At 42.0% G+C, this 112801-nt stretch carries 126 protein-coding genes, 3 pseudogenes and 3 riboswitches (2 of these 132 running past the window's edge); of the genes and pseudogenes, 48 read left to right on the top strand and 81 right to left on the bottom strand.

The window, feature by feature from the left end:
• The 5 genes from NSQ49_RS16360 to NSQ49_RS16340 all read right to left on the bottom strand — a co-directional run.
• A protein-coding gene (locus NSQ49_RS16360; protein ID WP_341070887.1) for a nuclease-related domain-containing protein crosses the window boundary here: on the bottom strand, positions 1–884 show its 5' portion. The gene continues 37 nt to the left of window position 1, outside the view; only the first 884 of its 921 coding nucleotides appear in the window; the start codon lies at positions 882–884; its stop codon lies off the left edge, out of view.
• Between the two features lie 89 nt (positions 885–973).
• Complete coding sequence (locus NSQ49_RS16355; RefSeq protein ID WP_159867810.1) at positions 974–1348, bottom strand: PH domain-containing protein; 375 nt, start codon at positions 1346–1348, stop codon at positions 974–976.
• A gap of 99 nt (positions 1349–1447) precedes the next feature.
• Positions 1448–2011 carry a superoxide dismutase family protein gene (locus NSQ49_RS16350; protein ID WP_159867813.1) on the bottom strand — a complete coding sequence of 188 codons (564 nt, stop codon included), beginning with the start codon at positions 2009–2011 and terminating at the stop codon, positions 1448–1450.
• A 416-nt stretch (positions 2012–2427) separates the two neighbouring features.
• Positions 2428–2637 (bottom strand): hypothetical protein, encoded by a 210-nt coding sequence (locus NSQ49_RS16345; protein ID WP_159867816.1) that lies wholly within the window; start codon positions 2635–2637, stop codon positions 2428–2430.
• Positions 2638–2712: 75 nt separating this feature from the next.
• Entirely contained in the window at positions 2713–3444 is a 732-nt protein-coding gene (locus NSQ49_RS16340; RefSeq protein WP_285871220.1) for a peptidylprolyl isomerase, read from the bottom strand.
• A 120-nt stretch (positions 3445–3564) separates the two neighbouring features.
• Here NSQ49_RS16340 and NSQ49_RS16335 point away from each other — a divergent pair, with 120 nt between their 5' ends.
• Positions 3565–3945 carry a kinase-associated lipoprotein B gene (locus tag NSQ49_RS16335; RefSeq protein ID WP_251284852.1) on the top strand — a complete coding sequence of 127 codons (381 nt, stop codon included), beginning with the start codon at positions 3565–3567 and terminating at the stop codon, positions 3943–3945.
• A 40-nt stretch (positions 3946–3985) separates the two neighbouring features.
• Here NSQ49_RS16335 and kapD read toward each other — a convergent pair whose 3' ends face one another.
• Positions 3986–4606 (bottom strand): 3'-5' exonuclease KapD, encoded by a 621-nt coding sequence (kapD, locus tag NSQ49_RS16330; protein WP_159867825.1) that lies wholly within the window; start codon positions 4604–4606, stop codon positions 3986–3988.
• Between the two features lie 236 nt (positions 4607–4842).
• On the opposite strand from kapD, the gene NSQ49_RS16325 reads away from it, so the two are divergent.
• A complete protein-coding gene (locus tag NSQ49_RS16325; RefSeq protein WP_251284851.1) occupies positions 4843–5376 on the top strand; it encodes a hypothetical protein in 534 nt (177 codons plus the stop codon).
• A gap of 101 nt (positions 5377–5477) precedes the next feature.
• On the opposite strand, the gene NSQ49_RS16320 is transcribed toward NSQ49_RS16325, so the two are convergent.
• On the bottom strand, positions 5478–5696 hold the full coding sequence (locus NSQ49_RS16320) for a hypothetical protein (RefSeq protein ID WP_159867831.1): 219 nt from the start codon (positions 5694–5696) through the stop codon (positions 5478–5480).
• 449 nt (positions 5697–6145) lie between these two features.
• Here NSQ49_RS16320 and NSQ49_RS16315 point away from each other — a divergent pair, with 449 nt between their 5' ends.
• From NSQ49_RS16315 to NSQ49_RS16280, 8 genes are all read left to right on the top strand, one after another.
• The gene (locus NSQ49_RS16315) at positions 6146–8548 is read left to right on the top strand and encodes a Na+/H+ antiporter subunit A (protein ID WP_251284850.1); all 2403 of its coding nucleotides are present in this window, start codon (positions 6146–6148) and stop codon (positions 8546–8548) included.
• Positions 8535–8957 (top strand): Na(+)/H(+) antiporter subunit B, encoded by a 423-nt coding sequence (locus tag NSQ49_RS16310; RefSeq protein ID WP_159867837.1) that lies wholly within the window; start codon positions 8535–8537, stop codon positions 8955–8957. Before NSQ49_RS16315 ends, NSQ49_RS16310 begins: the two co-directional genes overlap by 14 nt.
• Positions 8957–9298, top strand: a complete 342-nt coding sequence (locus NSQ49_RS16305) for a Na(+)/H(+) antiporter subunit C (protein ID WP_251284849.1) — start codon at positions 8957–8959, stop codon at positions 9296–9298. The genes NSQ49_RS16310 and NSQ49_RS16305 overlap by 1 nt, the downstream gene beginning before the upstream one ends.
• Positions 9291–10784: a Na+/H+ antiporter subunit D gene (locus tag NSQ49_RS16300; protein ID WP_251284861.1), complete on the top strand. Its 1494-nt coding sequence runs from the start codon at positions 9291–9293 to the stop codon at positions 10782–10784. Before NSQ49_RS16305 ends, NSQ49_RS16300 begins: the two co-directional genes overlap by 8 nt.
• Before the next feature lie 2 nt (positions 10785–10786).
• Positions 10787–11263 (top strand): Na+/H+ antiporter subunit E, encoded by a 477-nt coding sequence (locus NSQ49_RS16295; protein ID WP_159867843.1) that lies wholly within the window; start codon positions 10787–10789, stop codon positions 11261–11263.
• Entirely contained in the window at positions 11263–11547 is a 285-nt protein-coding gene (locus NSQ49_RS16290; RefSeq protein WP_159867846.1) for a Na(+)/H(+) antiporter subunit F1, read from the top strand. Before NSQ49_RS16295 ends, NSQ49_RS16290 begins: the two co-directional genes overlap by 1 nt.
• Positions 11531–11899, top strand: coding sequence for a monovalent cation/H(+) antiporter subunit G (gene mnhG / locus NSQ49_RS16285; protein WP_159867849.1), 369 nt, complete (start codon positions 11531–11533; stop codon positions 11897–11899). Before NSQ49_RS16290 ends, mnhG begins: the two co-directional genes overlap by 17 nt.
• Before the next feature lie 109 nt (positions 11900–12008).
• Positions 12009–13174, top strand: a protein-coding gene (locus NSQ49_RS16280; protein ID WP_341070733.1) for an IS3 family transposase whose coding sequence is annotated in 2 segments (ribosomal slippage) — positions 12009–12285 and positions 12285–13174 — 1167 coding nt in all. Because the reading frame shifts where the segments join, the coding sequence is not laid out codon by codon here.
• Positions 13175–13238: 64 nt separating this feature from the next.
• Here NSQ49_RS16280 and NSQ49_RS16275 read toward each other — a convergent pair.
• Positions 13239–13622 carry a hotdog fold thioesterase gene (locus NSQ49_RS16275; protein ID WP_251284832.1) on the bottom strand — a complete coding sequence of 128 codons (384 nt, stop codon included), beginning with the start codon at positions 13620–13622 and terminating at the stop codon, positions 13239–13241.
• Positions 13623–13729: 107 nt separating this feature from the next.
• Between NSQ49_RS16275 and NSQ49_RS16270 the strand changes: the two genes are divergently transcribed.
• Positions 13730–13912, top strand: coding sequence for an asparagine synthase (locus NSQ49_RS16270; protein ID WP_251284833.1), 183 nt, complete (start codon positions 13730–13732; stop codon positions 13910–13912).
• Positions 13913–13970: 58 nt separating this feature from the next.
• On the opposite strand, the gene NSQ49_RS16265 is transcribed toward NSQ49_RS16270, so the two are convergent.
• Positions 13971–14594, bottom strand: coding sequence for a DedA family protein (locus tag NSQ49_RS16265; RefSeq protein WP_251284834.1), 624 nt, complete (start codon positions 14592–14594; stop codon positions 13971–13973).
• A gap of 401 nt (positions 14595–14995) precedes the next feature.
• Between NSQ49_RS16265 and NSQ49_RS16260 the strand changes: the two genes are divergently transcribed.
• A complete protein-coding gene (locus tag NSQ49_RS16260) occupies positions 14996–15235 on the top strand; it encodes a hypothetical protein (RefSeq protein WP_341070880.1) in 240 nt (79 codons plus the stop codon).
• Positions 15236–15272: 37 nt separating this feature from the next.
• Here the strand turns inward: NSQ49_RS16260 and NSQ49_RS16255 are convergent, their stop codons facing one another.
• From NSQ49_RS16255 to NSQ49_RS16245, 3 genes are all read right to left on the bottom strand, one after another.
• Entirely contained in the window at positions 15273–15527 is a 255-nt protein-coding gene (locus NSQ49_RS16255) for a hypothetical protein (protein ID WP_159867863.1), read from the bottom strand.
• A 155-nt stretch (positions 15528–15682) separates the two neighbouring features.
• The gene (gene ald, locus NSQ49_RS16250; protein ID WP_159867866.1) at positions 15683–16813 is read right to left on the bottom strand and encodes an alanine dehydrogenase; all 1131 of its coding nucleotides are present in this window, start codon (positions 16811–16813) and stop codon (positions 15683–15685) included.
• A gap of 117 nt (positions 16814–16930) precedes the next feature.
• Complete coding sequence (locus NSQ49_RS16245) at positions 16931–18211, bottom strand: PucR family transcriptional regulator (RefSeq protein ID WP_251284835.1); 1281 nt, start codon at positions 18209–18211, stop codon at positions 16931–16933.
• 247 nt (positions 18212–18458) lie between these two features.
• On the opposite strand from NSQ49_RS16245, the gene NSQ49_RS16240 reads away from it, so the two are divergent.
• Positions 18459–19868 (top strand): alanine/glycine:cation symporter family protein, encoded by a 1410-nt coding sequence (locus NSQ49_RS16240; RefSeq protein ID WP_159867869.1) that lies wholly within the window; start codon positions 18459–18461, stop codon positions 19866–19868.
• Positions 19869–19986: 118 nt separating this feature from the next.
• Here NSQ49_RS16240 and NSQ49_RS16235 read toward each other — a convergent pair whose 3' ends face one another.
• Complete coding sequence (locus tag NSQ49_RS16235; RefSeq protein ID WP_159867872.1) at positions 19987–20229, bottom strand: hypothetical protein; 243 nt, start codon at positions 20227–20229, stop codon at positions 19987–19989.
• Positions 20230–20405: 176 nt separating this feature from the next.
• Between NSQ49_RS16235 and NSQ49_RS16230 the strand changes: the two genes are divergently transcribed.
• The 5 genes from NSQ49_RS16230 (at position 20406) to NSQ49_RS16210 (ending at position 24058) form a co-directional block, all read left to right on the top strand.
• Positions 20406–21179, top strand: coding sequence for an SDR family oxidoreductase (locus NSQ49_RS16230; protein ID WP_251284836.1), 774 nt, complete (start codon positions 20406–20408; stop codon positions 21177–21179).
• A 37-nt stretch (positions 21180–21216) separates the two neighbouring features.
• A complete protein-coding gene (locus NSQ49_RS16225; protein ID WP_251284837.1) occupies positions 21217–21573 on the top strand; it encodes a hypothetical protein in 357 nt (118 codons plus the stop codon).
• Positions 21574–22602 (top strand): alpha/beta fold hydrolase, encoded by a 1029-nt coding sequence (locus NSQ49_RS16220; RefSeq protein WP_251284838.1) that lies wholly within the window; start codon positions 21574–21576, stop codon positions 22600–22602.
• A gap of 302 nt (positions 22603–22904) precedes the next feature.
• Positions 22905–23417: a phosphatase PAP2 family protein gene (locus NSQ49_RS16215; RefSeq protein WP_159867884.1), complete on the top strand. Its 513-nt coding sequence runs from the start codon at positions 22905–22907 to the stop codon at positions 23415–23417.
• 116 nt (positions 23418–23533) lie between these two features.
• Positions 23534–24058, top strand: coding sequence for a MerR family transcriptional regulator (locus NSQ49_RS16210; protein ID WP_159867887.1), 525 nt, complete (start codon positions 23534–23536; stop codon positions 24056–24058).
• A 34-nt stretch (positions 24059–24092) separates the two neighbouring features.
• Here NSQ49_RS16210 and NSQ49_RS16205 read toward each other — a convergent pair whose 3' ends face one another.
• From NSQ49_RS16205 to NSQ49_RS16190, 4 genes are all read right to left on the bottom strand, one after another.
• On the bottom strand, positions 24093–24689 hold the full coding sequence (locus NSQ49_RS16205; protein WP_159867890.1) for a sulfite oxidase-like oxidoreductase: 597 nt from the start codon (positions 24687–24689) through the stop codon (positions 24093–24095).
• Positions 24690–24782: 93 nt separating this feature from the next.
• Positions 24783–26093, bottom strand: coding sequence for a Na+/H+ antiporter family protein (locus tag NSQ49_RS16200; protein ID WP_159867893.1), 1311 nt, complete (start codon positions 26091–26093; stop codon positions 24783–24785).
• A gap of 273 nt (positions 26094–26366) precedes the next feature.
• On the bottom strand, positions 26367–27866 hold the full coding sequence (locus NSQ49_RS16195) for a leucyl aminopeptidase (RefSeq protein WP_159867896.1): 1500 nt from the start codon (positions 27864–27866) through the stop codon (positions 26367–26369).
• A 75-nt stretch (positions 27867–27941) separates the two neighbouring features.
• On the bottom strand, positions 27942–28322 hold the full coding sequence (locus tag NSQ49_RS16190; protein WP_159867899.1) for a DUF309 domain-containing protein: 381 nt from the start codon (positions 28320–28322) through the stop codon (positions 27942–27944).
• A gap of 113 nt (positions 28323–28435) precedes the next feature.
• On the opposite strand from NSQ49_RS16190, the gene NSQ49_RS16185 reads away from it, so the two are divergent.
• From NSQ49_RS16185 to NSQ49_RS16170, 4 genes are all read left to right on the top strand, one after another.
• Complete coding sequence (locus tag NSQ49_RS16185) at positions 28436–29005, top strand: hypothetical protein (RefSeq protein WP_236566272.1); 570 nt, start codon at positions 28436–28438, stop codon at positions 29003–29005.
• Entirely contained in the window at positions 28971–29102 is a 132-nt protein-coding gene (locus tag NSQ49_RS16180) for a hypothetical protein (RefSeq protein WP_268891673.1), read from the top strand. Before NSQ49_RS16185 ends, NSQ49_RS16180 begins: the two co-directional genes overlap by 35 nt.
• Positions 29103–29315: 213 nt before the next feature.
• Complete coding sequence (locus tag NSQ49_RS16175) at positions 29316–29792, top strand: divergent PAP2 family protein (RefSeq protein ID WP_251284839.1); 477 nt, start codon at positions 29316–29318, stop codon at positions 29790–29792.
• A 14-nt stretch (positions 29793–29806) separates the two neighbouring features.
• The gene (locus NSQ49_RS16170) at positions 29807–30589 is read left to right on the top strand and encodes a cobalamin-binding protein (RefSeq protein WP_159867905.1); all 783 of its coding nucleotides are present in this window, start codon (positions 29807–29809) and stop codon (positions 30587–30589) included.
• A 52-nt stretch (positions 30590–30641) separates the two neighbouring features.
• On the opposite strand, the gene NSQ49_RS16165 is transcribed toward NSQ49_RS16170, so the two are convergent.
• The 5 genes from NSQ49_RS16165 to NSQ49_RS16145 all read right to left on the bottom strand — a co-directional run bounded on the left by NSQ49_RS16165 (position 30642) and on the right by NSQ49_RS16145 (position 34153).
• Entirely contained in the window at positions 30642–31355 is a 714-nt protein-coding gene (locus tag NSQ49_RS16165) for a 3D domain-containing protein (RefSeq protein ID WP_251284840.1), read from the bottom strand.
• Between the two features lie 191 nt (positions 31356–31546).
• Positions 31547–31870 (bottom strand): YuiB family protein, encoded by a 324-nt coding sequence (locus NSQ49_RS16160; protein ID WP_159867911.1) that lies wholly within the window; start codon positions 31868–31870, stop codon positions 31547–31549.
• Between the two features lie 187 nt (positions 31871–32057).
• Positions 32058–32183: a YuiA family protein gene (locus tag NSQ49_RS16155; protein ID WP_159867914.1), complete on the bottom strand. Its 126-nt coding sequence runs from the start codon at positions 32181–32183 to the stop codon at positions 32058–32060.
• Positions 32184–32343: 160 nt separating this feature from the next.
• Complete coding sequence (locus NSQ49_RS16150) at positions 32344–32835, bottom strand: NUDIX domain-containing protein (RefSeq protein WP_159867917.1); 492 nt, start codon at positions 32833–32835, stop codon at positions 32344–32346.
• Between the two features lie 100 nt (positions 32836–32935).
• A complete protein-coding gene (locus NSQ49_RS16145; protein WP_159867920.1) occupies positions 32936–34153 on the bottom strand; it encodes an NAD(P)/FAD-dependent oxidoreductase in 1218 nt (405 codons plus the stop codon).
• Positions 34154–34537: 384 nt separating this feature from the next.
• On the opposite strand from NSQ49_RS16145, the gene NSQ49_RS16140 reads away from it, so the two are divergent.
• Positions 34538–35536 (top strand): NAD(P)/FAD-dependent oxidoreductase, encoded by a 999-nt coding sequence (locus tag NSQ49_RS16140; RefSeq protein ID WP_159867923.1) that lies wholly within the window; start codon positions 34538–34540, stop codon positions 35534–35536.
• Positions 35537–35581: 45 nt separating this feature from the next.
• On the opposite strand, the gene NSQ49_RS16135 is transcribed toward NSQ49_RS16140, so the two are convergent.
• On the bottom strand, positions 35582–35944 hold the full coding sequence (locus NSQ49_RS16135) for a HesB/IscA family protein (protein WP_251284841.1): 363 nt from the start codon (positions 35942–35944) through the stop codon (positions 35582–35584).
• Positions 35945–36137: 193 nt separating this feature from the next.
• Between NSQ49_RS16135 and NSQ49_RS16130 the strand changes: the two genes are divergently transcribed.
• Complete coding sequence (locus tag NSQ49_RS16130; protein WP_251284842.1) at positions 36138–36362, top strand: DUF2225 domain-containing protein; 225 nt, start codon at positions 36138–36140, stop codon at positions 36360–36362.
• A 117-nt stretch (positions 36363–36479) separates the two neighbouring features.
• A pseudogene (locus tag NSQ49_RS16125) lies at positions 36480–36749 on the top strand (DUF2225 domain-containing protein); the annotation flags it as partial.
• A 108-nt stretch (positions 36750–36857) separates the two neighbouring features.
• Here NSQ49_RS16125 and NSQ49_RS16120 read toward each other — a convergent pair.
• On the bottom strand, positions 36858–37097 hold the full coding sequence (locus tag NSQ49_RS16120; RefSeq protein WP_035331977.1) for a YuzB family protein: 240 nt from the start codon (positions 37095–37097) through the stop codon (positions 36858–36860).
• A 278-nt stretch (positions 37098–37375) separates the two neighbouring features.
• Between NSQ49_RS16120 and NSQ49_RS16115 the strand changes: the two genes are divergently transcribed.
• Positions 37376–38443 (top strand): NAD(P)/FAD-dependent oxidoreductase, encoded by a 1068-nt coding sequence (locus tag NSQ49_RS16115; protein WP_159867930.1) that lies wholly within the window; start codon positions 37376–37378, stop codon positions 38441–38443.
• Positions 38444–38727: 284 nt separating this feature from the next.
• Here NSQ49_RS16115 and NSQ49_RS16110 read toward each other — a convergent pair whose 3' ends face one another.
• Positions 38728–39051, bottom strand: coding sequence for a YuzD family protein (locus NSQ49_RS16110; protein ID WP_159867933.1), 324 nt, complete (start codon positions 39049–39051; stop codon positions 38728–38730).
• Positions 39052–39233: 182 nt separating this feature from the next.
• Between NSQ49_RS16110 and NSQ49_RS16105 the strand changes: the two are divergent.
• Positions 39234–39455, top strand: a pseudogene (locus NSQ49_RS16105) (NifU family protein); the annotation flags it as partial.
• Positions 39456–39509: 54 nt separating this feature from the next.
• Here the strand turns inward: NSQ49_RS16105 and thrB are convergent.
• The 5 genes from thrB to yutH all read right to left on the bottom strand — a co-directional run bounded on the left by thrB (position 39510) and on the right by yutH (position 45035).
• Positions 39510–40445 (bottom strand): homoserine kinase, encoded by a 936-nt coding sequence (gene thrB, locus NSQ49_RS16100; RefSeq protein ID WP_285871202.1) that lies wholly within the window; start codon positions 40443–40445, stop codon positions 39510–39512.
• Entirely contained in the window at positions 40442–41503 is a 1062-nt protein-coding gene (gene thrC / locus NSQ49_RS16095; RefSeq protein ID WP_251284844.1) for a threonine synthase, read from the bottom strand. The genes thrB and thrC overlap by 4 nt, the downstream gene beginning before the upstream one ends.
• Entirely contained in the window at positions 41500–42798 is a 1299-nt protein-coding gene (locus tag NSQ49_RS16090) for a homoserine dehydrogenase (RefSeq protein WP_159867942.1), read from the bottom strand. The genes thrC and NSQ49_RS16090 overlap by 4 nt, the downstream gene beginning before the upstream one ends.
• A 195-nt stretch (positions 42799–42993) precedes the next feature.
• Positions 42994–43956 (bottom strand): 2-hydroxyacid dehydrogenase, encoded by a 963-nt coding sequence (locus tag NSQ49_RS16085; RefSeq protein ID WP_251284845.1) that lies wholly within the window; start codon positions 43954–43956, stop codon positions 42994–42996.
• Positions 43957–44027: 71 nt separating this feature from the next.
• On the bottom strand, positions 44028–45035 hold the full coding sequence (gene yutH / locus NSQ49_RS16080) for a spore coat putative kinase YutH (protein WP_251284846.1): 1008 nt from the start codon (positions 45033–45035) through the stop codon (positions 44028–44030).
• Positions 45036–45292: 257 nt separating this feature from the next.
• On the opposite strand from yutH, the gene NSQ49_RS16075 reads away from it, so the two are divergent.
• Positions 45293–45796 (top strand): phosphatidylglycerophosphatase A family protein, encoded by a 504-nt coding sequence (locus NSQ49_RS16075; protein WP_159867951.1) that lies wholly within the window; start codon positions 45293–45295, stop codon positions 45794–45796.
• A 335-nt stretch (positions 45797–46131) separates the two neighbouring features.
• On the opposite strand, the gene NSQ49_RS16070 is transcribed toward NSQ49_RS16075, so the two are convergent.
• From NSQ49_RS16070 to hepT, 3 genes are all read right to left on the bottom strand, one after another.
• Complete coding sequence (locus NSQ49_RS16070) at positions 46132–46899, bottom strand: TIGR01457 family HAD-type hydrolase (protein ID WP_159867954.1); 768 nt, start codon at positions 46897–46899, stop codon at positions 46132–46134.
• A gap of 175 nt (positions 46900–47074) precedes the next feature.
• Positions 47075–47701 carry a helix-turn-helix transcriptional regulator gene (locus NSQ49_RS16065; protein WP_159868052.1) on the bottom strand — a complete coding sequence of 209 codons (627 nt, stop codon included), beginning with the start codon at positions 47699–47701 and terminating at the stop codon, positions 47075–47077.
• Between the two features lie 60 nt (positions 47702–47761).
• A complete protein-coding gene (gene hepT, locus NSQ49_RS16060; RefSeq protein ID WP_159867957.1) occupies positions 47762–48202 on the bottom strand; it encodes a type VII toxin-antitoxin system HepT family RNase toxin in 441 nt (146 codons plus the stop codon).
• A gap of 229 nt (positions 48203–48431) precedes the next feature.
• Between hepT and NSQ49_RS16055 the strand changes: the two genes are divergently transcribed.
• Positions 48432–48698, top strand: a complete 267-nt coding sequence (locus NSQ49_RS16055) for a DUF3055 domain-containing protein (RefSeq protein WP_159867960.1) — start codon at positions 48432–48434, stop codon at positions 48696–48698.
• Positions 48699–48799: 101 nt separating this feature from the next.
• Positions 48800–49087 carry a cytosolic protein gene (locus NSQ49_RS16050; protein ID WP_159867963.1) on the top strand — a complete coding sequence of 96 codons (288 nt, stop codon included), beginning with the start codon at positions 48800–48802 and terminating at the stop codon, positions 49085–49087.
• A 39-nt stretch (positions 49088–49126) separates the two neighbouring features.
• Here the strand turns inward: NSQ49_RS16050 and NSQ49_RS16045 are convergent, their stop codons facing one another.
• Positions 49127–49402: a YutD family protein gene (locus tag NSQ49_RS16045; RefSeq protein WP_159867966.1), complete on the bottom strand. Its 276-nt coding sequence runs from the start codon at positions 49400–49402 to the stop codon at positions 49127–49129.
• A 168-nt stretch (positions 49403–49570) separates the two neighbouring features.
• On the opposite strand from NSQ49_RS16045, the gene NSQ49_RS16040 reads away from it, so the two are divergent.
• Positions 49571–50257, top strand: a complete 687-nt coding sequence (locus NSQ49_RS16040; protein WP_159867969.1) for a YhcN/YlaJ family sporulation lipoprotein — start codon at positions 49571–49573, stop codon at positions 50255–50257.
• A gap of 57 nt (positions 50258–50314) precedes the next feature.
• On the opposite strand, the pseudogene lipA reads toward NSQ49_RS16040, so the two are convergent.
• Positions 50315–51235: pseudogene (lipA, locus tag NSQ49_RS16035) on the bottom strand (lipoyl synthase); the annotation flags it as partial.
• Between the two features lie 308 nt (positions 51236–51543).
• On the opposite strand from lipA, the gene NSQ49_RS16030 reads away from it, so the two are divergent.
• Complete coding sequence (locus NSQ49_RS16030) at positions 51544–52536, top strand: M23 family metallopeptidase (protein WP_159867975.1); 993 nt, start codon at positions 51544–51546, stop codon at positions 52534–52536.
• Between the two features lie 249 nt (positions 52537–52785).
• Here NSQ49_RS16030 and NSQ49_RS16025 read toward each other — a convergent pair whose 3' ends face one another.
• Positions 52786–52893: a methionine/alanine import family NSS transporter small subunit gene (locus NSQ49_RS16025; protein ID WP_159867978.1), complete on the bottom strand. Its 108-nt coding sequence runs from the start codon at positions 52891–52893 to the stop codon at positions 52786–52788.
• Positions 52893–54410: a sodium-dependent transporter gene (locus NSQ49_RS16020; RefSeq protein WP_159867981.1), complete on the bottom strand. Its 1518-nt coding sequence runs from the start codon at positions 54408–54410 to the stop codon at positions 52893–52895. The genes NSQ49_RS16025 and NSQ49_RS16020 overlap by 1 nt, the downstream gene beginning before the upstream one ends.
• A 460-nt stretch (positions 54411–54870) precedes the next feature.
• On the opposite strand from NSQ49_RS16020, the gene NSQ49_RS16015 reads away from it, so the two are divergent.
• Positions 54871–55734 (top strand): YsnF/AvaK domain-containing protein, encoded by an 864-nt coding sequence (locus NSQ49_RS16015; protein ID WP_159867984.1) that lies wholly within the window; start codon positions 54871–54873, stop codon positions 55732–55734.
• Positions 55735–55870: 136 nt separating this feature from the next.
• Here NSQ49_RS16015 and NSQ49_RS16010 read toward each other — a convergent pair whose 3' ends face one another.
• Complete coding sequence (locus NSQ49_RS16010) at positions 55871–57229, bottom strand: IS1182 family transposase (RefSeq protein ID WP_159871981.1); 1359 nt, start codon at positions 57227–57229, stop codon at positions 55871–55873.
• 287 nt (positions 57230–57516) lie between these two features.
• On the opposite strand from NSQ49_RS16010, the gene NSQ49_RS16005 reads away from it, so the two are divergent.
• Positions 57517–58734 (top strand): IS110 family transposase, encoded by a 1218-nt coding sequence (locus tag NSQ49_RS16005; protein WP_159871966.1) that lies wholly within the window; start codon positions 57517–57519, stop codon positions 58732–58734.
• Between the two features lie 299 nt (positions 58735–59033).
• Here NSQ49_RS16005 and NSQ49_RS16000 read toward each other — a convergent pair whose 3' ends face one another.
• The 26 genes from NSQ49_RS16000 to NSQ49_RS15875 all read right to left on the bottom strand — a co-directional run bounded on the left by NSQ49_RS16000 (position 59034) and on the right by NSQ49_RS15875 (position 86175).
• A complete protein-coding gene (locus tag NSQ49_RS16000) occupies positions 59034–60611 on the bottom strand; it encodes a Na+/H+ antiporter NhaC family protein (protein WP_251284812.1) in 1578 nt (525 codons plus the stop codon).
• A gap of 156 nt (positions 60612–60767) precedes the next feature.
• Positions 60768–60974: riboswitch (Lysine riboswitch) on the bottom strand.
• 65 nt (positions 60975–61039) lie between these two features.
• Positions 61040–61786: a sporulation protein YunB gene (gene yunB / locus NSQ49_RS15995; protein WP_159867990.1), complete on the bottom strand. Its 747-nt coding sequence runs from the start codon at positions 61784–61786 to the stop codon at positions 61040–61042.
• Positions 61787–62002: 216 nt separating this feature from the next.
• Entirely contained in the window at positions 62003–63097 is a 1095-nt protein-coding gene (locus NSQ49_RS15990) for an HD-GYP domain-containing protein (protein ID WP_251284813.1), read from the bottom strand.
• Between the two features lie 506 nt (positions 63098–63603).
• A complete protein-coding gene (locus NSQ49_RS15985; protein WP_159867996.1) occupies positions 63604–63906 on the bottom strand; it encodes a YunC family protein in 303 nt (100 codons plus the stop codon).
• 117 nt (positions 63907–64023) lie between these two features.
• Positions 64024–64869 (bottom strand): DUF72 domain-containing protein, encoded by an 846-nt coding sequence (locus NSQ49_RS15980; protein ID WP_251284814.1) that lies wholly within the window; start codon positions 64867–64869, stop codon positions 64024–64026.
• Positions 64870–65025: 156 nt separating this feature from the next.
• The gene (gene sufB, locus NSQ49_RS15975; protein WP_159868002.1) at positions 65026–66423 is read right to left on the bottom strand and encodes a Fe-S cluster assembly protein SufB; all 1398 of its coding nucleotides are present in this window, start codon (positions 66421–66423) and stop codon (positions 65026–65028) included.
• A 105-nt stretch (positions 66424–66528) separates the two neighbouring features.
• A complete protein-coding gene (gene sufU, locus NSQ49_RS15970) occupies positions 66529–66978 on the bottom strand; it encodes a Fe-S cluster assembly sulfur transfer protein SufU (protein WP_159868005.1) in 450 nt (149 codons plus the stop codon).
• Entirely contained in the window at positions 66968–68197 is a 1230-nt protein-coding gene (locus NSQ49_RS15965) for a cysteine desulfurase (RefSeq protein ID WP_251284815.1), read from the bottom strand. The genes sufU and NSQ49_RS15965 overlap by 11 nt, the downstream gene beginning before the upstream one ends.
• Complete coding sequence (gene sufD / locus NSQ49_RS15960) at positions 68197–69507, bottom strand: Fe-S cluster assembly protein SufD (protein WP_159868011.1); 1311 nt, start codon at positions 69505–69507, stop codon at positions 68197–68199. Before sufD ends, NSQ49_RS15965 begins: the two co-directional genes overlap by 1 nt.
• Positions 69508–69524: 17 nt before the next feature.
• Entirely contained in the window at positions 69525–70310 is a 786-nt protein-coding gene (gene sufC, locus NSQ49_RS15955; RefSeq protein ID WP_159868014.1) for a Fe-S cluster assembly ATPase SufC, read from the bottom strand.
• Between the two features lie 333 nt (positions 70311–70643).
• Positions 70644–70982, bottom strand: coding sequence for a hypothetical protein (locus NSQ49_RS15950; protein WP_159868017.1), 339 nt, complete (start codon positions 70980–70982; stop codon positions 70644–70646).
• A 225-nt stretch (positions 70983–71207) separates the two neighbouring features.
• Positions 71208–71579 (bottom strand): carboxymuconolactone decarboxylase family protein, encoded by a 372-nt coding sequence (locus NSQ49_RS15945; protein WP_159868020.1) that lies wholly within the window; start codon positions 71577–71579, stop codon positions 71208–71210.
• A gap of 121 nt (positions 71580–71700) precedes the next feature.
• Positions 71701–72543: a MetQ/NlpA family ABC transporter substrate-binding protein gene (locus NSQ49_RS15940; protein ID WP_251284816.1), complete on the bottom strand. Its 843-nt coding sequence runs from the start codon at positions 72541–72543 to the stop codon at positions 71701–71703.
• Positions 72544–72555: 12 nt separating this feature from the next.
• Positions 72556–73224 (bottom strand): methionine ABC transporter permease, encoded by a 669-nt coding sequence (locus tag NSQ49_RS15935; RefSeq protein ID WP_159868026.1) that lies wholly within the window; start codon positions 73222–73224, stop codon positions 72556–72558.
• Positions 73217–74242: a methionine ABC transporter ATP-binding protein gene (locus tag NSQ49_RS15930; protein ID WP_251284817.1), complete on the bottom strand. Its 1026-nt coding sequence runs from the start codon at positions 74240–74242 to the stop codon at positions 73217–73219. Before NSQ49_RS15930 ends, NSQ49_RS15935 begins: the two co-directional genes overlap by 8 nt.
• A gap of 152 nt (positions 74243–74394) precedes the next feature.
• Positions 74395–74499: riboswitch (SAM riboswitch) on the bottom strand.
• A 140-nt stretch (positions 74500–74639) separates the two neighbouring features.
• Positions 74640–75956 carry an O-acetylhomoserine aminocarboxypropyltransferase/cysteine synthase family protein gene (locus tag NSQ49_RS15925; protein WP_251284830.1) on the bottom strand — a complete coding sequence of 439 codons (1317 nt, stop codon included), beginning with the start codon at positions 75954–75956 and terminating at the stop codon, positions 74640–74642.
• A gap of 83 nt (positions 75957–76039) precedes the next feature.
• Positions 76040–76141: riboswitch (SAM riboswitch) on the bottom strand.
• A 51-nt stretch (positions 76142–76192) separates the two neighbouring features.
• Positions 76193–76531 (bottom strand): hypothetical protein, encoded by a 339-nt coding sequence (locus NSQ49_RS15920; RefSeq protein WP_251284818.1) that lies wholly within the window; start codon positions 76529–76531, stop codon positions 76193–76195.
• Between the two features lie 143 nt (positions 76532–76674).
• Positions 76675–77946 (bottom strand): MFS transporter, encoded by a 1272-nt coding sequence (locus tag NSQ49_RS15915; RefSeq protein ID WP_251284819.1) that lies wholly within the window; start codon positions 77944–77946, stop codon positions 76675–76677.
• 155 nt (positions 77947–78101) lie between these two features.
• Positions 78102–78410: a thioredoxin family protein gene (locus NSQ49_RS15910; RefSeq protein ID WP_159868038.1), complete on the bottom strand. Its 309-nt coding sequence runs from the start codon at positions 78408–78410 to the stop codon at positions 78102–78104.
• Between the two features lie 18 nt (positions 78411–78428).
• Complete coding sequence (locus tag NSQ49_RS15905) at positions 78429–78782, bottom strand: toprim domain-containing protein (RefSeq protein ID WP_251284820.1); 354 nt, start codon at positions 78780–78782, stop codon at positions 78429–78431.
• Positions 78783–79295: 513 nt separating this feature from the next.
• Complete coding sequence (locus NSQ49_RS15900) at positions 79296–79535, bottom strand: YusG family protein (RefSeq protein WP_159868041.1); 240 nt, start codon at positions 79533–79535, stop codon at positions 79296–79298.
• A 159-nt stretch (positions 79536–79694) separates the two neighbouring features.
• Positions 79695–80078: a glycine cleavage system protein GcvH gene (gcvH, locus tag NSQ49_RS15895; protein ID WP_159868043.1), complete on the bottom strand. Its 384-nt coding sequence runs from the start codon at positions 80076–80078 to the stop codon at positions 79695–79697.
• A 65-nt stretch (positions 80079–80143) separates the two neighbouring features.
• A complete protein-coding gene (locus tag NSQ49_RS15890; RefSeq protein ID WP_159868058.1) occupies positions 80144–80518 on the bottom strand; it encodes an arsenate reductase family protein in 375 nt (124 codons plus the stop codon).
• 209 nt (positions 80519–80727) lie between these two features.
• Positions 80728–82512, bottom strand: coding sequence for an acyl-CoA dehydrogenase family protein (locus tag NSQ49_RS15885; RefSeq protein WP_251284821.1), 1785 nt, complete (start codon positions 82510–82512; stop codon positions 80728–80730).
• 65 nt (positions 82513–82577) lie between these two features.
• Complete coding sequence (locus NSQ49_RS15880) at positions 82578–83753, bottom strand: acetyl-CoA C-acetyltransferase (protein ID WP_251284822.1); 1176 nt, start codon at positions 83751–83753, stop codon at positions 82578–82580.
• A 40-nt stretch (positions 83754–83793) separates the two neighbouring features.
• Entirely contained in the window at positions 83794–86175 is a 2382-nt protein-coding gene (locus NSQ49_RS15875; protein WP_159871492.1) for a 3-hydroxyacyl-CoA dehydrogenase NAD-binding domain-containing protein, read from the bottom strand.
• Positions 86176–86434: 259 nt separating this feature from the next.
• Between NSQ49_RS15875 and NSQ49_RS15870 the strand changes: the two genes are divergently transcribed.
• The 3 genes from NSQ49_RS15870 (at position 86435) to NSQ49_RS15860 (ending at position 87313) form a co-directional block, all read left to right on the top strand.
• The gene (locus NSQ49_RS15870; protein ID WP_076258846.1) at positions 86435–86566 is read left to right on the top strand and encodes a YuzL family protein; all 132 of its coding nucleotides are present in this window, start codon (positions 86435–86437) and stop codon (positions 86564–86566) included.
• A 112-nt stretch (positions 86567–86678) separates the two neighbouring features.
• A complete protein-coding gene (locus tag NSQ49_RS15865; RefSeq protein ID WP_159871480.1) occupies positions 86679–86951 on the top strand; it encodes a hypothetical protein in 273 nt (90 codons plus the stop codon).
• A 14-nt stretch (positions 86952–86965) separates the two neighbouring features.
• Positions 86966–87313, top strand: coding sequence for a spore coat protein (locus NSQ49_RS15860; protein ID WP_159871477.1), 348 nt, complete (start codon positions 86966–86968; stop codon positions 87311–87313).
• Between the two features lie 75 nt (positions 87314–87388).
• Here the strand turns inward: NSQ49_RS15860 and NSQ49_RS15855 are convergent, their stop codons facing one another.
• From NSQ49_RS15855 to NSQ49_RS15835, 5 genes are all read right to left on the bottom strand, one after another.
• A complete protein-coding gene (locus NSQ49_RS15855) occupies positions 87389–87637 on the bottom strand; it encodes a YusU family protein (protein WP_159871474.1) in 249 nt (82 codons plus the stop codon).
• Entirely contained in the window at positions 87630–88397 is a 768-nt protein-coding gene (locus NSQ49_RS15850; protein ID WP_251284823.1) for an IucA/IucC family C-terminal-domain containing protein, read from the bottom strand. The genes NSQ49_RS15855 and NSQ49_RS15850 overlap by 8 nt, the downstream gene beginning before the upstream one ends.
• Positions 88394–89218 carry an ABC transporter ATP-binding protein gene (locus NSQ49_RS15845; RefSeq protein WP_159871468.1) on the bottom strand — a complete coding sequence of 275 codons (825 nt, stop codon included), beginning with the start codon at positions 89216–89218 and terminating at the stop codon, positions 88394–88396. The genes NSQ49_RS15850 and NSQ49_RS15845 overlap by 4 nt, the downstream gene beginning before the upstream one ends.
• A gap of 81 nt (positions 89219–89299) precedes the next feature.
• A complete protein-coding gene (locus tag NSQ49_RS15840) occupies positions 89300–90355 on the bottom strand; it encodes a FecCD family ABC transporter permease (protein ID WP_159871465.1) in 1056 nt (351 codons plus the stop codon).
• Entirely contained in the window at positions 90355–91356 is a 1002-nt protein-coding gene (locus NSQ49_RS15835; RefSeq protein ID WP_251284824.1) for a FecCD family ABC transporter permease, read from the bottom strand. Before NSQ49_RS15835 ends, NSQ49_RS15840 begins: the two co-directional genes overlap by 1 nt.
• A 224-nt stretch (positions 91357–91580) precedes the next feature.
• On the opposite strand from NSQ49_RS15835, the gene NSQ49_RS15830 reads away from it, so the two are divergent.
• From NSQ49_RS15830 to NSQ49_RS15810, 5 genes are read left to right on the top strand one after another with little or no spacing between them, the layout of a single operon-like run.
• A complete protein-coding gene (locus NSQ49_RS15830; protein WP_251284825.1) occupies positions 91581–92549 on the top strand; it encodes an ABC transporter substrate-binding protein in 969 nt (322 codons plus the stop codon).
• A gap of 59 nt (positions 92550–92608) precedes the next feature.
• Complete coding sequence (locus NSQ49_RS15825) at positions 92609–92821, top strand: hypothetical protein (RefSeq protein ID WP_341070844.1); 213 nt, start codon at positions 92609–92611, stop codon at positions 92819–92821.
• On the top strand, positions 92799–94292 hold the full coding sequence (locus NSQ49_RS15820; protein ID WP_251284827.1) for a spore germination protein: 1494 nt from the start codon (positions 92799–92801) through the stop codon (positions 94290–94292). The genes NSQ49_RS15825 and NSQ49_RS15820 overlap by 23 nt, the downstream gene beginning before the upstream one ends.
• A gap of 53 nt (positions 94293–94345) precedes the next feature.
• Positions 94346–95449 (top strand): GerAB/ArcD/ProY family transporter, encoded by a 1104-nt coding sequence (locus NSQ49_RS15815; protein WP_159871450.1) that lies wholly within the window; start codon positions 94346–94348, stop codon positions 95447–95449.
• Positions 95446–96504 carry a Ger(x)C family spore germination protein gene (locus tag NSQ49_RS15810; protein ID WP_251284828.1) on the top strand — a complete coding sequence of 353 codons (1059 nt, stop codon included), beginning with the start codon at positions 95446–95448 and terminating at the stop codon, positions 96502–96504. Before NSQ49_RS15815 ends, NSQ49_RS15810 begins: the two co-directional genes overlap by 4 nt.
• 31 nt (positions 96505–96535) lie before the next feature.
• Here NSQ49_RS15810 and rodA read toward each other — a convergent pair whose 3' ends face one another.
• The 4 genes from rodA to NSQ49_RS15790 form a co-directional block, all read right to left on the bottom strand.
• Entirely contained in the window at positions 96536–97708 is a 1173-nt protein-coding gene (gene rodA / locus NSQ49_RS15805) for a rod shape-determining protein RodA (protein WP_251284829.1), read from the bottom strand.
• Between the two features lie 495 nt (positions 97709–98203).
• On the bottom strand, positions 98204–98974 hold the full coding sequence (locus NSQ49_RS15800; RefSeq protein ID WP_159871441.1) for a DUF4931 domain-containing protein: 771 nt from the start codon (positions 98972–98974) through the stop codon (positions 98204–98206).
• A gap of 228 nt (positions 98975–99202) precedes the next feature.
• Positions 99203–99964, bottom strand: a complete 762-nt coding sequence (locus NSQ49_RS15795; RefSeq protein ID WP_236566345.1) for a FixH family protein — start codon at positions 99962–99964, stop codon at positions 99203–99205.
• A gap of 153 nt (positions 99965–100117) precedes the next feature.
• Entirely contained in the window at positions 100118–100570 is a 453-nt protein-coding gene (locus NSQ49_RS15790) for a hypothetical protein (protein WP_236566344.1), read from the bottom strand.
• 122 nt (positions 100571–100692) lie between these two features.
• Here NSQ49_RS15790 and spoIIP point away from each other — a divergent pair, with 122 nt between their 5' ends.
• From spoIIP to NSQ49_RS15775, 3 genes are all read left to right on the top strand, one after another.
• Complete coding sequence (gene spoIIP / locus NSQ49_RS15785) at positions 100693–101826, top strand: stage II sporulation protein P (protein WP_159871435.1); 1134 nt, start codon at positions 100693–100695, stop codon at positions 101824–101826.
• Positions 101813–101992, top strand: coding sequence for a hypothetical protein (locus tag NSQ49_RS15780; protein WP_159871432.1), 180 nt, complete (start codon positions 101813–101815; stop codon positions 101990–101992). The genes spoIIP and NSQ49_RS15780 overlap by 14 nt, the downstream gene beginning before the upstream one ends.
• Positions 101993–102059: 67 nt before the next feature.
• On the top strand, positions 102060–102806 hold the full coding sequence (locus NSQ49_RS15775) for a (S)-benzoin forming benzil reductase (RefSeq protein ID WP_159871429.1): 747 nt from the start codon (positions 102060–102062) through the stop codon (positions 102804–102806).
• A 33-nt stretch (positions 102807–102839) separates the two neighbouring features.
• On the opposite strand, the gene NSQ49_RS15770 is transcribed toward NSQ49_RS15775, so the two are convergent.
• The 6 genes from NSQ49_RS15770 to NSQ49_RS15745 form a co-directional block, all read right to left on the bottom strand.
• Entirely contained in the window at positions 102840–103475 is a 636-nt protein-coding gene (locus NSQ49_RS15770; RefSeq protein ID WP_159871426.1) for a histidine kinase, read from the bottom strand.
• Positions 103476–103705: 230 nt separating this feature from the next.
• Positions 103706–104440: an amino acid ABC transporter ATP-binding protein gene (locus tag NSQ49_RS15765; RefSeq protein ID WP_159871423.1), complete on the bottom strand. Its 735-nt coding sequence runs from the start codon at positions 104438–104440 to the stop codon at positions 103706–103708.
• Between the two features lie 18 nt (positions 104441–104458).
• On the bottom strand, positions 104459–105160 hold the full coding sequence (locus NSQ49_RS15760) for an amino acid ABC transporter permease (RefSeq protein ID WP_285871180.1): 702 nt from the start codon (positions 105158–105160) through the stop codon (positions 104459–104461).
• Positions 105147–105968, bottom strand: coding sequence for an amino acid ABC transporter substrate-binding protein (locus NSQ49_RS15755; RefSeq protein ID WP_159871417.1), 822 nt, complete (start codon positions 105966–105968; stop codon positions 105147–105149). Before NSQ49_RS15755 ends, NSQ49_RS15760 begins: the two co-directional genes overlap by 14 nt.
• A gap of 203 nt (positions 105969–106171) precedes the next feature.
• A protein-coding gene (locus NSQ49_RS15750) for an IS1182 family transposase (protein ID WP_159871978.1) occupies positions 106172–107520 on the bottom strand; the annotation gives its coding sequence in 2 pieces (ribosomal slippage) (positions 106172–106956 and positions 106956–107520; 1350 coding nt in all).
• A 138-nt stretch (positions 107521–107658) separates the two neighbouring features.
• On the bottom strand, positions 107659–108486 hold the full coding sequence (locus tag NSQ49_RS15745; protein WP_251284499.1) for a DUF2935 domain-containing protein: 828 nt from the start codon (positions 108484–108486) through the stop codon (positions 107659–107661).
• Between the two features lie 125 nt (positions 108487–108611).
• Here NSQ49_RS15745 and NSQ49_RS15740 point away from each other — a divergent pair, with 125 nt between their 5' ends.
• On the top strand, positions 108612–108743 hold the full coding sequence (locus NSQ49_RS15740) for a hypothetical protein (RefSeq protein ID WP_268891651.1): 132 nt from the start codon (positions 108612–108614) through the stop codon (positions 108741–108743).
• Positions 108744–108781: 38 nt separating this feature from the next.
• On the opposite strand, the gene def is transcribed toward NSQ49_RS15740, so the two are convergent.
• Positions 108782–109360 (bottom strand): peptide deformylase, encoded by a 579-nt coding sequence (def, locus tag NSQ49_RS15735; protein ID WP_159863646.1) that lies wholly within the window; start codon positions 109358–109360, stop codon positions 108782–108784.
• 402 nt (positions 109361–109762) lie between these two features.
• Between def and liaG the strand changes: the two genes are divergently transcribed.
• Complete coding sequence (gene liaG / locus NSQ49_RS15730) at positions 109763–110617, top strand: LiaG family protein (protein ID WP_159863647.1); 855 nt, start codon at positions 109763–109765, stop codon at positions 110615–110617.
• Between the two features lie 384 nt (positions 110618–111001).
• Here liaG and NSQ49_RS15725 read toward each other — a convergent pair whose 3' ends face one another.
• Positions 111002–112000 carry an LLM class flavin-dependent oxidoreductase gene (locus NSQ49_RS15725; protein ID WP_159863648.1) on the bottom strand — a complete coding sequence of 333 codons (999 nt, stop codon included), beginning with the start codon at positions 111998–112000 and terminating at the stop codon, positions 111002–111004.
• A 141-nt stretch (positions 112001–112141) separates the two neighbouring features.
• Between NSQ49_RS15725 and NSQ49_RS15720 the strand changes: the two genes are divergently transcribed.
• On the top strand, positions 112142–112801 hold the 5' portion of the coding sequence (locus NSQ49_RS15720) for a 3-ketoacyl-ACP reductase (RefSeq protein WP_159863649.1). It continues 57 nt past the right edge of the window; the window shows 660 of its 717 coding nt (coding positions 1–660); the start codon lies at positions 112142–112144; its stop codon lies beyond the right edge, outside the window.

Raw genomic sequence — 112801 nt, 5'->3', positions numbered from 1 at the left:
TGTCCTTGAATGATATATTTCCTGCTTAGTACCCTCCGCACAGTTTTCTCCGAAAAAGCACCACCACACCAATCAACGATTGTTTTGGTAGTTATCTTCCGATCTGGAAACAAAACCTTATATTCATTCACGCAACGAATTATCGCTGTATCCGCCTTTTCCTTCAAACCACATTCCCCGCACGTTAAGTAACCTTGGGTTAACGAGGTTAAAAACGAAGAACACGAATCACACGGAACCCCTTTTCGCAATTGGGTATAATTATATTCCGGCTTTCGCATGTATGGGTTCTCTTTCAAACAGCGGGCATTTAACTGCTCGGCCAGCTTCATGTTTCTTGATGTTGTGACATTTGGGGTGTTTTTTAATTTCTCAAGGAATCGTTTTAGCTGTGGAGGAAATACGGCGGGTATATTTAGTGGAGCCTGATAAAGCTGAAAGCCTGGGTTGATAAATATGAGATGAGATTTAATGGGAAGGTGAAAGCCTAGTTCTTTTAGGAGTGCCCGTAAAAGCGTTTCGCATCTCTGCAGCTGAAGAAGAGGATTTTTTATTTCTATTTTGGAGGGAAGGGAATACCATCTTTCGTTTTCAATGCAGTAGTCTCCTTCGTAGTTTTTTACTTCAAAGACAAAAAGAGTGCTGCCGGCGATAAGGAGGGTATCAATTTGGAAGTGGGTATTGCTGCTTTCCAGCAGGAGATCATTTAGAATGATAAAAGAGTCCGGAAAGTTCTGAAGTTCCCTGTCAAAATGAAGCTCGCCTTCAAAGCCTTTTTGTAAAAACAGATACTGGTTTTCCTCTTTCAACGGCAGTTCAAGACGGCGGGACAGGATACGCAGCAATTCCAGCTCCCTTGATTCGAATCGGGGTCTATTATTCATATTTCACCTCTCGTATTGGACTAATTTTATTTTAAGAAAAATTTTCCATACTCACAAGCAAAATCCCCTCGCGGTTCAAGCAAGGGGATTTACAGTACATATTCAGCAAGTACGCTCTGCACTTCGTAAATGTTCAAGCTTTTATTAAAATGTTTTTCAATCGGTTCGTCTGATCCTGAAATCCATATTTTCAATTCGGCCTCAAGATCAAAGCTGCCTGCGGTCTCAATGCTAAAATGGGTTATGCTTTTATAAGGAATGCTATGATATTCGATTTTTTTCCCTGTGATTCCCTGCTTATCCACCAATATCAGGCGCCTGTTTGTAAAAATGAACAAATCTCGGACGAGCCTGTAGGCTTTTTCAACCTGTTCACTCGGAGCAAGGACTGCTGAAAATTCGTCCTCGACCTCCTTAACGTCTGCTTCTGATGCATTGCCGATAAAACCATCGAAAAGTCCCATCTAACTAACCTCCAATATAAGGTTTAACTCCATTATACTTGATCGTCCGGAAAAATTCCCAGTGATAAAGGCTTTCCCTCTCAGGAAAGCCTTCAGATATTATTCTTCTGTAGACGGATCGTCCTGTGCTTTTTTCTGCCCTTTTTCTTCTTTATCTTTAGAAATACGGCCACAGGCAATGCGTTCTCCGGAATCCCCTGCAGGCTGAGTCATGCCATCGTCCGGCCCTTCATGGATGACTATGGAGGTCCCTTCCTTTGTCAGCAGCGAAGTTTTGTCTTCCTTCAACGTGACCTGAGGAGCCATGAAATCAATCTTAACCTTGCCGTCATCCTCGACAATCAGGTTGGGAAGATCACCCGCATGGGAGCCCTTTGGATGCAGCAGCCCATGATCCTTATTATCAGGATTGAAATGATTCCCGGCAGATTTGAAATCTGGGGGTTCGCATTTTGCTTTTTCATGAATATGTATGGCCAGTTCCCCCGGCGGCAGCCCGCTCAGATCTCCGCTCAATTTTACTCCGCTCGCCTGCTCCTCGACCTTAATGGTACCTAATGAATCACCTGCAGCATTAAACATTTCAACTTCTGTATTGGTAATGTTCTCTTCCCCGCAGCCGGACAGAAGAAGAACAAACCCCAGCATTAAAGCTTTTTTCATGATTGAATCCTCCATCAAGACAATTTGCCTTTAGTGTTGCCCAATCACTTTACTAATAAACAGGAAAAGCTCAAGGACCCTAAGGAGCAGGCGCTGGACCGTTATCAAAACAAAAGGCTCTTTTCGTATAAATTGTTGTTTTTCACTTATTAATGTTGCCCGTTGATTGTAGCGAGAGGATGCTCGCTTTCCGCGGGGCAGGCGGTGAGCCTCCTCGGCGCTGCGCGTCTGCGGGGTCTCACCTGTCCTGCTACTCCCGCAAATCATTGAATAAACTTCCTAGCGTACGCACCGCACGAAGAAAATACGCATGCATTTTCGAGGATCTCGCACCTTCCGCTACAACCAAGTCAGTAAATATAATACAAATAGCAATAGCCTTTACGAAAACAGCCAAACAAAAAAAGAACAGCTGCTCAGCTGTTCCCCTCTTGTCTATTTTGCCTGTCAATGCGCTCTTCAAGTTCCTTCGCTTTGGCAGCTTCGCGCCTTGAAACACGGATAATTAATCTCATGGTCAGAATGGCGCCGACTAAGAAGATGGCGAACGTTACAGCTGCAGGGCCATATTCTGATTTATCTTCAGGAAAATATAGAAACAGTGACAGTACATACCATTGCAGCATTCTAATCAATCCTTTCTGCTAAAAGCAGTGTCCATTAAATTATTATATCAGCAATGATTGCACAGTCCAATGAACTTATTTCAATACCTCGATCTTTTCAATGACCACATCTTCCACAGGCTTGTCCTGTTCGCCTGTTTCAACCGCTGCGATGCTATCTACTACATCCATTCCCTCGATAACTTGCCCAAAGACTGTGTGCTTGTTGTCAAGCCAAGCTGTACCGCCTTTTTCATATGCCTTGATGATTTCTTCCGGATAACCAGCCTTTTCCATTTGTTCTTTCAGGCTTGGGTCAAGGGTTTTGTTCTGAACAATAAAGAATTGGCTTCCATTAGTATTTGGACCGGAATTGGCCATGGATAAAGCTCCGCGGATATTATAAAGCTCATTAGAGAATTCATCCTCAAACGCTTCGCCGTAAATACTTTCTCCACCCATTCCGGTTCCATCAGGATCGCCGCCCTGGATCATAAAGTCCTGAATGACACGGTGAAAAATCACCCCATCGTAGTAGCCATCTTCGCTGTGCTTAATGAAATTCTCAACAGCTTTCGGAGCCTGGTCCGGGAAAAGTTTAATTTTAATATTCCCTTTTGATGTCTTCATTTCCACCAGTCTTTCATTTCCCTGTACTTCTTCAGTCAGCTGCGGAAAATTGTCCGGAGCTTCGGCTGCCTCGTTATTTGTCTGTTTTTCTTCCGTTTCAGAGCCATTTGCATTGTCCGCTTCTTTCTCAGTGTTTGTCCCGCATGCTGACAGAATTATCATCAGAATGAGGATGGGAGTTAACATACGCAATTTCATGGTTCAGCCTCCTATAAAAAATTCATCATTTTTTAGCTTACCTGATTTATTGAAAATTTGCACTTTGTTTTTTCAGGCTTCATAATAGGGGCTAAAGAAAATGTAAAAGGAGAGGTTAGGTTGGCAGAAGTAAAGATTGGCGACAAAGTAACAGCCATCTATAAAACGGGCAAATATATAGGGGAAGTAACAGATATCCGGCCGCAGCATTATCTGGTCAGAGTACTGGGGGTCCTAAAACATCCAATGCAGGGCGATTTGCATAACCCTAAACAAGCGGATGTGATGCTTTTTCATGAACGCCGGGCGCTTGCTTACAGAGAGCAGACCAATGTGCCCAAACAAATGGTAAAGCCTTTCAAAGAAGAAATACCAGACTATATGGATTCGCTGCAGATAGCTCTGGATAAAATGAGAACCGAGCTTGAAGGAGATTCTTCCCCATGGGCGGAGCAAAGCATCAGAAACCTCGATTCCCTGGAGAAAGATTACTTTAGGTAATAATGAAAACAAGCCAAATCGCTTTGATAGATTTGGCTTGTCAGGCAAATTTATTAAATAGCTTCGAGAAGTCCACCCGGTCGCCAATTGTCGTTGGCTCCGGCTTTTGCAGATATTTTTTATCCTTTTCTACCAATCTGAAAATATTGTAAGTCGTCAAGGCATCATCAAGAGCACGGTGATGTTTTCCTGTTCCTTCCTTGCCGTATTCCTGGACGGCTTTCCATAATCCTGTCTGATTTTGGTCACCAAAGAATCGCTTATATTCCATCGAAAGGTCCACTTCCCTGCCTCTGAAAGGAAATTCAACTCCAGCCTGGATGCAATTATTTCTAAGCACCTTCATATCCATATTTCCCCAAGTAACGATTGTGCAAGGACGATTTCTGTTCATATTCTTCATTTTCTCCACTAATTCAAGAAAATCAATCCCCTGATCCACTTGTTCCTGTGATATATGCAGAAAGGATTTACACCGTTCAGACAATATAGGAAACCGGACCGGAGATACATATGAAGAGAACTCTTCACAAACCTGATTGCTGATAACTGATACAATGCCAGCTTCAATAATTTCCGGAAAAAATCCTCTGAAAGCACTGCCTTTATCAGGCATTGTAAACTCAAAGTCAATAAAAAGGTATTGATGTTCCTCCCCCATTTTTTCACCTGCTTTACCTTAAATTTAAACGGACTTAATTTCTTATATTATATCATGAAATATTTCAATTTTCTGATCAAATTGTTTTTTGCCGTAAATTCTCCATGATGTCCTTATCTATAAATCTATTAATGGAACAACCGGCCGGCAAGCTGTATATTTCCATTGTTCAGAGCATACACATTAACCATATTCTATTAATTTTTAGAGACAGATAGAGAAAAGGGGGGCATGGAATGAAAAAAGGAATATGGTGTTTTTTGTTTGCAGTCCTGCTGTCAGTGGGATCTCTAATGCCTGCTGGTGCGGAAAAAGAATTTGAAGACATATTAGAAGAACAGCTGCGCAGCACAGTCCATTATTACAATGAAAACTCCTTTTCAGTCATTGATGCTTACGGAATGCAGGGACAGGTAACGAAGGCCGTTACCTCTGATGACCCGAAAACATCTGAAAATGAAGAGGCTATTGAGGAATATACTTCCCATATTGGCATTGTTTTTCTGGAATTTGAACAAAAACGGGATGACCTATTTATCTTTAAGAAAAAAGATTTCTTTTACTATGATTTTGACAAAAAAGAATTCCTGACAGCTTCCAATGTGCTTGGCAATGATTCAATCAGGGAGTTTTTCGAAAGATATGTAGATGATATCGAGAAAAGAATTACCCTCTTCTCCAAGTTACTCTTCCTGTTTTTCCTTTCCTTTATCATTACGGTTCCGCTGGCAATCATGATTTTCCACAACCGCAGCCGCAGTAAATTTTAATACAGCAGATAAAGAGGATGAGCTTCGGCACATCCTCTTTTTGCTGCACAGCTTCAGCGCCTGCCCCAGCTGTTTCTCTTGAGAAGGCACTTTTGCCATCCTTATGATGCTGCCTGTATCCTCACATATTCTCGCGGTTCAAATACCTTCAGGTTTCGTTCATTTCCAGCTTCCACTTGATTTTCTGCCGGTAATAATTCGACCACTTCTTCGTCAACGGGAATATAGAATTCCCTTTTAGTTTGATGATCCAATATCCAGGCGCCTGCAAATAGCAGGGCAAAGATTGTAATGGCTGCTGAAATTTTATGTTTAATCATGCATAACACCACCTAAAAATAGTGTGCTTGAATGAATGATTTTTTATACAAAAGTGTTTCCTTTTTATATATTTTTTCAAAAAAATTTTTCCTGATTCATTCGTGTTTCTACCTATTTAATAAGAATGGATAAATCCTTTACTGATAAGGGTTGGAAGAATGCACAGACTTTCTTTTTAGGTTATAATTTGTTCTGAGGTGTATGAGCGGATAGTAATATGACTATGGCATGTCAAGCTTGCCTGCCTGGCTGGATAATATGGGGGAAGGTGGAAAAACTTTTATTAAGCGCTTTCTAATTGCAGAAACAGACTTATACATACTGCGGAAGAAAAATACAATTTTCCAAATTTCCCGAACTGTTAGAAGCCACATATAGCTGCTTCATCAAGCTGCCTAATAGGATACTTTGTTGAATAACTCGCAATTAATTTAAAGGGGGTAATGTTTTGTCTTTGCTTCACCTGGCAATAATTTCACCATTTTTGCTTGCCATCCTTGTGCCTATTGCGTACAAGCTGTTCAGGCAGATACATACAGGTTGGTTTGTACTTCCTCTGCCAATCCTTTTATTCAGTTATTTTATTTCTTATTTATCCATCACCTCCGATCAGCAGTCCGTCACTGAATCTTTTTCATGGATACCCGCTCTTGGGATAGATTTCACGGCAAAAGTGGACGGCCTTGGTTTGCTTTTTGCCTTGCTGATAACAGGAATAGGATCACTGGTTGTTCTGTATTCCATCTATTACCTGGATAAAAACAAAGAAAAACTGAACACCTTTTATGTGTACTTACTTCTATTTATGGGTGCTATGCTTGGGGTTGTCCTGTCTGATAACCTGATTGTGCTATATACCTTCTGGGAATTCACAAGTTTTTCTTCATTCCTGTTAATCGGGTATTGGTACCACAGAGAGAAATCAAGATACGGCGCACAGAAGTCGATGATCATCACGGTTTTCGGCGGTCTTTCTATGCTCGGAGGCATCATCCTGCTTTATTTAATGACAGGCACTTTCAGCATTTCGGAAATTATCGCTGGATCAGATGAAATATTTTCACATTCATTATTCGTTCCTGCTTTACTTTGCTTTTTGCTTGGGGCTTTTACCAAGTCCGCGCAATTTCCATTTCACATCTGGCTGCCGGATGCCATGGAAGCTCCAACACCTGTCAGTGCATATTTGCACTCGGCAACGATGGTTAAGGCAGGCATCTATTTAGTAGCACGTATGAGTCCGGTTTTTGCCGAGCACTCGCTCTGGCTCTGGCTCATTGCAGGATTTGGGATTACAACGTTATTTTGGGGTTCATTTTCAGCTGTCAAACAGACTGACCTTAAAGCCATCCTGGCTTTCTCAACAGTCAGCCAGTTGGGGATGATCATGTCCCTTCTCGGCATTGGTGCTGCAGCGCTTCACTTTGAAACAGTAGAAGACAGTTATTTTACGGTTGCCACTACAGCTGCAGTTTTTCATTTGATCAACCATGCCACCTTTAAAGGAAGTCTCTTCATGGTAGCTGGAATTGTAGATCATGAAACCGGAACACGAGATATCCGCAAACTTGGCGGTCTGATGAACTTTATGCCGATTACCTTTACTTTGGCGATCATCGGAACATTTTCCATGGCAGGGCTTCCGCCTTTCAATGGGTTCTTAAGTAAGGAAATGTTCTTTACAGGAATGGTCCGCGTTCTGGAAATGGATATTTTCAATTTGGATACATGGGGACTCTTGTTCCCGGTTTTTGCCTGGGTGGCAAGTGTATTTACGTTTATTTACAGCATGGTTCTTGTATTCAGGACATTCACAGGCAAGTTCCAGCCTGAACAATTAGAAAAGAAACCGCACGAAGCCCCATTCGGGATGCTCATATCTCCTATCATCCTGGCTTCACTAGTGATCATTATCGGTTTCTTCCCTAATATTATTTCTAACACGCTTATTTCCCCTGCGCAGGCCGCCATTATGCCTGTTGAAGGGTATAAGTATGATACTCATATATACTTCTGGCACGGATTTACGCCTGAGCTGTTCATGACTTTGGGTGTTATAACATTGGGCGTTCTACTCTTTATCTCTCTGCCGAAGTGGAGAAGAGTATATGATTTATTCCCTGAAAAATTGGCTCTAAATCGCTTCTATGACAGCGGCCTGTCAGGGATTCAGCGGGGCGCATACAGGTTTACCAAATGGTACATGAATGGCTCTATCAGAAACTATTTAGTTTATATATTTACTTTCTTTATCATTACATTGCTGTCCGTCTTATTCATGAAGGATGCATTTAAATTTGATGCGAGTAATGTTTCTGCCATCAGATTCTCAGAAATTGTGCTTGCTCTCGTGATCGGAGTTGGATCGATTACGATATTGTTTGTGAAATCAAGATTAACATCCATTATTTTATTGGGTGCAGTCGGCTATACAGTAGCGCTATTCTTTGTTATTTTCCGTGCGCCGGATCTGGCTTTGACACAGCTTGTCATAGAAACGATTTCAGTTGCGTTATTCCTGCTGTGTTTCTACCATCTGCCACAGATTAAAGATGAAGAAAGAATGCCGTTTAAAGCAACCAATGCAGTCATCTCCATTGGTGTTGGGCTGGTCGTAACTTTAATTGCTTTTTCAGCTTACAGTAATAAATCACCTAATTCGATTGCACAGTATTATATTGAAAACACCTATGAAAAAGCTGCCGGCAAAAACATGGTAAACGTTATTCTCGTGGACTTCCGTGGATTTGACACAATGTTTGAAATAACGGTACTTGCCATAGCGGCTCTGGGGATATTCGGAATGATCAAGCTTCGTCTGGGGGGAGGAAAGAAAAATGAAAACAAATGACATTATTCTGCAAACAGCCACTAAAGTTGTTTTGTTTATCATCGTTCTTTTCTCTGTATATATTTTCTTTGCTGGTCACTATACACCAGGCGGCGGTTTCGTAGGAGGCCTGCTAACATCAGGGGCACTCATTTTACTCTTGCTGGCCTTCGATATGAAGACAGTTGAAAAGACACTGCCTGTTAATTACATGTATATGATTGCAGTCGGCCTCCTCTTTGCAATCGGAACGGGAGCAGGTGCGCTGCTCTTCAATGTTCCATTTTTAACACATGCATTTACAGGTGTAGACCTTCCAATTCTGGGACACTTATCACTTCATACCGCAGCACTGTTTGATCTCGGTGTTTTTCTGGTTGTTGTAGGTGTGACAATGATCATAATCAAAACGATAGGGGAGGATGACTAATGGAAATATTAATGTCCGTTGTTGTTGGAATTCTTTTTATGTCAGCCACCTATTTAATGCTTTCAAAAAGCCTGCTTCGCATCATTGTTGGAACTGCGATATTAAGTCATGGCGCCCATTTGCTCATCTTAACAATGGGGGGTCTTAAAAAAGGTGCTGCACCGCTTCTCGGTGAGGCTGCAAGCTCCTATACAGACCCGCTTCCGCAGGCATTAATCTTAACTGCAATAGTAATCGCATTTGGTGTAACGGCCTTTTTCCTAGTATTGGCATACCGGGCTTATCAGGAACTTGGTACAGATAATATGGACAAATTGAGAGGAAATGAAGGAAATGATTAACTTTTTGATACTGCCGATTTTAATTCCCTTAGTAACGGGAGTCCTTCTAATCTTCGCTGCCAAGTATATCAAGCTGCAAAGGTGGATTGCAGGCCTTTCAGCGTTGATAACTGTAATTGTATCGGTGTTATTAGTTCAAAAGGTCAATAACGATGGGATTCAGACATTGAACTTATCTAATTGGGAAGCGCCTTTCGGAATTACACTTGTTTCTGATATGGTTTCCGTCTTACTTGTATTAACTACCAGTATCATTGCATTGGCATGTGTAATCTATTCATTTCGCGGAATAGATGAAGGCAGGGAAAAATTCTATTTCTACTCAGCTGTCAACTTTTTGATCGTTGGCGTAAATGGAGCATTTACAACCGGCGATATTTTTAACCTTTTTGTATTCTTTGAAGTAATGCTAATGTCTTCCTATGTGCTAATTGTAATTGGGGGCACGAAAATCCAGTTGAGGGAATCCATTAAATATCTGCTCGTGAATGTCATTTCTTCAGCATTATTTGTAATTGCTGTAGCATACTTATATTCCGTTGTGGGAACGCTCAACATGGCCCATATTTCCGTTCGGATCAGTGAGATCAGTGAAATGGGACAGCCTGGCATCATTACTGTTATTGCCGTTCTATTTCTGATCGTTTTTGGTCTGAAAGGGGCAATTTTCCCTCTATTCTTTTGGCTGCCAGGGTCATATTATGCACCGCCGGCACCTGTTCTTGCACTATTCGGTGCCCTGCTCACAAAAGTGGGGGTTTATTCAATAGCCAGGACATATACTTTATTCTTTTACCAGGATGGAGGCTTTACTCAGCAGCTTTTAACCATTCTGGCGGTAATTAGCATCATTTTTGGTGTCATTGGGGCAATCGCCTATTGGGATATTAAGAAAATTGTCATTTACAATATCATAGTAGCTGTTGGAGTCATTCTCTTTGGCATTTCAGCTATGACCCCGGATTCTCTTACAGGTGCAATGTTTTACCTGATACATGATATGAACATTAAAGCATCACTGTTTTTACTTGTTGGTATCGCAGCAGCTATAACAGGAACGAGTAATTTAAGAAAAATCAGCGGGTTAATAAAGCGTTATCCCGGATTGGGCTGGTCTTTTTTCATTGCCGCTCTTTCACTATCGGGTATTCCCCCGCTAAGCGGTTTTGTCGGCAAGCTCTTGATTATTAAAGGGGGATTCGAGTCTGAGCATTACTGGGGTGCAGGGATTGTGTTAATATCCAGTCTACTTGTCCTTTTCTCCATCATGAAAATTTTTATCAATGGTTTTTGGGGAACCCCTCGTGATTACGAAGGCGCAGATCAAATACCTGTCAAGAGCATGATGATTGCTCCGGTGATCCTTGTTGCTTTTGCCGTCTTTTACGGAGTCGGCTCTGAATTCGTATATCCGTATATCTCTCAGGCTGCTGAAACGCTTGCCAATCCAAGTATTTATATAGACGCAGTCTTAAAGGAGTACTGAGTATGGCATTTCAAATTTTATTAAATATGTTCCTTGGATTTATGTGGATGTTCTTAACAACAACCTACGATCCGGTAGCCTTCTTGAAGGGTTATCTTTTCGGCCTGCTCATTATTTTTGTATTCAGGCGGTTCTTTACCTCCCGCTTTTATCTGCATCGTGTGATCGCAGTAATCAATTTATTGCTGATCTTTATTAAAGAACTGATTCTAGCAAATATAGCGGTATTAAAGGTTGTTCTTAAACCAAAGCTTGATATGAAGCCGGGCATTTTCGCGTTCCCGACTGTTTTAGAAAAAGATTGGGAAATAACTGTTCTGGCAAACCTGATTACCCTGACTCCGGGAACCTTAACCATTTCTGTTTCCGACGACAATAAAATATTGTACGTGCATGCAATGGATATGGGTGAAGTACAGGACGAAATTGAATCCATTAAAAATTCTTTCGAGAAAGCAATTATGGAGGTGAGCCGATAATGATCCAGACCATTGTAATGATCGCCATTCTGTGTATATCAATCGCCACACTGGCTTTAATATACAGAGTGATCAAAGGCCCCACCACTCCTGACAGGGTTGTAGCATTGGATGCAATTGGAATTAACCTGGTTTCTATCGTGGCACTCACTTCGATTGCGCTAAATACTAACGCCTACTTGGAGGTCATCCTTCTGCTTGGAATTCTCGCTTTCATCGGAACTGTGGCCTTCTCTAAATATTTGGAGAAGGGGGTTATCATAGAACATGACAGAGATCGCTAATTTCTTTATTATCGTGTTTGTTCTGTTAGGTGCCTTCTTTAGCCTAGTTGCAGCTTTCGGTGTTATCAGGCTGCCTGATGTTTATACGAGAAACCATGCTGCTTCAAAATCTGCAACACTCGGTGTTTTATGCGTTCTTTTAGGAACATTGCTTTTCTTTTATTTTAAGGATGGCTACTTTAATTCAAGGGTCGTACTGGGGATTATTTTTATCTTCATGACTTCCCCCATTGCTGGCCATTTAATCGGACGTGCAGCATATAATTCCGGAGTCAAGCTATGGGATCAAAGCGTCAGGGATGACCTGAAAAATGACACTAATGGAAAAGAATCTGCCGGTAAAGGCCAATAAATAGAAACCCACGGGAAACTTTTTAGAGTGACCCAGTAAAATGAGACAAGGAAAAAACACCCCCTGAATCGTATTTAATATCTATACGATTTTTGGAGGTGTTTTTCTTATGGGGACAAGAGTTCATTATCCAGAAGAAATAAAGTGGGAAGCGATTAAGTTAAAGCAAAAGGGATTAAGCAATCAGGCAATTATGGAACAGCTCGGAATTAGAAATGTTTCACAAATCAAAACTTGGATGAAATGGCATAGAGAAGGTCAGGTTCACCGGTTTTCTCAGCCCGTAGGCAAACAATACACGTATGGTAAGGGGCCAGACGAATTAAGTGAAGTAGATGAATTAAGAAGGAAGAATAAACAATTGGAGATGCAGCTGGATATTTTAAAAAAGTACCAAGAGATAGAAAGGAGCTGGAGCCGCAAGTCGTGTTAAAAGTCGTAGAGGAGCTGTCTTCTGTGTATTCTATAATCAGTATTTTAGGTACCTTGGAAGTACCAAAAGCTACTTATTATCGGTGGAAGAAAAAGTATATTCACACCATAATGAGTCCATTAGAAGAGCTTATAGTACATCTTTGCGAGGAAAATCATTTTCGTTATGGTCACCGGAAAATTAAAGCTCTTCTCAAACGAAATCATCGGGTTGATGTTAATCGGAAGACAGTCCAAAGAATTATGCAAAAATACAAAGTGCAATGCCAGATAAAGGTGAAGCGACCTAAATACTTAAATGGAGAAACCAATATTATTGTTGAAAACTTATTAAATCGGCAATTTAGAGCAGATAAGCCGAATGAGAAGTGGGTCACAGATATTACATATCTGCCTTATGGTCCATCAATGGTCTATCTGTCGACAATTATGGATTTGTACAACAATGAAATTGTAGCGTTTAAGGTGAGCACAAGCCAGGAAACTAAATTGGTTTTAAGCACCCTTCGGGAAGCTCTAGAAAAAAGAAAACCAGCTGAAGGAATCATGATTCATACGGATCAGGGGGCTGTGTATACCTCCTATGCGTTTCAGAATATGGCAAAAGAAAACGGCATGATCACAAGCATGTCCCGAAAGGGAAACTGCCATGATAATGCCGTCATCGAATCCTTTCACTCCTCGCTAAAGTCGGAAGGATTCAAAGATCAAAAAAGATCTTCTCTTTCTCATTGTAAGTTAGTAAATATCGTAAATCAATATATGAGTTATTATAACGAAATACGCATTCAGGCAAAATTAAACTACCTGTCCCCTATTGAATATAGAGGACAGGCAGCATAGGTGTTTTTTCTAAGTCTCAAAACCGCGGGTCAGTCCATTTCTCTCCTGTGGGTTTTTTGTACGTTTATTTTCTTTTAATTACTGCCATTGTACATCTTGAGGTGCATATCAGCTTGTCATTCTCATCCATTATTTTAATATCCCAAACCATTGTGGTTCTTCCCTGATGCAGCACTGTTGCGACAGCCGTCACAATTCCATCCTTTTTAGCACGTACATGGTTAGCATTAATCTCAAGCCCTGCAACAGATTCCGTTTCTTTATCGCAAAGTTCAAATGCTCCTATGCTTGCAACAGTTTCCGCAAGGGCGACAGATGCCCCTCCATGCAGGAGGCCAAACGGCTGGCGGGTACGTTCATCAACAGGCATGGTGGCAACTACTCGTCCCTTTTCATGTGACACGATTTCCATTCCAAGTGTTTCAATTAAGGTATCTTTCAACTCCATTTCCTTATCCCCTCTCCATATGTAAAATGTTGTCATACTATACTCCATTATATAAGAACAAACTATGTATGTCCTGTAGGACAAGCATAAAAAAAGAGGTGACCGCCATGAATCGTGTACGCGAAGGATTAATTCCAACTGTTCTCGGCACCGCTGTTACTACGGCTGGATATGCAATGAAACAAAACCGCAGAGCTAACAATATGTTATCAGATACCATCGTTGGTTTCGGGCTCGCCCATATTGTACTTGGAGCTATTGACCTGGTAGAGCACCGCAATCAGTATTAGAAAACATTTGACGATTTACTAAAAGTATAAAAAGGCAGCACCCGGCTGCCTTTTTATATTAAAGTCCCATCCCCTGATCATGGAGCTTTTTCTGCTTCTTCGCCCGTTTTCTTCTGGCAAAACGAAATATGAGGAAAATCGCTGCAAAGCCTGCCAGGCCAAGCAGTATTTCTTTTTCATGTTTGATGATGGTGTCAATATGGTCTCCAAATACATAGCCGATCGTGAAGGCTATAGAGAGCCATATCAGTGCGCCACTGTATGCAAATAAAGTGAATTTTTTAAATGGCAATTTACTGAAGCCGTATAAAAAGGGGAGGAAATTTCGGATACCCGGAACAAAATAACTGAAGGAGAGGGAAAAGGCATGATACTTTTCCATTAGTTTTAAAGAAGAATCAATCGTTTTAGTCATCCTTTTGCTTTTATGAAAGTACTTTAGCGAAGGCCTTCCAATCAAACGCCCGATGGTATAACAGGTTGTCAGTGCCGCCAGAATTCCAAAATATATGACAATGAATGCAAGCAAAGGGTGCAGCGTTTTTAAGGAGGAAGAAAGACCAACAGTCATAACAATCAATTCATTTGGAACAGGAAAAATAAAAACCCCTACCCAAAGCCAAAGAAACAGCCCCAAATATCCGTTATTTTCAATGATTTCCAAAATCAATTCAAGTTCCATCCGGGGCCTCCTATCTATGTATGCAACGCACACTTATTTACCACACTAATATATTCTCCATTCCCTTCTTTTACCCCTTTTATAATAATATCAATCCTTATTAAATTCTCTTGTTGAAGCCTAACTGTTGCGGAAGGTAATTTTGTTCCTTCATAGGAATAGCTTTGTTTTCATATAATGGAAATACGTGCATTTATTACTAACCGAAAGGGGCAGAAAACCGGATGTACCCCTACTATTATTTTCGCTACCCGAAGCCCGGATATAACCCTCAGCTTCAAAGCTGCTGGAATTATCCGCAGGCCTATCAGTCTTATTATCACCCTGTGCATTTCTATAGGACCTTACCGGCAGTTGATCCGCAAATGTTCATGAGCTCTGCCAAAAAAATGGAGGTCCTCATGAAGGATGCCAGCATATTACTTGTAAAAATGGCAGAGTCAAGAAAGTATTCTTATGATTTGATGGCAGCAGCTCAGCAGTCCAACAAGCCTGCGGTCGAAAACCTTCTGAAATCAACAGGCATCTCGCGGGTTCCTTCTGTTTCCTATACACCCGACGGGCTAAGACTTCATTTCGAATCAGACAAAGATGATCCCCAGAAATGCTGTGATTTAACACTAAAGCTGAGATGGATGTAAATAAAAAAGCCCTCAATCAAGAGAGCTTCTCACCTATCTAACGGTAATAAGGGTTGCCATATGGGCCATAGCCTGGATATCCGCCACCGCCATAAGGAGCATATGGCGTTCCTGGTGGCGCTCCTGGCGGTCCATAGAAAGGCGGCGGGGGACCGTAGAAAGGACGCGGTGCAAATAAAGCTGCTCCCAGCCCGCCTCCCAGAAAACCGCCGATCAAGCCGCCGACAAAAGGAGCTCCTAAAAAGAAAAACCTTTCATTCCCGTTTCTATATGGGCCTCTATAATAATACATGCAGGGTAACCTCCTTCATTTTCAATCCCTTCTCTATTTAATATGCAGATGTCCTCATTTTGAGTGGGCGACTAGAAAAGCGGAAGCACCATGCTCACCTCCGAGCACGAAACAAAAAATCCCCTGTGCCTTTTGGGCAAGGGGATTTTTGTATATTAGTTAACAGCTTTTACTTTAGCAAATGCATCTTCAACAGATACATAATCATAGCCAAGGTCTTTAGCAACCGCTGGGTATGTGATGCTTCCGTTTACAACGTTCACACCAAGCTTAAGTGCTGCATTGTCTTCAATCGCTTTCACAACGCCTTTGTTTGCAATTTGCAGAGCATAGTTGATTGTAACGTTTGTAAGAGCAATTGTAGATGTTCTTGGAACAGCACCAGGCATGTTCGCAACAGCATAGTGAACAACGCCATGCTTATCATATGTTGGGTTGTCATGAGTTGTAATATGATCAACTGTTTCGAAAATACCGCCCTGGTCAATCGCTACGTCTACAACTACTGAACCAGGCTTCATTGTTTTGATCATTTCTTCTGTTACAAGCTTAGGCGCTTTCGCTCCCGGAATTAGAACTGCACCAATTACCAGGTCAGCATCTTTAACAGCCTGTGCAATGTTGAATGGATTAGACATTAAAGTCTGGATGCTGTTTCCAAAGATATCATCAAGCTGGCGCAGACGCTCTGGGCTTAAGTCGATGATTGTAACTTGTGCGCCAAGTCCGATTGCCATTTTTGCTGCGTTGATTCCAACTACACCGCCGCCAATGATGGTAACTTTTCCGCGTGATACACCAGGAACACCTGCAAGAAGAATACCCATTCCGCCATTTGTCTTCTGCAGGAATTGAGCTCCAATTTGAGCAGACATGCGTCCTGCAACTTCACTCATTGGAGTAAGAAGAGGCAGTGTACGGTTAACTTCAACTGTTTCATAAGCAATAGCTGTAACGCCTTTTTCAGTTAAAGCTTTTGCAAGCTCAGGCTCTGCTGCAAGGTGAAGGTATGTGAAAAGAACCAATCCTTCACGGAAATAACCATACTCAGATGGAAGCGGTTCTTTAACCTTCATAACCATTTCAGCAGCCCATGCTTCAGCCGCAGTATCTACGATAACAGCCCCTACTTCAGTATAATCTTCATTAGTGAAACCGCTTCCAATTCCTGCGTCGATTTCTACTAATACTTTATGTCCGGACTTTACTAATGCATCAACGCTTGCTGGTGTAGCAGCAACACGATTTTCATTATTTTTAATTTCTTTAGGTACTCCAATAATCATGGAAAACTCCCCTTTCAATCTATCAATTATGATATTTACTATTGTCAGTATAATAATTTTAGTAAAGCGCTGTCATTGTTGAATTCATAAAATAAAAGAGCCTCCATTTGTGGAAATCTACAAATGAGGGCTCTTCTTTTCCATTCTCCGGATTTTAAGTTCAAGATATAAAGAAAGTTTTGTATTCGTATTCTTCAGGTCAACCTTCCCAATATCAGTTATCCTCTTTAATCGGTAATTCAGTGTATTCATATGAATATGCAGGTTTTTAGCTGTTTCATTCACATTGCTGTCATGATCAATGAAGGCTTCCAGGGTAGCGAGCAAATTGGTCCGGTGCTCAAGATCATATTTAATAATCTTCTCAATAGCAGGGTGCTCATACGGCTCCTGCCGCTTCTTTTCAAGGATGGCATCAAGATAGCGGAAAATGCCAAGCTGCTGGTAGCTGTAGACATGATGGATCTCTTCCGGAAATTGCTCTTTAAGGCGCAGTACCTGCAATGCCTCCTGATAGCTTTTTTCCACTTTTTCAAAGTGCTGATAAGCAGTTCCTGTTGCCCCGCTAATATGATCAATGCTAAATCGCGTGTTCATTTCATCAATGAAAAACTGGATGAATTCGATGAAAGGATTTTCAGCTTGAGCAGATTCAGGCGGTGCAGCCAGAATGACAAATTCATTCGCCATCGCGGCATGAAAGGTTATCTGAACCTTTTGGCTTGTCGTAATCAGGTAGATGATCTTTTGTTCTATTTTAGAGGTCACTTCTTCTTTAAACCTAAAGACCAGCACAGCAAACGGTGATGGCGGTTTTATACTTAAATCCTCAAATCTGTCTGAGATTTCATCATGGCTATGGAAATGGCCGGTTAACAGCTCCCAGAAAAAATCCCGGTAGCCCTCAGCTCTTTTTTTCTTTTGCGCATTTAGTTTTAGCATTTCCGTCCTTGCTGACTGTGCGGCCAGTTTCAGCAGATTCAGCTTGCTTTCTGTTAAGGCGGCTTCTTCTTCGACGACCCAGATGTAGCCCAGTACCTCATTATGATTGCGTATAGAAATGGCTACCCGATTTCCCAGTCCTATCTCCTTTATTTCAGGAATTCTAAGCGGTTCCCCGCTTTGCATCAGCTGTGGTATCACACGATCCTTCCATAAACGATTAATAACCTTTTCGGGAACCTTTCTGCTGATAATTGTAGCTATTCGAGCGGTATCTGTCTGATCATCATGTGTACTGTATGCCAGCAGGCGATGATTTACATCTTCTATAGTAACAGGGCATTCCAGGACATCGCGGATCTTATCTACTAATTCCTCCAGATCACTAAATGCCCTCTTAAACGGATCCTTTTCCATTTTATTATCACCCAATCGTAAAACTTCTTTAAATTTCACTTTTTCTATCCTATTATATTATACCTCAATCCTGCCCTGTACTCTACCAGGGCCATCATGCCATTCGACAATATTCGGGGGGTGCCTGTCACAAAACTTTTATAAAATTGCTAATAGTTTTACTTTTTTATTTAACTTGAAGTTATATTCAGATAATTTTACAATAGGACATGTTCACAAAAAAATCATATTTTAATAGGTTTAATGGCAAAACTTGAAAGCGTTAACATCTGGGAGGCGATGATTTATGCTAGAAACGCTTAATAAAATTAACGGAGTGCTCTGGGGCACACCGAGCTTAATTTTGCTTTTTGGTACGGGTGTTCTTTTAACATTCATGCTGAAAGGCCTTCAATTCAGAAGGCTGATATATGCATTCAAATTAGGTTTTACAAAAGAAGGACAGGCTTCATCCAATGCTGAAGGAGATGTCAGTAACTTCAAGGCTCTTATGACAGCTCTTGCAGCTACCATTGGTAATGGTAATATCGCTGGTGTTGCCACTGCGATTACACTCGGCGGACCAGGGTCAATCTTCTGGATGTGGATTGTTGGTTTGCTTGGAATGGCAACCAAATATGCCGAAGCATTACTGGCAATGAAATACCGTGTAAAAAATGCAAATGGTGAGTATTCCAGCGGACCGATGTATTATGTGGAGCGTGGTCTTGGCAAGAAGTTTAAATGGCTTGCAGTGGCATTTGCCGTCTTTGGCGCTTTTGCAGCACTGGGCATTGGAAACAGTGTTCAATCAAATACAATAGCCTCTGTAATGGATACTTCTTTTGGAGTTAATAATTGGATAACAGGTGTTATCCTTGCTGTACTCGCTGCTTTAATTATCTTCGGCGGTATTCAGCGCATCAGTACTGTTGCAGGATTCTTTGTTCCAGTTATGGCCGTTCTTTATATCGGAGGGGCATTACTTATACTGGCTGTAAACTATGATCAAATCATACCCGGTTTCCAGACAATCTTCTATTATGCCTTCAACCCGGTAGCAGCAACCGGAGGTTTTGTCGGAGTTGTCGTATCTGAAGCAATCAAGAATGGTGTTTCACGGGGTATTTTCTCGAATGAAGCCGGACTTGGTACCGCAGCGCTTATCGCAGGAAACGCAAAGACTGACCATCCTGTAAAACAGGCACTTGTTGCAATGACTGGTACATTTATTGTTACAATCGTGGTTTGTACGATGACTGGTCTGGTTCTTATCATGACTGGTTTCTGGGACACAACTGGCGGATTGATCTCAGGTGTGGCCCATGATGGCAGCCTTGACGGCGGGGCACTAACTAGTGCAGCCTTTTCTCATGTTCTTGGAGTTGCAGGAGAGTACATTGTTGCTTTCTCTGTTATCTTCTTCGGGTTTTCAACCATTGTCGGCTGGTATGTATATGGTGAAAAATGCTTTGAATACCTTGTTGGCACAAAAGGAATAATGGGATACCGTGCCATTTACATCTTTGCGACTGGCATCGGTGCGGTTGCTAACTTAACAACTGTTTGGGCTTTCGCAGACATGGCAAATGCATTAATGATGATCCCTAACTTGGTTGCATTAATACTTTTAAGCAAAGTGGTTGTTAAAGATACTAATGAATTCTTTGAAAATCACTATAAAGCAGCAAATAGACAGCTTAAGAAAGCTGGCTGATAAAAACGAAAGGCGCCCGCTTATTGGCTTATAACCTCGAGCCGATGCGCCTGGAGCTGGACATATTGTTAAAAAACACAGGTCTATGGATCTGTGTTTTTTTGTTCAGACTGCATCCCTATAACGGAAATAACGGCAGTTCATTTCTCTCGTGAATATAGACAAATATCCGATAATGATATAGAAAATCGCCAGTTATTACTCCTTCTTCTTCAAAAGAATAAGCATCTAAAAATGCTTCTATCCGGTCTTTATCCTCTCCATCCCATACCCCGGTCATCCAGACTTTATAGGCAAGACTGCTGCTTAAACCTGCATATCCGCTTTCCTCAAAAAGCTCCTCGATTTGCTCCCTTTCCATCTGTCCACCTCCCCCGTTTGTTATCCATCCTTATCTGTTTTTATCTTACTTATACACTTTTGGGACAAGGCAAATATACAATTTTAGCACCATATGAGGTGAACTTGTCTATACTATATCGAAGTCTATTTTAAATATGCAGGAATGCTTATTAATCAAATAAGGGAGGGATAACTTTGGAATTGAACGAGTTATTTCATTTAGGCAATAAAACAGCCATTGTCACTGGAGGCGGACGCGGACTCGGAGAGCAAATGGCAAATGCACTTGGGGAAGCAGGAGCAAATGTGGTTGTCTGCTCACGCAGATTTGAAGCATGTGATCATGTCAGAAAAAACCTGGAAGCAAAGGGTGTTAAAGCTCTGGCTATCGAATGTGACATCACTAATGAAGAAGACATTCAAAAAGTCATTCAAAAGACTTTGGAGACATTTGGAACAATCGATATCCTCATTAATAATAGCGGCACATCCTGGGTTGCTCCTATTCTCGATCTGTCTGCTGATAAATGGGACAAAGTCATGAATGTGAATTTGAAAGGGCTGTTTTTATTTTCACAGGCTGCCGCAAAAGTGATGACGAAACAGGGAAGCGGCAAAATCATTAATATTTCTTCCGTAACTGGAATGAGGGGTACTCACTCAGCTTTTCTTGATGCAGTGGCCTACAGTACAAGTAAAGGTGCAGTTATCTCACTTACAAAGGATATGGCTGTAAAGCTGGCACCTGCCGGCATTCAAGTAAACGCTATCGCTCCAGGCTTCTTTCCTACCAAGATTACAAAGGTCCTTGAAAAATCGAGTTCAGTTATTCACAAAATGATTCCTGCTGGAAGATTTGGAAATGAACATGATTTAAAAGGAGCGGCTGTCTTTCTATCATCTAAAGCGTCTGATTACATGACGGGACAGGTATTAGTCGTAGATGGAGGAATGACGGTATCCCTCTAAGCATCACAAGGCTAACTTCATAGAAAGGAGAAAGTTTATGTCCATTAACCATACGGAAGCTATATTGCAGGCAATAAAAAAGTTAGGGACAAAAGTGGAAAGAGATCTGAATGAATCTATACAGAACTCTATTAACAAAGAAGATATTTTCAAGAACTTAGTCACCCGTTCTGAGGTGACCGCAGCAAGCATGAAAAAACTGCGGGACGCCATTGAGACACTATCCGTCCCTCTTAATTTCCCTACCAAGACTGACGTGGCAAACGCAGCTAAACTAACTGTGCAGGCTGAAGAAAAAATGGATCAGATTGACGAAAAGGTCATCGCTTTGGCCAGATCAATTGAGGAAATAAGAAAAGCACTTGACAGTCCTGCTGAAAGCGCGGAAAAATAAATGACACAGAATACACCCTCCAGAAAACTGCTCGGATTCTTTAATACTCTTTCTCAGCCCGATCCGGAGATAAATATAACTCCAAGAACGGCAGTCTGGAAAAAAAATAAGGCAACGCTCTGGAACTATGCCCCTTCCAGCAAAAAATACAGTATTCCCATTTTCCTTGTGTATTCACTTGTCAATCAGCCCTTTATTTTGGATCTGGGACCGCAGAATAGTTTAATCGAAGCTTTGGTTAACAGCGGGTATGATGTCTACTTGCTGGATTTCGGAATTCCGGGCTATGAGGATAAAGACATTACGATGGAAGATTATATTACTGAATACATTCAAAAGGGGATAAAAAGAGCTTTATATCACGCCGGAGCCGAGGAAATAACGGTCATGGGCTTTTGCCTTGGCGGCACCTTTGCAGCCATTTATGCAGCCATTGCGGATGAACCGGTTAAAAACTTAGTATTGTCTGTCGCACCGGTTGATTTCAGCATTATCCCCGTTTTTGATAAATGGGCACATGAGCTCCGAAATGGAGAAGGCAGTCTGGATACCACTTTTGATGCATGGGGACTTATTCCCGCATCTGCCATTAAATATGGTATGCGCATATTTACCTCTCCTCTCTATTACTCTCCGTATTTATCGCTGCTGGCAAGGGCCGACGATGAAGCATATACAACCCGCTGGAAGCGATTTAACCATTGGACAAATGGCCATATCCCATTTGCCGGGGCTGCAATGAAGCAAATCCATCAGGACCTTTTAAAAGACAATAAACTTGTGAACGGTACATTAACAATCGGAGAAAAGAAAGCCGTCCTCAGTAATATTAAAGCTAATTTGCTCGCTGTCGCTTCAGATAATGACCGGCTTGTTCCAAAAGAACAGGTTCTTCCGGTCTTGGACCTCGTGTCAAGCGCTGATAAAACTTTTCACCTGCTTCAGGGCGGGCATGCCACTCTTACTTCAGAGGGAAAAGTTCCTGGTTATTTGGATGAATGGCTGTCAGGACGATCAGGTCGATTATAACAGTTAATTCCCCTGCCACTGCAGGGGATTCAACATTTAAAGGAGGAGGTAACTTGATGACTTTATGCAGTTATCCAAAAATGTATATGAATGACTATACCATCAGTGCTTATTTGGGGTTTGCTTCATTTGTATTTAGAGACTTATTTCCTGCTTAGTACTAGGACCATGCATTTACTGCATGGTTTTTTTATTTGTGTTAACTCATGCAAAGCTGCAAATAATAAGCAAATGAACAAAATGCACTAACAGGTAGCTTCAAGCGGGCACCTGCACAAGGACAGAGCAGAAGGAGACTAACTATGGACTTGAAGATTTTCAAGGCAATCAGCCGTTTATCCGGACGTATGGCATTCATCGACTTTTTGATGATTCTTATATCAAATAAGGCAAGATATTTATTTTTATTTGTTCTGGCAGGTATGTGGCTGGCCAGGGGAGCTTCCCGAACATCCGCAAAAAAAGCGGCTGCCGCTTCCCTGATTGCTATCTTTGTAAATAAAGTAATAAAAATTTGTTATTTTAGGCCACGTCCATTTATTAAAACCAAGGTTGGCCTATTGATCCCGGCCAAAAGAGATTCAAGTTTTCCAAGCAAGCATACAGTAGTGTCGTTTGCTGCTTCTATCGTTATTTTTTACGGCAACCGATTTATAGGGCGCATTCTGCTGTGGGTTTCAGGGCTCACAGGCTTCTCCCGCATATGGGCTGGCCACCACTACCCTTCTGATGTTATCGGCGGTGCTCTTATTGGCGCAACAATAGGCTGGATGACAGAAAAATGTTCAATGGAAAAATCAAAAGCAGAACATTAGAATAAAAAAAATGTAAAAACCACACTTTCTTTGGCGAAAGAAAACTTGTTTTGTCAGTCTGGAAGGACTTCATGCTATTCCGGCAGAATTCTTTGTAAAAACGGGAGGGGATCAGTATGAATACGAGTGCTGCAGCCAAATTATTAGGTGTTTCACCTAGCACTATTCAGCGATGGGTTAAACAACTGGAACTCCGGACGGAACGAAATGAATTGGGCCATTACTTATTTACAGAAGAAGACATTAGCCTGCTAAAACAGGTGCAGGACCAGCTTAATCAGGGGATAATATTGCAGGACGTTACTGTAAATGGAAAAAAGACGAGAAAGGGTACGGTCAATGGAGAAACAGCTGCCGCACCAGCAATGGAGAAAATATATTTAAAAATAAGTGAGCTTGAGAAGCGGCTGAACGGAAAAGCAGATGATGTGGTGTCATACCAGCTGCTGCAGCATCGCAGTGAAATAGAGGAATTGCAGAAGGAAAATGCACGTCTGCTGAAAAGAATTGAGGTTCTTGAAGCGAGGACAGCTGTTAAAAATCGAGACATCCCTGCTGACACTCTTTTGGTTTTTGATCAGGAGAAGCCAAGGAAGAAATTAAAAAAGAGAAACATTTTCACTATGCTGTTCGGATTTTAGTAAGGATAAAAGCGTATCTACGCTTTTATCCTTACTAATCATCCCAGCTGAACCTCTGCTCACGAAAAGGGTCTCCATAGTTGTGATAGCCGTTATTTTCCCAAAATCCAGGCTTGTCGGTTTTAGAGAACTCAATGCCTCTAATCCACTTTGCACTTTTCCAAAAATACAGATGCGGAATCACGGCCCGCAGCGGAAATCCATGCTCGGGAGTAAGAGGCTCACCATTATGAGTATGTGCAAGAAGACTGGTGCTTTTTAAAAAATCCTTAATCGGGAGGTTTGTGGTCCATCCTTCTTCCGCGTGAAGAATTACAAAGCGGGCTGTTTCTTTTACACCTGCCCGCCTGCCAATCTCTGCGGCAGAGACTCCTTCCCAGACATTATCAAGCTTTGACCAGCCCGTCACACAGTGGATATCATTTTTGTACAGAGTCTGAGGCAGGTTCATTACCTCTTCATGCGATAAGGATAATTCCTTTTCCACTTCTCCAAATATGTTCAAATTCCAATCCTTCATATCCTTGTAGTATGGAACATTCCCATAATGCAATACAGGAAAGGCAGTGGTCACGTTTTGATTTGGCGGTACCCGGCCTGAGGTCTGTTTTCTGATCTTCCCAAAATACACTATAGCCACCTCCGTTTCTTTTTCTTTATCCTACCCTACTTTACAGGCTGATACCAATGAGAAAGCAGCCCCCATCCTGGAAGCTGCTCTCGATTATAAAATCATTGCCGCCAGCCATCCAAACAGGATGAGCGGAATATTATAATGCAGAAATGTCGGCACACACGTATCCCAGATATGATTATGCTGTCCATCTGCATTCAAGCCTGCTGTCGGTCCCAATGTACTGTCTGAAGCGGGGGAGCCTGCATCTCCAAGAGCTGCGGCTGTTCCAACTAAAGCAATCGTTGCCATTGGGCTAAAGCCGACCTCCAGTGAAAGGGGCACAAATATGGTTGCAATAATCGGGATTGTTGAGAATGAGGAACCAATGCCCATTGTAACCAGTAATCCGACTAGAAGCATTAGCAATGCTGCAAGTGATTTATTATTGCCAATTACTTCTGCAGCCTGTTCAACAAGACTTTCAACATCGCCCGTTTCTTTTAATACATCAGCAAATCCGAATGCAGCCAGCATAACAAATCCAATGAATGCCATCATCTTCATACCCTCAGTTAAAAGCTGATCTGCCTCGTTCCACTTAATTGCACCGCTGATATAAATAACTAAAATACCTGTCAGGGCTCCGAAGATCATCGAATCAAGCTGCAGCTGGACTATGAGAGCTGCTGCAATCCCAATGAGTGAAAAAATGATGCCCTTTTTTGAGTAATTGCCTTTTTCCGTTTCAATTAATTCTGAGGGGCGATAATTCCTCTTTTTACGGTAAACAAACAATGCAACTATTAAGCCAGCCGCCATGCCGGCTACAGGAATAAGCATAGCCTTTGGAATATCAGCCATTTCCACTGCCAGCCCGCTGTTCTCCATATTTTCTGCGAGTATTCCCTGAAATATTTGACCAAAGCCTGCAGGAAGCAAAATATACGGAGCGGTCAAACCAAATGTCAGTACAGACGCGATCAGACGCCGGTCTATTTGAAGCTCATTCATAACCTTTAATAATGGCGGAATCAAAATAGGGATAAACGCGATATGAATAGGTATTAAATTTTGAGAAAAAATGGACATTAATAAAATAGAAAAAACGATGAGTGCCTTTGATAATGATTTCCCTCTGGGCTCCCCATCTTTCCCGACCTTGTCCAGGACCCATTCCACTAATAGATTCGGAAGTCCAGTTGCGGAAATGGCTAAGGCAAAGCCGCCCAATAGCGCATAACTCAACGCAACTTCTGCACTGCCTCCAAGTCCATTTGAAAAAACTTCAATTGTCTTATCTATACTTAATCCGCCTGCGAGCCCGCCTGCCAATGCACCTGCCACAAGAGCAAGAACCACATTGACGCGCAGAAGGCTTAGAACAAGCATGATCAACACTGCAAGTATAACTGCATTCATGATGTAACCCTCTTTCTATGCGTATGTTTCCATTTACTTTAATCTGCTAAATTGGTAGAGAACTAAAACACATGTATTAAACTATCATATCTCCCCTTTTTATGTCAATGATTTTAGGCAGATTCAGAAATGGGGGTTTAGGCCAGGATAGCTGTTAGGTTAGAATTTCATGTAATTTACCGGTAGATTGTATTTCCGCACCTTATGTTAATTATGGATAAAAATCCGCATAAAAAAACTCCGGATTTCTCCAGAGTTTTGAATTCATCTTTATTACACTTCAAACCTTTCAACCAATAGCGCCAATGTACGAACCATAACGCCTGTCGCACCATCTGGTCCAAGATCATGGCTTTTTGATGTCGTGGCTGTACCTGCAATATCGAGATGCACCCATGGTGTGTCTTCGGCAAATTCACCGACAAAACCTCCGCCCATGATCGCATGACCCGCACGTCCTGGTGAATTGTTCAGATCTGCCATTTTGCTGCTTCTGATTCTTTCTTTATCTTTTTCAAAAAGAGGCAGACGCCAGATAGGTTCGCCAGCTTCATAGGACGCTTCCAGCACCTGTTCAAACCATTCTTCATTATTCGTTAATGCACCTGTTGTTTCTTCACCCAGCGCCACAATCACACCGCCAGTCAGGGTTGCAACATCCACCAGGTAATCCGCTCCATGATGCTTCGCATATGTTATTGCATCAGCAAGTGCCAGACGTCCTTCTGCATCTGTGTTAAGGACTTCAATGGTTTTTCCGCTCATAGAGGTAATGACATCATCGGGCTTAAACGCAGTTCCGCTCACCATATTATCTGTAGAAGGAATGACGGCGACAACATTCTGTTCAGGCTTCAATTCTCCGATGACTTCCATTGCCCCAAGTACGGCCGCTGCACCGCCCATATCGGTTTTCATGCCCACAATGCCGTCCTTCGGCTTTATGGAATAGCCCCCTGTATCGAACGTGATTCCTTTGCCGACAAGGCCGATAACATCCTTCCATTCTTCCTTGCCCTGATATTTTAAAACAATCATCTTAGGAGGCTCTGCCGATCCCTGATTTACCGCCAAAAGAGCACCCATGCCAAGCTTAAGCATGTCTTCTTTTTCGAGGATTTCCACTTCAAATCCATATCTCCACGCCAATTCAGATGAGTAATTTGCCAAATCGGTGGCAGTCAGCATATTGCCTGGCAGATTGACCAATGTTCGGGCTGAATTCGTTCCTTTCCCGTGTGCATATCCAACCGTAAGAGAAGCCTTCACATCTTCCTCATCTGCCGCTTCGCAATAAACGGCAATATTCTCAATTTCTTTTTCCGGTTCATTTGATTTCTGTTTGTAATCTTCAAACTTATAGGTGGAAAGGGCAAAAGCCTCGCTTAGGGCATGGGCTGCATCCAGTGCTTCTACATTTCCCCCAATAAAAGTATCAAGACAAACACCGGCATTTTGAAGCTTGGACGATTTCACTTCCTTGAATGCCTTTCCAAACGCTTCACGTAACCCTTCAAAGCAAAATTCTTTTTCTTTCCCAAGACCTATTGTAATCAATCGTTTGGCCCCAATTTTTCCAAATGTATGTATTTTTGCAATGGCCTTTTTCTTGGCGGATATATCGCCGCTCTTCACAAGCTCTGTCAGATGGCCTTGAAACTGTTCATCTGCACGGGCAAGTATTCCTTCAAATCTGGCTGACTTATCAAAAACACCAACAATCAGGCATTCCTGTTCTGCTGTAACGTCAATTTCTCTTTTAACCGAAAACATACTGGCACCCCCACATAATCTACTGTTCACTTTATTATATCGAAAATACTGAATTATTTCGACTATCTAAGTGCTTCATGAATCTTCCAGATACAATACCAGCTGAGGCAATTTAGGAAGACTGCCGACCTTTTCAAATGGAAGCCTTTCGATATCTTCAGGAAATATGGAGAGGCATTCTTCAATAAACCCATACACATGCTCAAGATCCAGTCCCCAATGTCTGGGCCGGTATGCCTGCAAATATTCATGTGCAGCCTGCATCATCAGCCTCGCACCTTTGACATTGCCATATTCATAATGATAAATGCTGACGCTCATCTGGAGCAGGCCTTTAAAAAACAAATTGCCTTTATCAGTCATCCACATTTCTTCAAGAAGATCATGACAGGTATAGTAATCACCTTCATTGAAACTGACAAAGAATTCGTAGTATTCAAGAGGGTAATCTTCCATGAAATCACTCCATCTTCGGACTTGGTTGTACTGATCATTTTAACAAAAAGAAAAGGTATTAAATATATTCTTTCATAATTGGGTAAGAAAATAGAAACAGAAAGGAGAAGGTTATGGATCCTCTATTGTTTGCCGCTTTTACTTCTGGATATATCCTGCTATTTATTTGGGCCATTTTCACTGTAAAGAACAGCGGACCTGTTAGTGCTGCCTTCCTGCTGCCTGTAATTCTCGGTTTGATTTACGATAATGGGATTCTTGCTGCTGGGCATTTAATCGGGGCGGGAAGCACTCTTAAGCTACTGAATTATGCCCGATTCTGGATTCACGCTCTATTTACGCCTCTTCTTGTTCTATATTCCTGGCATACTTTAAAACAAGCTGATATTGATTGGGCAAAAACAGGCAAACTAAAATGGGCTGCATCCCTGCTTACTGCCGGATTAATTGTTCTGGAGCTTATTACCGAAGTTTTCAGTCTTGTACTGAAAGAGAAATGGGAATATGGGGCTCTAAGCTATTCAAACGCCGAAGCGCAGAGCGGCCCTCCGATAATGGTACTGATCGTTTCCGCTGTATTGCTGGCTGCATCTATAGTGTTTTGGCGCAAGCAGGGGTGGGTCTGGTTTTTTGCAGGGGGCCGTCTTGATGATTATCGGAAGCGCCATAGATTTTCCCATTGAAAGTGCCGCGGCCGTGAATGCCTTTGAATGGATTCTGTTGCTTTCACTGACAGCAACAGCGTATTATCAAAAAAAGCGTTATTTAACAGAAACTTAAAACAGCTCCTCTTGCAGGAAGGACCAATCTATTGGAGAATATTAGTTAGTATAACTTTACGCAGCTCTTATTGTGCTAAGTACAAGGCCAGATAGATTTTGTACACAGGCTGCTGAATTGGGATGGGTTGTGTCCGAAAACCAGCTCTACTTCGCACTATGAAAGCAAAAAAAAGCAAATGCAGAGTATCATACAACTCAAAGGTGGTCTCACATGGAATTAATGACAAATTTCCCTCTATGGTCTGCTTTGGCAGCCATCTTCTTTGCCCAATTTGTAAAAGTGCCCATTCAATTTATTGCCACCCGAAGAGTGGATTGGTCCCTTTTAACAAGTACAGGCGGAATGCCCAGTTCACATTCCGCTGCAGTAACTGCCCTTTCAACCGGGGTGGCACTTGAAACCGGTATGGATTCCGCTGTTTTTGCTGTTTCTGCCGTTTTTGCCATTATAACGATGTTTGATGCTACCGGGGTGCGGCGTCAAGCAGGGGAACAGGCGATAGTATTAAACCAGCTTGTTGCCGACTTCAATAAATTTGTTGAAGAAGCAAAGACATGGCAGAAAAAAGCTGGCCAGGAAAAACAGAAAGAATTGAAGGAGCTGCTGGGCCATAAACCGATAGAAGTCCTTTTTGGCGGTCTGACGGGAATCCTATTAACTTTGGGGCTTCATTATTTATTTTCCTAAAGGTTGTGATATGAATGAAAATCCTTTCCTTATGCCCAAGCAATACGGAATTGGTGGAATACTTGGGATTGACTGATATGTTAGCGGGTGTGGACGATTATTCTGATTGGCCGGAGCAAATTTTCAAATTGCCTAGGCTGGGTCCTGACTTGTCTATTAATATGGATAAAGTGGAGGAATTGAAACCGGACCTTGTGCTTGCTTCCCTAAGCGTACCCGGCATGGAAAAGAATGTAACAGAGCTTAAAAAAAGGCAAATTCCCCATATTGTCTTAAATCCCCAAAGTCTCACAGATATTGCAAATGACCTGGTTTTTACAGCTGAAAAAATCGGGAGGCCTGAGAGAGGAATTTTGGCCGCTAAACAGTTTACCGAGAAAATAGAGGAGCTGAAGGCCATCTCTAGCAGGATTGAGAAAAAACCAAGCCTATATTGGGAATGGTGGCCAAAACCTGTATTTACACCAGGCAAGGTCAATTGGCTGACGGAAATCAGTGAGATAGCCGGGGGACGGAATTTATTTGCTGATGTAGAACTTGCCAGTGTACAGACTGATTGGGAGGATGTCCTGAATCGGCAGCCGGATTATATTTGTCTCGCCTGGGTAGGTGTCAGAAGAGAAAAGGTAAATCCGGAAATTGTCTTGAAACGCCCAGGCTGGAGTGAAATGGAAGCAGTAAAACAGAACAAAATCCTGGTTCTGGAAGAAGAACTGTATTGCAGGCCTTCGCCGCGGCTGATTGAAGGGGCTGTAAAATTAGCAGAAAAGATTCATCGCCAGACATTTTCTATTTGATAATACAAAAAGGCAAATCCGCTCATACATCGGATTTGCCTGTATCTACTGGTTATTTTTTCTCGGATTTAATATATTGCTGTCTGAAGACCTGCATGGCTTCATTTTCATTCAGTAACCTTAAATCTTCTTCCGTCAGGGTACCGTCGCCCATTTCAACGATATAAACATCGAGCGTTCTCTTTCCCCAATTATTATATACATCATCAACAGTTTCATAATAGAGATCTAATTTATTCCCCTTAATGGCACCGCCTTTATCTGCCACAACACCGTACCCATAATCAGGAATAAACAGGATTGTTCCAATTGGAAAAACATTTAAATCTGCTGCGACTGTAGAATATAAATCTCTCTTTACTTTAACACCTGAGTATGTAATGCCAAAGGACGGATGATCCGGATTTTTGCCTGTCGACTCATAAAAAGCGGTATATCCGGTAGCAATTACTTGTCTTTTTTGATATTGCGACCAGTCAATTGAATCCTCCAATGTCGGAGTCTGTTCAATTGCCACAGCTTCACTCGCAGAAATCTTCGTTTCCAGGCTCACGGCCTGCTTCAAAACCTTAAATGCTACGCCAACCGATTTTAATGTATGTTCAAATTTTGAATTTCCATCTTCAGCAGATTGTTCAGCATTTTGCTGCAGCTGAACAATTGATCTTGCTTCCACTCCGGAAATCGAATGGAAAGTTGTCAATAATGCACCTATAAATAAGGCAGACATTACTGTACGTTTCATCCATTTTGTAAATTTGTTCATCTTTTACACTCCTCCCAAAGTTAGTCATTTCCCTTATTCAGGGGAAATATTCATAACTTATGGAAGAGACGTCCTTCCAGCAGCCGTTTTCAGAAGGAATAAAGCCAGTAATGCCATAGGCTTGGCCAATTTGACCACACTAATCAAAAAAATAAAAAATCCCTGCATCCAGCAGAGATTTCATCACCCATTTAAAACATCCGATATCCTTTTTTACGGAGCAGTTTAATCGTAATTCCGGCAACAATGGCGCCTGCCATTCCGCTGCTGAGTATAAGTATGTCAGCCAGAGCGAGGCTCGACAATTCAATACCAAGACTGGAAAATGATTCCCCCGGTTTTTGAAAATACTCAATGAAACGAACTTTATCGATGATAAAGATGGCAATAACCGGATAAATAATAGCCATAATCCAAGACATTCTTAAGAGCATATTTAAAATAAAACCTATCCCAAAAAAAAGCACAAAAAACAGAAGCATGGAAATAGGCAAAACGAAAATCGTCATCTGCATGAACTTGTTTCCTCCCTTAGCACATCAATAATTAGTGTACTTTAATGTGGATTGGGGAGTCAACAAGAAAAGCAGTTAGCGCCTTGTCCTCGAGGAGGCAGGCGCTGGAGCTAAACAATTATCTAACTTCACAATTTATAGACTTGCTTTAAAAAGAAAAACTTCGCATCTCGCGAAGTTTTAAAGTTTATTCCTTTTTCTTGCCTGTTCCGCCGCAGCAGCTGCAGGTTTCAGATCCGCCTAATAGTAGTTGAAAATACCCTTTGCCTGAACAATACATACACTCTTTGTTTTCATATTTCTTAGCTGTCATTTCATTCATCTCCTTTTGATTTTTGTAACTGAATTTTCTGATAATATATCAAGGATCTGAATAAATGAAAAGCTCCGTATTTCATGAAAAACTATCATTGGAAACGCATACAAGCAATATATACTTCTGTTTTCTCGCTCTATCTTTAAATTTCAGAAAATTATAAAAATAATTTATATGCAGTGTAACCGAAAGTATCCCCGGGATTAATTCCGTCAATTAATGTTTTTATAGACGAATCCGAAGAATCCAATATGTATTTTAGAATAACTGATGCATTCGGGTCATCTGCAAGCTCTTTGGGTCTTCGAAACTGTACATCGAAAAGCTCACTTTCCTGAACCTTTAATGATTGTTCAGGCTCAGCTTCAAGCAAAAACAAGATCATATTATCACTGACTTCCCCTTTTATAACACCTGTGCGCAGCCCAAGCATGCCTTTCACTGTACATTTTATTCCCGTTTCCTCTTCTACCTCCCGGACTGCAGCTTCATCAGCAGTTTCGCCCGGTTCTACAAACCCAGCCGGCAGAGACCATTTACCTTTAAGGCCACCATATTTCTTTTTAACTACAAGCCAGTTGCCTTCAGGAGAAATTACGAGCCCGGAAACCGCAAGCCACACTTTTCCCCTTTTATGTTCGACTCCCATTCAAATCCCCCCTTTTACATAATTCTATCACGAAAAATCCCCATTAAAAAAAGGGACAGACTTTAGAGTCCGTCCCCTTATATAAATAATTGCTGACTGATTAAAGAACGTTGAATTTACCTTTTTTCAATACAAGAGAAGGTCCGCCAACCATGTAAAGAGCACGGTTATCGATCATCTTCTTCATGAATGAAGCTTTAGTTCCAACCATTTTCTTTCCAAATGCCACACCGATTGCATCGTGTTCACCAAGAGAACAAACAGTACCTTTAATATCCGGTGTAAACGTTTCAAGGTCAGTTTTATTGCGGATTAAAGCAGTAATGTTTCTTGCACATACTTCACCCTGCTGCATAGCAATTTGGGCAGTAGGAGGGTATGGACGGTTGATTTCTTCATTGATAATTAATGAGCAGTCTCCGATGATAAACATATTATCATGGCCAGGAGCGCGCAAGTCAGGCTGAACTTTTACACGGCCGCGCATTGCTTCGATGCCGGATTTTTCAATAATAGAATTTCCGCGTACACCTGCAGCCCAGACAACTGTTGCAGCTTTGATTTCTTCTACTTCATCTTCACCCTTGCCAACGATGATTCCTTCAGGAGTAGCTTCTTTAATAGCCGTTCCGATCATAAATTGAACGCCTTTTTTCTCCAAGTGGGATACAGCGTAATTAACAAGCTCAGGATCAAAGCCTGGAAGAACCATTGGAGCTGCTTCCACGCAAATGATTTTCACTTTATGATAATCCACATCATATTCTTTGCAAAGCTCAGGTACACGGTTAGCCAATTCACCAAGGAATTCAATGCCAGTGAAGCCTGCACCGCCGACAACAATTGTCAGGCGCTCGTCTTTCTTCTCGGCTTCTGTATTATAAGTGGCAAATTGATATTCGATATGCTCGCGGATCTGACGGGCAGCATTTACATTGACAATTGAAAATGCATGTTCCTTAAGTCCTTTAATACCGAATGTTTCCGGTTCGGCACCAAGAGCAACAACCAGATAATCATACTCAATTTCGCCGTTTTCCAAAATGACTTTCTTTTCTTCAGCTTTAATTTCAAGAGCAGTGCCCTGAACGAATTCAACTTTGTTGCGGTCAATAACATCTTTTATATCATAGCGTACACGATCATGATGAAGTGTTCCGGCAGATGCCTCGTGCAGCCATGTTGTTTCATAATGGTAGTCATTCTTGTTCACTAAAACGATTTCCGCTTCGTTTGTTCCTACAGATTTCTGCAGACGGGTTGCAACCATCAAACCGCCGTAGCCCCCACCGAGGATTACAATCTTTGGCTTTCTCAAGTGTATCACTTCCACCTTTTTTAAGTATTTTCTAATGTTTTCTTATCTTCCTCTGCTTTATATTTTTTATAGCAAAAAACATAAAAAAACTTTGTGATTTTATTCACGAACTAATTCAAAAAAACACAAAAAAAATTGTCATAAAATATTAACATTATTCCTCCATTAATCTTATGCTACTTCATATACTTTTTCAACCCTAAAAAAATAGACGAAAAACTTAAAAATTTTAGGAAAAATTTAAAAAATATTCGTGTTTCTATTTCATGTGTCCTCTTGAAGTCTTCCGATTATTCATAATATTTACCTCTATTCGTGAGGTTTCAAACGATATATGTTAAAATAAAGAATGGAATTTTTAATACATACGTGGGGGGATATTGCATGAAAGAAGATCAAAAAGTGTATGACATAACCATCATTGGCGGGGGGCCAACTGGTTTATTCACTGCTTTTTACGGGGGCATGAGACAAGCATCAGTAAAAATTATTGAAAGCTTGCCTCAGCTTGGGGGACAGTTATCTGCTCTTTATCCTGAAAAATACATATACGATGTTGCCGGATTCCCGAAAGTCCGCGCCCAGGAATTGATTGATAATCTTAAGGAACAAATGGCTAAATTCGAGCCCACTGTATCACTTGAGCAATCTGTTGAAAAACTTGAAAAGCAGGCTGATGGAACATTCAAGCTTACAACCAATAAAGAAGTGCATTATTCAAAAACCATTATTATCACTGCCGGCAATGGCGCGTTCCAGCCTCGCCGTCTTGAACTTGATAGCGCCGTGCAGTACGAAGGCAAGAACCTTCATTACTTTATTGATGATTTAAATCAATTCGCCGGCAAAAAAGTAGTTGTGTTCGGCGGAGGGGACTCTGCTGTGGACTGGGCATTAATGCTTGAGCCTATCGCTGAGAAAGTCACGATTATTCATCGCCGAGATAAATTCCGTGCGCATGAGCACAGTGTAGAAAATCTGCAGAACTCTAAAGTTGAAATTAAAACACCTTATATTCCTGCTGAGCTTATTGGTGACAGTGAAGGAATTAGCCAAGTCGTACTTGAAGGTGTGGCTTCAAAGGAGAAAGAAGTTTTTGATGTTGATGCTGTCATCGTTAACTACGGATTCGTTTCCTCCCTTGGCCCAATTAAGGAATGGGGTCTTGATATCGAAAAGAACTCCATCGTGGTTAACTCCAGAATGGAAACAAATATCGAAGGCATTTATGCGGCCGGCGATATCTGCACATACGACGGGAAGGTTAAGCTTATTGCCTGTGGTTTCGGTGAAGCGCCAACTGCCGTCAATCACGCAAAATCCTACATTGATCCAAAAGCGAAAGTGCAGCCAATGCACAGTTCTTCTTTGTTTGGGAAATAAAATAGGAAAAGGACGGCCCATTTGGGACCGTCCTTTTTATGTTATTTAACACTCTTCCGGTGTACCTGTATTTGCAGCTGTGCGGAAAGAAGATCCGCAGCCGCAGTTTGCTATGGCATTGGGATTGTCGATTGTGAATCCGCCGCCCATCATGGATTGTTTATAATCAATTTTTGTGCCATTCAAGATAGGTGCGTCTTCCTTGCTGACAAGAACCTGAATTCCATAGTGTTCTGACTGGATATCCCCTTCCTCGACTTCGTGCGCAAACCCCATTCCATAGGAAAGCCCGCTGCACCCGCCTCCTTTAACGGCTACACGCAAGAACGCTTCTTCTTCCTCATTTTGCTTCATCATTTCTTTTATATGCAAAGCTGCTGCTTCTGTTATATCCACCACTTTTTCCATGTTATTCCCTCCTGTCATATAAGGATACTTCTATAAACATAGTATATACAGTAAAGTGCATGTGCTCAACTTAAGCGGCTTTTACATTTTCTAATTTTTCTGTGACACATTCTAATAATAGAGCTTTATACCCGATTACCCAAGACAATAATGGCACAATAGTCTCATTAAACATCCCCGGAGTTGGCATGCTATGCAGCAATTAAAGCCTACTTATGACAACAACTGCAAATGCAGTGTCTGCAAACAGAGTTTCACCACTAAAAAACTCCGCTCCAGATTTGTAAAAGCAGCTGATTTTGACAGTGATTTCTGTCCTATTTATGCTGATGCAAGCATGAACCCTCTTTTATATCATTTCGGATACTCAGAATCGGAAGATTTTTCTCCTTATTTCCCGCCGGAATCCCTGGAATAATTCATTCTCCAAATTGTAAAAGCCTGGAATCCTCAGGATTTTTGCCAGGATAGATCCATTCATGCTGCAGTAAGCCCCTATAAACTGGCTATATATTGAGGAACTTTAAAAAGGGAGAAGCATATTATAATGGCTGGGTTACATGTCAGACTCGCCTGGCTTTTCCGGATTATGCAGAATAATGATCAGGAACAGCGCTTTTTGAAACTGGCTCTAAAGAAATATTTTGAGTCTTTAATGTCAGATGATTTTAGGGGATCATCTATGTCTGAAACGAGGATTTATTATCTGATTGGGGAGCTTTCCCGAAGGACACGTCAGTCTGAACAGGCTCTTAAATATTTTTCAAAAGGAATTGAACTGCAAAGCCGCTCCACTGAGCCATAAATCATTGAAATGGCAAGAGAGCGCTGGTATGAAATGAGGCATGAACAAAAACCTGCCGCTAACTAAGGAATATGAAAAGGAGCGAAATTTACTCGCTCCTTTTCTATATTAAAACATCGGATTTTCATCCAGGTATTGATATATATTTTCAACCAGTTCATCTGGTGTTTCTCCAGTTACCACTTCTCCGTTCACAAGTGCAAATAGAGTGCTTGCACATTTGCCGCAATACCCTAGACAGCCATATTCGATGACATCCAGATCATAATCCTTTTCCAGCTGTTCGAGCGCTTTTTGAGAGCCGCTGGCCAAATTGCTGATGCAAAATTCGATGATTGGCTTAATCACATCTTTCACCTCTCTACCCTGTTAATGCTACCTTTTTTACCCGAATTCTGCAAGAAAGTGATTCCGCTAATTTCTTTTATAAGTATGCATAATTACCACTACATGTCGTTTATTGTCAAGTTCTCTGCTGATTTGTGTTGTGATTTTGCCGCAATTTCGTTATACTTTTTATGGGTTTGAGGTTAATAATATCATTTATTTGTTTTTTCAAGATAATTAAAAACATTTATTTAGATTCGGCAACAGCAATCAGTACGGACATAAAGGGGAAATATACTATGAAAAATCTTGTGATACTTGGCGGAGGCTATGGCGGCATGAGGGCACTTGCCCGACTTTTGCCCAACCAGCTTCCCGATGATGTCTCTATTACCTTAATAGATCGTGTGCCTTATCATTGTTTAAAGACTGAATATTACGCTCTTGCTGCCGGTACCATTTCTGACCAGCATGTGCGTGTATCCTTCCCTGAACATGAAAGATTGACCATTAAATACGGTGAAATAACAAAGATCAGCATTGAGGAAAACAAGGTTTATCTTCAGGGTGAAGAGCCTGTTTCATATGACGATATTATCATTGGGCTTGGATGTGAAGATAAGTACCATAACGTTCCGGGAGCTGACATTCACACATATAGCATCCAGACTATTGAAAAATCCCGCAGAACATATGAAGCTTTAAATAATCTATCACCCGGCTCTGTTGTTGGAATTGTCGGTGCAGGATTAAGCGGAGTGGAACTGGCTTCTGAATTAAATGAAAGCCGTCCGGATTTGAAAATCAAATTATTCGATAGAGGGAAGCATATACTATCTGCCTTCTCCGAAAGATTAAGCACCTATGTAGAAAGCTGGTTCTTAGAACATAATGTAGAAATTATCAACCAATCCAATATTACTAAAGTAGAAGAAAAGACCCTTTATAATCATGATGAAGCCATCCAATGTGATGCCATCGTATGGACCGCCGGCATCCAGCCGAACAAAGTGGTTCGTGATATGAATGTTGAAAAAGATCCGCAGGGACGCGTAGTTTTAACAAAACATCATAATATTCCCGGAAATGAACATGTATATGTGGTAGGGGATTGTGCGAGCCTTCCTCATGCACCAAGTGCCCAGCTTGCAGAAGGGCAGGCAGAGCAAATTGTTCAAATCCTGTTGAAACGCTGGAAAGGCGAAGAGCTTCCTGAAACATTGCCAGTTATCAAGCTTAAAGGAATTCTTGGATCACTGGGCAAAAAGCACGGTTTCGGACTGGTGGCAGAACGCCCTATCACAGGCCGAGTGGCCCGCCTGCTGAAGTCCGGAATACTTTGGATGTATAAATACCATAATGGATAAGAAAGCGGCCTTGCCTTACCGATCTGTTGCATCTTGGGAGGCACGCACTGGATAGTAATTGAAGCAATGTTATACCCGAAAAAAACGAGCATCCGAATCGATGCTCGTTTTTTTAACCCTAATTGTTTTTCGCCTATCAGTGATGTCCATTGAGTTCTGCTTTTGGCTGTTCAGCGAACAGTGCTCCGGGCAGTTGGTCTCCCTTGATGCTGCCGCGTCTCCGGGTCTTACCTGCCCTGCAACTTCCCTTCAGCTGCACCAGCTTTGGAATACAAAAGGCCTTTTTAAACAGACTGATACCCGTACTTTTCCATTTCAGCATAGATCGTTTTTAATTTTGGATTCCCTTCACCAACAATTTCATCCTCAATCAGAACAACCGGGTAAAACATATCTTCCTCTATTACTCTTAGTGCGAATTCCTTTTTAGCCTCTTCTTCAGGTGGATTATGAATGTCAACATACACAATTTTAAAAGGCTGATTGGCAAATTTTCGGGATAGTGCTGCCTCCAGCCACTCATAAGTTTCCTTTGATGATGGCAGGTTCACACAGCTTGGACAAAGCTGTTCCGCACCATAAACTGTGATCTCAATCTCTTTTTTCACTCTTCTTTCCCCCTATGCTGAACTTGTTCTTCCCTTCATTTTACAACATTAACATTGAGCAGCGCAGTAAAAATATTCTCCTAATGAGTGGAAATTACGTTCTTGGAATAGATTTTTATGACTGATTTGATTATAATAAATGTATGGAAAGGAGTCGATTTCACATGGCAGAACAAACAACTATGACTGAACAAGTTCAGGAAGTATTAGATAAATTGCGCCCATTCCTTCTTCGCGATGGCGGGGACTGCGAATTGGTCGATGTTGAAGATGGCATCGTTAAATTGCGCCTTCTTGGTGCATGCGGCAGCTGCCCAAGCTCAACGATTACGTTGAAAGCCGGTATTGAGCGCGCTCTTTTGGAAGAAGTACCTGGTGTAGTCGAAGTAGAACAAGTATTTTAATTTTTCCTTTACAAAAAGCGATGTCTGCATGACATCGCTTTTTTTTATTTGGCTCTATACGAATTGGCCGGCTTCCAGCTCAGCTGGGCTTTTTTTTAAAACCGTACAGCCACCCTGATCAATTTCCAGTGGAAGTATTTCCATGTCCGGGAGCAGCCTCTTAAGCCCTTCTGCCACTGCAGGAGCACATCCAGTCTCAGCCAGGCAGAGCACCGCCGGTCCGGCACCGCTTAAGGCAACTCCAAATGCTCCGAGCCCTGGTGCTGCTTTTTCAATAACCTCCAAATGCGGAACCATCTTCTTTCGATAAGGATGATGGAACAGGTCTCCACTCATCATCTTGCCTGCCAGGGCGAAATTCCCGCTTAGCAAGGCTGCTACCATGACATTGCCGACTGCGCCGGCCTGGACTGCTTCCCTAAAGGACCATTCTGAAGGCAGAACGCCTCTCGATTCCTTTGTAAGGAGCTCTTCTTTCGGGACCACTGCTATAACATCAAGTTCTATGCTTTTAATATTTTGAACAGATACCTCTTCCTCTGACAAGCAGCCAATAACGAGGCCTCCGAGCAGGGAGGCGCCTGCGTTATCAGGATGGCCCTCCATGCAGGAAGACAGCTCAAGCTTCTCGTACTGTGTCAGCTGGAGATCACATAGGACATCAGCTAATTCAATCCCTGCCACAATGGCTGCTGCACTTGACCCCAGTCCCCGTGTAAGAGGGATGTCACTGGAAATGCGCGCCTTACATCCTGTAAGCTCTCTTCCATACTTCTTCGCAGTATTCATAGCAACTTGAAAAATAAAATTGGATTCATCCGAAGGATAGATGCTTAGCGGCTCTGATATTGGTATCATTTCAAAATGATCAGCCTTCTCGGCTTCAAGCGTTAAATATAAATTTAAGGCAAGGCCAATCGAGTCAAAGCCTGGTCCGAGATTTGCCGTGCTGCCGGGTACTTTGATGACAACCATTTCACCTTCGCTCATATGTGGACGGCTCCCTTGATAAGATCCGCTACTGCTTTTTCATCATTTGGAAGCAAAACAGGCTTAACAGGGCTGCAATCTATAGCTGTATTTGGGTCCTTTAGTCCGTTCCCAGTCAGGATGGCCACCACTTTTGTTTTATGAGGAATCTCTCCATTGCGCAGCTGTTTATATACCCCCGCAAGTGAAGCACAAGAAGCTGGCTCAGCAAAAATGCCTTCAGATGAAGCAAGTTTACGGTACATGCACAGAATCTCTTCGTCGCTGACTTCATCAATTTTTCCATTTGATTCCGACAATGCTGCATTGGCTAAGCCCCAGCTCGCTGGATTTCCGATTCTGATGGCTGTTGCAACTGTTTCAGGACTTTCAAACACACGGTTATGAACAATGGCTGCTGCACCTTCAGCCTGTACTCCGTGCATTCTTGGAAGACCTGTACCCCTTACTTCATTGTACTCTTTAAATCCTTTCCAATAGGCAGAAATATTGCCGGCATTTCCGACTGGCAGAGCCAGGATATCCGGAGCGCTTCCAAGCTGATCACAAATTTCAAAGGCCGCTGTTTTCTGTCCCTCAAGCCGATACGGATTAACTGAGTTTACGAGAGTAAAAGGTTCTGTTTCGCTTATTCTGCGTACCATTGCAAGCGCCTGGTCGAAGTTCCCTTCAATTGATACTACTTCCGCTCCATACATAACAGCCTGAGCAAGTTTACCCATGGCAATTTTCCCTTCAGGGATGACTACCACACACCTCAAGCCGGCCCTTGCGGCATATGCAGCGGCAGCTGCAGAAGTATTTCCGGTGGAGGCACAGATGATGGCATCGCTTCCTTCTTCTTTCGCCTTTGCAACAGCCATAACAATGCCTCTGTCCTTAAATGAACCTGTAGGATTTGCTCCTTCTGTTTTTACATAAAGGTCAATGCCCCAGTCCCTTGAGAGCTTATCCAGTCTGATCAGGGGAGTATTGCCCTCATTTAAAGTAAGCATTGGTGTATTTTCATTTACTGGCAAAAATTCTTTATATGTCTTAATTAACCCTTCCCATCTCATACTCTGGCACTCCCTTCCACACGATACGAACTTTTAATTGTTTGAACTGCCGGCAAATCTCGTAAACTTACTAAAATATCCTCATAATCCTGAAGAGATGCCTGGTGGGTAACCAGCACAATCTCAGCGAGCCCTTTTTCTTTTAAAGGAAGCTGCAGGATTTTCTCGAAACTGACATGATGCTCTGAAAAAATAGATGTGATGTTGGCAAATGTCCCTACTTCATCTTTTACATGCAATCTTAGGAAATACTTCGAATAAATTTCATCGGCACCCTTTAATTTCTTATCATATTGTGGGGCAACTGCGCTTTTCCCATTGACGCCAAGACGCATATTTTTCATGACCCCCACGAGATCAGATACGACTGCTGTCGCTGTAGGAAGACTGCCTGCCCCAGGTCCGTAGAACATCGTTTCCCCTACTGCTTCACCATATACATATACTGCATTGTATTCATCCTGAACTGATGCAAGGGGATGGGACTCGGACAGCAAAGTAGGCTGGACGCTTACTTCAACCTTCTCTCCCTCGCGATGGGCAATCCCAATCAGCTTCATGGTGTATCCAAGCTGCCTGCCATACTGAAGGTCCTCTTCTGTAATCTCCGTAATGCCTTTGACCTTTACGTCATCAAGGTCAATATTCATTGAAAAACCCAGTGTAGACAGGATCGCCATTTTCCTTGCTGCGTCAAGGCCCTCAACATCTGCAGTCGGGTCGCTCTCCGCATATCCCAGCTCCTGTGCTTCTTTCAGAACGTCCTCATAGGCACTCCCATTCTTGCTCATCTTTGTCAAAATAAAGTTCGTTGTCCCATTCACAATTCCCATCATTTTAGTAATTCTATCAGAAGCCAAACCATCTACCAGTCCTCTTAAAATGGGGATGCCGCCGGCAACACTCGCCTCATAAAAGAGATCACACCCGTTTTGTGAAGCGCTGGCCAGCAATTCAGGACCGTAAACCGCCATCAGGTCCTTATTTGCCGTCACCACATGCTTGCCATTATCCAAAGCTTTCTTTAAATGGTTTCTGGTTTCTTCTATACCGCCCATTACTTCAATCACTACATCTATATCAGCATCATTTAAAATTTCTTCAGGATTAAGCGTCAGCAAATCCCTGTCCATTTTAACTGCTCGTTCTTTATTTACATCTTTAACAAGAACTTTCTTTACAACAACCGGACAGCCGACCTGGTGCATAAGTTTATCCTGATGTTTCTCAATGATTTGCACGACACCTGATCCAACTGTTCCTAACCCTAATAAACCGATTGAGATTGATTCCACGCTAGCTCCCCCTTTGAGTGTTCACTATGTAAGTACATTTGTATTTGTATAGTAGACATTATAGGGGGGAATTGGGATTTTTACAATAGGGAATTTTCCGAAAAAACAGGATGGAAGCGCTTAACACACCATTCTATTGCACTTTAAAATTTTTTTACTATCAATAAAGGCACCCTTTATGGATGCCTTATTCCTCTATTTGACTGGTGTCTTCGGTTTCTTTTCGGAAAGAACTAGATCAATATTCTCCACACACAGCCGCATCATGCTATAACGCGTTTCAATGCTTGCACTTCCGATATGCGGCATAGCCACTACATTTTTCAGCTCCAGCAGAGGGTGATCTTCGCCAATTGGCTCCTCTGCAAAAACATCCAATCCTGCCGCTGCAATTTCTCCTGCCTTTAGTGCTTCATATAAATCATGTTCATTTACAACCGGCCCTCTTGATGCATTTACAAAAACGGCCTTGTCTTTCATCTTCTGGAATGCATTTCGATTAAATAAATTTCTGGTTTCCTCTGTCAATGGCGTCAGGCAGACAACGAAATCTGACCTTTCGAGCAGCTCATCAAAGCTGACATACTGGGCTCCCAGTTCCTGTTCTGCATCCGGCTTCCTCGAGCGATTGTGATATATAATCTCCATATCAAATCCAGCAGCGCGCTTTGCCACTGTTTTTCCGATATTCCCCATCCCTACAATCCCGATAGTTTTATGATGGACATCCCGGCCTGCCAAGAGCAGCGGGCTCCAGCTCTTCCAATCGCCTTTCTTCACGAACTCAGCAGCCTCCACCATTCGGCGGGCTGCAGCAAGCACAAGCGCAAATGTCAGGTCGGCTGTGGAATCATTTAATACCTCTGGTGTATTGGTAATTGTAATACCGAGCCTCTTCGCTGCATTAACGTCCACATTATCATAGCCGACAGCCATATTGGCCACGATCTTCAGCTTCTCTCCCGCCTTCAGAACTTCCTCATTTACCGGATCTGACAGCACAGTCAGAAGGGCATCCGCCTTTCCTGCTTGTTGGAGCAATACATCGTAAGGAACCTGCACATCTTCCCGATCCCACATTTCTACAATGTATTTGTCTTTTAATATGGCGATAACATCTTCAGGCAGTTTCCTGCTGATAAATACATATGGTTTCATTGGAATATCCCCTTTTCACATTCTCAGCTTTATGTTCCTTTCGCCAAAAAAGGGGAATTTCCCTGCTTTTTTCAGCTCTTGATCCAATTTACCAGAGGAATCCTCAGTTTTTTTATCGGGACTTCGGCAAAATCGAAAAAATTGCCCAGAAAACGCTCATGGTCATCAGACTGCCAGAGATACTTCTGGAGGCGCTCCTGAAGCACCAGTCTCTGCTGCTCAGAATTGGTGCTATAATAATCCTCTATTGTTTCAAAATAATGGAGTGGAAACAAAAGACGGGCATAGTATAAACGCCATGAAAAGGAGGATAATCTCCCTACACTTTGATATTCTGATAAAAATTGGCGTAGTTCCGGCTGATACGTTTTGATATTATGAAAGTATTTTTCCCGTGTCCATTCCGCCAAGTCTCTGGCCGAGTGGTCAAATACCCAGTCAAATGGATTTTTCATATAATAACTGTCTCCCCAGGTGGCAGATGTTAGTCTAATATGACAAACAGTTCCGCTGTCTGCCATTCCGGGTTCATCATCAAGCTCAGTATCCACCAGATACTGTATTGAGTTTTCAGCCAGTCCCATATAGTATGGAAACGACTCTAAAAACATCCTCTCAAAATCATTTTCGGGTTTTTGGAAAAGCATATCATTCCATACCTTTTCCATTTGGTCAAGCCGCTGCTCCCAAAGCTGTTTCCATTGCCCAATCCTGCTGGTTTTTTTCACAGGAAAAGAAATGCTCCTGCCTCTGTAATGGAACTTTGCCAGCTTTCGTCCAAACTGATTCTGCTTTCTGTTCAGGGTATGACGATTAACTAAAATGCAAAAGCGGCTATCATTCCAGTCAATGGACTGCTTGCCTTCCTTTGTTTTCAAAAAAGTGCTTATATTTCTATCTCCGTTATTGACCAGGTGTTCTGCCATCCGATCCAGTTCATCAAGCTCTTCTTCATCCATATGCCCCGCAGGCACAAGCAAATAAAGATGCCCCTGTTTCCGGCACGCATCATACTTTCCTATTCTTATTGTATCTTCTGCTTCTATGCCAAATTGTTCTTTCAAAAGCTTTCTAAACATTAAACCACCTCACTCTTAAGAGATCCTTAAGGGATATATATGATAGAAGGCTTCAAAACTTGTTGTTTTCTTGGATAAGACTGTGTACCATGGAAATGATATAGAAAATGAATTTTTTCCGTTACAGCCAGAGTGGGCATATTTGATAAAAAAAGGGTATATACATAGTGAAAAGAATCTAAAAGTGCAATACACAGGTCCCTTAAAGACCTCATGTACTTACCGCAATCATCTATAAACCAGAAAAGGTGAAGCCAATGAATGAAGAAAAAAAACCAGTTAATATTACAGAGCAGACAGCACGTAAATGGCTACATGAAAGAGGGGTTGAAATACAGGATATAGCTGATTTGGTGTTCTTCCTGCAGGAGAAATATCACCCCGATTTACAGATGAAAGATTGCATTTATAATGTTGAGCGTGTTTTATCAAAAAGAGAAGTGCAAAATGCCATTTTGACGGGAATTCAGCTTGATATGCTTGCTGAGGAAAAGAAACTCCTGGAGCCTCTGCAAACGATTATCGCTACAGATGAAGGATTATACGGTGCAGATGAAGTATTGGCCTTATCCATTGTAAACGTGTATGGCTCAATCGGATTTACCAATTTCGGATATATCGATAAATTAAAGCCGGGCATTCTGAAGGATTTGAACGATAAGAGTTCAGGCAGATGCCATACATTCCTAGATGATATTGTAGGAGCTATTGCTGCCGCCGCATCAAGCCGGCTTGCACATAGTGCTGAAAATGCGGAATAAGAAAAGCGCAAGCGCGTTGCCTACGAATGAACGCAGACTAAGAACGCCACGTCCTGTGGCAACGTCTGCATGATCCCCTTCCTGGGGGCCACATGCACAAGACGAGCCTCTCGAAAAGGCGCCTTTTTGGGAGGCTTGCTAGAAAAGTGGAGGACGACAGGCATAAGACGGTTACCTAGTAGGAAACGACTTATGACCCCGAGAGTCCCTAGGCGCCGCAACTGGACAAGCTTGTGACCTCGAGAGGGCAGGCGCTGGAGCTAGACATTTCTCGAACTTTAAATCATACTTTCTTATCTTTTAAAAAAGGATGGAGACTTTTCTCCATCCTTTTTCTATTTGAAGTCCCAATCCGCTAATGAATCGAGCACAAAATCCGGCTGTCTCTCATAGCTCTTCAGTAATTCTTTCGTTGTGACGCCTGTATGGACAAGCAGGGTATCCATACCTGCATTCATACCTGCTAAGATATCGGTATCATAGTTATCTCCAACCATCAGAGTTTCTTCCTTTGCGGTTCCCAGAACCTTCAAAGCCTGCTCCATGATAATTGATTCAGGCTTGCCGATAAACACAGGCTGAGTTTGTGTCGATACAGTGATGACAGAGGTTAATGATCCATTACCCGGCAGCAGACCTCTTTCTGTCGGAATGGCAATATCTCCGTTTGTGGAAATGAAAGTTGCCCCATTCCGGACAGCCAGACAGGCAATGGACAGCTTTTCATAGTTAATTGAGCGGTCAAGCCCTGCCACAACGAAGTCTGCATTCTCCTCTGCAAAGCTTAGCCCCTTTTCAGACAGTGCTTCCCGTATTCCTTCTTCTCCGATGACAAATACGGAAGCATCATTTTGCTGTTCATATATGTAGTTGGCAGTGGCCATGCTAGTTGTAAACACCTGCTGCTCTTCAGCAGGAATGCCAAACTTCACCAGCTTATCCGCCACCTGGCCTGGTGTTCTTGTCGAATTATTTGTCACAAACAAATAGGGCAAATCCAGTTCGCGAAGCTTTTTGACAAATTCAGCAGCCTCACTAATCAGCTCTGTTCCGCGATACATCGTGCCATCTAAATCGATTAAATATCCTTTATATTTTTCCAAAACCATTCCTCCATATGCTCATGCATTAATTAGTATCCCTATAAGTATTGCTTTTTTTCTTGGCTATAGCCCATAAAAGCTATCTTAAAGGAACAGGGTGAATTGTGCAATTATTCACGTTTACCGGAGATGCGGCATTTCCCGCAAAAAAAACTCCTTGAACAGGAGCCCTCGCTTAATCTTGCTTTATTATATAATGACAGCATCCATCCCCCGCAGCCATGCAGGATTTGATATCAACTTTATCTGCTGAAAGAAAATCTTTGATAAATTCCTTTTCAGATCTGCAGATTTGTTTAAATTCCTCTGCAGTTTCAATATATGGACAATTGAATTCTTTAAGATGGACCTGGCCTTCCTCTAAACGGACTTCTGGCATAAAGCCTTCATGCAGCAGGATTTCTTCCAGAATTTGAAGCTTTTCGGAGAAGGATTTCCCAGCTGTTTTGAACTCATACTGATGTATGAGGCGGCTTTTTTTCCTGGAAAACAACTCAGTAATTAAATGGCCGTACCCCATGCTTTTTAATTCTGTTAATAATTCCACACTTAGCTGCTTGTATTTTTTCGGAAACAGATCTTCTCCTTTGGCTGTTAGCTGATAAAGCTTGGAAGGGCGACCTTTTGTTTGCCTCTGGATAGCAGATGTAATAAACCCGTCCTTTTCAAGGACCTGAATATGCTTTCTAACGGCCATTTCGGATATTTCCAGCTTGCGGGCCATTTTCAATATGGATTGCCTGCCCGCGGTTTTGATTAGCCTTAGAATCATATCTCTTGTGGAGTTTTCTCCAATTTGCATCACATTCACCGGCCTTCTCTTTAATGTGCCATAGAGAAAAAGATCGGATTTCTCCGATCCTTATTGAGGTTTAAAAGCAGAAACCGGTCCGAGTTCATTAATCAAATACTCTCTGACCCTGCCTGGAAACTTTTTAATCATAGGAATATGGCTGCTTATCGCTGCCTTTAGCTCCTCATGATTGACATCTGTGTAGTTTTGGACGAGCACTTTCCGATATGTAATGAATTGTTTAAAGCTTTCGCTCATTTCTTTGCTGATTACTTTTTCATCATCAAGAATATCCACAATATCATCGTAGCTGCCTGGATCCCTCATGATAAAACCGTCTATCATCGTATTTCCTATATCCAGGATTGCTTCAATCATAATTTGGGCAACTCGTTCCAATGCTGCCTTTTCAATAGGGGATGTCCACTCTTTCACTTCTTCAAAAAGGGAGATTTGCTGTTCAAGATAACTGAGTGTGACTTCAATCTTTTCCCTGTCTACGAAATACATAATGCGTCGTTCCTCCTATGAAGATTTCAGGCTCCTGGTTAAAGCATCTGCCCTGCACCCGTGTCATCCACAGCCACCCGAAACCCTAAAGTTCTCTTTACTTCTTTATTGTATATAAAGTTTTCAATACCTTCAATGGGATTCACCTTGAGTAATTTCAGTTCTTGGGGGATAAACCTTAAAAAGACATGCTATAATCGGTATATAAAACAGCTAAGGAGTGTTATATTTGGCAGAACGCTTTTTCTTATATGATGATCTTGAAGATACAAAAACCAGATTTGTCAGCTTTATGGGAGAAAATCAGCGATTCGATTTAGCTATCATTCGTTCAGATCGCTATTACGGCAAACAATTGGTCCTTGATATCCAGGGAAGCCGCTTTGCCATCATTGGAGAAGATGACTTAAAGGAAGAAGGCTATCTTGAGCATGTTTTTCAGCTTTCTGAGGAAGATGCAGAGGACCTTAAATCATTTCTGACGGAAATCGTTTAATATACGATAATGAACAGATACTAAAGGGGAACCTATTTTAATGGGTTCTCCTTTTCTTCTTTATAGACCCTGCTTCATATAACTTCCTAAGGAGTGATGGCATGGACGATAAAGAAAGACGCACATACACCGATTTCTCAAATGTGGAAACACAAAGGAACTTCCTGATTCCTGAGGACTTGCCTGAAGGTGCGTACGGCGCTCCCAGAAATGCGGATGAACCCGTAGAGAATAAAAGCACCCCTTGGCAGGAGGGCCAGCGCTATTACAGCGCCTTTAACTATGAGTTCAAGTCCCTTCATCAAAACTTGCCTCGGCAAATGCCAGGGGCACATCCACCGCATGATGACCCTGATAAAAACGAAGAACCGCCTTACACAGAGACTTAAGGAAAGCCAATAAAAGGGCCGGGTTTCCCCCTGCCCTTTTTAGCTTTTAACCTTTTTCACAACAAAATAGGCACAGCCGAAGTTACAGAATTCGTAAAGGTATTCTGTAAGTGTGCTTATTTTTGTATCAAATGAAGCCTTCTGGCTCTGGTCATCGAAAAAACCGCGGAGACGCAGCTGTCCATATCCCCAGTCTCCAACGATATAGTCATATCTGGATAAAATTTCGCTATATCTCCCCCGAAATGCTTCTTCATTAAAACCATTCCGCTCTTCCTGGATCAATTCATAACAAATATTATTAATGCAAACCAATTTTTTCACCTCATTTTAAGAGCATATCTAACAGTATTATATTGGAAAGAACAATGATATGAAACAAAACCAATAATTTGTCTTATTTAAATTATAACTGATTCACCATCAATTACTAAGAGAAAAAAATTCAGGCGTGGCAATTCTATAAATGAGGAGGTGTTTATAATGAAGAAATCACTAATCATTCTAGGCATTAGCGGAATAGCTGCATTGACTGCATGCCAAAATAATGCCGCAAAAGAAGATATCTATGAAGAAACCGGCCACACCATAAATGTAAATGATCAGCGTGCTGACTTATATAATCGGGATACGGGCAACGGAAGAAACGGCCGAAACAATGTTGGAGAAGATTTCGGATATGTACGCCATCAAAAAAGCCCTATCATGGGAGATAATGTTTCAGCAGATCACTATGCTGCCATTGATCGTGAACAGGTTGCAGACATAATCGGCAAATACTGCACAGAAATTCCGAATGTGGATGATATTTCAACACTTGTAACGGATGAAGAGGTCTTGATTGTATACAACACTGATACAAAAAATCGCAGCCAGACAGCTGATCAGGTTAAAAAGATGGCCATGTCTGTGGTGCCAAGATGGTATCATGTTTATGTCAGTGATGACACTTCATTAAGAAGAAATGTTGAAAACTATGCAACAGTTGATTCAGATGGACGAAATGCTGAACACGGCATTAACCAATTAATCAAACAAATGCTCAAATCTCCTCAGGGAGAAAAAATGAGCGAAAGTGAAAATGAAAACGGTGAAATGCAAGGCGAAAGAAACGATGACATGGATAAAGATGACCTTGGAGAAGCCGTTAAACGAGCAGGGAACCGTTAACCCAAAATTCTTATTACAAAAAAGAGAGTCCAGCGATGGCGCTGGGCTCTCTTTACTTTATGCTTGCTTAATTTCCTTTTCTCCCAAAATCTGCTTTTGTTTTGCTGCCGCATTTACCTGTTCATCCGCATGGTAGGAAGAACGGACAAGAGGACCTGCTTCACAGTGGCTGAATCCTTTGCTCATTGCAATGTCCTTCAGCTCCTGGAACTCTTCAGGTGAATAATATTTCAGCACTTTTAAATGCTTTTTGGATGGCTGCAGGTACTGACCTATTGTCATAATGTCCACATCATGAGCACGCAGATCATCCATTACCGCGATGATTTCCTCTTTCGTTTCGCCAAGCCCAATCATCAGGCTGGATTTTGTAGGAATATCCGGCTGCATTTCTTTTGCACGCTTTAAAAATTCAAGAGAGCGCTTATATTTTGCACGTGCTCTTACTCTTGGAGTCAGACGCTCAACCGTTTCAATATTATGATTAAGTATATCAGGACGGGCATCCATAAGAGTTTTCAGGTTTTCATAAACACCGCCCATGTCGGAAGGCAATACTTCAATGGTAGTGAACGGACTTTTTCTTCTGATGGCACGTACTGTTTCTGCGAAAACAGCTGCACCTCCGTCCTTAAGATCATCCCTTGCAACAGCTGTTACCACAGCATGCTTTAAGTTCATAAGTGCCACGGAATCAGCCACGCGTTCCGGCTCCTGAAGATCCAATTCTGTCGGGAGGCCCGTTTTGACAGCACAGAAGCGGCAGGCACGCGTACAAACATCGCCAAGAATCATAAATGTAGCCGTTCTTCTGACTGCCCAGCATTCATGAATATTGGGACACTTAGCTTCTTCACAAACTGTGTGCAGGTTCTTTTCCCTCATCATTTTTTTAAGACCCGTATAATTTTCATTTGTATTCAACTTTATTTTCAGCCATTCCGGCTTGCGCAAATACTCTTCTTTCTTGCTCATTTTCCCACTCCTTAGACTGAAGCTAGACGTAAAGAAAAGCGCAAGCGCCCGTGTCCGCCCCTGCGGAAAGTCCGAGGGGGTTTTGTGCTTGAGCTAGACAGTTTTCCACTTCAGAATTTATGCATTCCCGCCTTAAAAGCCAGTCATTTACAAATCCAACTAAGCTGATTAGGCTTCACCTGATGCCACTTTATCATAATGAATTGAAGAGGACAAGCCGAAGATTCTGGTATTACCATTAATTGATATTTATTAAATTATCCAATCATCACAAACTATATAAGCAGACCATCACAGAAGGGAGGATTTCCGTGCGGATTATATTTACCGCTGCTGCGGCCTTATCGTTTTTTCTGATTTCCTTATGTACAGTCAGTGCTCAAGAAAATGCAGCTGATATATATAAACAAAGATTGGCCTTATATAAAAGAGTTGAAGCTGTTACGAACATTCCCTGGTATTACCTTGCGGGGATTGACCAGTATGAAAGGAATGTCCGGCAGTCAAGAAGGGACATTCCGAAAGCGGAGGGCATTACAGGAATCTACTTCAAACCAGAAGAATGGGCGGGAATTTTGAATCCAAATCCGGCTGATGAAAACCCTGCATCCATTCAATTTTTCAATGGAATAGGAATTGACGGAGATGGAGACGGTAAAGCCAGCTTGAAAAGTGATGAAGATGTTCTTCATTCTTTTGCAAATTTCCTTCTAACCTATGGTACAGACCATGATAATTTAAAAATTGGATTATGGAATTATTATAAGCGCGATAAAGCCGTTGGCATTATCATCGGAAAAGCCCAAATTTACAAACAGTTCGGCCGCCTTGATCTCGATGATCACGCCTTCCCTGTCCCCCTGAGGAGCAATTACAGCTATAGAAATACATGGGGTGACGCAAGGGGCTGGGGCGGAAGACGGATTCATGAAGGAACCGATATTTTTGCTGATTATGGGGTACCAGTCCGGGCTACTTCATATGGAATAGTGGAAATGAAGGGCTGGAACAAATATGGAGGATGGAGAATTGGCATCCGTGATATTAATAACAACTACCATTACTTTGCTCATTTAAGCGGGTTTGCAAAAGACCTGAAAGTGGGGCAAATTGTTGAACCTGGAATGTTGATTGGAGGGGTCGGAAGCTCCGGATACGGGCCTCCGGGTACATCAGGCAAATTCCCGCCTCATCTCCATTATGGAATATACAAAGACAATGGCTATACTGAATGGTCCTACGATCCATATCCACACTTAAGATTATGGGAAAGGCAGGATCGGATAAAAGCCAGAAAAAAATAAAGTGATACTTCAATCAGCAGGGGGTTTCCTTATCCCACACTGATTGTTAGTTGAGGCCCAGAGGAAGTCGGCCACAAAGACGTTGCCACAGAACGCAGTTTAATCTTTGTTGTTATTTCGGTCTTTAGGCAGTTTGAGCCCTCCTTATCCTCCTTTGACTCCTCTAAGTCAAGAAGCAGGGGGCTTACTGCCCGTTAGACTGCGATAAAGATAAAAGGACTGCCCAATTACCAGGCAGTCCTTCAAAAATTATTTAGCTTTTTTTGCTTTGGACACAGCATTCATGACACTTGCTGCAAGACCGCCCCAGATAATGAGCATCCCAACCACCATCATTGTAATTGCACTTCCAGACATTATTGAGATACCTCCTTATCAACTGGTATTGTAAGCTTAGACTGTGTATCGTTCTTTTTAATGGCCATAAATACAAATCCTAAGATAATGGCTCCTATTGCTACTCCCCATCCGGTATAGAGAAGGAAGCTGGTAGGATACCCTTCATAATTCTCTTTAATATTCGTAATGATATTTTGAACCATCATATACCCAAGCACAATTGGCGTAATTGCTGTCAAGCAAACCTTCCACCAGGAACCAAGTCTAATATCAGAAACAGCATCTGCATGGTTCTGAAGATTTTTCAGCTCTTTTAACACCCAGCCTACAATAACTACCTGCACTAATCCTGCTAAGGCAACGCCAAATTGGTTGATGAAGTAGTCTGCTGCATCAAGGAAGTATAAACCGCCCTGTGTCGCAAAGAGGATGGAAATAACAGCAGATAAACCTCCGCCTACAAAAACTGCTTTATTACGTGAAACATTAAACTTATCCTGCACACCAGCAACAAATGTTTCAACAATTGAGATTAACGATGTTAAACCGGCAAGTGTTAAACAGATAAAGAAGAAGGAACCAAATAAGCCATTTAAAGCAGGGAATTCGTTAATGATCTGCGGGAATACAACGAATGCCAATCCCACACCTGATGATACAACCTCATTAATGCCTACACCCTGCTGTGCAGCCATAAATCCTAATGCCGCAAATACACCGATACCGGCAAGAAGTTCAAAACCGGAGTTTGCAAAGCCGGTAATGAAGGCGCTGTTTGTCAAATCCGTTTTCTTTGGAAGGTAGCTTGAATAGGTTACCATGATGGCAAATCCAATCGATAAGCTGAAGAAAATCTGGCCGTAGGCAGCAACCCAGACTTTAGGATTCGCTATCATTTCCCAGTTTGGCTTAAAGAATGCATCTAAACCAGCAGCAGCTCCATCAAGAGTCAACGCGCGAACAACAATAATTAGGAATAATACTACAAGGACAGGAATAAAGATTTTGTTCGCAATTTCGATACCTTTTTTAATCCCTTTAAATAGAATACCAAGTGTCACAACCCAAACAATAACTAAAGGTATGAATACTCCAGGTACAATTCCGCCTACATCTCCAGGTGTTTCTGCAAGCTTTAAATATTCTCCAAATAGGAATCCGTTTGGATCGTCACCCCATTTTAGGTTAAACGAAAAGCCGGCATATGACATTGCCCATGCGATGATAACTGCATAATAGGTTGAGATTACAAATGAAATGGCGACCTGCCACCAGCCCAGCCATTCGTATTTTTTACTTAATCTTGCATAAGACAAAGGTGCAGATCCGCGATACTTATGGCCAATTGTAAATTCCATGATCAAAAGCGGAATACCTGCTGTCAGCAAGGCAAACAAATATGGAAAAAAGAATGCTCCCCCTCCATTTTCATAAGCAACTGCCGGGAAACGCCAAATGTTCCCTAGACCAATTGCTGAACCCACAGCTGCCATAATAAATCCAGCTCTGGATCCCCACTGCGGACGATTATCCATAGTAAATCCTACCCCCTGTAAATTCTCCCAATTAAAAAGAACAATGGGAACTTTTTATATTTTCAGATAATTAAATCTAACTAAGCCTAGTATAGCTATTTTTTGATACTCTGTCAAAACATTATTTTCCTAATAGTAATATTTTTCGAAAAAATTAGTTTTAGTACAATACCATGGTAAAGCGTGTAAGATTATTAATATATTCCTATTTTAATTTCCATTTAGATTCCACCCGGCGAAGAGTTATTTTACCAAAACTGACCGGAGTAATTCCTTGTACTCACCCCCCTTGTAAAACTTATTCCTGAAACTTAAAAACTTTCATTAATTATTTGATAATTCAAAATAATATTTTGGTGATTCCAAAATTAACCTCGTTTGGTCTTCTTGGCCGCGGGAATATAACCAATGTGCTTAAATTTTTCCAAAAACTTAAGAGAAAATAAGGAGGTTTTTACAAATGGATACCACTATTATTGGAGTTTATAATTCACAAAGGGAAGTAGTAGATGCTATTCAAGAACTGCAAAATGACGGCTACCCTGTTCAGGATCTTTCAATCATTGCGCAGACCGAACATCTGGATACATCTCTTGAAGATAAAACCGGTGTTCATACAGAGACCTTCGAGACTAAGAATAGAGACAGCAGTGAAAGTGCTGGTTTCTTAAATAGTCTGGCATCCTGGTTTGATGATGACCGTATGAGCAGTGATTCTGCAGGTGAAAAGTTCAGAGAATTGGGCATGTCAGAGGATGAAGCCCGCAAATATGAAACGTATGTGAATGAAGGGAAAATCATTTTATACAGTGATAGAATTGATGCTGCAGCCGGCTTTACCGGTGCCGGGACAGCTGAAGCCGAAGTGGACAGCACTTACACTGGCGGATATGATGCGCTAAGAAATTCAGCTGCAGATGATGAGCAATCATTAAAACTGCGGGAGGAACAGCTGGATGTGTCTAAGGAACGTGTACAGACCGGGGAGGTTGAAATCCATAAAGACGTTGTGGAAGAACAAACAACAGTTAATGTACCGGTGGAGCATGAAGAGGTATATGTAGAAAGAAGAAAAGTGGATGATGTGGCCGGTGTAAGCTCCTCACCTATTGCAGATGATGAAACAATCAGGATTCCTATTACTGAAGAACGTGTGGAAGTTACCAAAAAGCCTGTTGTCACGGAAGAAATTGTAGTGGGCAAACGGGAAGTTCAGGAAACTCAGCAGGTAACAGAAAATCTAAAAAAAGAAGAAGCCCGCCTTGAAGGCAATGAACACATTACTGAAGATAAAGATTTAAATAGAAAAAATAATAACTTGTAAATAAAAGGGTTCCCTGAGGGAACCCTCAGTTTGTAGACAAAAGGGGTTCGGAATAGCCTTATTCCGGACCCTTTTTACTTTTTTATTGGACTTGAAAGCATTTTTTCATGACTGTAAACCTCTCCGAGGTCATCTTCTAGGCTATTACTGGGCCTTGCCAAGTCCAGTTGGCCATTTTCTTTAAATTCATGGCAGCGAAAGTAAGCATCGCCTGCATTGACAATTTTTTAAGTCCCCTTAAAGTTGTCCAACGCATGCCATGCTTTTCTTTTGCATCTGCGAAAACACGTTCAATTGTTTCTTTTCGCTTCTCATAGATTTTTTTGACGTTTTGATGGTGGCGAAGGTGGTCTGCCTCTTCCAAATGTTCCTCCCACACATGACGTTGAATGAGCTTTTGGTGCGCTTGACTCTGTGTGCATTGAGACAAGAACGGGCATCCAGCACAAATTCGCGGATCTGATTTATATTGACGATAACCTTCCTTTGTAGTCGTTTTATACTTTAATATCTCACCAGCTGGGCAAATGTAACAGTCAAAATGCTCATCATAAACATACTCATGTTTTCTGAAGAAACCCTCTTTTGTGCGAGGTCGTGTGTAAGGTAAAGCAGGTGTGATGTCGTTTTTCAATAAGTAGCTCGTGATAGCAGGTGTTTTATAGGCTGCGTCGGCCGCAACAGCTTCTGGTTTACTAACTTTCTCAATGACTTGTTCTACCAATGGCTCTAAAATATGACTATCATGCGTGTTACCAGGGGTTACAGTTGTGCCTAGTACAAAGCCGTTGCGATCTGCGGCAGCGTGAAAAGAATAGGCGAACTGTTTTGTACGCTCATCTTTTACATAGTATCCACTCTCTGGGTCAGTTGTACTTTCCTTAGTTTCTTTGAATTCTTCCTTATCAAACTTATCTGGCGGAAAAGGCTTTTTTCCATGATCTTCACGATCTCGATTAATTTCTTCTTGAAGGCGTTGTTGATAGGCACGGGTTTCTTTTCGAACAACTTTCTTTTCAAATTTCCGTTTATTCGCACTCGCTTTTACATGAGTAGAATCTACAAAAACATGTTCTGCACTTATTAAATTCTTTTCAGCTGCAGCTTTTAAAATTCGATAGAATATCTGTTCAAAGAGATCGGTATTTTTAAATCGGCGCTCATAGTTTTTTCCGAAAGTTGAGAAGTGAGGAACTTTATCGTGGAAGCCGTATCCTAAAAACCACCGATAGGCCATATTTGTTTTCAATTCCTCAATTGTTTGACGCATGGAGCGAATACCGAAGGTATATTGAATGAATGTGAGTTTGATTAAGATAACAGGGTCAATACTTGGGCGTCCTACTTCTGAATACATATCTTTCACCAAATCATAGACAAAGGAAAAATCAATCGCCGCTTCAATTTTGCGAACCAAATGGTCCGCTGGGACAAGTTCATCTAATGCAATCATTTCGATTTGATCCCGTTGAATTGGATTATGTTTAGAAAGCATCTTAATCACCTCAAGTATCGTATTACTTCTATTTTAAAACAAAAAACATACTAAGATTAGTAGTGCTGACCAAGGCATTGGTTGGCACTACTATTTTTTTATATAGTAGAAGTGAAGAATAGGTCGTTGCAGTCTTAGGATCTTAGAATCCGTACAAAAAACTGACCTTCTTCACTTACCTTATTCGAATCAGGTTTAAGTATGTTGGATCCTTGAGATCGTGTATAAGAAATGGGAGTCGATAAGAGTAAGTGAGGGAACTTCAAAACTTTTTTGGGGGAAATAACGTGAAACATGTCATCGCATTTGATGTAAGTATGGGAAAAAGCTACATGGTAATTTACAACACACTAAAAAAGTGTATTTATGAAGGAGAAATCAAGCATTCACGGCCTGAATTTGAAAACTTAAAGAAGAGGATCGACAGATTAACAGAAGGTTATGGTGAACAGCCACATATTGTATTTGAATCAACTGGGGTCTATTCCAGGCAATTGGAGCGGTTTATGAATGTAAATGGTTTTTCCTATTGTTCCTTGAATCCCCTGGAAGCTAAGCTCCAGTGCGACTCCTTGAGGATCCACAAAACGGATAAGAGTGATGCCCACCAACTTGCCCTTACCCACTTTTCAACGCAAAGGACTAATCGAAATGGCACAGAAGATCTTTTTCTCCAATTGAAGTCGCTATCCCGATTTTACAGTGAACTTGATGACGAGTTATCCGTAACACGCAACCGCATGCATAAAGTTATTCAGCTAACCTTTCCGGAACTGGAAAAAATCTTTACAACCAAATCAGAGCTATTCCTCAATATTGTTCAATTGTACCCACATCCAGACTTGGTGCTCCAACATTCAAAAACGGTTATAAAGAACAAAATCCGGACAAACACTGATAAGAATATTTCTACCGCAAGGGCTGAAAAAAAAGCTACTCAATTGCTTGAAGCAGCGCATTTATCATTTCCTGCCGTTTCGTCAACCGATGTCCTGTGTAGCCAGCTGATATCTTACGCTAGGCGTTACCAGGAACTCCTATCCATGAAAGAAAGGTGTATCGAGGACATGGCGCAACTAGCAGAAAGCCGGGCTGAATACCATATTCTCCTCAGTTTCCCGGGGATTGGCTCAAACACTGCAGTACGTCTAATGGCAGAAATAGGGGATATTAGACGTTTTGAAAACAATAAGCAGCTAAACGCATACGCTGGTATTGATATTCGCCGTTACCAATCAGGTAAGACCTTTTACAAGGACAAGATTAATAAACGTGGCAATAAGCATTTACGTAAGCTCCTTTTTATCATTATCCAGAACATGATTAAACTACGCCGTTTCAGTCAAAACCATATTGTTGATTATTACGATAAATTAAAAACGCAACCCTATAACAAGTGCCATAAGGTTGCATCCATTGCCTGTGTGAATAAGCTTTTGAAGATTATCTTCCACCTTATTACACACAATATGAACTATGACTTCCGGTTAGCCACCCAATCATAGTTTAGTACATAATACCACAAAGGCAGGTCTAGTTAAAAAACGCGAAATCACTAGGCCTATTAGGTATACCTATAAATCTGGCCCCTCTTCAAACACAACGTTGAAGGGGATTCATTTATACAGAAAATAAATTAACGGTTTAAAGGTGCTTGACTAATCGTAAGAAAGACTGCAGACAAGCTCAATTTTCATTGAGTTTGTCGACAGTCTGAGGGTTCCCTCTGAGGGAACCCTTTTTCTTTTCGATGAACAGCACCAAAAAAGGCCTCTCTCAAAGAGAAAGTCTTTTTCAATAATTTTTAACTTGCCTTGCTTTCCTGCCAGGATTCTTTCTTTCCGCGGCCAAAGAAGGCAAATGCCGCTACAAGAACAGCTACTGCAAGTAATGCGATTACAGTGCTGCTGGTGAAACCTATGATTAAATAGCCAGCTGCAGCAATCCCCGCAGAAATCAAGGCATATGGCAGCTGAGTCATCACATGGTCTATATGGTTACAGCCAGCCCCTGTTGAAGAAAGGATGGTTGTATCGGAAATCGGTGAACAATGGTCACCGAATACCGCTCCGGCAAGAACAGCTGACATAGCCGGCAGTAACAGAGTAATATCAGTTGCAGCGGCAATGTCTCCTGCAATTGGAAGCAGAATTCCAAATGATCCCCATGAAGTTCCAGTACTGAAAGCCATTATTCCTGCTATGGCAAAAAGTAGAAACGGAAGCCATGAAGTGCTCATATTTGTGCTTTCCACAATACCCGCCAAATATTTTCCAGTCTCCAAACGGCCAATTAAATCCACAATTGCCCAGGCAAACAGCAAGATATAAACAGCCGGAAGCATGGATTTAATCCCTTCCCATACCCCTTTGCCGAAGACATTTGCTTTAACGCCTTTCAAAACAAAGGCCTGACGGAAGAATAAACCTAACGAAACCACTAGGCCCACTAGGCCACCGAGGATTAAGGATTTAGAGACATCTGTATTTTCAAAAATTTGTAAAACGGTGGCATTTCCTTCAACCGCCTGTGAACCTGTCCAAAACATTGAACCCACTGTACCGATTACAAGAGCTATAATAGGCCATACAAGATCTCCGACAGATCCTTTAGAACTTGTAGGAAGATCATCCTTCAATTCACCAGGTGCCGGCTTCTCGGGATCCATTACAAGCCCCTCTTCAGCTGCCCGCTTCTCATGAACTTTCATTGGCCCGATCTCTATGCCCCATAACGCTACGATAAATACAATGGCCAGAGTTGACCAAACATAAAGGTTCATTGGAATCATTTGAATAAACGCAGAGAAAGCAGAATACTCAGTAACATTATGGGCCGCAAGAATGGTCCCAATCAATGCAATAATGTACGCACCCCAGCTTGATACCGGTGATACGACACAAACAGGTGCTGAAGTTGAATCAATAAGATACGCAAGCTTCGCACGGGATACACGCTGGCGATCTGTAATCGGACGTGAAATCTGGCCGACTGCCAAAGCGTTGAAATAATCGTCAATGAAAATAATAATACCTAAAACAGCTCCGACAATCTGTGCGCCTGCACGGGTCTTAACCCGCTTCATCGCCCATTCCCCAAAAGCGCGGCTTCCGCCTGAAATAGATATAAATGCAGTAATAACACCTAATACAAGCAAGAATAAAATAATATATACATTCCAGGTGTTCAGTTCTCCATCTGAAACAAATATTCCTTTTACAGCATCCCAAATAATGCTGTAAGTTTCTGTAATGCTGAATTCAGCCAGCAATAATGCAGCTGTTACGATCCCCACTCCCAATGACAGCAAGACGCGCCTGGTCAGGATAACCATAGCGATTGCAACCAAAGGCGGCAGCAGGGAGAAAATCGTGTTTGCCATTTCTTGTCCTCCTCTTGTTTTTTGGGATCACACCATTTAAGGCGTGTCCGTTTTCAATCAGGGGAACAACAAGGATGATGACAGAGTCAAAATAAAAAAGAGTAACGATAGAGAAAAATCTATCATTACTCTTTTGAAGTAATTAGTTTCTCCATCACGATCTGTAGCTCCCCATTATGAAGGCTTTGACAAAGTATATTCATACTTTCCCCTCATAATGACAGTGTTACTCCTATTCGAAGTAACCCCAGCAAGATTAGTTCTGACTCACTAATCATACTTCGGCAACATTCCCTTTCGGCTGCGGTCATTGTTGTCATCCTCACTCAGCGTACTCTTGAATACTGCACCTCTACCCCATCGGATATGATAAGGTTTTTATGAAATTATAGTAGAATTTTATCAAAATACTAAACTATTTGCAAGTATTATTGGCTTGCCGGTATTTCGATTGATGGCGAGGTTCCTCCTCCGCCATTGTAAAATTGCGGGACCTTTCCCGGGTAAATGCCATAAGCGGCCAGCACATCTTCCTGTACTGTAATAATTTTGGTGGCAAAAGGAATGATAATTTGGACCTGAACGTCCAGGCGGACCAGTACCTTCACTTCCACATTATTTATGCCGTGATCCTTTGTTTCAGTTATAAAATTGGAGGTAACAGAACCGACTGCATTAAACTTCACTGGAATACGGGGACCCAAGTTACCAAGGAGTGCATTATTGGTTGCCTGGCCAAGCGGAACATAATAGACAATTCCATTTGAGTGCTGCATTTGCTCCGTATTAATTTCTACGTCTGTAAAAGACTCCAATGCATCCAAATCGCCTTTTTCTGCTTTCTTAATATTATCCTGAACCAGTTCGGTTACTTCCGCTTTGACTCTGTTCAGCTTTTCCACGTTAATGCTGACAACACCGCTCTCGCTTGCCTCAAACATATCTTCCAAATCCATCACATTGGTAATTTTTTTGTTAATCGCATTGTTTATTACCAATGATGCGATTTTCCTTGTCTGTGAATCTGCATAGCTCATGAGTGTGGGCTTAAGCCCTTCATTAATAATCCAAAGGCCGGCAGCTGTTGAGATAACGAAGAATACAAAGGTCAAAAGAAATACATAGCGGAATGGAAGAGGACCTTTCCGGGGCAGCCGGCCGCGAAATTTTGCCAAAACAAATCCCCCCTTTACATGCTATATGTATGCTGTAAAGGAGGGAACTAGGCTCAAAAATCCAAAATAGTTTATCGCAGTCTAACGGGCAATAAGACCGCACTTCAAGAGTCAACGGAATCAAAGGAGGATAAGTGGGGTCAAACTGCCAGTAAAGGCCCGATTGGTTCAACTAACCATCAAGGGGATAAGCCATCCCCTGATTGAAGTTTCAATTTATTGTTGTACAAAAGTCGTATCACAGCCCGTAATAACGGAATTCAATTCAGCCCCTAGGTCTGCTTCATATGGCTCAACGTTTCTGCCCTTTTCTTCAAATATACGGATGACCGGCCTGTCGCTAAGTCCCGCATTCTGCCGGCAGACAACTCCTTTTCTTCCATCATTCAGCTCAACAGTAATACCAACCGGGTACACGGCTACCGCCTGACGGAAAACTTCAATGACTTTCTTATCAAACAGCTTGCCGGCCCCTGCATACAGGACTTCCAGGCCTTCATGCGGGAGCATAGCCTGCCTGTATATGCGGTTGGATGTAACTGCGTCAAACACATCGGCAATTGCAATAATCTTGCCGAAATCATGAATTTCGTTCCCCTGTAGTCCGCGAGGATAGCCTGACCCATTCAATCGTTCATGGTGCTGAAAGGCACAATGTGCAACAAGAAGAGGAATTGTCTCTACTTTTCTTAATATATTAAATCCCTCTTCGGGATGCTTCTTAATGGATTCAAATTCTTCAGATGTCAATTTACCAGGTTTCAAAAGGATATCTGCAGGCACCTTCATCTTTCCGACATCATGGAGGATTGCACCCAGCCCAAGGATTTCAAGTTCCTTCGGCAGGAGCTGCAGCTTCATCCCGATTGCGAGTGAGTAAAGAGTTACGTTCAGAGAATGTGTGAAAATATAGTGATCATATGAATAAACATCTGATAGGATCGTAAGCAGCTCTTTATTTCCCCTTATTTCACTGATTAGCTGGCGAATCAGCCCTGAGAGCCTATTTGAAGCATTCTCCACGACCAGAGTGCTAGAAAATTCTTTATTTGCTTCTACTTCCTTTAGAACCGTTTCTATGGTTTCGATAGCCTTTTTCCGCATTTTGGGATTCAGAGGGTTCTTATATTGGATATCCTCAGTGCGCTGATCTTTGATATACACATAGGCAATACCCACTTCCTGCAGTTTATTTATTAATTTATCAGCCAGCTCCACACCTTCATGCAAAAGGACCTGACCCTTGTCATTATATATAGCTTTGGCCAAAACACTGCCAGTCTCAATTGTATTGGTTGCTGCTAATCTCATATGTATCTCCCATATCCTTTTTTTGCTCTACTTTATATTTCGGGAATTATTTGGTTTTATTTACATTATACGACAAAATTCCTGCATTGGCGGAAGTTCTTCTCTAAAGAAGAGATTTTTTAGGGAATTCCGATTAATTTTGTTGTGTCATCCTTCAATCCGGGCTGTTTTTTTAATCCGTTATCTATTTCTGTGCGGAAAGCCTTTATTTATGTGCGGATAAATTTCTTTCTGTGCGGATAGCCGGCTTTTCTGTGCGGATAACTAATTTTATGTGCGGATAGGTTTTTCCAAAGATGATAATGTCCCTTAATAGCCTAAATTCCGCTTTCTGAGGCTTGGTGCCTGAGCTTCCTGGACGCCCTGCCCCTTCGGAAACTCAGCTGTCCCCGTTATTTGGGCAGGACACCAAATAACGCTCTCGCACCTTCCTCAGTAAACGATTCAACATGCAACATCACTTACGAAAACTCCATAAAAAAAGACAAGCCTCTTAAGGCATGCCTTTAAATCATTTTGAGAAGTGCTTCTTTTCCGATCGTTCCTTTAACAATGCCCAATTCCTCGGCCTCGTAAGTGACAGACTCAAGCGGGGCATTCAACAGCTGATCTATCGTTTTTACACCGACAGCCCTGCCGGCAATTACTTTTCGGTCCTTAAGCTTTTCGTTCAGCAAAGCTACATCCAGGGCTCCGCACATAATATACCCTTTATCATTCGTTACCACCAGCAGATTAGTCTTCGGCAGCTGCACCGAAACACTCAAAAAAGTGTGGCCACCTATTTCAATCGGCTTCAAATCAATCATACCTGCACCCACTCCTTTCCTTTTCCCTTACACAATATGTACGGACAAGGAAAAGGGTGAACGTGACAGGCACCTATACCAGTTTGCCGAAGTGGTATAGGTGCCTGTCACCCGGTTTTAAAATAAATCAAGTTGTCTGGGAGCTAGCTGCTGGTATTCGATATTCAGCATTTCGATCATTTGTTTAGCGTTGTCTGCCGCGTCACCGCCTGAGTTGTTGTTGAAGACGACGTATACATTTTTACATTTTTTCTTGAGCTTTTTTAGATGTTCTGCCCATTCTGCCAATTCTTCTTCGTTATAGCGGTAAAGATAGCGGACCTCACGCCAGTTGTCCCCATTCTTTTTCTGCCAGCCGTGAAAATTGCGTCCGTGGAAACGAACGAGCACTTTGTCAGTATTGGTTGTTTCCAGAACTGTTGGAACTGAACCTTCACCGGCTTGCGGCTCGTCACAGATGCTGTGAATCCATTCTTCCTCTTTCATAAAGCTTAGCGTGCTTTCCCTAAACTCCGGCCGAAACCATGATTGATGCCTGAACTCCAGGGCACAGGGGATCTCCCCCATCTGTTCCTTGCACCAGCGAAGATAATCAACATTGGCTTTTTTACAGTCAAACCATGGCGGAAATTGAAACAGCACCATTGCCAGTTTGCCGGACTCAATATAAGGCTCCAATGAATCCTTAAACGCCTCAAACATTTCTTCTTTGCTTTCAAAAGGGATCTCTCCTCTTTGATGGCCCGTCATACCCTGATAGGCTTTTACAATGAATTGAAAACCATCTGGGGTGTCATTAACCCATTTGGCGGAGTTGCGTTTTGGCTGCACGGCATAAAAAGCAGAGTCCACCTCTACTGTCGGGAAGTGGCCGGCGTACTCCTTTAATTTATCTCTTGGCGAAATGGCGCCTGTATAAAGGCTATCATGATCGCCCCAGCCTGTTACGCCTATGATAATCATTGAAATACCTCCGTTTGGCTAAGTATTGTCACGATAAACTGAGAACTAATTTTTATATCTCCACTTTAGCAATTTATCCAAAAATAATATACTTCCTGTTACCTATTTAAAAACCCGCTTACCATGGCCGGTAAACGGGTTTTCATAAATTAGCTATTAACCGATGGAACCTTCCATTTCAAACTTGATCAGACGGTTCATTTCTACTGCGTATTCCATTGGAAGTTCTTTCGTAAATGGCTCGATGAAGCCCATTACGATCATTTCTGTTGCTTCTTCCTCTGAAATTCCACGGCTCATAAGGTAGAATAGCTGTTCTTCTGATACTTTTGAAACCTTCGCTTCATGCTCAAGAGAGATGTTGTCGTTTAGGATTTCATTGTATGGAATTGTATCTGAAGTTGACTGGTTATCCATAATTAACGTATCACATTCGATGTTGGCACGGGCACCTTCAGCTTTGCGGCCGAAGTGAACGATTCCGCGGTATGTTACTTTACCGCCCTGCTTGGAAATCGATTTTGACACGATCGTTGAAGACGTGTTCGGTGCAAGGTGAATCATTTTTGCACCTGCATCCTGATGCTGCCCTTTGCCTGCTAATGCAATGGAAAGGGTCATGCCGCGTGCGCCTTCTCCTTTAAGGATAACTGCCGGATATTTCATTGTCAGTTTTGAACCGATGTTTCCGTCAATCCATTCCATTGTTGCGTTTGATTCACAAACCGCACGCTTTGTAACCAGGTTGTATACGTTGTTTGCCCAGTTTTGGATGGTTGTATAACGGCAATATGCGTCTTTTTTGATAATAATTTCAACAACCGCACTATGAAGTGAGTTGGTTGTGTACACAGGTGCAGTACAGCCTTCTACATAGTGTACATGTGCGCCTTCATCAACAATGATAAGGGTACGCTCAAATTGCCCCATGTTCTCAGAGTTAATGCGGAAATAGGCCTGCAATGGCGTATCAACTTTAACACCTTTAGGAACATAGATGAACGATCCGCCAGACCAAACGGCTGAGTTTAATGCAGCAAATTTGTTGTCTGTTGGAGGGATAACCTTTGCCCAGTGCTCACGGAAAATATCTTCATTTTCGCGAAGAGCCGAATCGGTATCCTTGAATACAATTCCTTTTGCTTCCAGGTCTTCCTGCATATTATGGTAAACAACCTCTGATTCATACTGTGCAGAAACACCAGCAAGATACTTCTGCTCTGCTTCAGGAATACCTAATTTATCAAAGGTCTGTTTAATTTCATCAGGAACTTCATCCCAAGAACGTTCAGTCTTCTCAGAAGGCTTAACATAATACGTAATTTCATCAAAGTTTAATGACGCTAAATCTCCGCCCCATTGCGGCATAGGCATGTTATAGAAATGGTCCAGTGATTTTAAACGGAAGTCAAGCATCCATTGTGGCTCTTCCTTCAATTTTGAAATCTCTTCAACAATTTCTTTTGTCAAACCGCGTTTTGATCGGAAAATGGAAACGTCTTTATCGGCAAAACCATACTTATAATCGCCGATCTCAGGCATTTTTTTTGCCATCGTCGTATTCCTCCATTCATATAGGAAAGGGTGTACACCCTATCATTTCATAGTATTTTAGCACACAAGACAGATCATAAAGTATTAATCAAACGTTTGATTGATTTATTCCTGTTCTTCTTTCTCTGTGCCAACACCTTTTTCCATTGCTTTCCATGCTAAAGTGGCACATTTGATTCTGGCAGGGAATTGGGAAACTCCCTGAAGAGCTTCGATATCGCCAAGATCAAGATCATCTTCATCATATTCTTTCCCCAGCATCATGTCAGAGAAAACTTTGGAAAGCTTTAAGGCATCTTCAATATTTTTACCCTTGATGGCTTGAGTCATCATGGAAGCTGAGGACATGGAGATGGAACATCCTTCGCCTTCAAACTTTGCGTCTGCCACTTTGCCATCCTCAAGCTTCAGCGTCAATTGAATCCGGTCTCCGCAAGTAGGGTTATTCATATTGATCGTCAGGCTGTCATCTTCAAGTACCCCTTTGTTACGAGGGTTTTTATAATGATCCATTATAACCTGGCGGTAAAGGGTATCTAAATTTTTAGAAGACATCGCTGAAATACTCCTTTGTTTTGACAAGCCCGGAAACAAGCTTATCAATATCTTCTTCCGTATTGTACAGATAGAAGCTTGCACGTGCAGTTGCCGACACCTTGAGCCACTTCATAAGCGGCTGTGCACAATGGTGGCCGGCGCGGACTGCAATTCCTTCTGCATCCAATACAGTAGCCACATCATGTGGATGAACATCGTCTATATTAAATGTAACCAGACCTGCCCGCTTCGAGGCTTCTTTAGGTCCATAAATGGTCATTCCCTCTATAGCAGACATTTTTTCCATAGCATAAGCAGCCAGCTTGTGCTCATATGCCTCGATTTCATTCAAGCCAATCTGCCCAAGGAAATCAATTGCCGCACCAATTCCGATGGCACCTGCAATGATTGGCGTTCCCCCTTCGAATTTCCATGGTAGCTCCTTCCATGTCGATTCATAGAGGCCGACAAAGTCGATCATTTCACCGCCAAATTCAACAGGTTCCATTTTTTCAAGATGCTTTTTCTTACCGTAAAGAACACCGATGCCAGTAGGACCGCACATCTTATGTCCGGAAAAAGCAAGAAAATCACAATCCAGGTCCTGAACATCAATTTTCATATGCGGAGCACTTTGTGCACCATCCACAACCATAATCGCGCCATTCTCATGGGCGATTTTCGCAATTTCCTTAATCGGGTTCATCACACCCAATACATTCGATACCTGCATGATCGATACGATTTTCGTATTGGCTGTGACGGTTGCACGGACATCTTCAAGAGAGATGGTTCCGTCCTCCTGCAGTGGGAGGTACTTTAGCGTGGCACCGGTCTGTTTAGCTACCTGCTGCCACGGAATGATATTGCTGTGGTGTTCCATATAGGTGATAACTATTTCATCGCCTTCAGACAGGTTAGCGCGCCCGTAGCTTGCTGCCACTGTATTGATGGATGTCGTTGTTCCTCTTGTAAAAATAACTTCCTCAGTGGATTTTGCATTTATGAATTTTCGCACCTTTTCCCTGGCACCTTCATAGCCATCCGTTGCTCTGGTGCCCAAGGTATGGACGCCTCTATGAACATTCGAGTTATATTCCCTGTAGTATTTATCAATCGCCTCAATTACCGGAACAGGCTTTTGGGAAGTAGCGGCACTGTCCAGATAAACAAGGGGCTTTCCATTGACTTCCTGATCCAGTATGGGAAACATTTGCCGAATCTCACGGGCATTCATTATTTTACTTTCCCTTCAATAACGGCAGTAAGCTGCTTTTTAACACCTTCGATAGGAAGAGCGTTAACAACCGGCGCCAGGAAGCCGTGAATAACAAGACGTTCCGCCTCTTTCTGGGAGACACCGCGGCTCATTAAATAGTAAAGCTGCAATGGATCCACACGGCCAACTGAAGCTGCGTGACCAGCTGTTACATCATCTTCGTCGATTAATAAAATCGGGTTTGCATCTCCGCGGGCTTTTTCGCTTAGCATCAGAACGCGTGATTCCTGCTCGGCATTTGACTTGGAAGCACCGTGCTCGATTTTGCCGATTCCATTAAAGATGGAAGATGCAGAGTCTTTCATAACCCCATGTTTTAAAATGTAACCTTCGGAATTTTTTCCGAAATGAACTACTTTTGTTGTAAAGTTTTGGGTCTGTTCTCCGCGTCCTACAACAACTGTTTTGGTATCACCGAAAGAACCGTCTCCAACAAGATTAGTTGTATTCTCTGAAACTGTATTGCCGTCGTTCATTAGTCCAAGAGCCCATTCAATGCGTGCATCACGGCCTGCAACTCCTCGGCGGTTCACATACGCTGTTGTTCCCTTAGCAAGTGTATCAACCGCACCATACTGCACTCTTGCATTTGCATTGGCAATGACCTCAGTAACAATATTAAAGACGCTATTCGCTTCCTCAACCACGGAAACATAATTTTCCACGTAAGTAACTGAGCTGTTATCATCAGCTACCACCAATACATGGTTAAATAGGTTTGCCTCTTTATCATCATGGATATATACAGCCTGAATTGGCGCTGAAATTTCCACGTTTTTCGGAATGTACAAGAACGCTCCGCCATTTAAAAGAGCCGCGTGCAAAGCGGTTAAACGGTGTTCGTCCGTTTTGACGCCATCTTTCATGAAATACTTTTGAAGCAGCTCGCTATGTTCTCTTGCCGCTGTAAAGATGTCTGTGAAAATAACACCTTTTTCCTGAAGCTCTTTGGATATAGCCAAATGAGTCGGTCTATTATTTCGCTGAATATATAAGTTCTGATCGCCGGCTTCGGTATCAATCAGGTTTCTTACATCCTCCGGAAGGTCATTTAAAGACGTAAAGTCTTCGCTTCCGACAATATGCTTTTCGAACTGTGTAAAGTTCCATTTATCTATTTTCGTTTTATCAGGCCTTGGCATTGGCAGGCTTTCCGCGTTTGCAAGCGCATTTAGACGGAGTTCTGTCAGCCATGCCGGCTCGCCCATATCTTTTGAAAAGGAACTAACATAATCCTTATCAAATGGTAGTTTTATTTCCGTTGTCATAGTGATCCCCCTAACGCTTACGCTTCTTGCCCAACTGTTTCGTCTTCAATGCCCAATTCTTTCTTGATCCAATCATATCCTTCTGCTTCTAAGCGCTGTGCAAGTTCAGGTCCGCCTGATTTTACAACGCGGCCCTGCATCATCACATGAACATGGTCAGGAGTGATGTAGTTAAGAAGGCGCTGATAGTGTGTGATAATTAAGCAGCCAAATTCTTCTCCGCGCATTTCATTGATTCCTTTAGAAACCACTTTCAATGCATCGATATCCAAACCGGAGTCGATTTCATCCAGGATAGCGATTTTAGGTTCAAGCATCATTAATTGCAGGATTTCATTACGTTTCTTTTCTCCGCCTGAGAAACCTTCATTTAAATAACGCTGAGCCATGTCAAGGTCCATTTCCAGGAACTCCATCTTGCTGTCCATTTTGCGGATGAATTTCATAAGAGAAATTTCGTTGCCTTCATCAAGGCGGCTGTTAATTGCAGAACGTAAAAAATCGGCATTTGTTACGCCGCTGATTTCACTTGGATATTGCATTGCAAGAAAAAGTCCGGCACGTGCGCGCTCGTCAACTTCCATTTCAAGAACATCTTTACCATCCAATGTGATGCTTCCTTGTGTTACTTCGTATTTCGGATGCCCCATGATAGCAGAAGATAAAGTAGATTTACCTGTACCGTTCGGCCCCATGATTGCGTGGATTTCTCCACCTTTAATCTCAAGGTTTACACCTTTTAATATTTCTTTTCCCTCAATAGCAACATGAAGGTCTTTAATTGTAAGTACTGATCCTGCCATAATATATACCTCCGTCAATAAAAGAAGATTTGTAAACCGGTTTTATCCGCAAATCTCTATTCTCATTTTATTCTCATTACAATCTTATAACAAATCAAATATCATAGCAACTCTTTGAGACCATTAACAAACTTTTCAAACGAAAATGTTTAGAAAGCCTGTAAATATAGATTTTATCATACAAAACCAATGTCTTCAAAGAGTGAAATCACCGGGATCCAGGCATGTCCTATCTATTTTTTCCCGGTGCTGTAATTTCATGTATTGCAAAAAGAAAACCAGTGCATCATTGGCACTGGTTACTATTTACTTCATTATTATATATACCTAAACCTAGGAATGAATCTTTCTTTCAAGATCTGCAACTAACCTTTGGCTTTGAAGGTAATCTTCCTCACGTCTTTTTTCAACTTCCATTCGAATATCATGTTTCCGGCTGTACACTTCATATCCAACTCCATGGGCAGCTTGCATAGCTTTTTCCATTTCACTCGTGTAGTTCAGCTGTAACTGACTGATAATGAACCAATCCTTTCGGTTTTTATGCTTTTCAGCATTTAGTTTTACATCTAAAATCTTAACACTCACCATATACCCCGCACAAAGCGGAAAAAACCTGATTTTTTTAGCAATTTCAGGAGTGAGAACCGGTGAAACGCTTTCATATTCCATATCCTTAGAATACTGGCTGAATGCTCGGAAATAATGGTTGTTTTGTAAATTTTCTGAAAATATACATCTAAAAAGGCTCTTTTCGAATAAATTGTTTTTTATGCTTCTCAATGTCGTCCGTTGATTTCCGCTGCAGAATCACACTTTCCACCACAATCTGTAAATATATCCCAATAGAAGCGAACTTCCGAAAAAAAGCCCCTGCTATTAAGCAGGAGCTGATTTTCAATGATTTTGCTGATTCAATTCTGTCATGGCCTCCTGGACGAGTGTAACCGCCTGGCTCATGGCTGCTCCGCCTCCAAAAGCCGCTGTTACTCCTACTGCCTCCAGAATTTCTTCTTCAGACGCTCCTTGGTCAATGCAGCCTTTTGTATGGTAAATAATGCAGTATTCATCCTGAGAATATAAACTGATTCCTAGCGCGATCAGCTGCTTCTCTTTTTGAGACAAAACTCCTTCCTTAAAGCAGGCTTCAGTAAAAGCATTATAATGCTGTGCCAAATCCGGCATTTTATCAGTGAATACACCTAATCCGACTTTATAATCATGAAGGGCTGCTTCTATTGAGTTAGAAGGTTCATGATAATGCTCCATCGATCTCCACTCCATTTCAAATAGTATCATGGTTAGTATGTTTGTTTGCTTTTCTATCTATACAGGGAGCGGGGCTGCTGATCTGCAAAAAAAACAGGCGCTGCGAACGCCTGTTTTTTTCTTACTCAGATACCGGTACAACGGCACCTTCATATTTTTCAAGAATGAAATCCTGGATCTCCTTTGAACGAAGCACCTCTACAAGAGCTTTAATTCCTTCTTTCTCTTCATCACCTGTACGGACTGCAATTACATTTACATATGGTGAATCTTTGTCCTCAATAGCAATTGAATCTTTAAGAGGATTTAATCCTGCATCAATTGCATAGTTGGAGTTAATCAGAACTGCATCCCCTTCTCCATTATTGTAGATCTGAGGAAGAAGTGATGCTTCATATTCAGTATCAAACTCTAATTTTTTCGGATTGTCTTTTATATCTTCCAGTGTTGCTTCCGTTTTTTCAACATCTTCATTTAAAGTGATAAGTCCCTCAGCTTCCAGCATGGAAAGAATGCGGCCATGGTCTGCAACTGAGTTGCTCATGATGATTGTAGCACCCTCAGGAAGCTCCTCAAGATTCTTATATTTCTGGGAGTATACACCGATTGGCTCAATATGAATTCCGCCTGCATTTGTAAAATCATAGCCATGCTCAGCTTTCTGCGACTCAAGATAAGGAATATGCTGGAAGTAGTTTGCGTCAAGCTCTTTAGACTCAAGAGCCTGATTTGGCAATACATAATCCTGGAATGTTACAACATCAAGTTCAAAGCCTTTTTCTTCAAGTAATGGCTTTGCTTCTTCAAGAATTTCCGCGTGAGGCACATTGGATGCTCCCACCGTAATCTTTTTGCTATCTTTATCTCCGCCTTCTCCGGCACTGCCGTCTTTTTCTGAAGTGCCGCAAGCTGCAAGTACAAGGGCAACTGCCAGTGCAAGAGCAAGTGATAACCACTTTTTCATGTAAATCTCTCCTTATCGTTTGTCTAATTTTGTTGTAATAATATCTCCAATAAATTGGATGATAAATACGATGATTAAAATAATTACGGTCGCCATAAGCGTCACATCACTTCGGCTCCGCTGAAAACCTTCAAGGTATGCCAGATTCCCAAGTCCACCAGCGCCGATAACACCAGCCATAGCTGTGTAGCCAACCAGTGCGATAGCTGTTACAGTAATTCCCGAAACAAGGGCCGGCATTGATTCCGGAAGCAGCACCTTCCAGATGATCGTGCTTGTTTTTGCGCCCATTGACTTGGCTGCTTCAATTACCCCTTTATCTATCTCCCTCAAGCCGATTTCCACCATTCGGGCATAGAACGGAGCAGCACCAATAATTAATGCAGGCAATGCTGCATCCTCCCCAATCATTGTTCCCAATAGAAACTTCGTAAATGGAATTAATAAAACAATCAGGATGATAAATGGAATTGAACGGAATATATTGACGAACGCAGAGATAACTTTATTAATTGGCGCATTTTCCCAAATATTCCCCCTAGCTGTCAAAAAGAGCAGCAGCCCCAGCACCGCTCCCAAAATAAAGGTTGCGATAACAGAAATAGCAGTCATATAGAGGGTTTCCACAGTAGCCTCCCACATGGAATCCCATTTTACATTTGGAAACCATTCATTAAGCATTGGAAATCACCTCCACGCCTACCTGCTGGGAATGGATATATTCAATTGCTTTTGCAACTTCCTCTGCTTCTCCATCAACATGGATGAATAAGGTACCATAAGAACCATTCTGCGTCTGGGAAATCTTCCCTTGAAGAATATTTACAGTTACCTGGAAATGACGGATCAGGTTAGTAATCAATGGCTGTTCAGCTGATTCGCCGACAAATCCTAATTGAACTACTTTTCCTTGTGGATACAAATCTACAAGATGATCAATCGTTTCCTTCGTTTCTTCAGGCTCTGTCACCTGCTGAACAAACCGCTTTGTTATTTCTGCTTTTGGATTCTTAAAGACATCTAATACAGGTCCGATTTCAACAATTCGGCCGCCTTCCATAACAGCAACCCGATGGCAGATTTTACGGATCACGTGCATTTCATGTGTAATCAGAACAATGGTTAAGCCCAGGCGTTCATTGATGTCAACAAGCAGCTCCAAGATGGAATCTGTTGTTTGAGGATCAAGTGCAGATGTGGCCTCATCACAAAGCAGCACTTTTGGGTTGTTAGCAAGGGCTCTGGCAATTCCGACCCTTTGCTTTTGACCGCCGCTAAGCTGAGATGGGTAGGCTTCTTCCCTTCCTTCCAGACCAACTAGTTTAATGAGCTCGTCTACTCTTTTGAGCCTTTCCTGCCGGGAAACACCAGCGATTTCTAGCGGAAATGCAATATTTTCTCTTACTGTTCTCGACCATAACAGGTTGAAATGCTGGAAGATCATGCTTATTTCCTGACGTGCTTTTCTTAGGTTGCTTCCCTTTATCTTTGAAACCTCATTGCCGGCTACTGTTACGCTGCCATGGGTAGGAAGCTCCAGCCCATTCAGCATACGGATTAATGTACTTTTACCAGCACCGCTATATCCGATAACACCGAATATCTCTCCTTCTTTTACCTCCAGGTTTACATCATCCACAGCTTTTACCTGGCCGTTTTTTGAAGAGAATATCTTCTGAACATCTTTTATAGAAATCAATGTGATAGTCACCTCTTTTATCGAAAGATACAGATAATAATTAATTGGCTGCTTCTATTTACCTATTTTTTACTCACAATAGACTTTCATGCGCAAATGCAAAAATGCCTTCCTGCACATGAGCAGAAAGGCATAAATAAATTTAGTCCTTCCTCTCATCTATCAAAGCTATGCTTTGAGTGAATTGGCACCATTTCAACTAAATTGACGGTTGCCGGGCTTCATAGGGCACTTCCCTCCACCTCTCTTGATAAGAGCGTTACGTTCTATATTCAATTAATACTTTAAATTATTTAAGCAGTTTTTTAATTACGTTTGCTATCGTATCATAGGCGATAAAAAGGTGTCAACGATGAAATTTCAAACTTTCGGAAAAAAGCGAATGGTAAATTATCCTTTACGCTTTTGCGGCCAACGATGTAAGACCCGCAGCTGTTTCAATGGCCTGTTCCAGATCTTCAATCAAATCCTCCGCATTCTCAATTCCGATCGAAATCCGAATTAGATCTTCCGGTACACCGGCAGCCTTTAAACCTTCCTCATCCAGCTGCTGATGAGTGGTGCTTGCAGGGTGGATAATCAGGCTCTTTGCGTCCCCGACATTGGCCACATGTGCCCAAAGCTTCAGGCTATTGATCAGCTTGGCTCCAGCCTCTCTTCCGCCAGCGATTCCAAATACAGCCACTGCTCCGGCTCCTTTTGGCAAGTATTTATCTGCCAATTTTTTGTCCGGGTGGCTTTCATGGCCTGGATAAAGCACCCAATTAACAGCTGGATGCGCCTCCAGATATTCCACTACCTTTTTGGCATTGGCAACATGCTCCTTCATTCTTACATGAAGAGTTTCAAGGCCCAGTGTGAATTGGAATGCACTTTGTGCACTCATTGCAGGCCCTAAATCTCTCAACAGCTGTACTCGGGCTTTGATAATATAAGCCGCTTCACCAATTGCTTCACTATAAACAATATCATGATAGCTCGGATCCGGTTTTGTAAATCCCGGAAACTTAGGGGAATTCCAGTCGAAATTTCCGCCGTCAACAATTATACCGCCCATTGTAGTTCCATTGCCGAGCAGCCATTTTGTCGCAGAGTGTATTACAATGTCAGCCCCATGCTCAATTGGCCTGCAAAGATAAGGAGTAGCAAAAGTGTTATCGACAATTAGCGGCACACCATTTTCGTGTGCAATTGCGGCAACTTTTTCAATATCAAGGATCTTCAGGCTCGGGTTTCCAATCGTCTCGGCGAAGACAGCCTTTGTTTTATCTGTTATTGCACTGCGGAAATTTTCCGGATCCTTTGGATCGACGAGTCTCACCTTTATTCCGTACTTAGGAAGTGTGACTGCAAACAAATTATATGTACCTCCATATAAATTTGAGGCAGCAACAATTTCATCACCTGCTTCAGCAATATTTAAAATAGCCAGTGTTATGGCAGATTGGCCGCTTGCAAGAGCCAGCGCACCCACTCCTCCTTCAAGAAGGGCTACCCTTTCCTCAAATACACTGACAGTGGGGTTATGTATCCTGCTATAAATATATCCCTGCTCTTTCAGAGCAAAGAGGTCTGCAGCGTGATCTGTATCCTTGAATTGATAAGCATTGTTCTGATAAATCGGAACTGCCCTCGCACCGGTTACAGGGTCAGGCTTGAGTCCGCCATGCACTCCAATGGTTTCAAAACGGTAGTTTTGCTTTTTGTCTGTCATCATAATCTCTCCTCTATAATAATGTTTGTTCATATCGAAGAGCTGAAAAGGCCCTCTTCATAAGAAGAGGGCTGTATCGTCTCTTCTTATCTTCCAGAGCATTCCGCTCTGCTGGATTTAGCACCGTGTACTTTACCGGTTGCCGGGCTTCACTGGGCCAGTCCCTCCGCCTCTCTTGATAAGAATATTCCGTTAATTAACAATATAATGATATTATCATACTATTTAAAAAATGGTCAAGTATTGGTAAGTGAAATTTTCCCTAAACAGAAAAAGGACTCGATGAGCAGTTTTTTTCTGAAAGTGGCTTCCATGATTATTTTATTTCGGGAAATTGCTTCCCGTAGCTTTACTTCCCCGGTAATCAGTGACAGCACATCTTCTTCCAATCCCGAGATTTCCACATCAAAATGGCTGGTATGGCTTGCCTTCTTTATTTCCCCATTCGAAACTTTTAAAGGAATGCTTATATTTCCAGCTTTAATAAGCAAAGAAAAATTTGATTTTCTCAGGAAAAATTCAAGATGCCCTTTCGCCTTTAATTCCCTGATAAATAAATCAGGTAAATCTCTCACAGCCTCACCTCTTTTAATGGGTTTATTGTTTTTACTATTCAGTAATAAAGAGCTTTAATCCTTTATTTTTCATTCGACAAAATCAGAAAAGCACTGCCTGTTTGATTGGCATTGCTCTTTCATTTCCTGAGAAATATGTCAGATTAAATTATTTTTACAGAGGGTTCTGCAGCTTTTGTCTTATTATAGCCTCTGAATACAATGAAAAAATAGATAGACCCAATCAAATATAAAGTGGCTGTAATAGTGAATACCAGAGCATATCCCCAATAGTCCCCATATCTCATGACGATTCCTGTTGAAACAGGGCCCATCACAGCCCAACCCAGATTGAAAACCATCTGATTAACTGAGTTTGCCAGCCCTTTCATCGAATCATTTACCTTTGACATCATGAGTGACATTTGTATAGGATTTCCCGCATTCATGAGCGCCTGCCTGAACAAAAAGCAGATGGCAGCCAGCCAAAGATTTTCAGTATATCCTGTTAAAAGCAGGAAGGGCAGTGACATGAGCTGCAGGATCACAACGGCTTTAACCTCTCCCAGCTTTCTTACAACAACCGGACCGATTATCATGGCAAAGGCCGTGGCAGCCTGACCTAATGAGATAATAATGCCAATTGCTGAATTCGAGGCGTCAAAGCGGTCTGCAAAGTATAAATTTAGATAAGGGATAACAAGTCCTGCGCCAATTCCAATGAGGAGCTGAGCCAAAGCAAACATAACTATAATTTTGACACCTTCATTATTAGCAGAAAGGTTTTTGAATGACAGACCTTTTAAGCCCTTTGCATCTTTTTGATCTTTCAAAACCTCTGAGAAATGCAAAATTGGAAAAAAGCCGGCCATGAAGAACACACTTGCAATTAGAAGAGTTATGCGGATACTGGTGAGCTGATCCGTAAACAGGGAAAAAGCATCTGTTAAGACGCCTCCGCTTAAATTGCCGATCACATTTGCACCAGTCATGATAGCAAAATGTATACTGAATAAATGGACCCTTTGGTCAGCTTTTGAATTCTCAGCCAGCCATGGTATGCCCGATACCTGTATAAAAGCTGTTGTCAGTCCTGTTAAAAAAGCAAATAAAATCAGCAGTTCCTGCATTTCAGCTATACTTCTGAAAAGCATAACTGCACCTGTGGCAACTGCCCCAAACAGCATCGCTTTTTTTCTGCCAATTCGGTCGCTCGCAATCCCTGCCGGCACAAGAACCAGGGCTGTCGCGAGAGCAGTCATGGATATGATTTGCCCATTAACACTTTCAGAGTAGCCAAGTTCTCTTATATAGAAATTATAAATTACCATGAATATCCCGAAACCAATTTGTGTAAAGATATTCGCCATAAAAGCCAATTTTATGTTGCGGTTATAGCTTTTAAATTGACCTGCCCACTCCCTGTAAAATGCCATCCGGATCCCTTCCTGCACTGTATAATTTTTATTTCGCTTCCCTAAGTATCATACTCTGTCAGGTGGAATTTGTAAATGTATTTTGAAAAGCGGAAATGGCGCTTCCTCAATATTTAAGCATGCAAAAAACCAGGCCGCTTTTGCTCCTGGTTTCTTTAATGAATACTTCTAATGTGATCCAATAAATAGGGAACGGATCGGAATGCATATATTTTCTCCTGTAAAGTTCCTCTTCTGAAAATAAGGAGGCAGGGGACGCTTTCTACTCCCCATTTTTCAGCCAATTGCGGCATATAATTTAAGTCCGCTTTCCCCATTTTTTGATCTGGCAGCAATTGTTCTATAACTGCCAGCATCTTTCCTGCCATCTGGCAGGTTCCGCACATAGGCGTATACAAATAGATAAGTATCGTTTCTTGTCCGCTAATCGCTTTCTCAATTTCCTGCTGCGACCATTCCTGCATTTTATCATCCTTACTTTATTATCTGTCCAGATATTGTGTATAAACGTCAATGTTAGCACCCAAAAGCACTGTTGCCAAGTGATGCTCCGGTGCTGTCGCTACTTCTCTGTACATTCTATCGATGTATAGATGCTCTGCCTCGGGAAATTCCCTTTTGAATTGTTTTCTCAGCTTTTCACCTGCTGCATCAGCATCCACCAATATATATACATCCTTATCAAATAGTGTGTCAATTAATTCATCCAGTTTGGTAATGCTTATTGTTCCATTTGTACAGATAATCTCAACGGGCTCTCTTATAATGCTTTTAACCTTTGTTTTATCTGACTTTCCCTCGACAATAATCACTTTTTCCGGAATTCCATCGTTCATCGTCATCACCTGAAAGGAGTTATTTTGAAACGGTTCGTTTTAGTTAGGGCTGTTCTCTATTAGATTCTTGATAGATATAGATGTAGCCCGTTGATTTCAGCATAGGGGACATGCTTTCTGCGGGAATGATAGCCTCCCCCCCAGGACGTTGATTAAGCTTCCTTGAATCAGCACCGCTCGAAGAAAAAGCGGAGACATTTCGAGGAGCAGGTGCCCATAGCAAAAGATCAACTCAGTAAATTAATTATCCTCTGAAAAAATCTTTAGGAACAGCAAAAGCAAAAAGCTGCCAGTCATGCATTGGTTTTTATCTTAATATATTCAATATTCTCGGTTATGGTGTGAATCTCCTGCCCATTTTGGAGTTTAGGACTGCGCTGATTCCTTGCCCAATTTAGGGAAGAAAATGCTTTTGAAGAAAAATGTTAAAAACGGCTTATCTCATTGTATGCCTGGTCATATTGCTTTAGCCTATTAAATAAACAGCGGAAATCATTCCGCTGTTTACAGTAGTCAGCACCAGCCGCCTTCGTCACAGTCTGTGTAGCGCTCTTGCGCTTTATCCGGTACGGAGACATTCTGGTATATTTTTTGGTGTTCGGATTCAAAATGATGGGACAAATTGAAAGAAGAGCCTTCAGGAAGACTGATTTGACCAATTTTTTCGTCTTCAAGATAAAGATCTATCCCATTGTTGTTAAGCTTGCCGACAACCCGGTCAGTTATATCGATTTTCTGCTGCTTCAATGTCATGGATAACCAATCCTTTCATGCCTTTGGGGTACTTATAGTTTTGCCATGTCTCTGTAAAAGAAAAATAGCAATTAAAGGTAAGTACAAAAAGCAAATACGGCTTGATATGATTGCCCCATAGAACGAAAAAACCGGTTCGTAAGAGAACCGGCTTTCAAATTAGTCTTCGTTAGTCATTTCTTCGTATTGCTCAGCAGTCATCAAGCTTTCTACTTCGCTTAGATCTGTGGGCTCCACAACAACCATCCATGCTTTTTCATATGGAGATTCATTTACGAACTCAGGGTTGTCATTAAGGTCTTCATTTACTTCAACCACTTTACCGCTTAGAGGCGCATAAAGCTCAGACACTGTTTTTACAGATTCTACGCTTCCGAATGGTTCATTTGCACTTAGCTCATCGCCAACTTCAGGAAGTTCAACGAATACGATGTCACCAAGTTCTGATTGCGCGAAATGTGTAATCCCAATGCGGACTTTCCCATCTTCTGTTTTTACCCACTCATGCTCTTCTGAATAACGTAATTCTTTTGGTGTGCTCATTATGTATCCCTCCGTATTAATATTTCAATTTATGATCAGTAAATCGATCTCCTGGTTAAGATGGCTTAAAAGCTCTGCACTTTAGTTAGCCATGTCTTTTCATATTCCTCTTCTTTAAAGCCCACAGTTACTTTCTCTCCATCTGTCAGCAGCGGACGCTTGATCAGCATGCCGTCTGTAGCCAGTATATCGAGCAGTTCTTCATCCGAAGAGGTTTTTACTTTGTCCTTCAAGCCAAGCTCCCTATATTTTTGGCCGCTCGTATTAAAGAACTTTTTTAGTTCCATCCCGCTCTTTTTATAAAGCGCTTCAATATCGCTTCGTGAAGGCGGATTATCTGTTATATGTATTGCTTCATAGGACAGATTATGTTCGTCAAGCCATTTCTTGGCTTTCCGGCATGTCCCGCATTTAGGATACCAATAAAAAGTCAACGCCATTCTTTTCACCACCCATTTTGCAATTTCAGGCTCAGTCAAAATTGCCGCCTTTTAATTGAATAGTAACATAAAAGGGTGACAAAGCATAACACTGATCACCAATTTAATATTCGACATTTTTCTATTTGTTCCTGCAAACTGTAAAAAGTTTTTTAATGGTTTTTTTTACAAGAATAAAGCCCTCTTCTTATGAAGAGGGCTAAGTCAAATTAAACTGTAAAACGTTCTGCATCAATCAGTTTTTCTGATGCTTCACGTTTCTTTGTAATTACGTTTACTGGCGTGTGGCGTGTGAATTTACGCAGTGCGGACATCATCATGCGCAGGGCATCACCGTTTTCAACTGCCACAAGTGTTTCTTTTGCATCCTGCTCAATTTCGTTAAATGCCTCCTGGCAGAAAATTTGAGTGTACAGAAGTTTTTGTTTGCTCTTTTCAAGCCCAGCTTTTTCAATGGCCTTTTCAGTGCGGAGAACCACAGATTCCATTGCGTAAGCATTCGAAATAATATCCGCAATGTTTACGAGTACTTCCTGTTCCTTTTCAAGAGCCTTTCCATACTTTTGTGCTGCCAGACCCGCAGCAAGCAGTCCGATCTTTTTCGCATTCTTGACCAGATATTTTTCCTGTGCAAGCGGCTCGTCACCAGGCTCTTCAGGCATCATCATCATAAGCTCTTCCTGCAGCGCCTGTGCTTTCTGGAATAATGGGAGCTCTCCTTTTAGCGCTTTGCGCAGATACGTGCCTGGTACCAGCAGTCGATTGATTTCGTTTGTACCTTCGAAAATACGGTTAATGCGTGAATCACGGTAAGCTCTTTCAATCTCGTACTCAGCCATGAAACCGTAGCCACCATGTATCTGAACACCTTCATCTACTACGTAGTCGAGTACTTCCGTATTAAAGAATTTATTCATGGAGCACTCAATGGCATATTCAGCAATTGACTTTGCGACTTCCTTGCCATCTTTTATTTCATCATCTGTCAGCTTGCTCATACGGTCCTCGAACAGGCCTACAGTACGATACACAGCACTTTCTGCTGCATAAATCTTGGAAGCCATTGTTCCCAGTTTTTCTTTAGTCAAGTTAAATTGAGAAATAGGTGTCTTAAACTGCTGGCGCTGATTTGCATACTGAACAGCCAGCTCGAATGCACGCTTTGCACCGCCAACCGCACCAACACCTAGCTTATAACGGCCAATGTTTAAGATATTAAAAGCAATCACATGACCCTTGCCAAATTCACCCAGCAGGTTTTCCTTTGGCACCTGGGCGTCTTCAAGAATTAATGTACGGGTAGAAGAGCTCTTAATTCCCATTTTCTTTTCTTCTGCCCCTACTGATACACCAGGAAACTCTCTTTCGACGATGAATGCAGAAAAGTGTTCGCCGTCAATTTTTGCGTATACAACGAAAACATCTGCAAAGCCTGCATTGGTGATCCATTGCTTTTCTCCGTTTAATACATAGTGTGTGCCCTCAGCATTCAGCTTTGCAGTCGTTTTTGCCCCAAGAGCGTCTGAACCGGAGCTTGGCTCTGTCAATGCATAAGCAGCAAGCTTTTCACCAGTAGCAAGTGCAGGAAGGTATTTTTGTTTTTGCTCTTCGTTTCCAAATAGAACAATCGGAAGGGAGCCAATGCCGACATGGGCGCCGTGTGAGATGGAAAAGCCGCCCGAACGAGCCATTTTCTCTGCAATAAGTGCTGAGCTTACTTTATCTAACGCAAGTCCGCCATATTCCTCCGGCACATCTGCGCCTAATAGGCCAAGATCTCCAGCTTGCTTCAATAGTTTTACTGAACGGTCAAATTCATGGTTTTCAAGATGTTCAATTTGCGGAACAACTTCATTTACTACATAATCTTCAGTCGTCTTTGCAATCATAACCTGTTCATCTGTATAGTCTTCAGGTGTAAAAATCCGGTCATATGAAACATCTTCGATTAAAAAGCTTCCGCCTTTGATTAGATTTTCAGTTTGATTTGACATGTTCTTTCCCCCATTCTGTTTTTCCGGAAAAAAGCCTGTGGCTTCCCTCCTTATTTCAGTTAATCCTATAAAAGTTCAAATACTCCGGCTGCACCCATTCCGCCTCCGATGCACATTGTTACTACTCCGAATTGCTGATTGCGGCGTTTCATCTCATGAATCAGTGACAGAGTGAGCTTGGCTCCGGAACAGCCCAGCGGATGTCCGAGTGCAATTGCTCCTCCGTTTACATTTACTTTCTCTTCATCTAAGCCTAATTCACGAATAATTTGAATGGATTGGGATGCAAATGCTTCATTCAATTCAAACAAATCGATATCCGAAATCTCCAGCCCTGCAAGCTTTAATGCTTTAGGAATAGCCACAACTGGACCGACACCCATGATTTCAGGAGGAACACCGCCCACCGCAAAGCTTCTGAATTTAGCTATTGGCTTCAACCCTGATGATTCTGCCTTTTCCCGGTCCATAACCATTACTGCTGCAGCTCCATCACTTGTCTGAGATGAGTTCCCTGCTGTAACAGTACCGGTTACCGAGAATGCGGGACGAAGTTTTCCAAGTGTTTCAACTGTGGAATCCGCCCGAACCCCTTCATCCTGACTGAAATGGATTGTTTTTTCTATCAGCTTATTGTCTGTTCCAACAGATCTGAACGTTACGTCTACAGGTACAATTTCATCAGCAAATTTTCCTTCCTGAATTGCCTTCGCAGCCTTCTGATGACTTCTAACAGCAAATGCATCCTGATCTTCACGAGTAATGCCATACTTCTTTGCAACCTCTTCAGCTGTATGTCCCATTCCCATATAGTATTGAGGAGCTGTTTCCGCCAGCCTGGCGTTCGGGCGTACTACATGCCCCATCATCGGCACCAGGCTCATAGATTCGGCTCCGCCAGCAATAATTGTATCTGCATGGCCAATCATAATTTTTTCAGCTGCATAGGCAATAGCCTGCAGGCCTGAAGAACAATAGCGATTGATTGTTATCCCCGGCACTTCATGAGAAAGTCCGGCAAGGGCTCCGATATTCCTGGCCATGTTCAGACCCTGTTCCGCTTCAGGCATAGAGCATCCGATAATTAAATCATCGATATTACCTTCGTAGTTTCCTGCTCGCTTTAGGGTTTCCTTTACAGCAAGCGCTCCTAAGTCATCCGGCCTCACGTTTGCAAGCGTGCCTTTTTTGGCTTTTCCGACCGGTGTCCTGGCACCTGCAACTATAACCGCTTCTCTCATTATGTTCCCTCTCTTTCTATTAATGTCCCAATCTATCACTTTAATTGCGCAATGGTTTCCCTTTTAAAAGCATGTGCTGCATGCGCTGCTGGGATTTCGGTTCCGCTACAAGGCTAAGGAATGCTTCGCGCTCAAGGTCAAGCAAATATTGCTCATCCACTTCTGTTCCGTATGGCACTTTTCCGCCTGCAATTACATAGGCAAGCTTTTTGGCTATTTTCAAATCATGCTCTGAGATATATCCGGAGTAAAGCATTGCCTGTGCTCCAAGCAGAAGGGTTGCATAACCTGTTTCACCGACAACCGGCACCTTTTTGCGGACGGGAGGCTTATAGCCGTTCTCATGCAGTGCTAGGACAGCCTGCTTTGCGTCATGAAGGAGATGGTCCCCATTCACACTGATTCCATCTGCCAGGTTCAGGAAGTTATTGTCTCTTGCTTCCTCGCCTGATGTTGAAACCTTTGCCATTGCAATCGATTCAAATACTTTATTCGCTACCTTTTGAAGGTCAAATTCCACACCATTTGGCATACTTTCAAGATGCTTCATATAAAGCTCCTTGTTTCCGCTGCCTCCCGGGATCAGACCGACACCCACTTCAACCAGTCCCATATATGTTTCACTTGATGCCTGTATATGTGCAGCAGGCAGACATACTTCAGCCCCACCGCCAAGCGTCATGCCAAATGGAGCCGCAACAACCGGTTTTGAGCTGTACTTAATTTTCATCATGGCATTCTGGAAGTGGCGGACTACCATATCCAATTCATAAATATTGTCATCCTGCGCTTCCATGAGAATCATCCCAAGATTGGCACCTACGCAGAAGTTTTTGCCCTGATTCCCGATTACAAGCCCTTTGTAATTCTTCTCCACTTCATCTATCGCAAAGTTAATCATTTGAATAATGTCCAATCCAATGGCATTGCTTTGAGAATGGAACTCCAGCAATGCAACACCATCGCCTAAATCAACAAGGCTTGCACCGGTGTTCTTTTTAATTACACCTTTTTGCTTCTTAAGCTGTTTTATATTAATTACTTTAGGGTTTTCCTCGATCAATCTGTACTCGCCATTATGGTAAAAGTACCGCTGGCCATCTTCTTCTTTGTAGAAAGAATGAAAGCCTTTTTCCAGCATCTCTTTTATCCATGCAGGCATTTCTTCGCCTGCTTCCTCCATTTTTTGAACCGATTTCTCTACTCCGATGGCATCCCAAGTTTCAAACGGACCCAATTCCCAGCCAAAGCCCCATTTCATTGCACGGTCTATCGCTGTCACATCATCAGCTATTTCTCCATGGAGCTGTGCTGAATAAAGAAGGGCGGAACTAAGGATGTTCCATAATAATTGGCCAGCGCGATCATCTGAATATACAAGCGCTTTCAATTTTCCTGGAGTCCCTTTTTCCTGTCTGGCCAGCTCAGTCGAAGCTGTCTTAAGCTTTTGACGCGGGCCATATTCCAGTGTTTCCGGATTCAGCTCCAGAATCTCTTTGCCCTTTTTAAGGAAGAATCCCTGCCCTGTTTTGCTTCCCAGCCAGCCTTTTTCCTGCATCACTTTCATGAAGTCTGGAACTTCAAAAACAACCTTTTCTTTCCCGTCGACCTGGTCATAAACATTGTTTGCCACGTGTATAAATGTATCAAGACCTACTACATCAAGCGTTCTGAAGGTAGCACTTTTCGGCCTGCCAATCAGCGGCCCAGTTATGGAATCCACTTCCCCGACACTGTATCCGCCTTTGAGCATCTCCTGTACTGTAACCAGCAAGCCATATGTGCCGATTCGGTTTGCGATAAAGTTCGGAGTATCTTTTGCTTCAACTACTCCTTTTCCCAGTACATCTTCGCCGAATTGCTTCATAAATGACAGCACTTTAGATGAAGTCTTTTTAGTAGGTATGACTTCAAGAAGCTTTAAGTATCGCGGAGGATTAAAGAAATGTGTTCCAAGGAAATGCTTTTGAAAATCCTCCGAGCGCCCTTCTGACATTGCTTCAACCGAAATTCCGGACGTATTGGAGCTGATGATGCTCCCTTGCTTACGGTGCTGGTCTACTTTTTCAAAAACCTGTTTCTTTATGCTGAGGTTTTCCACAACTACTTCAATAATCCAATCGACATCCTTCAGACGCTCCATGTCATCTTCAAAGTTTCCTGCCTCAATCAGAGCTATATTCTTTTTGGAAGTTAAAGGAGCGGGCTTTTGCTTTAATAGCTTTTGGCGGTTTTCTTCACTAATTCGATTGCGGACTGCTTTATTTTCAAGAGAGAGCCCTTTTGCCTTTTCGGCATCGGTTAATTCGCGAGGCGCGATATCCAGTAATAGTGTCGGAATTCCGATATTGGCCAGATGGGCTGCGATGCCCGAACCCATGACTCCTGAGCCTAAAACGGCTGCCTTTTTTATTTGTTGGATCAACTTTATTTCCCCCTTTTGCTTTTGAATGAATACTCATTCATTTTATTTTCAAAAAAAATATGCATCTCTTTAGAATGAGTTCTGTTAATTATAACTATAAAATATTTGCAAAATTTACGCAATGATTTTAAGCGGAAATTTACAAATGTTTTGAAATTTCATAATGACCTGCTGATATATTTTGTGCAATTTGAAATAAGTGTTTTGGACAATCTAAGAAGGAAAGATTTTTTAGTCTGTGACGGAGGTGAAATAAATGGGAAAAATGAAGAAAGATCCTTCTAAGGCAGGAGTAAGCGCTGCAAGTGTACAGGGCGATGCAGGACCTACGGTTGAAAGGGAAGGACCTAAGAAAAGAAATAGCCAAAATAATCAATATAAGAGATGATTTGTTTTTGCATCCCTGGCGTTTTTTATAGTTTGCCTTAAATTATTTTAACCATAGAAACCAGATATCTTCATAAAGAATTAAGCGTATTATTAAAATTGGAGGGAAAAAAATGCAACAGCAAAATATGAATATGCAGAACCAGCAGGGCATTATGCAGCAGCCTCCTGCTGTCATTTCCACTAAAGATGCCCTTTACTTAACAGATATGCTTTCCTGGAACCTTCTTGCATGTAAAAAAGCGCATTTTTATGCGCAGCAATGCCAGGACCAGGAACTAAAGACTCATTTCGAGCAATGCGGCCAAATGCATCAGCGCCACTACCAGCAGCTGCTTGTTCATTTAAACCAGCAAAGCCAGCAAAACTTTATGGGAATGCAATAGGAAGGAGCCTTAAAATGAACCAGAACCAGAATCCAAATACGATTCAAAACCCCGAAACCCAGGTGAATAAAACACCGCAAATGAACGAGCGTGATTTTACGAATGATCTTCTGTCTACTGAAAAGTATCTGACAGGCGCTTATTCGGTTGCCTTAAATGAGGCAAGCCATCAAAGTCTATATCAGGACATTCTTGCAGCATTCAATGAAACACAAAACCAGCAGAGGGAATTATATAACCTTATGTTCAGAAAAGGCTGGTATAAAGTTGAAGCTGCAGATCAGCAGAAGCTCCAGCAGTCTTATCAGCAGTTTCAAGGCTATACTAATCAATTGCCTTATGGCAATGGCCAGATGCAATAGCAAAAGCGCAACTCTTTCTGCATGCAGCAAAAATAAAATTAAACACCGCTGCTATTGATGGCAGCGGTGTTTTTGTTATTTATTTTGGTTTCTCTTTTCTTCATTCAGTGTTTTAATTTCTGCTATGAGTGTTTTCATTTCCTCTTTTGCATCAGGGTATGTATCATTCCAATGCTTGGCTAAAGGAGGCATGGATTTTGCAATAAATGAGTACAATGCCCAAGCTTCCACCTTTTCGATTAACTCCGGACTGGCCTCACCGATTAAGAGTTCGGTATATTTTTCAAGCAGGCCATCCAGCTGTTCCTTTAAACGATCATTCATCAGGATTCCTCCTTTTGCTCTTGCAGGAATGCGGGCAAGTCCCGCATCGTTTACCGCTGCTGGTCAAGTAAGAGTAGCAGCAGGTTTTCCTCGGTCTTACTGTTTTTCCAGTGCTTTCAATCACTATTTTTCTGCTGTCAAATTTCCTTAAGGGATTAGCAGTCTCGCTGCCGAATAAATTGCCTGAAGCTTCCTCCAGGATAAACCTATAATCTTCAGCCGCCCTTTCAGAGCATGTTTCCAATGGTAAAACCTTTTCGTAAAGCCAGAACAGGTAAATCGCAATATTCTCCCAAAGAATTAGTTTTGAGATTTTTGTCTCACTTGCTATTTTATTGAGCAAAGGAGAAATATGGCTGCTAAAAAGAGTGCGTACAGCATCCTCTCTCCATTGTTCTCTCTCCTTACCAGCGCCTTGGCCATGAAGGCGGGTAAAGCGAAAGCCCGGAAGCCATAGTCCATCTCTATCCTGACTGACTATTGTGATATTCTCATTCCTGATATCCAGCTTTACATTCCAGGACGTCATGCAATACAAGTAAATGACAGGCAGGAAGGCATACCTTTTCAATAATATGGAAGCTGCTGTTTTTTTATCAGGTGCTCCTAAATGGTTTTTCACTTTATCCAGATAAGCACCAGTTTGAGTTGTGTCCAGTAAATTTCCCACTTTAATGGTTAAAGGAGAGCTTTCCTCTGAATCCCGGGTAAGTCTGAACTGCCCCAGAGCTTCTGCCTGTTCTCCTGTCAATTTAATCATCCCGGGATCCCTTGCCCCTTTAAGATACAGCGCCCTTTTCCATATGGGATGCAAAGAGGTGTGCCGAATAACGGGTCCATCGTCACTTCGCATTCCATGCCAAAAACGTTTTTAACCAATCCGCAGTTAATGACATGTTCCGGCTTGCCCTGAGCAAAAACCTTTTGAGCCTTTATTGCCACAATATTATGAGCATACCGGCAGGCCAAATTCAGGTCATGAAGCACCATGACGATGGTCCGTTTTTCCTTTTCATTCAACTCAAATAATAAATCAAGAATTTCGATTTGATGTGTCATATCCAAATAGGTAGTTGGCTCATCCAGCAGAATGGTATCTGTGTCCTGTGCAAGAGTCATGGCAATCCAGGCCCTCTGACGCTGCCCTCCGGATAGGGAGTCCACTGTCCGGTCTTTCAATTCTTCCATTCCTGTTGCCTTTAAAGCATTTCTGACTTTTAATTCGTCTTCAGTAGACCATTGCTTCAGCCAAGTTTGATAAGGGTATCTTCCCTGTTTGACAAGCTGAAGCACTGTGAGTCCTTCTGGAGCTGAAGGAGATTGGGGCAGAATCGCCATCTTTCTGGCAACATCCTTTGTGGAAAGCTTGGCTATAGCTTCACCTTCCAGTAATACAGCACCAGATTTCGGCTTTAGCAGCCTGGCAATAGACCTTAGCAATGTTGATTTCCCGCAGCCATTTCCACCAATAAATACAGTGATTTCCCCTTTTGGAATTTCCAGGTCCAGCTCATTAATTATAATGGTGTCTCCATATGACAAGGTTAAGTCTTTTGTAGCGATTGCTTGCCCTGCTGTCATGTCTGCCCTCTCCTTTTCCTAATATCTATATTTATAGGCTCTCCAGTTGCCGGTATGATACGAGCTTTAAGCTTTTCCAGCTTATGCGTTTCTTGTCTTAAAAAGCAGGTAAATAAAGTAAGGTGCGCCAATGCTGGCTGTAAACACCCCCGCCGGGATTTCAAGCGGCGAGAACAAAGTCCTGCCTATCAGATCGGCAGCCATGACCAGGATGCCTCCAATCAATGCAGAAGCCGGAAGCAAAGCGCCAAAAGCAGAGCCGACCATCCTTCTCGCCATATGAGGAGCCATTAAGCCCACAAAGCCTATCCCGCCGCCAAATGCCACAGCGCCGCCAATCAATGCCGTACTGACCATCAGGAGCAGAAACCGGTATTTCTGTACAGTGCTGCCTACTCCCATCGCAATATCATCGCCAAGTTCCTGGATATTAACATTGCGTGCCAGAATAAACGCAAGCACCAGAAACACGAGCGTCCATGGGACCAAAATGGCGACATTATCCCAATTTGAACCGTAGACTGTCCCGGTAATCCAAATATTCGCCTGGCTTGCCTGGTAAATTGGCCCAAAGACCATCATCAGAGTGGTAAGTGCCTTCGTCAAACTTGCAAGTCCAATTCCAATAAGAACAAGGCGTATTGGCGACACACCGTCCTTGTAAGCTAGAAAATACACAAGAAAAGCCAAAGCTGCAGCACCCGCAAAAGCAGCAAGAGGCATCCAATTAATACTTACAGTTAATGCATTGTTTTTATCACTAAAAAAAGCAAGAAAACCTACAACTGCTACAGATGCTCCCCCTGTAATACCGATAATATCAGGAGATGCAAGCGGATTTCTGATAATTCCCTGCAGGATTCCTCCAGCAGCAGCCAGCGCCATTCCCACCATAAAGGCAACAATGATTCTTGGAAGTCTGAATGACTGAATGATCAGCTTTTCCATATCTGACCCCCCGCCAAAGAACACCTGTACAACCTTAAGGGGGCTGATTTTCATTTCACCTGTACCGGTGCTGATTACAAATACTCCAGCAGCAGCTGCTGCCAAAAATAAAAAAGTGATAAGTGCTTTCCGGTTTACTAAAAAAGATATCTTATCGCCTAAAAGGCGGAGATTATAATATTTTTTCACTATTTATTGAACCCCCTTCTGGCAATGTACACGAAGAAAGGAGTTCCAATGACGGCAGTCATAACGCCGACAGGGACTTCCTGCGGCATGATGATGTACCTTGATGCTATGTCTGCAATCAGAAGGAGCATCCCGCCAAGAAGACCTGCATAGGGAATCACCCAGCGATGATCAATGCCAACGACAGCCCGGGTCAAATGTGGAATGACAATGCCGAGGAAGCCTATAGGACCTGCAACAGCAACCGCTCCTCCTGACAGAAGCACAATAACAATGCCGGCACCCAGTTTAAGCAATCCCGTTTTCAAGCCCAGCCCCTTTGCTACGTCCTCCCCCATTGACAAAACGTTTAATTTTCCAGCAATAACGAGTGAAAAAATCCAGCCAGCTAGTAAATAGGGGAATACAGCTGAAAGTGTCTCAAGCTTCCTTCCTGATACAGATCCGGCAAGCCAAAACAGCACCTGTTCCAGAGCAGTCTCATTGATGACGAGAAAGCCTTGTGTCATTGAAGCAAACATGGCACTCATCGCTGCACCGGCAAGTGTCAATTTCATCGGTGTCAGGCCTTCCCTGCCGATTGACCCGATAATGTATACGAATATAAAGGAAACAGCAGCTCCCAGAAATGAAACCCAAGTAAAGACCTGCAGATTACTGGTGGAAAATAGCGTTACTGTAATAACAACTGCAAACCCGGCACCTGCGTTAATACCGAAGATCTCAGGTGCCGCAAGGGGATTCTTGGTTAATGATTGGAGCAGGACACCCGCGATTGCCAGGCTTGCCCCTACCGCAGCTGCAATCAATGCTCTCGGCAGACGCACAGACTGAATGATTATGTGTTCATTCGTTCCATCGAAGGTTGTAAATGCATCAATGGCCATCTTCCAGGTTGTGTCGGTATAACCGTATACAATACTGAAAGACATTAATACTAATAATAGGAGAGCAGCTGCAAGCAGCCCGGCCCACCTCAGAGAATTTGTTTTTAGTAGCATAGTAAGATCCTTCTTGCGTCTATTTGGTATGGTAAGTTACATTTTCAGTCTATTGTACAGAGGATTAGCTGTCAATGAGTTTGAAAATCATTTTCATTGGATATTTCTCAAATTAAATGAAAATGATTTTCAATTAACTATTGACAATGTAAAGCGTTCACATTAGTATAAAATTATCAATTGAAAATGATTATCATTAACAATGCAAAATGGAGGAGTACATAATGAAATTCAAATCTTTACTTGCCATTCTTTCAGTTTTCACAATCTTGTTCCTTGCTGCCTGCGGTAATAGCAGTGAACAGGAAGAGAAAGCTGACAAGGATAAAGAAGGAACAAATACAGAAGATACAAGCTATACTGTTGAGCATGCAATGGGCGCAACTAAGCTTGATAAAACACCTGAAAAGGTTGTCATTTTGACAAACGAAGGTACAGAAGCATTACTTTCCATGGGTGTTACTCCAGTTGGAGCCGTTCAATCCTGGACTGGCGATCCATGGTATGACCATATCACGGATGAGATGAAAGATGTTCAGGTTGTGGGTACAGAAAGTGAAGTCAATGTAGAAGCAATCGCTGCGCTGCAGCCGGACCTTATTATCGGCAACAAAATGCGCCAGGAAAAAATCTATGATCAATTAAATGATATTGCCCCTACTATTTTCGCTGAAACATTGCGCGGGGACTGGAAGGAAAACTTTGAGCTTTATGCAAAAGCAATTAATAAAGAAGAAGAAGGCAAAAAAGTCCTGGCTGATTATGACAGCCGGATTGAAGAAATTAAAACCAGCCTTGGCGATAAATTAGACCAGGAGGTTTCCATCGTCCGCTTCATGGCTGGGGACGTCCGCATCTACCATAAAGACTCCTTCTCAGGTGTCATTCTTGATCAAATTGGACTTGCACGACCAGAAAGCCAGAATGTGGATGACTTCGCTGAAAATAATGCTACGAAAGAGCGCATTCCTGCCATGGATGGAGATGTATTATTTTACTTCACTTATGAAACAGGCGATGGCGAAGCAAACAAGCTTGCTAAAGAATGGCTTGAAGATCCTTTATTCAAGAACCTTAAAGTAGCTCAGGAAGGCAATGTTCATGAAGTCAGTGACACCATCTGGAATACTGCTGGTGGCGTTAAGGCTGCTAACCTGCTGTTGGATGACATAGAGAAATACCTTTTAAAGTAATGCCAAATTTGTGATTGCGCTCCCATAATACCCCCTCTTTTATGAGAGCTCAATATATATTGAAAGCTTCACCGCCTGCCCGACAGACACCAGGTGCTGGAGCTCGACAAAAAAGGAACCTGACCCAGGTTCCTTTTTTACATTCCGCCACTATTTCCCCCGCACCTAAACCTTTTTTATTGCCTACCATTCATAAGTTTTCCAAAACCGGCAACAATAATCGTAATGCCGAAAATGATGGTGATTTCTATGAGGAAATGGTTAAAGAATAAACGGATTAAAGAGGATATCGAGCATAAAGAGTGGGAGCAATCCTTTATTAAATCCAAAGACTTTAAAAAAATCTTTTACTATAACCAGAAAACAGATGTGCGTTTTGGACTTACTTTCATGTCTACTTTAATCGATGAAAATATTATCCAAGATGGTATTCTCCCTAATCTGCTCGAAGACGAGTTTCGGGAAATAGAAGACATTAAACAACTTGTCCCTGTAGCGGATGTGCAGATTTGCGATGACCCTTCTTTAATAGAACAAAAGCTGATGAATGGCTACGTCATGCTGACTATTGAGACAGAGCTCAAACATTTCGGCTTTATAGCTGCGCAAAAAGAAATAGTTAGAGGTCTAAGTCAGCCAGAGGTTGAGTTTTCTGTTATCGGTCCTAAGGAAGCCTTTGTAGAATCTTTGGGCCAAAATTTGAATTTAATCAGGAAACGTCTGCCTGTAAAAGAACTGATCATTGAAGAATTCACATTGGGAAGCCTGTCAAAGACTTCTATTGCAATGCTTTATATGGAAAATATCACAAATGAGGATAATATAGCTACTGTCAGGCAGAGACTTAATAACGTGAAATTTGATGCCATAACAGACAGCTCCTACATTGTCCAGCTGATTAGCGATAACTCCAATTCCCCTTTCCCGCAGCTGCTTGATACAGAGCGGCCGGACAGGGTCGCAGGGATATTGGCAGAAGGAAAAATCGCTATTGTGGTTGACGGCTCACCCCATGTATTAATAACGCCAACTACTCTCGTTGAGTTTTTCAGCTCTTTTGAAGATTATTTTTTAAATTGGATTTTATCTTCTTTTTTCCGTCTTATCCGTGTGTTCGCGGTTACGTTTTCTATTTTAATAACACCTATTTATGTAGCAACTCTTTCATATCATTATGAACTGATTCCTAAGGATTTGATGAGTACTTTAATCACATCAAGGCGGGAAATTCCGCTTCCTCCTATTCTTGAAGCGCTGTTTTTGGAGCTTACGATTGAATTGCTTCGCGAAGCTGGAGCACGCCTTCCGACGAAGGTCGGCCAGACAATCGGTATCGTGGGAGGGATTGTAATAGGAACTGCATCTGTAGAAGCTGGCCTGACGAGTAACGTCCTGCTCATTATTGTAGCTCTTGCAGCTCTCGCTTCCTTTACAACACCTGTATACAGGATGGGCAATACTATTCGTTTGCTTCGCTTTCCTTTTCTGTTTTTCGCAGAGCTATGGGGTCTGCTCGGAATTGTATTTTGCTTCTGTATACTGCTGACTCATTTAACCAGGCTGACTTCACTTGGAAGGCCATTCCTTGAACCGCTCTTCCCCCCTCGGGTAATGGATATGAAGGATGCTCTTATCAGGCTCCCATTTGAAGCACAATCGAAACGGCCGATTTTCTTAAGGACTAAGAACCCTATCCGATTCAGCAAGAAAAAAGCAAAAAAGAAAAAAGATATTGATGAATGATGAAGCAGGAACCTGCTCGCAGCGTTTAAGATCATCATATGGAGGTGAACCAGGTGAAGGAACAGCCACTGCCAGAGAGATTACAAATATCCCCCTTTTTAGTATTTTTCATGGTCATGTCTATACAAATCGGGATTGGCGTATTAGGGTATCAGAGGATTATTGCAATGGATGCAGGATACGATGCCTGGATGTCGATACTATTTGCAGGCGGATGTATCCACGGCATTATTTGGATGATCTATAAAATCTGTGATACTGCTGGCGGTGATATTGTAACTGCACATAAATACATTGCAGGAAACTTTATTGGCAAAGCACTAAGTGCCATTTTTATAGGCTATTTCATCCTGTTCTCCTTAACGGTATTAAGGACATTTATTGAAGTCATACAGGTTTGGATGTTTCCTGAAATGAGCACCTTCTGGTTCGCCTTACTCTTTATGGCACTTTGTGTATACATTATTTTTGGGGGATTTAGGACAGTGGTGGGTATCTCATTCTTTGGGCTTGTTTTGCCTGCTTACCTTCTCCTCACATTTGGCTGGGCAATTAAATTCTCCAACTTTTACAATCTGCTGCCCATCTGGGATCATTCCATAAAAGAGCTGCTTACTGCTTCTTACAGTATGTCACTTACTTTTATTGGGTTTGAAAGCATCATATTTTTCTACCCTTTTATTAAAGAGCCAAAAAAATCGCAGAAATGGGCTCATTTAGCCGTATTGACAACTACATTAATATACACGATTTTAGCCATCATTACCTTTGCTTATTTTTCTGAAGCACAGCTGTCCAAGCAAATTTGGGCCAGTTTAACAATGTGGAAAATAGTTGAAATGCCCTTTGTTGAACGGTTTGAATATATTGGAATTGCCAACTGGAACTTAATTATTCTTCCTAATGTGTGCATATCCGTCTGGATCGCCTCACGGCTCATTAAAAGGGTCTTTAATATCCGTCAGAAAGTGGGTGTATTTTTTGTTGTTGCCGCAGTGCTTTTCATGATAATTTTTTTGGATACAAGGGACAAAATTAATATGCTTAACGACTCTGTTGGCAAAATGGGATTTGCATTCAACTTTATTTATATTCCTTTGCTTTTCGCTGCTGTCATGATCGCCAAGAAGCTGAAAAAGGGGAGGAAGAAGAAATGAAAAAACTGCTTCTTATCTGTATTCTTCTGCTGCTTTCCGGCTGTGTGGACAAAGAAATATTGGATGATATTAATATTGAAGTAGGAGTTGGCTACGATTTAGCTGAGGATCCAAAAGACAAATACAGAGGGACAGTATTATTTCAGGAATTCCAGCCTGATAAAAGTGTAATAAACCGGACTTTTTCAGGTAATGGAAAACTCAGGCTGGATCTTATAATAGATGTAACCAAGCAATCATCTGAGCCGGTAGTGACAGGCGGGTTAAAGGTGGCCGTCTTCGGATCGGATATTTCGAAACATGGGATCTATGACCTGATAGATTCCTTTCAAAGAGACCCGAGTATAGGAGCACGGGTATTTGTTGTGACCTCAGAGGATAAAGCAGAAGACGTGATGAAGGGAGAGTATGGAACAAGGGGAAATTCAACTTACATTTATAATTTAATACAGCATAATATTGAACATCGGGATATTCCGGAAACCAACCTTCACATCGTTTCCCGTGATTATTATGAGAAAGGGAGAGATACTTTCCTTCCCCGCATCAAAAAAATTGCGGATGATAAGGTGGAGATAGTAGGAATTAGTCTCTTCGACAAGGATAAGGAGGTAGATATCCTGCCGATAAAAGATTTGTTCTTTTTTAAACTGCTGGTTGATAAATATAGTGAAGGAAATTTCGACATAAAGCTAGATAAAGGAAATCTTGCCGCTATAAAGAGTATTAGTTCCAAACATAAAATTAAGATTACTGATAATCGCGCTTCCATTCGCATTAATATTGAAGGCATTATCCGTGAGTATACCGGCAATAAGCTGGAGAAGTCGGTCGTTGATGATGTTGAAAAAAAGCTGGAGACAAAGGTTGAAAGGGAATGCCTCAAGCTGCTGAAGAGATTTCAGGAACTTGAAATTGATCCAGTCGGGCTTGGCCAAATAAAAAAAACACAGCACCGGAATTTTGATTATAAAAAGTGGGAGGATGATTATAAAACGCTTGAATTTGATGTTAAATGCAAAGTCAATATCGAAGAAACCGGCATTATTGAGTAAGAGCGGGCTATAATAAGCCCGCTCTTTCCATTTAATCACTAGTCGAGAACATATATTTTTTATAATGGTAGCGAATGGAGAAAATCAGCCCCATCGCCAGCATATTCCCCATCAGCGAGCTTCCTCCATAGCTGATGAAAGGAAGTGGAATCCCTGTAATGGGCAAAAGGCCGATAGTCATTCCGATATTTTGAAAGACATGGAATGTAACCATGCTGATAACACCTACACAAATATAGGTATAGTAATTGTTCTTCGTTTCCATACCAATCTTGGTAATATGGTAAATCAGCAGAAAGAAAAGGCTGACAACAACGCTTGCACCTACAAAACCAAATTCTTCCCCTACAATACTGAAAATAAAGTCGGTATGGCTTTCAGGCAAATACACCTCCCTCGTTCCATATCCTTTCCCGCTTGTTTCACCTGATCCGATGGCAAGGAGTGAACGTGTCAGCTGAAACCCGGTTGAACTTTGATAATTATAGGGGTCAATCCAGGAATAAATGCGCGCAAACTGATACTCCTTTACTCCTAAATACTTCTCAAGAATATCCGGATGCCACAAAACAAAATATAAAATAGTGCCTGCAAGAGCAGCTCCTGTTCCAAAAATCGGTGCCAGCAGCTTCCAGCTGATTCCTGAAATGAAAATCATGCCAAGCATGATGGCCAGAAATACAAGGCTTGTACCTAAATCGGGCTGCTGCATAACCAGCAGCAGGGGCACCATTGTTAATCCAGCCAATTTAATTAGCAGCCATAAATCAGTCTGCATGGTTTTATATACATTTTTTTGATGATGCTCGTCAATCGTTTTCGCCAATACCAAAATAATGAACACTTTAACAAGCTCAGCTGGCTGAAGGGAACCCATCCCCGGAACCTTATACCATGCTTTTGCCCCATTAATGACAGGAGCTATGCTTGCTGGCGCCACAATCAGGAATCCCAGGAGTACGATGCCAAGGCCATACACATACCAGGAAATCTTCTTCAGCTGATCGGAATCCAGTGTGATTACCGCAGCGATGATACCTGTTCCAACTGTATACCAGACAACCTGCTTCAAAAGGAAGTTTTCTGTATATTGCCCTGTTGTCTGTGCGCTGTAAATAGATATGGCACTTACCAGGAATAGCAGCATTAATATTAAAACTAAGCCCCAGTCCAGCTTAGGAGGTGTATATCGATTTGAGGTCATGATCATTCTCCTTTAAAGAAAAGCGGAAGCACCTTGCCCACGAAGGAACGAAGACTAAGAAAGCCGCATCCTCCGAAAAGCTGCTGACTTTTGCATGTGCGAAGTTTGTGCGGACGAAGGCTGCCTTCCTAATTCTGCGGGCCTCAAGCACAAGCCGAGCCTCACGGAAGGCGTCCTTTGCCTTCTTGGGAGAAGCTGCTTGTAACTTTGAGGGGGCAGGTGCTGCGGATAAACAGTTATCTAACTCAAGAAGTTATACTTTCAATCAATTAACAGACCATTTGCCTTTTAGCTTATAAGGCATACGGAGCTCACAGCAAGGAATATCATAAGTACGTCAATTTATTCCTCGTTACAATATTCCATTATATTTTTTATAGAGATAAATCACAACTTCTAAAAGCGAATGGTTATTATTTCAAATTTTTACGATTGCTGTGAATGGTTATTTGCGCTCATCTTCTTATTCGAAGCAAAGAGTATTAAGACCCCGTTTTAAACTCCCCCGCTGAAATATCTCACTTTTATATCATCTCTCATCCACTCGAGATTATTAGGCACCTGTGGGATGCTGTAGCCGATAAAAATTGGCGTTGTAATAAAGCGCGGAACGATTTTCGCGTAAATCTCCCTGCCCAGCTTGTAGAAAAACAAGTTATAACTATTACTAGGAAAAGGGAAGGCATTCAGAATATAATGTGCCGCAGTCTGGATGCATTTCGCAAAGTACGGAATATCATCCTGGTCGGCGAGCTTCACATTAAATTCATAAAAACCGATTCTCGGGGAAGTCGATAAAGTAAACACCGTATCGCTTTCTTCATGAATAAGGAGCCCCTCAAAATCCTGAGCCTGAACTTTTTCCTTGTAATCAATATTTTTCAATCCCACAATCTGCATATGCGGGTGGGCGATACTTCCCCCGGATAATGGGCCATGGTTTTTAAAAAATAATACAGACTCATATTCCCCGCTTTCTTCCATTAAGATCCAATGTTTTAGCCCAAATGAAATTAACCTGACCAAATGCTCCTCAGGATAAACCGACAGCTCACCGTCGCATTGATCCGTTTCGATCAGCACCGTCTGATAGGAGTTTTCCAGAACAGGATACTTATTTTTCAGCAAAATAATTGAATCCTCTACCGCGATGATATCTGTCAGCTCTTCCCTTGCACAAAAAGGGCAGCTGATATCCTTATTTCGAATGCTATTAGGCTTTTGGACTCCAATCCCCGTATTAAAATGCAAATGTGTATCTGACATCTCTCTGACACCTGCTTTTCTGTAATCTCTCCTTTTATATTATCATGAAACTGGGAGTGGGGTATCTGTCCCGGATTCATAATAAGCCTTGATCGATAATGCTCTTTTGGCCGGGGAGTCTTCAGACTTTCAGGTGTTCTGTGCCCGAAGGTTACCGATAAGAATTGTGTTTCTAATAAATCTCCAAATAAAAATTCAGCGGGGTTATTTAACCCCGCTGAAAAGTATTTAATGCACCGTTAATTCAGTTTCTGTGTGCTCGTGAATGTCGTCGCCCTTTTCGACATGTGTGGTAATGGTATAAGTGCCTGCATCTGTAAACTGGTGGCTGGCTGTGTATTTGCCCGGTTCTTCTTCAGCCATGTTCACCCATTGGGGTGTTGCACCATTCAGTGTGATTTCAAGCCTTACTTTAGCATCCGCCAGAGGTTCCCCTTCATTATCAACTAAGGCTGATAATTGTGTTTGTTCGTTTGCATGGATTTGGTCTGGAGCCTCAAGCTCTATGGTTACCTCACCGCCATGGCCGTGAGAGTGTCCTTCTTCATGGCCCGCATTTTCTTGATCATGCCCCGCTCCTGAGTCCTCCGCTTTTGCTTCACCAACCTGTATCGAAACCATTGGCATGGTATGCTGGCTTCTTGCCGTAACATGGGACTGAACATAGTAGAGGCCAACCTCTGCAAAGGCATGATCAGCAGTATATTTACCCTCTGAGTCGTGCTTTGCCTCAATCATTTCACCGTTTTCTTTTTGTCCTTCCTGCCAGATTTCAAATTTCACCTCATCCGCATCTGTTACAGCCTCATCTCCATGCTTAACAGTGACAGCAAGGGCTGCTTCCTCGCCAGGATTGATGGTTTCAGGCACCTCGATGACAGCTTCGATAATTTGCGGCACCTCGTCGTTCTTCGCAGGCTTTTCTTCTGATTGGCTGCATCCGGCTAGAACAAGGAAACCAGCCATTATGCTGAATAATACCTTTTTCAAATTAGTGTCCCTCTCTTTAACGTTATTTTTCTATGATAAGATAACTATAAAGTCCATTTGTGATAAAACAATGAAATCTTTTCAAAAAATATAAGGCCCCTTCATGCCCTATAAGATTTAGTACAAGAATTGCTTTCAACTATGTATTTTATACTAAATGGATTCAAGATCATTCAGCACCACTATTTTGTCCTCTTCATTTGCAATCTCTCCAGCAGCCTCGAAAGCAAGCATCTTATACAGCTGTACATTTTTTTCATCACCGGCTATCTGATAGGCACGTGCCAATGCTTCATATGCGAATGCCAAATCAAAGTCCCCAATTTTGTTAGAAAGACAAATTTCCAGATTTCTTTTAGCATGAAAAAGAGCAGGCTCAGCCCGGTTCAAGACTGTATATACCCTGGATATCTGCCATTCTCCCCTTGAAAGGTTAACTGGCTGTCCGACCATTCCCCAGTAATAGCGTGATGTGTGCACCATATGAATCATTTCATGTTTTTCTTCTTCCGTTTTATCAGGTTTTTCCATTAAGTCCCACACTTTGTTGAATAAGCTGATAGCCAATTTTTTATGTTCGTCCTTTTCTAATACATGCTGTACCATTCCCGACATCTCCTTTTAAAAGGCTCTTTTACTTAATTCGTCAAATGACCCCGTTTTCCTTTCACTCCCCATCTTCTAAATCAGCTTATCCGTCATATATTTAAAGAGTGGAGGGGATTTATATGAATTCTAAATTGAGTGTCCATTCTATCTTCTTTTACATAAACAGCTGGCTTTTCAGTATTTGTGCCATAGTGGCGCTTGCCGGGGCTATTACGCTTTATCCGGCTGCCTTTTCCTCGTCACATATGAATGTGCTGCTTAAGGATATTAAGGCTGACCAGCTCTTCATTCACTTTTTAAAGGCTGAGAATCACTATTTTCAGGGGGATACTCCAGCCGAAAGCTATTCCTTATCTGGAACCCTGTTTAAGCTGGCAACCAACACACAGCCGCAGGATATAAGAACGTTCCTTGGCCGGGAGCTGCCTGGTTTTTCGATTTTTGATACCGGTATTGCCGTTGCCGGAGAGGGTACCGATTTTACCAACCTGCCAGTGGAATCCGCCCCTCCGCTTGAAGTCCTTTTAAAAGAAAAAGAATTGGCTATGAATAACGGCCAAAGTGGGGAAAATGCTGCTCCTCCGGTTATTCCTGAGGAAAAAGGGGTCTTCATCTACCATTCCCACAGCTGGGAATCATTTGCTCCGTTATTAAAAGATGTAAAGAATACCGATGAGGCTGTTAGTCCCAATGAACAGGTGAATGTTATTGCAGTCGGGAAAAAGCTCAGTGAAGAACTGGCCAGAAACGGCATAGGTGCTGAGCATAATAAAACCAATATAGCCGCAGAACTGAAAAAGAAGGGCTGGAACTGGGAAAATTCCTACACCATGTCCAGGGAAACAGTCCAAGCAGCCTTGGCAGAGAATAAGGATGTTAAATTCCTGATCGATATCCACAGGGATTCACTTCCGCGCGGAAAAACAACCGCCATAATTGGCCAGAATTCATACGCGCGGCTGTTTTTTGTAGTTGGCAAGGAGCACAAGAACTATGAACAGAACTTAAAAGTGGCTACGGAGCTTCACCAGGCACTGGAAGCAAAATATAAGGGAATCAGCAGGGGGGTAATTATAAAAGGAAAAAGTGAAGGCAACGGTGTCTATAACCAGGATCTTTCCGAACGGGCCCTTCTGCTGGAGTTCGGAGGCGTGGAAAACAATCTGGATGAACTGAATAATTCCATTAAAGCATTTGCGGATGTATTCAGTGAATATTACTGGAAGGCAGAGCCGGTCAATGCGGAAAATTAAAGCATGCCATTATTGCCTCCTGTTCACTTTTTTCAGCACATGTATTCTTTACCTTCTATTCGGGTTAAGCAATATTACAGCTGCCTCCCTGTTTTCAGGAATTATCCTCTCAATCATTAATTTAATAGAAGATGAAATGATGGAATTCAGAAAGGGCAATGGCTGATAAAGGAAAATTTGATCAATTTCTGTTTTAATAGAAGTTAACGAAACAGGAAATAGGAGTGATCAATGTGAAATTAGCCATTATTACTGGTGCATCCAAAGGCTTGGGAGCTTCCATCGCCAAGAGAATGATAACAGAAGGAATAGGCATCCTAGCTGTCTCAAGGACTGAGAATCCCGAGCTGTCAAAGCTTGCTGCAGAAAATCAAGTATTTTATGCCCATTATTTCTGCAATCTTTCCTCACCGAATGAGCTTGAAAGGGCTCTAAGCGAACTGACGGGCTTATTGAAGGAGAAACAGCCGGAGACCCTATATGTATTTAACAACGCAGGGGTTATTGATCCAATCGGTACAGCAGGGAATCTTGATCATGCTGCATTCATTCAAAATGCTCACGTTAATTTAATTGCTCCTATATTGATTTCGAATATCCTGCTGCGTGAAGTTTCAAGTGATATGAACATTGTTAATATTACTTCAGGCGCTGCGGAAAGACCCATACAGGGGTGGAGTGCTTACTGCAGCACAAAAGCCGGACTAAATATGTTCACGGAAACTGCGGCATTGGAATTGCAGACAGCAGGAAGCAGCCATAAGATAATTGCCTTTAGCCCTGGCATCATGGACACAGAAATGCAGGGAACCATTCGCTCTTCAGCAAAGGAAGCATTTCATGACCTGGAGAAATTCCAGTCATATAAGGAGAAAGGATTGCTAAGAAATACGGATACTGTGGCAAACGCATTGGTCGGCCTGCTGCTGCATAAAGAAATTGAGAACGGAAAAGTTTATTATGTAAACGACTTAATTTAAATATGTTAAAAGCCGGCTGGCTGGCCGGCTTTCTTAATTATCTTCCAAAATATTATTATCAACAATACCATGGTGAATACGCAGAACTTCATGGTTATTTTCTCTTTGTATTACAAAAAAGCCATTTGAGAAGTCGGAGGATAATTCTTTATAGAAGATGCCATTGACCCCGTTCTCGTGATTTTCTCCAATGATAAGATGATAATCAGAGCCTTTTTTCACAATCTGCGCCCGCAGTCCTTTATCTGTATCATCAGAAGGATCATGGACCTTTCTTGACACTTCTGCGACATGAATATCCACCCCGTCAAGCAGCTGGAATAATTCATTGATCAGTGAAGGCCTTACTATTCGCTCCAGCTTGGTTTGAACAGCCTGACCAAGAATAATCTGGGTAATTTCATAATCCCGGACCACTTCAGCGATTACATTTGACGTTTTTTTGCCTCCCGCATACTTGGCGAGCATCTTCAGCCCATATTTCTCTGCTAAACTTTCGAACAAGTATTTTGTCTGCAGCTCATTAAAAGTAAACTCTTCCTGTTTCCGGTTTTCTACGGAGAGAATATATCCCTCTCCCTGAAAAGCTTCCTTCAGTTTTTTTCCTCTCCGGGCCAGTCTTTCTGCATGATTGGGATTGCTTACACAAACTAAAATATTTTCCTTCATTTTAACACCTCTCCCACCGGATTCTACTTTCAGTTTAGCACGAATACGTCTGATTAAACCTCTGCATGAGGAAACCAAAAGTTTAAATTAATGTATTTAGAAAATATGAATAATGTACTCTCCTGCCGGGCATACTAATCCTACAAGTGTAAATCCCCCTTTTTTCCGCTTCCTGTTAAGGAAGCATTTTTTTTGATAAAAAAGGCCTCTGCCTGTCTGCAGAGGTCTTTTCATTGAATTAAATTCAGGAACTGGCTTGTGCGGACTTCTTTGGGACTGGAAAATATCTGATCGGGCTTGCCGCGTTCTATTATGATACCGCCGTCCATGAAAATGACTTCATCCGCTGCATCCCTGGCAAATCTCATTTCATGAGTAACAATTACCATGGTCATTCCTTCAGCGGCCAGGTCCCTCATCACCTTCAGCACTTCCCCAACAAGTTCAGGGTCCAGTGCGGAGGTAGGTTCATCAAAAAGCATGACCTTTGGCTCCATCGCAAGAGCCCTGGCAATTCCAACCCGCTGCTGCTGGCCGCCTGAAAGCTGGTAAGGATAGTAGCCCGCTTTATCCGCTAAACCCACTTTTCTTAAAAGAAGTTCCCCTTTTTCCTTCGCCGTTTCCTTTGATACGCCTTTCACTGTAACCGGCCCTTCCATGACATTTTCCAGTGCAGTCATATGCGGGAATAAGTTATAGTTTTGAAACACCATTCCTGTAAGGCGTCTGAAGGGTGGAATTTGCTTTTTCGGGACCTGCCGGGAAAAGTCGAGAACTTGATCACCAATGGCAAGAATTCCTGAAGTTGGCTGCTCCAGCACATTGATGCACCGCAGCAAGGTCGTTTTTCCGGAGCCAGATGGCCCGATCACTACAACCACTTGCCCTTTCTTCACTTCCAAATCGATTCCTTTCAGTACTTCCAGCTGATCAAATTGCTTATGCAAACCCTTTATATTAATCATCTATAGCACTGCCTCTTTTCATGAAGAAATATATCTGTCCAGCCGGCGTTCAAGCCTTCCCTGCAAGATCGAGAGCATAAAGCAGATCACCCAGTATATAAGGGCAGCCTGCGTATATAAAAGCAAAAATTCATAATTGGTTGAAGCTATTTCCTGTGCTCTTCGAAACATCTCTGCAACCAGAATCATGGAAGCCAGAGAGGTATCCTTTACAAGACTGATGAATGAATTGGATAGCGGCGGTATCGATACCCTGGATGCCTGAGGAAGAATAATTCTCTTAAGTGTCTGCGAATAAGACATGCCTATGGAATATCCCGCTTCCCATTGTCCTTTTGGAATTGACAGGATGGCTGCCCGGATAATTTCGGAGGCGTACGCCCCTACATTCAGCGAAAATCCAATAATTGCTGAGGGTAAAGGATCAATAATCACACCAATCGTTGGAAGCCCGTAAAAAATGATAAACAGCTGTACAAGAAGAGGCGTCCCCCTAATGGCTGATACATAAATTCTCGCTATCGCCCCGAGTGCCTTATTTCCCGAAATGCGGGCAAGTGCCGTAAATATTGCCAATGCCAGCCCGCATATAAAGGAAATTATTGTTAACGGGATGGTATAGAGAATGGCCCCCTCCAGCAATGGCTGAAATGAATTCATGCCTATCGCTATCAGTCTTTCGATCCTTTCCGGGCTGGCAAAAATATTACTTAAGTACATTTTCGCCAAACCATTTTTCTGAAATCTTCAAGTACGTGCCATCCTCAATCATATCAGCCAATGCTTTATTGACTTCATCAGCCAATGTATCGCTTCCCTTTCTGAACATTAGACCGCTTTGGGAAGCATCATCGGATTGATCAGCGATTTTGACCGGAGCATCTGGCTTATGTTTTTTAAAATCCAAAAATGACAAATTATCGTTGAGAGTAACATCTGCTCGCTTAGAATTAATCAGCTCAATTGCCTGGTTAAATCCGTCTACTCCTACAATTTCCGCACCATACGACTTTGCCAAATCAGCATAATTGCTTGTCATGGACTGTGCGGCTTTCAAGCCCTCTATGTCTTCAAAGCTCGAAACTGAATTATTGGATTCATGTGTAATCAAAACTGCTGAAGAAGATATATAAGGATCCGAAAAATCATATTTCTCCTGCCGATCAGGACGAATTCCCACCTGGTTTGCAATCATATCAAATCGTTTTGAATCCAATCCGGCAAACATGGCATCCCATTGTGTTTCCAGAAATTCCGGTTTCACACCAAGCCTTTTGGCCACTTCCTTTGAGATGTCCACATCAAAACCAGTTAGCTCCCCTTTATCGTCATGGAACGTGAATGGCGGATACGTGCCCTCTGTTCCAATTAGCAGTTTCCCCTCATCCTTCACTTTTGACCATAAATCCTTCCCCTTCTCTTCTGTGGCAGGCTGATCCTGATTCTCCGGATTTGCTTTATTCGTTCCGCATCCTGAAATGATTAAAATTAAACAGATTAACAAAGCACTAAAAAGTGTCTTCTTCATGTTAGCCTCCTGTTTGAAAAGTAATTTTATAGTTATCTTTTCCTAAAGTGCTTAGTTTATAGGAGGCCAAAGAAAAAAACCCTCTTTCTAAAAGAGGGTCAGCTTGTGGAGAAAGGTATGATTTTTCCACAAGCTTTTTTTATTTTCTCAATTACTGACTTAAAAATAGGCTTTTTTTATGGAAAAACAATAGATCGCCACAATTATCCTAGCTTGGCTAGGTGAGTGGCGATCTTTTTCATATTCTGGCACGCTGCGGTGAGTAATACTTGCTCACTCGCATTGTGCAATCCCCGTAACCGGCAATAGCGAAGCCCATGCAGTTCTTTTGAATCTGCGAAGCTTCGCTCAACTTTCTCTTTTCTATATTTATAAAGAATTTTTCCGGAGAGGGAGAGTCTGTTTAGGCGCACTTTCTCTTTAAATTCTTCCCACACATGGCGTGTTAGGACCTTTTGTTTGTTCTTTGACCTTGTGCACTCCTTCAGGAGTGGGCATTCTGAACACTTTTTAGAATCAGACTTGTACTCTCTGTACCCTTCTCTTGTTGTTGTGCGATAAACTAGCTTCTGGCCATTTGGACAAACATAGATATCTTGTTCTTTATGATAGGTAAACTTCCATTTTGGAAATAATCCTTTGGTCGGCTGATATCTCCGATGTGCAATTACACCAAAAATGCTTCTGTCGTGAAGCCCTTTACAAATGGGATTCGTTAAATAACCTGAGTCGAGTGCCACTGCTTCTACTTTAAATCCAAAACGATCGATCTGACGATCCAATCTAGAAAGATAAGGGATAGAGTCATGGACATTTCCAGGAGTAACATAGGCATCCGTTATGATATTGAACTTCATATCCGTTGTTCGGTGGTCTAAGTAACAGAACATTTCCTGCTTATTTTCCCTGGACATGAATCCGCAATCTGGATCGGTTGTACTTTTTCGGATTTCCTTGGTCTCTGTCACCTCCTCTCTTTCTTTTAGCGCTTTTTTCCGTGGTTTGACCTGTCTTCCTCAATAGCTTTATTAAGTTCATCTATATATTCCCGAGTTTCAATTTCTACTTCTTCACGAGTGAATTTGTGCTTGTTTGCATTCGCTTTAAGGTGAGTGGAGTCAGTAAATAAAACTCTTCCACCGACCATTTTATGACTAATGGCTTGATGGACAATTTCATCAAAGATCTCTTGAAAAATATTTGTATCTTTAAAACGAGTTCGCCGGTTCCAACTGATGGTTGAATGGTCCGGAACAGGATCATTGAGCTTCAAGCCAAGGAACCATCGGTACGCCACATTCATCTGTACTTCCCGTTCTAATTGTCGTTCTGAACGGATGCCATAAAAGTAACCAATGAACATCATCTTAAAAAGCATAATGGGGTCCGAAGGACGCCCGTTATTCTCTGAATAGAAGGGACGGACTTTCTCCCCGATAAAAGAAAAATCTATGTACTTATCAACTTTTCTTAAAAGATGATCTTCAGGGACTAAATCTTCAATAAAAACAAATTCCGCTTCATTTTGTGATTCTCTTTTCGGTTTGAACATGCCATCCACCATCCTAAGTAAAATTAATTATATTATATCAAATTAACGCGGTGAATTAATAAAGTTAATGATAAAAATAAAAGCTGTCGAGAGTTTCTCGACAGCCTGACCCTCTTTCTAAAAGAGGGTTTTATGGGATTAAGAATAGGATGGTTTTTTTAAGGAACATTTTGATGCTTCTTCCGCCAGTTCAGGAGCGTAGAAACTCAGCTTTTTAATTAGATAGCAGGCTTCAGGGAAGTGATGTTCGAGAAATCTCAGTGTTGTTTTATTGAGGATCCTTTTGCCTGCGTATTTCTCGACTATCCCCTTAATGAATTCATTCATTTCAATCACAGTCAGCCCCACATCCCTGGCCAATGCCTGCTGTCGGGGAAACCCTGGCTGCGTAAACCGGAGATATCCTTTCATATGCCGGTTCTGTACCATAAACCCCTGAAAAATCCGGGTATACGTATCTGCCTGTTCATCTACAAATACCTCTATCGGATCGATTGAGTTTTTCAGAAGAATGATGTGTCCCAGCTGATCCTCCAGCCACAAATCCAGCAAATCAAAAAGAGATAGCGGCGGAGGTATAAGCCCTTTTGCATAATAAGAAAGCAGGCGTAAATATTCCTGATTTTCACTTAATGTACCGTTAAAATAGGTCGGCGAAAGATTTATATTAATCATGTTATTAATTCTCAGATTCTGAAGTTTTCCTTCAAATTGAAAATAGCCATTTGCAGCCGGCCATATCTCCAGGGCCATTGCAGCAGCTTCCTGTGAGTCTGCAGGTGCTGAAGTTGCTAACTGATTAAGCCTGGTCCAAAGGTTTCTGAAAGCCTGCCTGTAGTCATCCGCTCTTTTTATATACTTGCCTTCTGCCGGCGAAAGATGGTCCCTGACAAATATCGCGTGATCCTCAAGAATCTCCAGCCAAAATGCATGCTCCTCCCACGGCGTCAAAACTATTTCATTCATCCGATCCCCCCATCATTATCCTTTTAAATGTATATGCCATTTTAAAGGGAACAAGAAGGCCGGTCCGGATAAAAAGGAAGTAATTTAGAGAAAATAAAGAAGCATTTTATGAAAGGAGAATCCCAATGACCAAAAAATTCAATAAAGGCAGCAATAACCAAAATTCACCAAGAGGAAATCAATCCTCGATCAGCGGTGATAACAGCAAGGGCAATAAGAGGAATAAGGATCAAAAAGATAAGACTGATTTGGATTAAGAAAAAACCGGCTTCACATTGAAGCCGGTTTTTCAATCTCAAAAATGATCCATAACTGAGTTCTCCGGAATTTTGAACGGGTCGTTTTTATCAATTCGATCATAAAACATTATTCCGTTCAGATGGTCGATTTCATGCTGCATGATGATGGACGGAATCCCCTTAAACCGGAGTGTCACTTCATCGCCATCAAGATTATGCGCTTTTACTTTAATGCGCTCATAACGGGGCACATATCCTTTTACATCACGGTCTACAGACAGACAGCCTTCACCCTCAGGAAGAAAAATAACACCAACAGAGTGGCTGATTATTTTCGGGTTAATTACATAATGCTCCTGGGGCTCACCTTTCTCATTGGTAAAATAAGCAGTAAACATTCGCTTGTTCAGGCCAATTTGGTTAGCGGATAGCCCAATGCCCGGACGCAAACCATATTTCTTTGCAACAGCAGGGTCCTGGCTGTTCTTCAAATACTGCATCATTGCAATCAGTGTTCCGCGATCCTCCTCAGTTAAAGGCACTGGCACTTCCTTTGTAACTTCACGGAGAATTTGATCACCCTCACGCACAATATCCTTCATTGTAATAGTTGTATCAGCATTAAATTTACTCATAAATAAAAAATTCATCTACCTTTACTATTAGTGTTTTGAAAAGCTTCAAGTATTGGGTCATATTTATTATTTCTATGCAAGTGATTGTTTGCAAGTTTTTTCTTGTTTTTATCCTATCAACTTTTAAGCCGAAAACTGTTTTTATGTTAGCATTCGTGGCAGTGACATGTCCAATCCTTTGGACACAGCCTTATTGTTTTATTTAAATGGCTGTTCCTATTTATTCCTTTTATAATAAAGATAATAATACTTTTGGATCTTAAGGCATAATCTGCACAAATGTAATCCTATATACCATACGCCTCAAGTCTTAGCTGGAAATAAAACCGCGGCTCAATGTGCCTGAATTCGGATTAGCATAAAATAATATTAAGAAACTATTAGGAAAGCAGGGGATTCTCAGTGAAAAGGATTTTCGCCATTTTTATTATTTTAATCTGTTCATATATGCTCTTTACCGGCGTGAACAGCTTCTTCAGCTTCGGAGGAAGCAATACCGGAGCTTCTCTCAGCAAGAGAACGGATACGATCAGCATTGATGTATCAAGCTCAGATACCGTCATTATCCCTGATAAGGGAAATGAAGTTAGAGCGGAACTTGACGGTAAAGGGAAAGTGACCGTCAATAAGTCTGGAAACGAAATTCGTGTAGAATATAAGAGAAAGTGGCTGGATGGCTTTCAGTTTTTCAATAACAAAAGCAACCTGAGAATCTACATTCCGGAAGATTTCAATAAGTCCATGTCCATTCATGTAGGCTCCGGCCGTATGAATTTCGCCGGTGAATCCAAGAGCAAGCCTTTTGGGCTTGAGAGCCTGGATGTTAATATGAGCTCGGGAAAAGTCAGCCTGGCCAACATTAAGACAGATGAATTTGAACACGAAGGCTCATCAGGAATGATGGATGCAGATCATTTATTTGCCCGTTCAGGCGAAATAGATATGAGTTCAGGCAAAGTGAAAATCAGAAACTACCAGGGCAAGCTTGACGCTGGGGTCTCATCCGGGCAGCTCGATATAATGGTCGGCAAGCTGATTGACTCTATTAAAGTTGAAGCCAGTTCAGGATTTGTCCGCCTTGACTTGCCTGATGATGCTGACTTCACTTTAAAAGGCAAAGCAAGCAGCGGCCATATCAGCAGCAATTTCGAATTGGAAGATGAAAAACGTGATAAAAATGATATTTCCGGCAGGCATGGATCAGGGAAACATGACATCCGCATTTCTGTATCCAGCGGGAAAGCCGAAATTAATTAACTGCTGCATTGAAGTCCGGGAAACCGGGCTTTTTTTTGAGTATGATATCCATTCAAATAATCCGCTAAAAGAGAAGAATACACAATACCAAAAGGACAGGTTCATTGCCGGATGGAAGACAAGCAATCACTTATGTGGATAACTAAAAAAACGGGCAGAATGGGGATAACTTTTTGTCTCAATCTTGATTATTGTATGTGGATAACTCTATTGAACCTTCGGATTATCCACGCTGTGTGGATGAATTGGACAAAAATCACCTAAAGTTGTGGATACTTCTGAAAAATTAAAAAAATCAATGAATTAGTTATTCACATTCGAGTTAATGGAAAATACAAAATAAAAATACCCCTCAGACTGTGGATGAAATGGGGATTACTAGTTTCAGCTTAAGCCGATAACGTCGGCCAGCAGTTTGTACGAATTCAGCTTGCCTTGAAAGTCATGAATATTGGTAATGACCATAAACTCATCTGTTCTGTAGATTTCGCTGAGAGTCTTCAATTCTTCTTTTATTTTTGCCGGAGTACCAACTAACATCCGCTTCCGGTTTTCAGTCATTTTTTCTTTTTCCTCATGTATTAGCTGGGTATCTTCAGCTTCAATGCTTGAAATTAGTCTCGTATCTCTCCCTTCTTCAACTGCCAGAAGCCACATATCCTGGCTCAAAGCCAACCTCTCGGCCTCTTCCTGTGTTTCAGCACACACAACAAAAATGCACACATTTGCTTTCGGCTCAGATAAAGCCACTGAAGGCTGGAATTGACTGAAATATGTATCCAGTGCCCTCTTTCCATTGTCAGGATTGATAAAGTGCCCATATGTAAAGGCAACTCCATGTTCCGCTGCCAGTCTTGCTCCGCGGTGCGTGATTCCAAGAAGCCATAATAGGGCAGGATCTTCTGCCTGTGGAAAAGCTTGCACTTGCTGATAAGGATGGCCTTCTGGATGCTCTTTGTGTAAAAATCCCTGCAAATCCCTAAGCTGTCTCGGAAACTCATTCAGACTTTTCCTTACGCCATCTGTCAGAGCAAGCCGGGTGGATGCAGATCCCCCCGGAGACCTCCCGATGCCCAAATCGATCCGTCCCGGAAATAGAGTTTGAAGCACATTAAAGTTTTCGGCAATTTTATAAGGACTGTATTGCGGCAAAAGGATTCCGCCTGATCCGACCTTAATGCGGGTGGTGCCTGATGCAATATGGGAGATAAGAATTTCCGGTGAAGAGCCGGCCATTCCATTCGAATTATGATGCTCAGCTACCCAAAAACGGGTGTAGCCAAGCTCTTCTGCCACCTGGGCGAGCTTGACTGTTTTACGAAACGTTTCAGCTGCAGAATCCCCTTTTGCCACAACAGATTGATCCAAAACACTAAGCTTCATGAGAACTCCCCCTTTTAATGAAGATGATCTTATCACAAGGGGTGCAGCTTCCTCAACTGTCCCGGCTGCGCAAGCGGTTTATTAGGAAATTCACAGCCTTTCTGGTAGTATATGAATGATTTTTTTTAAGGAGGAAGGATAATGCATACTTTAAAAGGAAAAACCGCTCTCATCACAGGAGCAGGCCGAGGGATCGGGCGCGCCGCCGCTATTGCGCTGGCGAAAGAGGGTGTCCATATTGGTTTACTGGGCCGAACGATTGAAAATCTTGAAAAAGTGGCGGAGGAACTTAGCCAGTACGAGGTGAATGTATCTGCTGCCGCAGCCGATGTTGCAGATCTTGAAGCTGTTTCCCATGCAGTCGAGCATATAAAGTCAGACCTTGGCTCTGTGGATATCCTGATTAACAATGCCGGAATTGCCAAGTTCGGCGGGTTCCTGGAGCTATCCCCTGATGAGTGGGAAAGCATCATTCAGGTCAATTTGATGGGTGTTTATAATGTTACAAGAGCTGTTCTTCCTGAAATGATTGAACAAAAATCTGGAGACATTATCAACATTGCATCCACAGCCGGCCAAAAAGGAGCGCCTGTCACTAGTGCATACAGTGCATCCAAATTTGCTGTATTAGGCTTAACAGAGTCCCTGATGCTGGAGGTTCGAAAGCATAATATCCGGGTTAGTGCATTGACTCCAAGCACGGTTGCCACTGACCTTGCAATTGAAACAAACCTGACGGACGGCAATCCTGAAAAAGTCATGCAGCCTGAAGACCTCGCAGAATTCATGGTAGCACAGCTG

It is taken from the genome of Cytobacillus sp. FSL R5-0377, from assembly GCF_038004385.1.
Classification (GTDB): Bacteria; Bacillota; Bacilli; order Bacillales; family Cytobacillaceae; genus Cytobacillus.
Note: the sequence above shows the minus strand (reverse complement) of the source record. Positions and strands in the feature narration are given on the sequence as shown.

Excerpts from the sequence above, each read along its gene's own strand:
- NSQ49_RS16355 (WP_159867810.1), bottom strand. The coding sequence starts at position 1,348 with ATGGGACTTTTCGATGGTTTTATCGGCAATGCATCAGAAGCAGACGTT.
- NSQ49_RS16350 (WP_159867813.1), bottom strand. The coding sequence starts at position 2,011 with ATGAAAAAAGCTTTAATGCTGGGGTTTGTTCTTCTTCTGTCCGGCTGC.
- NSQ49_RS16345 (WP_159867816.1), bottom strand. The coding sequence starts at position 2,637 with ATGCTGCAATGGTATGTACTGTCACTGTTTCTATATTTTCCTGAAGAT.
- NSQ49_RS16340 (WP_285871220.1), bottom strand. The coding sequence starts at position 3,444 with ATGAAATTGCGTATGTTAACTCCCATCCTCATTCTGATGATAATTCTG.
- kapD (WP_159867825.1), bottom strand. The coding sequence starts at position 4,606 with ATGGGGGAGGAACATCAATACCTTTTTATTGACTTTGAGTTTACAATG.
- NSQ49_RS16325 (WP_251284851.1), top strand. The coding sequence starts at position 4,843 with ATGAAAAAAGGAATATGGTGTTTTTTGTTTGCAGTCCTGCTGTCAGTG.
- NSQ49_RS16320 (WP_159867831.1), bottom strand. The coding sequence starts at position 5,696 with ATGATTAAACATAAAATTTCAGCAGCCATTACAATCTTTGCCCTGCTA.
- NSQ49_RS16310 (WP_159867837.1), top strand. The coding sequence starts at position 8,535 with ATGAAAACAAATGACATTATTCTGCAAACAGCCACTAAAGTTGTTTTG.
- NSQ49_RS16305 (WP_251284849.1), top strand. The coding sequence starts at position 8,957 with ATGGAAATATTAATGTCCGTTGTTGTTGGAATTCTTTTTATGTCAGCC.
- NSQ49_RS16300 (WP_251284861.1), top strand. The coding sequence starts at position 9,291 with ATGATTAACTTTTTGATACTGCCGATTTTAATTCCCTTAGTAACGGGA.
- NSQ49_RS16295 (WP_159867843.1), top strand. The coding sequence starts at position 10,787 with ATGGCATTTCAAATTTTATTAAATATGTTCCTTGGATTTATGTGGATG.
- NSQ49_RS16290 (WP_159867846.1), top strand. The coding sequence starts at position 11,263 with ATGATCCAGACCATTGTAATGATCGCCATTCTGTGTATATCAATCGCC.
- mnhG (WP_159867849.1), top strand. The coding sequence starts at position 11,531 with ATGACAGAGATCGCTAATTTCTTTATTATCGTGTTTGTTCTGTTAGGT.
- NSQ49_RS16275 (WP_251284832.1), bottom strand. The coding sequence starts at position 13,622 with ATGGAGTTGAAAGATACCTTAATTGAAACACTTGGAATGGAAATCGTG.
- NSQ49_RS16270 (WP_251284833.1), top strand. The coding sequence starts at position 13,730 with ATGAATCGTGTACGCGAAGGATTAATTCCAACTGTTCTCGGCACCGCT.
- NSQ49_RS16265 (WP_251284834.1), bottom strand. The coding sequence starts at position 14,594 with ATGGAACTTGAATTGATTTTGGAAATCATTGAAAATAACGGATATTTG.
- NSQ49_RS16260 (WP_341070880.1), top strand. The coding sequence starts at position 14,996 with ATGAAGGATGCCAGCATATTACTTGTAAAAATGGCAGAGTCAAGAAAG.
- NSQ49_RS16255 (WP_159867863.1), bottom strand. The coding sequence starts at position 15,527 with ATGTATTATTATAGAGGCCCATATAGAAACGGGAATGAAAGGTTTTTC.
- ald (WP_159867866.1), bottom strand. The coding sequence starts at position 16,813 with ATGATTATTGGAGTACCTAAAGAAATTAAAAATAATGAAAATCGTGTT.
- NSQ49_RS16240 (WP_159867869.1), top strand. The coding sequence starts at position 18,459 with ATGCTAGAAACGCTTAATAAAATTAACGGAGTGCTCTGGGGCACACCG.
- NSQ49_RS16235 (WP_159867872.1), bottom strand. The coding sequence starts at position 20,229 with ATGGAAAGGGAGCAAATCGAGGAGCTTTTTGAGGAAAGCGGATATGCA.
- NSQ49_RS16225 (WP_251284837.1), top strand. The coding sequence starts at position 21,217 with ATGTCCATTAACCATACGGAAGCTATATTGCAGGCAATAAAAAAGTTA.
- NSQ49_RS16220 (WP_251284838.1), top strand. The coding sequence starts at position 21,574 with ATGACACAGAATACACCCTCCAGAAAACTGCTCGGATTCTTTAATACT.
- NSQ49_RS16215 (WP_159867884.1), top strand. The coding sequence starts at position 22,905 with ATGGACTTGAAGATTTTCAAGGCAATCAGCCGTTTATCCGGACGTATG.
- NSQ49_RS16210 (WP_159867887.1), top strand. The coding sequence starts at position 23,534 with ATGAATACGAGTGCTGCAGCCAAATTATTAGGTGTTTCACCTAGCACT.
- NSQ49_RS16200 (WP_159867893.1), bottom strand. The coding sequence starts at position 26,093 with ATGAATGCAGTTATACTTGCAGTGTTGATCATGCTTGTTCTAAGCCTT.
- NSQ49_RS16195 (WP_159867896.1), bottom strand. The coding sequence starts at position 27,866 with ATGTTTTCGGTTAAAAGAGAAATTGACGTTACAGCAGAACAGGAATGC.
- NSQ49_RS16190 (WP_159867899.1), bottom strand. The coding sequence starts at position 28,322 with ATGGAAGATTACCCTCTTGAATACTACGAATTCTTTGTCAGTTTCAAT.
- NSQ49_RS16185 (WP_236566272.1), top strand. The coding sequence starts at position 28,436 with ATGGATCCTCTATTGTTTGCCGCTTTTACTTCTGGATATATCCTGCTA.
- NSQ49_RS16180 (WP_268891673.1), top strand. The coding sequence starts at position 28,971 with ATGATTATCGGAAGCGCCATAGATTTTCCCATTGAAAGTGCCGCGGCC.
- NSQ49_RS16175 (WP_251284839.1), top strand. The coding sequence starts at position 29,316 with ATGGAATTAATGACAAATTTCCCTCTATGGTCTGCTTTGGCAGCCATC.
- NSQ49_RS16170 (WP_159867905.1), top strand. The coding sequence starts at position 29,807 with ATGAAAATCCTTTCCTTATGCCCAAGCAATACGGAATTGGTGGAATAC.
- NSQ49_RS16165 (WP_251284840.1), bottom strand. The coding sequence starts at position 31,355 with ATGAACAAATTTACAAAATGGATGAAACGTACAGTAATGTCTGCCTTA.
- NSQ49_RS16160 (WP_159867911.1), bottom strand. The coding sequence starts at position 31,870 with ATGCAGATGACGATTTTCGTTTTGCCTATTTCCATGCTTCTGTTTTTT.
- NSQ49_RS16155 (WP_159867914.1), bottom strand. The coding sequence starts at position 32,183 with ATGACAGCTAAGAAATATGAAAACAAAGAGTGTATGTATTGTTCAGGC.
- NSQ49_RS16150 (WP_159867917.1), bottom strand. The coding sequence starts at position 32,835 with ATGGGAGTCGAACATAAAAGGGGAAAAGTGTGGCTTGCGGTTTCCGGG.
- NSQ49_RS16140 (WP_159867923.1), top strand. The coding sequence starts at position 34,538 with ATGAAAGAAGATCAAAAAGTGTATGACATAACCATCATTGGCGGGGGG.
- NSQ49_RS16135 (WP_251284841.1), bottom strand. The coding sequence starts at position 35,944 with ATGGAAAAAGTGGTGGATATAACAGAAGCAGCAGCTTTGCATATAAAA.
- NSQ49_RS16130 (WP_251284842.1), top strand. The coding sequence starts at position 36,138 with ATGCAGCAATTAAAGCCTACTTATGACAACAACTGCAAATGCAGTGTC.
- NSQ49_RS16115 (WP_159867930.1), top strand. The coding sequence starts at position 37,376 with ATGAAAAATCTTGTGATACTTGGCGGAGGCTATGGCGGCATGAGGGCA.
- thrB (WP_285871202.1), bottom strand. The coding sequence starts at position 40,445 with ATGAGCGAAGGTGAAATGGTTGTCATCAAAGTACCCGGCAGCACGGCA.
- thrC (WP_251284844.1), bottom strand. The coding sequence starts at position 41,503 with ATGAGATGGGAAGGGTTAATTAAGACATATAAAGAATTTTTGCCAGTA.
- NSQ49_RS16085 (WP_251284845.1), bottom strand. The coding sequence starts at position 43,956 with ATGAAACCATATGTATTTATCAGCAGGAAACTGCCTGAAGATGTTATC.
- yutH (WP_251284846.1), bottom strand. The coding sequence starts at position 45,035 with ATGTTTAGAAAGCTTTTGAAAGAACAATTTGGCATAGAAGCAGAAGAT.
- NSQ49_RS16075 (WP_159867951.1), top strand. The coding sequence starts at position 45,293 with ATGAATGAAGAAAAAAAACCAGTTAATATTACAGAGCAGACAGCACGT.
- NSQ49_RS16065 (WP_159868052.1), bottom strand. The coding sequence starts at position 47,701 with ATGCAAATTGGAGAAAACTCCACAAGAGATATGATTCTAAGGCTAATC.
- hepT (WP_159867957.1), bottom strand. The coding sequence starts at position 48,202 with ATGTATTTCGTAGACAGGGAAAAGATTGAAGTCACACTCAGTTATCTT.
- NSQ49_RS16050 (WP_159867963.1), top strand. The coding sequence starts at position 48,800 with ATGGACGATAAAGAAAGACGCACATACACCGATTTCTCAAATGTGGAA.
- NSQ49_RS16040 (WP_159867969.1), top strand. The coding sequence starts at position 49,571 with ATGAAGAAATCACTAATCATTCTAGGCATTAGCGGAATAGCTGCATTG.
- NSQ49_RS16025 (WP_159867978.1), bottom strand. The coding sequence starts at position 52,893 with ATGTCTGGAAGTGCAATTACAATGATGGTGGTTGGGATGCTCATTATC.
- NSQ49_RS16020 (WP_159867981.1), bottom strand. The coding sequence starts at position 54,410 with ATGGATAATCGTCCGCAGTGGGGATCCAGAGCTGGATTTATTATGGCA.
- NSQ49_RS16015 (WP_159867984.1), top strand. The coding sequence starts at position 54,871 with ATGGATACCACTATTATTGGAGTTTATAATTCACAAAGGGAAGTAGTA.
- NSQ49_RS16010 (WP_159871981.1), bottom strand. The coding sequence starts at position 57,229 with ATGCTTTCTAAACATAATCCAATTCAACGGGATCAAATCGAAATGATT.
- NSQ49_RS16000 (WP_251284812.1), bottom strand. The coding sequence starts at position 60,611 with ATGGCAAACACGATTTTCTCCCTGCTGCCGCCTTTGGTTGCAATCGCT.
- NSQ49_RS15990 (WP_251284813.1), bottom strand. The coding sequence starts at position 63,097 with ATGAGATTAGCAGCAACCAATACAATTGAGACTGGCAGTGTTTTGGCC.
- NSQ49_RS15985 (WP_159867996.1), bottom strand. The coding sequence starts at position 63,906 with ATGATTGATTTGAAGCCGATTGAAATAGGTGGCCACACTTTTTTGAGT.
- NSQ49_RS15980 (WP_251284814.1), bottom strand. The coding sequence starts at position 64,869 with ATGATTATCATAGGCGTAACAGGCTGGGGCGATCATGATAGCCTTTAT.
- sufB (WP_159868002.1), bottom strand. The coding sequence starts at position 66,423 with ATGGCAAAAAAAATGCCTGAGATCGGCGATTATAAGTATGGTTTTGCC.
- sufU (WP_159868005.1), bottom strand. The coding sequence starts at position 66,978 with ATGTCTTCTAAAAATTTAGATACCCTTTACCGCCAGGTTATAATGGAT.
- NSQ49_RS15965 (WP_251284815.1), bottom strand. The coding sequence starts at position 68,197 with ATGAATGCCCGTGAGATTCGGCAAATGTTTCCCATACTGGATCAGGAA.
- sufD (WP_159868011.1), bottom strand. The coding sequence starts at position 69,507 with ATGACAACGGAAATAAAACTACCATTTGATAAGGATTATGTTAGTTCC.
- sufC (WP_159868014.1), bottom strand. The coding sequence starts at position 70,310 with ATGGCAGGATCAGTACTTACAATTAAAGACCTTCATGTTGCTATTGAG.
- NSQ49_RS15950 (WP_159868017.1), bottom strand. The coding sequence starts at position 70,982 with ATGGAATATGAAAGCGTTTCACCGGTTCTCACTCCTGAAATTGCTAAA.
- NSQ49_RS15945 (WP_159868020.1), bottom strand. The coding sequence starts at position 71,579 with ATGGAGCATTATCATGAACCTTCTAACTCAATAGAAGCAGCCCTTCAT.
- NSQ49_RS15940 (WP_251284816.1), bottom strand. The coding sequence starts at position 72,543 with ATGAAAAAGTGGTTATCACTTGCTCTTGCACTGGCAGTTGCCCTTGTA.
- NSQ49_RS15935 (WP_159868026.1), bottom strand. The coding sequence starts at position 73,224 with ATGCTTAATGAATGGTTTCCAAATGTAAAATGGGATTCCATGTGGGAG.
- NSQ49_RS15925 (WP_251284830.1), bottom strand. The coding sequence starts at position 75,956 with ATGACAGACAAAAAGCAAAACTACCGTTTTGAAACCATTGGAGTGCAT.
- NSQ49_RS15915 (WP_251284819.1), bottom strand. The coding sequence starts at position 77,946 with ATGGCATTTTACAGGGAGTGGGCAGGTCAATTTAAAAGCTATAACCGC.
- NSQ49_RS15910 (WP_159868038.1), bottom strand. The coding sequence starts at position 78,410 with ATGCAGGAATGGTCGCAGCAGGAAATTGAGAAAGCGATTAGCGGACAA.
- NSQ49_RS15905 (WP_251284820.1), bottom strand. The coding sequence starts at position 78,782 with ATGAACGATGGAATTCCGGAAAAAGTGATTATTGTCGAGGGAAAGTCA.
- NSQ49_RS15900 (WP_159868041.1), bottom strand. The coding sequence starts at position 79,535 with ATGACATTGAAGCAGCAGAAAATCGATATAACTGACCGGGTTGTCGGC.
- gcvH (WP_159868043.1), bottom strand. The coding sequence starts at position 80,078 with ATGAGCACACCAAAAGAATTACGTTATTCAGAAGAGCATGAGTGGGTA.
- NSQ49_RS15890 (WP_159868058.1), bottom strand. The coding sequence starts at position 80,518 with ATGGCGTTGACTTTTTATTGGTATCCTAAATGCGGGACATGCCGGAAA.
- NSQ49_RS15885 (WP_251284821.1), bottom strand. The coding sequence starts at position 82,512 with ATGTCAAATCAAACTGAAAATCTAATCAAAGGCGGAAGCTTTTTAATC.
- NSQ49_RS15880 (WP_251284822.1), bottom strand. The coding sequence starts at position 83,753 with ATGAGAGAAGCGGTTATAGTTGCAGGTGCCAGGACACCGGTCGGAAAA.
- NSQ49_RS15870 (WP_076258846.1), top strand. The coding sequence starts at position 86,435 with ATGGGAAAAATGAAGAAAGATCCTTCTAAGGCAGGAGTAAGCGCTGCA.
- NSQ49_RS15865 (WP_159871480.1), top strand. The coding sequence starts at position 86,679 with ATGCAACAGCAAAATATGAATATGCAGAACCAGCAGGGCATTATGCAG.
- NSQ49_RS15860 (WP_159871477.1), top strand. The coding sequence starts at position 86,966 with ATGAACCAGAACCAGAATCCAAATACGATTCAAAACCCCGAAACCCAG.
- NSQ49_RS15855 (WP_159871474.1), bottom strand. The coding sequence starts at position 87,637 with ATGAATGATCGTTTAAAGGAACAGCTGGATGGCCTGCTTGAAAAATAT.
- NSQ49_RS15850 (WP_251284823.1), bottom strand. The coding sequence starts at position 88,397 with ATGATTAAATTGACAGGAGAACAGGCAGAAGCTCTGGGGCAGTTCAGA.
- NSQ49_RS15845 (WP_159871468.1), bottom strand. The coding sequence starts at position 89,218 with ATGACAGCAGGGCAAGCAATCGCTACAAAAGACTTAACCTTGTCATAT.
- NSQ49_RS15835 (WP_251284824.1), bottom strand. The coding sequence starts at position 91,356 with ATGCTACTAAAAACAAATTCTCTGAGGTGGGCCGGGCTGCTTGCAGCT.
- NSQ49_RS15830 (WP_251284825.1), top strand. The coding sequence starts at position 91,581 with ATGAAATTCAAATCTTTACTTGCCATTCTTTCAGTTTTCACAATCTTG.
- NSQ49_RS15820 (WP_251284827.1), top strand. The coding sequence starts at position 92,799 with ATGAGGAAATGGTTAAAGAATAAACGGATTAAAGAGGATATCGAGCAT.
- NSQ49_RS15810 (WP_251284828.1), top strand. The coding sequence starts at position 95,446 with ATGAAAAAACTGCTTCTTATCTGTATTCTTCTGCTGCTTTCCGGCTGT.
- rodA (WP_251284829.1), bottom strand. The coding sequence starts at position 97,708 with ATGACCTCAAATCGATATACACCTCCTAAGCTGGACTGGGGCTTAGTT.
- NSQ49_RS15800 (WP_159871441.1), bottom strand. The coding sequence starts at position 98,974 with ATGTCAGATACACATTTGCATTTTAATACGGGGATTGGAGTCCAAAAG.
- NSQ49_RS15790 (WP_236566344.1), bottom strand. The coding sequence starts at position 100,570 with ATGGTACAGCATGTATTAGAAAAGGACGAACATAAAAAATTGGCTATC.
- spoIIP (WP_159871435.1), top strand. The coding sequence starts at position 100,693 with ATGAATTCTAAATTGAGTGTCCATTCTATCTTCTTTTACATAAACAGC.
- NSQ49_RS15780 (WP_159871432.1), top strand. The coding sequence starts at position 101,813 with ATGCGGAAAATTAAAGCATGCCATTATTGCCTCCTGTTCACTTTTTTC.
- NSQ49_RS15770 (WP_159871426.1), bottom strand. The coding sequence starts at position 103,475 with ATGAAGGAAAATATTTTAGTTTGTGTAAGCAATCCCAATCATGCAGAA.
- NSQ49_RS15765 (WP_159871423.1), bottom strand. The coding sequence starts at position 104,440 with ATGATTAATATAAAGGGTTTGCATAAGCAATTTGATCAGCTGGAAGTA.
- NSQ49_RS15760 (WP_285871180.1), bottom strand. The coding sequence starts at position 105,160 with ATGTACTTAAGTAATATTTTTGCCAGCCCGGAAAGGATCGAAAGACTG.
- NSQ49_RS15755 (WP_159871417.1), bottom strand. The coding sequence starts at position 105,968 with ATGAAGAAGACACTTTTTAGTGCTTTGTTAATCTGTTTAATTTTAATC.
- NSQ49_RS15745 (WP_251284499.1), bottom strand. The coding sequence starts at position 108,486 with ATGAATGAAATAGTTTTGACGCCGTGGGAGGAGCATGCATTTTGGCTG.
- NSQ49_RS15740 (WP_268891651.1), top strand. The coding sequence starts at position 108,612 with ATGACCAAAAAATTCAATAAAGGCAGCAATAACCAAAATTCACCAAGA.
- def (WP_159863646.1), bottom strand. The coding sequence starts at position 109,360 with ATGAGTAAATTTAATGCTGATACAACTATTACAATGAAGGATATTGTG.
- NSQ49_RS15725 (WP_159863648.1), bottom strand. The coding sequence starts at position 112,000 with ATGAAGCTTAGTGTTTTGGATCAATCTGTTGTGGCAAAAGGGGATTCT.